Below are 112,865 nucleotides of genomic sequence, written 5' to 3'. Positions count from 1 at the left end.
GCTGTCTATACTCGGGTTGGAATGGAGTTAGCTGATGACACCCGATTGCATGTGCAGCAAGGCGCGGCGAGTCAATTAAGCAGTCTGAAAAGCCGATCCCTTGCCGCAGGCTTTACGCCTACGGGATAACAAGAACGATAAGGGGAACCCGCAATGACGCGACATCCACACGTATGGATGGGCCTCCTGTTGTGGTCGATTTTCAGTCAGGCGCAAGCGGCCTGGACTGTGAATATGGCGCCTGGAGCCACACAGATCAGCAACGCAGTCTTCGACCTGCACATGACCATCTTCTGGATCTGTGTGGTCATCGGCATCATCGTCTTCGGCGCCATGTTCTGGTCGATGATGATGCACCGCCGCTCAACCGGCCAGAACGCCGCGCATTTCCACGAAAACACCCGCGTCGAAATCCTCTGGACCATCGTGCCCTTCCTGATCCTCGTGCTGATGGCGATTCCGGCCACCGCCACGCTGATCAAGATGTACGACTCCAGCGAGTCGGACATCGACATCCAGGTCACCGGCTACCAGTGGAAGTGGCACTACAAATACCTGGGCCAGGACGTCGAGTTCTTCAGCAACCTGGCGACCCCCGCCGAACAGATTCATAACCAGAGCGCCAAGGGCGAGCACTACCTGCTGGAGGTCGACAAGCCGCTGGTGCTGCCGGTCGATGCCAAGGTGCGCTTTTTGGTGACCTCCGCCGACGTGATCCACTCCTGGTGGGTGCCGGCCTTCGCGGTCAAGCGCGACGCCATCCCCGGCTTCGTCAACGAGGCCTGGACCCGCGTCGACAAGCCCGGCATCTACCGCGGCCAATGCGCCGAACTGTGCGGCAAGGACCATGGCTTCATGCCGATCGTGGTGGAGGTCAAGAGCAAGCCCGACTACGAGAAATGGCTGGGCGAACGCAAGGCCGAAGCCGCGCAGCTCAAGGAGCTGACCAGCAAGGAATGGACGCGTGAAGAACTCGTCGAGCGTGGCGACAAGGTCTACCACACCACCTGCGTGGCCTGTCACCAGGCCGAAGGCCAAGGCTTGCCGCCGATGTTCCCGGCGCTCAAGGGCTCGAAGATCGCCACCGGGCCCAAGGCTGATCACCTGAGCATTGTCTTCCACGGCAAGCCTGGGACCGCCATGGCCGCGTTCGGCAAACAGCTGTCGGAAGTCGACATCGCCGCGGTCGTGACCTATGAACGCAACGCCTGGGGCAACAACAAGGGCGACATGGTTACGCCTAAAGAAGTGCTGGAACTCAAACAGGCGGAAAGCAAATGAGCCGGCCTGACGCTTGTTCCTGCAACCGGTCGGGGCTCAGCGCCCCGGGCCGTCCAGCCCACTCGTTCGAAGGAGACAGGACATGAGTGCTGTGATCGATGACCACGGTCATGCCGGCGCCGACCACGCCCACGGCCCCGCCAAGGGCCTGATGCGCTGGGTACTGACCACCAACCACAAGGACATCGGCACCCTGTACCTGTGGTTCGCCTTCTCGATGTTCCTGCTGGGCGGCTCGTTCGCCATGGTGATCCGCGCCGAGCTGTTCCAACCCGGCCTGCAGATCGTCCAGCCGGAATTTTTCAACCAGATGACCACCATGCACGGCCTGGTGATGGTCTTTGGCGCAGTGATGCCGGCGTTCGTCGGCCTCGCCAACTGGATGATCCCGCTGATGATCGGCGCGCCGGACATGGCCCTGCCGCGCATGAACAACTTCAGCTTCTGGCTGCTGCCAGCGGCGTTCCTGCTGCTGGTCTCGACGCTGTTCACCCCGGGCGGCGGGCCGAATTTCGGTTGGACCTTCTACGCGCCGCTGTCCACCACCTATGCGCCGGAGAGCGTGACGTTCTTCATCTTCGCCATCCACTTGATGGGCATCAGCTCGATCATGGGCGCGATCAACGTGATCGCCACCATCCTCAACCTGCGTGCCCCCGGCATGACCCTGATGAAAATGCCGCTGTTCGTCTGGACCTGGCTGATTACCGCGTTCCTGCTGATCGCGGTGATGCCGGTGCTGGCCGGCTGCGTGACGATGATGCTGATGGACATCCACTTCGGCACCAGCTTCTTCAGTGCCGCCGGCGGCGGTGACCCGGTGCTGTTCCAGCACGTGTTCTGGTTCTTCGGCCACCCCGAGGTGTACATCATGATCCTGCCGGCCTTCGGTGCCGTCAGCTCGATCATCCCGGCGTTTTCGCGCAAGCCGTTGTTCGGCTACACCTCGATGGTCTACGCCACCGCCGCCATTGCGTTCCTGTCGTTCATTGTCTGGGCGCACCACATGTTCGTGGTCGGCATCCCGCTGGTGGGCGAGCTGTTCTTCATGTACGCGACCCTGCTGATCGCCGTGCCCACCGGGGTGAAGGTGTTCAACTGGGCCAGCACCATGTGGCAGGGCTCGCTGACCTTCGAGACGCCGATGCTGTTCGCCGTGGCGTTCGTGATCCTGTTTTCCATCGGCGGTTTCTCCGGGCTGATGCTGGCCATCGCCCCGGCGGACTTCCAGTACCAGGACACCTACTTCGTGGTCGCGCACTTCCACTACGTGCTCGTGCCCGGCGCGATCTTCGGGATCTTCGCCTCGGCTTACTACTGGCTGCCGAAATGGACCGGCCACATGTACGACGAAACCCTCGGCAAGCTGCACTTCTGGCTCTCGTTCATCGGCATGAACATGGCGTTCTTCCCGATGCACTTCGTCGGCCTGGCGGGCATGCCCCGGCGGATTCCCGACTACAACCTGCAGTTCGCCGACTTCAACATGGTCTCGTCCATCGGCGCGTTCATGTTCGGCACCACGCAGATCTTCTTCCTGTTCATCGTGATCAAGACCATCCGCGGCGGCCCCGCAGCACCGGCCAAGCCGTGGGATGGCGCCGAAGGCCTGGAGTGGAGCGTGCCGTCGCCGGCGCCGTATCACACGTTTACCACGCCGCCGGAAGTGAAATGAATGTGGGAGCGGGCTTGCTCGCGAAGAACGATGACGCGGTGTTCCTGTTAGACCGTAGCGCCTGCTTCGCGAGCAAGCCCGCTCCCACAGAGTTATCTGTAGGGGTTCAGAATCATGGCTGACTCGATCTCGCTGAAAAAACTGGTCACCCGCCTGCTGCTGGTGGTGGTGGCCATGTTCATCTTCGGGTTTGCCCTGGTGCCGATCTACGACGTGATGTGCAAGGCGTTCGGCATCAACGGCAAGACCGCCGGGCAGTACGAAGGCGAGCAGACCGTGGATGAATCGCGGCAAGTCCGCGTGCAGTTCCTGTCGACCAATGCGGTGGACATGGTCTGGGACTTCTACCCCAAGGGCGACCAATTGGTGGTCAAGCCAGGGGCGGTCAACGAGATGGTGTTCGTCGCCCACAACCCCACCGACCGGCCGATGAGCGCCCAGGCGGTGCCGAGTATCTCGCCGAGCACCGCCGCGGCGTATTTCCACAAGACCGAATGTTTTTGTTTTACCCAGCAAGTGCTGCAACCCGGCGAACGCATCGAAATGCCCATGCGCTTCATCGTCGACCGGGACATGCCCAAGGAAGTGAAGCACCTGACGCTGTCCTACACGCTGTTCGATATCACTGCTCGTCATCCTCCGGTGGCTGTAAACACTGACCGATAGCGTGCCCGATAAGGAGAACAATAAATGGCAACTCATGAGCACTATTACGTCCCGGCCCAGAGCAAATGGCCGATCATCGCCACGGTCGGGATGTTCGTCACGGTGTACGGCCTGGCGACCTGGTTCAACGACCTGAAGGCGGCGCGCCCCGAATCCCACGGGCCGCTGATCTTCTTCGTCGGCGGCCTGCTGGTGGCCTACATGCTGTTCGGCTGGTTCGGCGCGGTCATCAAGGAAAGCCGCGCGGGGCTGTACAGCGCCCAGCTCGACCGCTCGTTCCGCTGGGGCATGAGCTGGTTCATCTTTTCCGAAGTGATGTTCTTCATTGCCTTCTTCGGCGCGCTGTTCTACGTGCGCACGATCTCCGCGCCGGGGTTGGCCGGCGAAGGCAGCAAGGGTTTATCGGAAATGCTCTGGCCGAACTTCGAATACGTCTGGCCGTTGTTGAACAACCCCGATCCCAAGCTATTCCCACCGCCCAAGGATGTGATCAGCCCTTGGGGCTTGCCGCTGCTCAACACCATCCTGCTGGTCAGTTCCAGCGTCACCGTGACCATCGCCCACCATGCCCTGAAAAAAGGCCATCGTGGGGCGTTGAAAATCTGGCTGGCGATCACCGTGTTGCTGGGTTGCGCCTTCCTGGGTTTCCAGGCCGAGGAATACATCCACGCCTATAAAGAGCTGGGCCTGACGTTGGGCTCGGGCATCTACGGCGCGACGTTCTTCATGCTCACCGGTTTCCACGGCGCCCACGTCACCATCGGCACGATCATCTTGTTCGTGATGCTGATGCGCATCATGCGCGGGCACTTCGACAACGAGCATCAGTTCGGCTTCGAGGCCGCGAGCTGGTATTGGCACTTCGTCGATGTGGTGTGGATCGGCTTGTTCTTCTTCGTCTACATCCTCTGAGGCAACCGCTACCAGGGCGGCTATTTACCAGGGAGCATGCGACACCAACTGGCCGCTGAAAAAGCCCCAGGCGATCAAGCCGACGGTGACAGCGGCCAAGGCGACACGAATCGCCAGGGCGATGACCAGGCGATTGGAATTGCTTTCGTCCTTGACCAGAAAAAACAAGCCGCTGAACAGGCTGGCAACCGTGGCGATCAGCATCAGGGCGATGGCTGCTTTGAGCATCAGGAACACTCCGGGGGGACGCGATGCAGGTGAGTATAGCTATCTCGTTCAATAGCCTTTGGGCGGCGCCATGAAAGGCTTCCGGCCGGGCCTCGTGCCGTCATTGGTGGTAGCCGTGCTGGTGCCGGTGATGGTGTGCCTGGGGTTCTGGCAATTGGGCCGGGGCGAACAGAAGCGTGTGCTCATGGACACTTATGCCGAGCGCCGCGTGGCCAAGCCGATGGACAGCGCCGAGCTTGCGCAAACGGCGGATCCGGCCTTTCGACCGGTCAGCCTGCGTGGCCATTTCGACGCCGAGCACAGCCTCCTGCTGGACAACCGCCAGCACGACGGCAAGGTGGGCGTCGAACTGCTGCAACCATTCCTCGACCACGCCAGCGGGCTGTGGCTGCTGGTCAATCGCGGCTGGCTGCCGTGGCCGGATCGCCGCACCCCGCCAGTCTTCAGCACGCCGCAACAGACGGTCGACCTGCAAGCCTGGGTCTACGTCGCGCCCGGCGCCACGTTCCAACTTCACGCCGACCCGGCCAGCGCACCGTGGCCACGGCTGGTCACCACCATCGAGCCGCAGAAACTCTGGGCCGAACTGGACCGTGGCGGCTTCGCCTATGAATTAAGACAACAAAGCGGCCCCGGCGCCTACCGGACCGACTGGCCGGTGGTTTCCATGGGTCCGGAAAAACACCTCGGTTATGCCGTGCAGTGGTTCGCCATGGCGGCGGCGCTGTTCGGCCTTTTCCTTTATCTCGGATGGCACAACGCAGGGAGACACCATGGGGAACACCATGAATCCAACCAACACGTCTGAAGCGCCCGACGCCCGCAGCCGTCGCAAGGGGCGCGTGCAATTGCTGTTGATCGTGCTGGGCGTGATTGGCCCGATGATCCTCGCCACCGGCATGTACAAGTTCCAGTTCTGGGTGCCCGACAGCCGCAGCTACCACGGCGAGCTGATCGGCAACGGCCAGTCCCGCGCCGACATCGGCGTGCAGGCCGACGAGCAGCGCTGGCAGATCCTGGTCACCGCGCCGCAGGAGTGTTCGGTGGACTGCCGCCAATTGGTCTATCTGGCGCGGCAGGTGCAGATCGGCCTGGGTCGCGAGGCCGGCCGCGCCAGCCATGCCCTGGCCATCTCGCAGCCGCTGGACAGCGAGTACGACGCGCAATTGCAGCGTGAATATCCTCAGCTGCAACGCTACCCGCTGGACCTGCCGGCCTACCAAAAAGGCGCCCAGGGCTCCGGCGGCGCCCAGTTGTGGATCATCGACCCCCACAGCAACCTGGTGCTGCGCTATGACGCCCGGGTCAAGGGCAAGGACTTGCTCAACGACCTGCGCCACCTGCTGAAACTGTCGAACATCGGATGAGGGCACCGACATGGCCAAGCCTGGATTTCGCCTCGCGCTGTTTGCCACGCTGCTGGCATTGATTGTCGTACTGTTGGGCGCCTACACCCGCCTGACTCACGCCGGCCTCGGTTGCCCCGACTGGCCGGGTTGCTACGGTTTCATCAGCGTGCCCAAGGGCGAAGCCCAGCTGGCCCATGCCGAACTGCATTTTCCCGACACGCCGGTGGAAGCGCATAAAGGCTGGAACGAAATGATCCACCGGTATTTTGCCGGGACCCTGGGATTGTTGATCACCACCCTCGCCGCCCGGGCCTGGATGAACCGCCGTCACCCCGGCCTGCCGTTGAAATTACCGTTGTTCCTGCTCGCCGTGGTGTTTGCCCAGGCGGCGTTCGGCATGTGGACCGTGACGCTCAAGCTGTGGCCGCAAGTGGTCACCGGGCATTTGCTGGGCGGGTTCGCGACGTTGAGCCTGCTGTTCCTGCTGACGCTGAGATTGTCTGGCGTATTACCCGCGCTGACCGTGCCCAAGCGCCTGCAACACTGGGCCACGGCTGGGCTGCTGCTGGTGATCGGCCAGATCGCCTTGGGCGGCTGGGTCAGTTCCAACTACGCCGCAGTGGCCTGCATCGATTTCCCGACCTGCCACGGCCAATGGCTGCCGCCCGCCGATTTCGCCAATGGCTTCCACCTGACCCAACACATCGGCCCGAACTACCTGGGCGGGCAACTGGACAGCGACGCTCGCACTGCCATCCACCTGACCCACCGCATCGGCGCGCTACTGGTGACGATCGTGCTGCTGGGGCTCGCCTGGCAGCTGAAAACGGTGGGCATGACCCGACTGGCGGGCCTTGTCCTCGCGGCACTGGCGGCACAAATTACCTTGGGAATAAGCAACGTCGTGTTTCATCTGCCGCTGCCGGTGGCGGTGGCCCACAACGCCGGGGGCGCCGCACTGTTGCTGACCCTGGTGCTGGTCAATTATCACGCCCGCACCAGCCTGGTCCGGGTCAAGCATCAAGTCCCGCTGCGCTGGCGCTTCAATCCGCATAAACATGGCGTCGGGCCCATCACGATAAAAGGAGAGATGCCATGGCAACCTTGACCGGTGAACGCCACAGTCAGGCGATCTGGCGCGACTACCTGGAGCTGACCAAGCCGAAAGTAGTGGTGCTGATGCTGATCACCTCGCTGGTCGGCATGTTCCTCGCCACCCGCGCCGGAGTACCGTGGACGGTCCTGGTGTTCGGCAACCTGGGCATCGCCTTGTGCGCTGGCGGCGCGGCGGCGGTCAACCACGTGGTGGACCGCCGCATCGACGCGGTCATGGCCCGCACCCACAAACGGCCATTGGCCGAGGGCCGGGTCTCGCCGGCCGCCGCGCTGACCTTCGCCCTGGCGCTGGCCGTCGCCGGCCAAGCCATGCTGCTGGTGTTCACCAACCCGCTGACCGCCTGGCTGACCCTCGCCTCGCTGCTCGGTTACGCCGTGATCTACACCGGCTTCCTCAAGCGCGCGACGCCGCAGAACATCGTCATCGGCGGCCTCGCCGGCGCCGCACCGCCGCTGCTGGGCTGGGTCGCGGCCACCGGCCATGTCAGCGCCGAACCGTTGCTGCTGGTATTGATCATCTTCGCCTGGACCCCGCCGCACTTCTGGGCCCTGGCGATTCACCGCAAAGAAGAATACGCCAAGGCCGACATCCCGATGCTGCCGGTGACCCACGGCGAGCACTACACCAAGATCCATATCCTGCTGTACACCTTGGTGCTGCTGGCGGTGAGCCTGATGCCGTTCGTGATCCAGATGAGTGGCTTGATCTACCTGGTCTGTGCGCTGGTACTGGGTGCACGGTTCCTGCAATGGGCCGTGGTGTTGTACCGTGGCAGCCGGCCGCACGCGGCGATCAACACGTTCAAGTACTCTATCTGGTACTTGTTCCTGCTGTTCATCGCCCTGCTCGTAGACCATTACTTACTGTTGAGCCTATGACTCGAACCCAGAAAACCGTCTTCATCCTCGCGGCCGTGATCGCACTGATCCTCGGCCTGACCATCAACAAGGTGCTCTCCAGCAAAGGCCAGGGTGACCCGACGGCGTTGATCGACGCCGGCATCATCCTGCTGCCCCAGAGCCGCAACCTGCCGGACGTGAAAATGACCGACCAGGACGGCCAGCCCGTGGCGATGGACGGGTTGAAAGACAAGTGGAGCCTGCTGTTCTTCGGCTACACCTTCTGCCCGGACATCTGCCCGACCACCCTCGCCCAACTGCGCCAGATCAAAAGCGAACTGCCGCCCGAGGCGGTGGCCAAGTTGCAGATCGTACTGGTGAGCGTCGACCCGAACCGCGACACGCCCAAGCAACTCAAGCAATACCTGGGCTACTTCGACCCGCAGTTCAAAGGCCTCACCGCTTCATCGGTGGAAGACCTGCAGAAACTCGCCAACGCAGTGAGCATCCCGTTCATCCCGGCGGACACCAGCAAGCCCAACTACACGGTTGACCACAGCGGCAACCTCGCCGTGATCGGCCCGGACGGTACTCAGCGTGGGTTTATTCGGGCGCCGTTGAATAACCAGAAACTGGTGGCGCAGTTGCCGGAGATGCTCAAGCGGAAATAGTAGGAAGCGCAACCGTTGTGGCGAGGGGATTTATCCCCGCTGGGCTGCGCAGCAGCCCTAAGACAGTGAACTCAATCTTTCTGACATACCGAGTTGGCTGGTTTGGGGCCGCTACGCAGCCCAACGGGGATAAATCCCCTCGCCACAAAAGCCCCTACACGTCAGTCACTCATAACATCAGTATTTGAAACAGCTCACTCGGCCGAAGGGACGGACGCCTTGCCACCCAAGCGGATGACCTCATTGGAAAAACACAGGCCAACGATGATCAGTGCCGCTCCCGCATAGAGGCTGTCGCGCGGTACTTCGTTGAGCGCCACAAACGCCAGCAGCGCGGCGAACAGGGGTTCGGTCAGCTCCAGCGCCTGCACTTGGGAGGGCTTGAGATACTCGATGGCCTTGGTGGTGCAGAAAAACCCCAGGATGGTCGGCAACGCAGCCAGCGCCAGCAGTGCGGCGATTGCCAGCGGCGACAGCTCGCCTATCGCGAAACCATCGGCCGCCGCCGGCATCAGCAGGTACAGGCTGCCAAAGAACAACAATTGCCGAGTGAAGTGCAGCCCCCCCGACACGCCCATGCGCTTCATGGCAACCGAAAAGGCCCCATAGCCGCAACCGGCCATGGCGGCGAGCGCTGCACCTTGCAGGGTAAAGCCCTGCTGCAGGTCGCCGCCGAAGATCACCGCGATCCCGGCGATAGCCAGCCCGGCGCCGACGGTAGCGTTCGCGGTGATGGCGTCCTTGAGGAAAATCCGCCCCAGAATGATCGAGGAAATCGAGGCACTGGCCATCAGCATCACCACCACACCGGCTGCAGCGTAGTGTCGGTAGGCGGACGTTTCGAAATGGAACAGCACAAAGATGCCAAGGAATGCGCAGATGGCTGCATGCGTCCATTTGATCGATGCCGCCGGGCGTCTGAGGAAAAACAGCAGGACCGAGAGCAGCACACAACCCAATACGGTCTTGATGACAGCGACACTGCTGGCGGTGAAACCATTACTCATGAGGACTTTGCTGAGCACACCGATCGTTGCGTTCAGTGCCGCAGCGGAGAGTGCAAACATGACGCCTTTGCTGAAGGTGGATTGCATTGAGGACGATCCCTGTCGGTGATTTTTCGGTCGATAGCATGCCACCCCGCCTCGACGGCGCACAGGCCGATTTCAAGCACGCTGGTTTTGCATTTCCAAGTTGATGAATCCTCAGCGGGCCTTGTCCTGCGCCAGGCAACAGGAATTGACGAACGTTGCAGTGTGCTGCAACGCCTGGCGTATATCCGGCTTGGTTATTCCATGCCTGTTGGCAAACTGCTCGAGCGCCGCTGTGTCAAAACGAGTGGTCTGGATAAAGTCCAAGGCTTCGGGCTTGCTGTTCAAAAAACGCGCGACGGGAGGAATACTCAGTAGCCACTTCAGCAATCGCAGCGAAATGTGATGCTTGGGCGACCTTATGCCAAGGGGTTTTGCGACCTCTGCCAGGAGTGCTCGCAAGTTGGGACTCTGATCATCAAGCGCCAACAGTTCCTGCCCCGCCATGGCCGGGTCAAACGCACAAACCGCCACCAGTTCGACCAGGTAATCCACGGTGACCAGGGGTAGCCAATGCTCGGCGGTGCCGGGCACTGCGGTCAGCTTTCCCTGCACAAGGTTGCGTATCAGCTCCACCAGCGGCTGACCATCAACGATATGCCCCGTGCGGCTGTGGCCACACACCGTCGCGGGGTGGACAACGGTGATCTCCCCGCCCAGGGTGGACATGACCTCCAGGGTCGCAAAATGCGCCTCCAGCTTGCTCCCCTCGTAACCCCCGACATGCCGGTAGACGGCAGGCCAATTCGTCAGCTCCGGAGAACGAGGATCGATCCCGATACGCTGCAGATGTTCATGATTCTTCAGCATGTAGCCGCCGATCATCACCAACCGGCTTTTCTGCCCGGCCGCCAACAGCGCCACCCGCTTTGCCCCTTCCACGTTCACCGAGCGAGAGTTTTCCATTGAAAGCCCCCAAGCGAAGTGAGCGCCCAGGTGGAAGATGACGCTGGCGTGCCTCAGCACTTCTCGGTCAGCACGACTCAGCCCGAGATTGTCCCGTTCCAGATCGCCCGCCACGGCCAATACCCGGGCCCCGCTCCCTCCCAAATTGTCGACTTGCTCACGCAGCGCAGCCAGTCGCTCCGGGCGACGCATCAACACCCGAACGGTGTGTCCCTTTGCACTCAGGTACGCCACCAGATGTTGACCGATGAAGCCAGTACCCCCCGTGACAAAGCACTCCACGCTCATTTCCCTGCTCCTGGTTAAGGTGAAAAATCGAGCGTAATCTATCGACCCAACTCTACAGTCAAGCGGTGTTTTTCATGAGAATCGGCGAACTCGAGGCCCGCAGCGGCGCCAGCCGTCATACGCTGCGTTATTACGAGCAGATCGGCCTGATCTCACCGCTGCGGCGAACGAATAACTACCGCGTCTACACCGCGCAGACCCTGCAGGACCTGGACTTTATCCAGCGCGCGCAAAGCATGGGGTTTTCCCTGGCGGAAATAGGTCAGATCCTGGATGCGCAGCGCAACGAACTGATCGACTGTGCTGACGGCGCCAAGCTGATTGAAAAGAAAATGGCGGAAATCAAAGAGAAGATCGCCAACCTGAAAAGCATCTATCGATACCTCGACGAAGAGCGCGCAAACCTCGAAGCCAGTGCCGCCAGGCAACTTGCGCTTCAGCAGCTGAGCAACGCTTCCAACTGAACTGTCAGTCTCCGGGGAGCGCAGCCCAGCCCCCCGTGGCGAGGGAGCTTGCTCCCGCTGGCCTGCGCAGCAGGCCCCTGCATTTCTCCAGGCAAACCGCATCGCCTGGTTTTGCGACTGCTGCGCAGTCGAGCGGGAGCAAGCTCCCTCGCCACAGGGGATTGGGTGTCCGCTCTTCAGTCTCGATACTTCAAGCCTTCCTCAAACGACCACTCAGAAATCAACAGTCCCCGAAAACTTCACCAATCGCGGATCACCCTGCGAAAGGTAGCCGCCGTTTGCCGAGGCCCAGTAGTTCTTGTCGGTGATGTTTTCCACGTTGACGCGCAACGTCAGGTCTTTCTCCACGAATTTCATTTTGTAACGTGCGCCTGCGTCGAAACGGTTCCAGGTGGGCAAGCTCAGGTTGTTAGCCTGATCCGCATACTGCCCGCCCGTGCGCAACATCCTCGCGCTGAGCGCGGCGCCTTCGAAACCCGGAATATCCCAATCCACGCTGGCATTGAGCTGAAACGTTGGCACGCCAATCGCGTGGTTGCCATCGTTGAGGCCGCCGGCAGTGTTTTTCAGTTCGGACGTCATGCGGGTACCGCCGGCCATTAACCGGAGGCCTTCGATGGGCTCGCCGAAAACGCTGATCTCCAGCCCCTTGTTGACCTGCTCGCCATCACGCACATAGAGCTTCTGCGCGTTGTCGACGTAACCATCGGACGGTTTCTCGATACGGAAAACACCCACGTTGGCACCGAAGGTCTGCATGTCCAGCTTGATGCCCGCTTCCAACTGTTTTGTGCGGCCAGGTGGAAAGGCTTCGCCCAGGTTGGTGATGCCTGTACCGGACGCCACCGGTCCTTTGGCGAGGCCTTCGATTCTGTTGGCGTAGAGCGACACGCTCTCCACGGGCTTGTACACGATGCCGTAGACAGGCGTGGTAACGGCTTCATCGTAAATAGTGCTACGACTGCCATCGTTTGCTGGATTGGCTACACCGTTTGAAGTGGTGCCATCGTACTTGTAGTTTTCGACACGCAATTGCTGACGACGGACACCGTAAGTGACCAGCAATTTGTCATCGAACAAGCCCAACGTATCGGAAATCGCCAAGCTCCGGTTGCGGGTTTTGCCGGTCACCCCGGGATCGCCCATTTCACCGCCAGTGCTGGACACCGCCGTCGGCTTGGGAAGCTTGGGGGTGTCGTAGATATTGGTGTTGCCGGTAACGGGACGATAGAAGGTGTAGGCGTTTTCCTGCTCGGTCCAGATCGTTGAGCCGCCGATCGAAACCTGGTGGGAAACAGGCCCAGTGTTGAAGCGCCCGTTCAACCCGCCACTGAATGAGGTGTTGTCTTCATTGTGAGGAATTTCCGAGCCACCTATCGTCGCGACACCGTTATTGCCGACCAGGGTCGGTGTGGCGTAGACCCCGGTTTCGCGGGTGTGCTTTACACCGCCAGCCAGGTAGGCGGTCCAGTTTTCGTTCAGGTCCCAATCGCCACGAACCATGCCGAAAGTGTCTTCGGTTTCGGAGTAAGTCCAGTCCTGTCCATAATTGTGGCTCGCGTTCGGAGCCGTGGGAATGCGAGTGGCACTCCCGATGTTCACAGAGTTACGCAGTCCGTTGATACGTTGTTTCTGATAGCCAAAATCGGTGGAAACGCGGACGTCATCACCTCGATAGTCCAAGCCCGCAACGAACAACTTTGTGCGCTGATCCTGGTTGTCGATCGCTGTTTCACCTTCGCGCTGGCTCAGATTCAACCTGGCGCCAAAACGATTGTCCTCGCCGAATCGCTGCCCGATATCCAAATGCTCGCCAATGCGGCCTTCGGTGCTGATGTCCTGGGTATAGCGACGCGTCGGGACATCCTCCGCGCGTTTGGGCTGCAGGTTGACGCCGCCCCCAAGCCCCGAGCCCGTCGGACTGACACCGTTGATAAACGCGTTGGGGCCTTTGAACACCTCGACACGCTCGATCGCATCCGTCGACAGAATTTGTCGCGGTAAAACGCCGTACAGCCCGTTGTACGAAATGTCGTCGCTGGCAAGCGGCAGGCCTCGAATCACGAACACCTGGGATTGGTTACCAAACCCATAGGATTGCCGCACCGACGGATCATTGAGCAGCACATCACCCACGTCTTCGGCTTGTTGATCTTCAATCAACTGGGAGGTGTAACTGGTCATCACGAACGGGACATCCATGTTGTCCTGATTGCCCAGCACACCCATCTGGCCCCCCCTCGCCACCTGACCACCCGCATAGGGTGCCGGTAGCGTGTTGGAATTGGTTTTGACCGCATCGGCAGTAACGTCGGTCATGCCCAATTCGATAGGTTCAGCCGCTTGGGCAAGAAAACTGACTGAGCAGCACGCGGCAAGCAAGGTAAGGCGAGATGGAAATAGCATGGGGTGAGTACCTGCGGGGAAACGGAAAATCAATTTAGTGAATGCTAATGATTCGCAGATGGATTATCCATACTAATGGCTCGTTGCCATAAAAGATTCGGGCAGCGGTTTGGTTTCCCCAACGAAAAACCCGGCCACCTGCGCCGGGTTTTTTAGTTTTTCTCGAAGAAAAGCGGATGAGGCTTTTAGTCGCCCCGCTCTACCTGATCACTCTTTCGAACTGGCCTGCGCCGCTTCAACAATCAGCTCCGCAACTTTCCCCGGATTGGACGTCATCACCACATGGGAAGCCCCTTGAACGGTGACGGTCTTTTTCGAGCCAGCGCGTTCGGCCATGAACTTCAGGGCGGCCTCGGGGATGTTCTTGTCCGCCGAGCCGTAGATGAACCAGGACGGCAGTTTTTTCCAGGCCGGCTCGCCAGACGCTTCCTTCAATGCCGCCTCGCTAATCGGGCGTTGGGTGGCGGCCATCAGGGCGGAGTCCGCCGCTGGAACGTCGGCGGCGAACTGTTGGCCGAATTTGTCCTGCTGGATGTAGAGATCCTTATTGCCATCGTCCAACTGCACCGGAGCCGCCAAGGTTGGACCCAGGGTGCCGCCAGGGTAGCGACCGGACAGCTCGATGGCGGTTTCGCCTTTGTCCGGCGCGAAGGCTGCGACGTAGACAAGCGCCTTGACCTTGGGGTTGTTATGCACGGCGTTGGTGATCACGGCGCCGCCGTAGGAATGACCCACCAGGATCACCGGGCCGGCGGTTTGCTCGACGATATCGGCGACGTAATCGGCGTCCTGCTTCACGCCGCGCAGCGGGTTGGCTGCGGCAACGACCGGATAGCCCTGGGTCAGCAACTGGGCGGCAACGCCATTCCAACTGGACGATTCGGCGAATGCGCCATGCACCAGCACGATGGTGGGCTTGGCGGCGGCGGGTTGCGCGGCGGTTGCGTTTTGAACGGATGTAAGTGCCAGCGCAGCGGTGATGGTGACGGCCAAGAGCGATTTGAGATTGAGCATGATCATTCCTTTTTTCATTGATTAGAGAGGTGACGCCGCAGCGATGGGTTACTTACTCAGGAAATCCAAAAGATCCTGATTGAGGCGGTCCTTGTGGGTGTCGGTCAGGCCGTGCGGGGCGCCCGGGTAGACGATCAACTCGGCGTCCTGCACAAGCTCGGCGGCGGCGTGGGCGGAGGCGTCGATGGGGACGATCTGGTCGTCGTCGCCATGCACGATCAGTGTCGGCACGTCGAACCGGGCCAAGTCGGCACGGAAGTCCGTCGCCGAGAACGCCGCGATGCAGTCATAGGTGTTCTTGTGGCCCGCTTGCATACCCTGCACCCAGAACGAATCGATCAGCCCCTGGGAAACTTTCGCCCCGTCGCGGTTGAAGCCGAAGAACGGGCCCGACGCGATGTCGCGATACAGCTGCGAGCGGTTGTCCAGCGAGGCCTTGCGCAGGCCGTCGAACACCTCGATCGGCAAGCCGCGTGGGTAGTCTTCGGTCTGGAGCATCATCGGCGGAACGGCGCTGATCAGTGCGGCCTTCTTCACCCGATCGGTGCCGTGGCGGCCGATGTAGCGGGTGATTTCGCCACCGCCGGTCGAGAAACCCACCAGGGTGACGTCGTTGAGATCCAGGGTATTGATCACCGTAGCCAGGTCATCGGCGTAGTGATCCATGTCGTTACCTTCCCACGGCTGGCTGGAACGGCCATGGCCGCGGCGGTCGTGGGCGATCACCCGATAGCCTTGGTCCGCCAGGAACAGCATCTGTGATTCCCAGCTATCGGAATTCAGCGGCCAGCCATGGCTGAAGGTGACGACTGGCCCATCCTTCGGACCCCAGTCCTTGTAATAGAGCTGTACGCCATCCGGGGTGGTGATGTAGCAGGCTGCTTGAGCGAGGGAGGACTGGGTATTCATGGCAAGATCTCCTTAGGTCAGGGCTCGCCATTCGGGGGATCCGGTGGCGAGTTGATGGGGAGCATTCTTGCAGCGGCATGTATACCGGAGATGTTCGACACCCGGCCGTTATGCGTTGTTTTGAGTCTGTAGATACGCTGGATACAGTGGCTTACAAATGCATGCCACTGATCCAGCAGTAGCGGCCTACTGATCGACGCCGAAGTCGAGGGTCACGCAAAGCCCGCCGCCGTCGCGGTTGCGCAGGCTCAGCGTTCCACCAATCGCGACGGTCAACTGCTGGGCGATGGCAAGGCCCAGGCCGGTGCCGCCAGAGCTGCGGTTGCGGGAGCTTTCCACCCGATAGAACGGCTTGACCACCTCGACCAGGATCTCCTCGGGAATGCCCGGGCCTCGGTCAAGCACGCTGATGGAAACGCCGCTACTCGCATTGCCGCCGATTTCCACCTCGGCGGTGCCGGCGTACTTCAGCGCGTTGTCCACCAGGTTCACCAGAATACGCCGCAGGGCATGGGGCCTAGTCTCGATGATCGCGCCGTTCTGGCCGCGCAAACTCACCTCGCGGCCGGTGTCCTGGTAATCGCACACCAGGCTGTCGAGAAAAGAATCCAGGCTGATGCGGCAACTGGTTTCCGTCGCACCGTGGACACTGCGCGCATAAGCGACGCCCTCGCGCACCAGATGCTCGATCTCGTTGAGGTCGTTGCCCAGTTTGTCTTTCTCGACCGAGTCGTCCATGAACTCCGCGCGCAGCTTCATGCGCGTGATGGGCGTCTGCAAGTCATGGGAAATCGCCGCCAATAACTGCATGCGCTCTTTCAGGTAAGCGGCAATGCGCGCCTGCATGCTGTTGAAGGCGCGGGCGGCGTAGGCCACTTCCCGTGGACCGGTTTCATCCAACGGCACCGGATGGGCGTTCGGGTCGAGGTTCTCGACCGCCTCGGCCAGGCGACTGAGCGGGCGTATCGCGATGCGCACGGCCAGCCAGGTGCAGCCGATCATCAACAACAACTGACCGAACAGCACAAAGGGCAACCAGGGCGACAACGGCCTGACCGAGGGACGCACATCGATGGTCACCGGGCTGCCGTCAGCCAGTCGCACCTGGGCTTGGAAATGCTGGCGTGGACCCGGGATCTCGACAAAGGTCAGGTCATAGTTGCTGCCCAGCGAGACTTGCAGGGATTGCGCCGCCGTCGCCGCGAGATCGTTGGAGGTGAGCGGAATGCCGGGATCGTGTTCGCGCAGCAAATAATCATAGTTGCGACGCTGCAGGCGTTTGGTCCATGCCAGGCGCTCATCGGCCGGCAGACGGTCGAGGATGGCGATGGATGTCGCGGTATCGTGTTCGAAGTTGCCCAACATCGCCGTCTTGGTGCTTTCGTAGCGTTCGTAGTACTGGGCTGCGAACGTCAGGGCCTGGGCGAGAATCAGACCGATGAGGAACACCAGCCACAGCCGCGAGGCCAGCGTGCGCGGCCATTGCAACGCGAGTTTCATGCCTGCTCCTCAAGCATTTCGACTGCAAAGGTAAAGACGTAGCCTTCATTGCGCACCGTCTTCAAGTAGAGCGGTTCGCGGGCGTCATCCAGCAAGCGCTGGCGCACGCGGCTGACCAGCAGATCAATGGAACGGTCAAAGATGTCCGCGTCACGGCCCTGCGTCAGGTTGAGCAACTGGTCGCGACTGAGCACCCGCTGAGGATGATCAAGAAACACCCGCAGCAGCCGGTACTCGGCGCCGCTCAGCGAGACCAGCGTGTCGTCTTCATCGAGCAGATGGCGGGCGGTGGTGTCGAGGCGCCAGCGGCCGAACTTGAGCATCCGACCGCTTTCGCTGACGACAAAATTCGGCGGCAGCATGCGAGTGCGCCGTAGCACGGCGTTGATGCGCGCCAGCAACTCCCGGGCCGCGAAGGGTTTCGCCAGATAATCGTCGGCGCCCATTTCCAGGCCAATGATGCGGTCGGTCTCGTCGCTGCGAGCCGTCAGCATCAGCACCGGCGTCGCCTTATGCTTGCCGGCGCGCAGTTCCCGGCACAGCAGCAGCCCATCATCCCCCGGCATCATGATGTCGAGCACGATCAGATCCACCTGATTGGCTTCGAGAAAGGCCCGCATCTGCCGACCATCCGCAACCACGGTGGTGCGCAGGCCATTCTTGATCAGGTAATTGCCGACCAGCTCCCTGATTTCCCGATCATCATCCACGATCAAAACGTGATCGACATGTTCCATGCCCTGCTCTCCGAAATGCGCGCATCGATTGCGCAGTGTGACGATGCCGTGTTGCCGGTTGGCGACGCACCGTGCGTTCAGCTTATTCAGCCCAAAATAAGCAAAAAACAGGGGCGATTGTATCGATCTGTATCGCAATTCACCTCAGATACGTACGCATCCAACCACGGCGTTTTTTCGACACAGCCGAGATACGTCATGGGCCTTTAATGAGCGCCATCCAACTCATTGAAGGGAAACGACCATGAACCTGAAAGCCATCGCCACTGCTTGCCTGATCACTGCCCTGAGCGCCGGCGCATTACCCGCCTTGGCCCAGGGCAAAGCAGCGAGCGAAAGCTATTCCTACGGCACTCACCTGGACATCGACAAAGTGATCTCGCTGACGGAAGACAGTGGCCAGACCTGCGGGTTGGTGAATGCGCAGATTACCTACCTTGATTCGATGGGTGAGCGGAAAGCGCTGACGTATCTCAAGCACGGGGCGAGCTGTAACAGTGAAGGCAGCTGAGGGGTGGCTCAGGTGAGTTCGATTTCCCTGGCCGCCGCAAATCCCTTGTGGGAGCGAGCTTGCTCGCGAATACGGTGAGTCAGCTTGCATCAATGTTGAATGTACCAACGCCTTCGCGAGCAAGCCCGCTCCCACACTTGATCAGTGGTGTTCATAAATACCGTGTGCAACACAAAACCCTGTGGGAGCGGGCTTGCTCGCGAAAAAAACGACTCGGTCCTAGCACAGAACACCCCACCCAAATCGCCAAAAATCCTCTCTCCTACAGCCCTCCCCTACACCGTCCATCAAGCTACGCAACCTTGCGCCTTTGCCTACAACTACGCCAGAATCCGCCCGCTTGTGCGCCTTGTCCCGGGGCTCTATTGTCTTCCTGCCACTGCCCATCAGTGGTCGGGTTTAGTAGCCCGGTTCACATCTCGGTTGTACAAGCTCTATCAGTCAGGTATCTGCCTGTTTTGATGGTGGCTGTGTGCATGGCGCCCTCGGGCGCGCCGGGTTTGATGTGATCACCGGTCTACTAACTTGCGCACAGCCGCCACCCTCCGTTTAGTAGCGAAATGGTGCGGCCTCTATGAGGATCACATCAATGTTCAAAATTACCCCGAATCCGCCAGAGGCAGATTCCACCTCCGCAAAATCCAAAGCCGATCAGCAAGACGAAATCACCCAACGGGTGCTCGATCACTACCTGCTACCGAAACCGGATAAACCCAAAGACGACCCCAAACCGGGGCAGCTATTCACCGTTGTGAAAGGCCTCGATAACGAATGTTTGCTTGCCAACCTTACCGAGACGTTGGCTTCGGCTGATGCCATGGTGAGTGATTTGGCGTTTGATTTGGATGGGGCGAGGCGTCATGTGGCGCTGGGGATTCAGCAGCTGATTGAGCTGAGTTCGTTGTTGGCGAATCGGGTGTTGGATAATGTGGAGCCGGGGCGGTAGGTAAAGGTTTGCCAATGGAAAAACCCGGCGTTTTGCGTCGGGTTTTGACTCTTTCATCCGCAGACAGGGGCGAGTGATCTAAAAAATCTTCCAGTCGACAACCTTTTCCCATATTTCTGATAGCCACGCTTCCTAGCGATAGGCCGCAAACACACCGTCATTCTCGACACTCCCCAAACCGTGGTCTAAGGTTGATATCGTTTCGCCACCTTGCTTGCGCCTCACTCCGCAGGGAGAAGCACCTACGGCTAACTCATAAATCGGTCCAAGGAAGAGACTTATGCGGCTTCATAGGCTTTCTATTAAAGGTTTCAAGCGTCTGCACACTGCTGAAATAGAGTTCGGTAATGCGACCTTTCTGATCGGCGCTAACAATGCGGGAAAAAGTTCTGTACTCAAGGCCATTGGATGGCTGTTATCTAATAGCAAACGCATGGATATCGATTGCTTCTGCTCCGAATTAGATGAAGAGACAGGTGAGACGAAAACCACTTGCGATACTGTCGTTCTAGAAGCTGAGTTCAGGAACGTCCCCGAAGCTGGTTCTATGTGGCGAGGCTTCAAAGGACGTATCTTCTCGTATGATCCGAAAGACACCGGAGAGACCGGGAATAGCATTTTTTATCGCAAAACGTATAAGCTACTCGAAGATGTAAAAATCGAATTAAAGACTCTTAAACGAACGATGAAACCTGGATTTGTCGATTTGCAGAAACCCGCCGAGTTCATCGCCGCCGGGGCAACTCCAGAGCTGATCGCCGAGACCTTCTCTGTCTTGGACAAAAAAATATCGGTCGGAGACCGAGATAAGCTCGAACTCATCGACGAGCTGTGGGAAACCAGCGAAGAAGAGGTATGGGCGCTTAATCCAGGCGGCATAGGCGGCGTTGTTCTCTCTAAACTTCCCTCCATCTTGATCATTCCAGCAGAATCTGCATCCCACGAAATCGACCAGAAAAGTGGTGTACTGCAGAAGATACTGCACGAGCTGTTCAAGGATGTACGTGAAAGCTCTGCAAATTATAAAGATGCTCAAGCTTGCCTGAGCCTGCTCGCCAAAGAACTTGATCCAAGTGATGCCGGCTCAGAGTTTGGCAAGATGATGGGGGAGTTGAACACTGTTCTCGGGGGAGTCTTCCCAGAGTCTCGCATTTACGCTGCTGCTGATCTCTCTAGCCCAGATGCGCTGGTTCCCACATTCGCAATTGAAATGTCCAGTAACATCCGTACGAGCGTAGCAAACCAGGGTACAGGCATGGTTCGCGCGGCAGTGTTTGGCCTGCTTCGATTTAGACAACAATGGCTGAAACGACGCGAAGGTAACGATGAGCGCGGACTTATTATCGGCTTTGAGGAACCGGAGATCTATCTGCATCCAAGTGCCGCAAACCAGATGCGGGATCTTATATATGACTTGTCCGACCAAAACTCTCAGATAGTTGCCACCACTCACTCACCCTACCTGATCGACCTTTCTCGCAAACCAAAACAGGTCCTCAATCGCTTTCAATACGAAAAGGGACATACCAGCGTACTGTCTTTTTCGGTATCCGAGAAGTTTGTCAAGCTGCAAGACAACGATAAAGATCAGGTCAAAATGTTCATCAAGCTTGATGATCATGTGTCACGAATATTTTTTACTCGTAGGGTATTGGTTGTCGAAGGCGATACTGAAGAGGTTGTTATTAAAGAGGCAATCCGCAGAATGCCGCCGGAAATGAAATCACTGGTCCTATCAGGGAGCGAAATAGTCAAGGCGAGAGGTAAAGCCTCAATTATCGGCTTGGTTAAATATTTGAGTGCACTCAATGTAGACTTTTTTGTTATTCATGATCGTGACAAAGGCACCGAAGGCGCGGAAAAATTTAACGAGCCGATAAAAATGGCGGTGGGTAACGACAAAAAGCTAGTTCTTTTGGAGGAGTGCATCGAAGACTTCTTGGGTTACCCGGCACCAGGTTCTGAGAAACCTTTCAATGCTTACAAACGAACTCTTGAATGGGGAGAAGGTTGGGACGGCGTTCCAAAACAGCTAAGAGAGTTATTAACCGAGGTCTATTCTCCGTTGATTTAAAAAAGCGACGATTTTATTTAAATGAAATAGATTCGCAATTTTTGGCCAATGAATTACTACGCAGCTGGCCTACATCCTTTGTGCTGTAAAGACGTCTGCGTAGGTTTGGAACCGAACGACCAGTTGATTTAGAAATGAGGAAAAAACCTATGTCCCTTAGCGACTATTGGAAAGGCCCCGCACACCGACTACGCGCGGATGATTTGGAAGCCCAGCTTACGGATCTCCAAAAGCAATATGCGCAGCTCCAGGCGCTCACTACGAAGATCGGCGCCATGGAGGTCTTGGAGGTTCAGAGGCTAATCGAGCAAGAGAAAGAGAAGCTTGCTGCCGTCCGCCAAGAAATTCAGCGAGCTGAGCGGGAGGTGGCTGCGCTAGCGCAACGTTCCTCTGATTTGCAAGATCAGATACTCGTGTGGGAGGAAACGTTACTGTTAGAAAGCTTTGCGCTTTATGAACCCAAATTCAAGCTAATCAGCAGCCAGGAGTACAAGTCCCGACTGGACAGTGTCCGCGAACGTCAAAAAGCGATGATTAAAGGCGGGGAGGCAGCGACCGGGAACATGGACTGGACGGTCAACAACAGCAAGGCCCAAGGTCGGAAGCTCGTGAACGACATGATCAAGTTGGTGATTCGCTCGTTCAACAACGAAGCAGATGTCTGTGTGGACAACGTGAAGTTTGACAACGTCGAACTGGGCGAGAAAAGAATCTTCAAATCGTTCGAAACCTGCAACCGCCTTGGCAAGATTATGAGCGTAGAGATATCGCCCGCTTATCTGCGCCTCAAGCTTGATGAATTGCACCTTGCCCAGGAGTTTCAGATCAAGAAGCAAGAGGAAAAAGAAGAAGCGAAACGCGCCCGAGAAGAGTTGCGGGAACAACAGAAGCTGGAGCAGGAAATTCGCGCAGCCCGGGAGAAGATCGCCAAGGAGCGCAAACACTTTACGACCGCCATGCGTGACCTCCAAGCTCGCCTGAATAAAGCAGAATCTGAAGAAGAGCGCGCCGCCCTGCTGGCGAAGCTAGCCGAGGTCGAAGCGGGCCGAGCCGAACTCGAGAGCGAAGAGAAGCTCATTGACTATCGCGAACAGAATGCCAAAGCCGGCTATGTGTACGTGATCTCCAACCTAGGAGCATTCGGGGAAGGGATTTACAAGATAGGTATGACGCGCCGCTTGGAGCCCATGGATAGGGTTGATGAGCTGGGTGATGCGTCGGTACCGTTTTGGTTTGACGTGCATGCTATGGTCTTTTCAAATAACGCTCCCGCATTGGAAGCAAAACTGCATGAACGCTTTGCCGTAGGTCGCCTCAACAAGGTTAACGGGCGCAAGGAATTCTTCCGCGCGGACATTGCTGAGATTGAGTCGGTCATTCGAGAAAATTACGATTCCGTTGTCGAGGTTACCCACGAAGCACCGGCGGAACAGTATCGCGAAAGCCTGCGCATGGCATTGCCAAAACCCGCAATCCAGCAATCAGAACGACTTGCGGCACAAAGCTGAAATTTGACTTGGGGGAAACGGGACAGACCACGATTATGAGACAGACCGATTACAGGTGAGCCCAATCGTGGTCTGTCCCCGGCTTCCTCTCTGCCCACTAAAATAAACCTGTCCCCTTTTCCCAGAGAGCTGCAAGTGAAAAAGCAAGTCAAGAAGAAGCCGCATTCCCCCGCAAAAATATGGAATGACGTCCAGAGAAAGGTGTTACGCCACGAGCTAGGACACTGGTTGGTGGCCCGAAAACTGGGCTTCGATACTGGTGACATCACCATAAAGATCAGACAGCAGAGCCAAGCTCATCCTCCTGTGCAAGAAGGCGACTCCTGGATCAACCCAGCCCCAGTCATCAAAAACATCGACGACCTTACGCTCTATCTTGAGGATCGGATTTCTGTTCTATACGCAGGATTAGCAGCACAGACGCATGGGCTTGAGCTTGACCCTGTGGAGCTTGGCAGGGTCCAAGAGCAGGATGCCGCAACAGACCTACGAATTATCAGGGAGTTAGTCCCTGTTCTGAGGGGAACACTGCATGGGCCAAGAGTTGATCAAGGAACATTTTCGGATCAGTGCTTAGAAGCTTTGGACCCGATTTGGGAAAAAACTAAAGATCTAATCGCAACGCTGTATCCAAAACTGGACTGGATGGCAGATCAGATGGGGCAGAAGGTGATCAGTTCAAACAAAACTTACGTGTTCACACTGCGCGATCTAGAGGCAATCGAACAGAACTACCCTGAATAGCGAATGAGCGGACACATTTATTTTCCGCAGATTTGCCCCTTCAACAGCACTCGCAATGGGTGCTTGCTCCTGCTTCTCCACCTGCTGCGGGCCAAGCCAGAACCTGACCACCGCACTTCCAAGCCACGTATCCTCGCGCCTTTGCCTACAACTGCATCAGAATCCGCCGGCTTTGCAGCCGTGCCCTCGGGCTCTATCGTTTCCTTCCACTGGCCGAGCCGGTATCGATGACATTCAGGCACGCTAGGTGCCCTCGAAAGTCATTGGCCCGGGAAGTGGGAGGAGGTCCACTCTCTTATCCGTGGAGGACGCTAATGTGGCCTAGCTCGGGCAAAGAAGCGCTGCTATCCACTCTCGTACACCGCCAATCTGCGGCCTTAATACCTATAGTAAAAAGGAGATTTACATCGCCATGGAAATCCAGGAAATCAAGCAACGTCTGGCCCGCCCCGCCGTGAAGCTCATTGCCGGCGGCTTTCGTCCTGCCGGCACCGATGAAGAAAGCTGGCTGGGCAATGTCTTCCTGTTTCGACCGGATGAAGAGGTGCCCACTAATCAGGCGGGGCAACAGTTGCTCCCCTATGCGCAGTTTTACCTGCCCGCCCTGCCCATCAAGAGCCCTCTGCTAGCAGGGGTTCGTGTGCTGACGGTATTCATTTCAAACCCGTTCCCCGAGCACCTTGAGCCGATGGGGAATAATTGGGTCATCCGCGAGTATGGGCCGGATGATGTGTTGGTCCGCAAGTCTCTGTCGGTGGCAGGTACATTCCTCAAACCCTTCCCACTGACGGCGCAAGCGGTGCCGGAGGACTTTCCATTGTGGGATGGCGGTGGTGTCCCGGAAGACCTTGAGCAAGCAATCCTCACGCTGGAGCGCGCGGGCAAGATCCAGAGCTATTACGACTTGGTTACCCACACCTACGAACACAAGATCGGCGGTTACCCCTCGTTCTGCCAGTCGGGTGTTGATCCGGGTGAAGGCTTCGAGTTTGTGTTCCAGATCTCATCGGACTCGAAGATCAATCTGAACGTGGTCGACAGTGGGAGCCTGATGTTCTGGAAGCACAACAAAACTGGGGAGTGGGCGCTTTATTACGACTTTTACTAGGAGTCGGGGGGCAGATTCATTTTCAGGTTCAATCAGCCCCTTTCTTCCCTACACCAACCTACTCAAACCGCCGCCGCCTCATGAACAACCCCATCCCTATCGGCACGGCAAAAACCGACAACAACCCCAGATCAAACCCCAACAAGTGTTTCTGACCGGCCAAAACGCAGCCAACCGCACCCGCGGCCACCATCACCACGCCTAGCCACTTGCGCAGCAGATACGGCTTGAGAAACCGATCGAGGAGAAAGGACAGCGCCAGGGCAATGAGCATTTGGGTAATTTCGGACATGTGTGTTTCCAGTCAGGTCTTGGTGATCAGTGTCGAGAGGGTGCGTTGGGGGCCGATGCTGGAGCGGTGAATGTTTGTCCACTAAGCAGCCAGACAGACCGCGTTGGATGTTTGGGGCTGCTGCGCAGCCCAGCGGGGATAAATCCCCTCGCCACGGGGTTGTGTGTTGGCGGGCGGGCATGTGAATGCGGTGGATTTCTTGTGAGTGCTTCGCACTCAAGCGGGAGCAAGCTCCCTCGCCACAAAAGCAGTTTTGTGTGAAGTCAGGGGTGGCGATCCAGCTTCTTGAGGAACACGGTCATTTCTTTTTCGGCTTGTTTGTCGCCATGGGCTCGGGCGGCTTCCAGGCCTTGTTCCCAGGCTTGGCGGGCTGCGGCGGTGTCGCCTTGGCCTTGGTGGGCCTTGCCTAGGAGTTTCCAGGCGGCTGAGTATTTGGGGTCGAATTCGACGCAGCGTTGGAGGTGTTCGGCGGCGCGGGGGAATTCACCTAGGTCGAGGTAGCCTTTGCCGAGGCCGAAGCGGAGAAGGGGGTTGTCCATGCCCTTGGCGAGCATTTTTTCCAGGGAGTCGAGCATGGGGGCGCTTCCTTGGTGGTGTCAGTGATTGATCTGTTGGCCGTTGGACCGCTTTCGCGAGCAAGCCCGCTCCCACAGGGGATTGGGATTGCTCACGATTTTGTGAGCAATGGAGGTCCTGTGTGGGAGCGAGCTTGCTCGCGATTGGGCCATGACTGCCACCGCACAGCCTGGGTTAGAAAAAGCTCAACCCCACATGAAACAGCTTCTCGACGTCGCGAATGTGCTTTTTGTCCACCAGGAACAGGATCACATGGTCGCCGGTCTGGATCACGGTGTCGTCGTGGGCGATGAGGACTTCTTCGTCGCGGATGATCGCGCCGATGGTGGTGCCGGGCGGTAGGCCGATGTCGCGGATGGCTTTGCCGATGACTTTGCTGGATTTGGCGTCGCCGTGGGCGATGGCTTCGATGGCTTCGGCCGCGCCGCGGCGCAGGGAGTGGACGCTGACGATGTCGCCGCGGCGTACGTGGGCGAGCAAGGTGCCGATGGTTGCCAGTTGCGGGCTGATGGCGATGTCGATGTCGCCGCCCTGGATGAGGTCGACGTAGGCCGGGTTGTTGATGATGGTCATGACCTTTTTCGCGCCCAGGCGCTTGGCCAGCAGCGAGGACATGATGTTGGCTTCGTCGTCGTTGGTCAGGGCCAGGAAGATGTCGGCGTCGGCGATGTTTTCTTCCAGCAGCAGGTCGCGGTCCGAGGCGCTGCCTTGCAGCACCACGGTGCTGTCGAGGGTGTCGGAGAGGTAGCGGCAGCGTGCCGGGTTCATCTCGATGATCTTGACCTGATAGCGGCTTTCGATGGCTTCGGCCAGGCGTTCGCCGATCTGGCCGCCGCCGGCGATGACGATGCGTTTGTAGTTCTCGTCGAGGCGGCGCATTTCGCTCATGACTGCGCGAATGTTCGCCTTGGCGGCGATGAAGAAGACTTCGTCGTCGGCTTCGATCACCGTGTCGCCTTGGGGCAGGATCGGCCGGTCGCGGCGGAAAATCGCGGCGACGCGGGTCTCGACATTGGGCATGTGTTCGCGCAATTGGCGCAGTTGCTGGCCCACCAATGGGCCGCCGTAGTAGGCCTTGACCGCCACCAGTTGCGCCTTGCTCTCGGCAAAGTCGATCACCTGCAGGGCGCCGGGGTGCTCGATCAGGCGCTTGATGTAGTTGGTCACCACCTGCTCGGGGCTGATCAGTACGTCCACCGGGATCGCTTCGTTGTCGAAGAGGTCGGCGCGGGTCAGGTAGGCGGCTTCGCGCACCCGGGCGATCTTGGTCGGGGTGTGGAACAGCGTGTGGGCGACCTGGCAGGCGACCATGTTGGTTTCGTCGCTGTTGGTCACGGCCACGAGCATGTCGGCGTCGTCGGCGCCGGCCTGGCGCAATACCGTCGGCAAGGAACCGCGACCCTGCACGGTGCGGATGTCGAGACGGTCGCCGAGGTCGCGCAGGCGTTCACCATCGGTGTCGACCACGGTGATGTCGTTGGCCTCGCTGGCCAGGTGTTCCGCCAGCGATCCGCCAACCTGCCCTGCACCCAGGATGATGATTTTCATCCATTCACTCCTATCGAATCGGTTTTAACCGCGTGCGGCGGCGATTTTGATCAGCTTGGCGTAATAGAACCCGTCGTGCCCGCCTTCCTGGGCCAGCAACTGGCGGCCATGGGGCTGCTTGAGCCCGGCCTGGGTGGCGATGTCCAGCTCCCGGGCGCCCGGCGTGCGGGCGAGGAAGGCTTCGATCACTTCGGTGTTTTCGGTCGGCAAGGTCGAGCACGTGGCGTAGAGCAGCATGCCGCCCACCTCAAGGGTCGACCACATGGCATCGAGCAGTTCACCTTGCAACACGGCCAGTGCGGCGATGTCGTCCGGCTGGCGGGTGAGCTTGATGTCTGGATGGCGACGGATCACGCCGGTGGCCGAGCACGGCGCGTCGAGGAGGATGCGCTGGAACGGTTGGCCGTCCCACCAGGTCGCGGTGTCGCGGCCATCGGCGGCGATCAGTTGGGCTTCAAGGCCCAGGCGTTCGAGGTTTTCCTTGACCCGCACCAGGCGTTTGGCTTCCAGGTCCACGGCCACGACGCCGGCCAGTTTCGGCTCGGCTTCGAGGATGTGGCAGGTCTTGCCGCCCGGTGCGCAGCAGGCGTCCAGCACTCGTTGGCCGGGCGCCAGCTCCAGCAGGTCGGCGGCCAGTTGCGCGGCTTCGTCCTGGACGCTGATCCAGCCTTCGGCAAAGCCCGGCAATGCGCGCACATCGCCTGGGGTTTCGAGCACGATGCCGTCGCGGCTGTACTGGCACGGGATGGCCGGGATGCCCGCCTCGCCCAGCAACGCCAGGTAGACATCGCGGGTATGGTGGCGACGGTTGACCCGCAGGATCATCGGCGGATGGGCGTTGTTGGCGGCGCAGATGGCTTCCCACTGCTCGGGCCAGAAAGCCTTGAGGGATTTCTGCAACCAGCGCGGATGCGCCGTGCGCACCACCGGGTCGTGTTCCAGTTCGGCCAGCAGGGTTTCGCTTTCCCGCTGGGCGCGGCGCAGCACGGCGTTGAGCAGGGCCTTGGCCCACGGTTTTTTCAGCTTGTCGGCGCAGCCCACGGTTTCGCCGATGGCGGCGTGGGCCGGGACGCGGGTGTAGAGCAGTTGATAGAGGCCCACCAGCAGCAGCGCTTCGACGTCAGCATCGGCGGCCTTGAACGGCTTCTGCAACAGCTTCGCCGCGAGGGCCGAGAGGCGCGGCTGCCAACGGGCAGTGCCGAACGCCAGGTCCTGGGTGAAGCCGCGATCGCGGTCTTCCACCTTGTCCAGTTGGGTCGGCAGGGAGCTGTTCAGCGAGGCTTTGCCGCTGAGGACGGCGGCAAGTGCCTTGGCGGCGGCCAGACGCGGGTTCATGAGGCGTCCGCCGCTTGGCCGAGGACGGTGCCGACGGCGAATTTCTCACGACGGCTGTTGAACAGGTCGCTGAAGTTCAGTGCCTTGCCGCCGGGCAGTTGCAGGCGCGTCAGGCACAGGGCCTGCTCGCCGCAGGCAACGACGAGGCCGTCCTTGCTGGCGCTGAGGATTTCTCCTGGTGCGCCCTTCCCTTCGGCCAAGTTGGCGGCCAAGACTTTCAGGGCTTCGCCGTTCAAGGTGCTGTGGCAGATCGGCCAAGGGTTGAAGGCGCGCACCAGGCGCTCCAGCTCAACGGCCGGGCGGCTCCAGTCGATGCGGGCTTCGTCCTTGTTCAGTTTGTGCGCGTAGGTGGCGAGGCTGTCGTCCTGCACTTCGCCTTCCAGCGTGCCGGCGGCCAGGCCGGCGATGGCCTGGACAACCGCTGGCGGGCCGATCAGCGCGAGGCGATCGTGCAGGCTGCCGCCAGTGTCTTCGGCGCTGATAGGGGTGCTGGCCTTGAGCAGCATCGGCCCGGTGTCCAGGCCGGCTTCCATGCGCATCACGGTCACGCCACTCTCTGCATCGCCCGCTTCCACGGCACGCTGGATCGGCGCGGCACCGCGCCAGCGCGGCAACAACGAGGCGTGGCTGTTGATGCAACCCAGGCGCGGAATATCGAGCACCACTTGCGGCAGGATCAGGCCGTAGGCGACCACCACCATCAAGTCCGGCTTCAGTGCTGCCAGTTCCGCTTGGGCCTGGGCATCGCGCAGGGTCGGCGGTTGCAGGACTGGCAGGCCGTTTTCCAGGGCCAATTGCTTGACCGGGCTGGGCATCAGTTTTTGTCCGCGACCGGCAGGACGGTCTGGCTGGGTGTAGACCGCGACGATTTCATGGGGGCTGGCCAGCAGGGCCTTGAGGTGTTCGGCGGCAAACTCGGGAGTGCCGGCAAAGACGATGCGCAGTGGCTCAGTCATGGAAAACTCTCAATTACAAAGCAGTCGCAAAAAGAAAAAGGCTTGCCGCGGCAAGCCTTTGAAGAAGGGCATCAAGCGTTCTGGCGATGGATCTTTTCCAGTTTTTTCTTGATCCGGTCACGCTTGAGATTAGACAGGTAATCGACGAACAACTTGCCGTTGAGGTGGTCGCATTCGTGCTGGATGCACACCGCCAGCAGGCCTTCGGCGATCAGCTCGTAAGGCTGGCCGTCACGGTCCAGGGCCTTGATCTTGACCTTCTGTGGACGGTCGACGTTTTCGTAGAAACCCGGCACCGACAGGCAGCCTTCCTGGTACTGGTCCATCTCGTCGGTCAGGGTTTCGAACTCGGGGTTGATGAACACCCGCGGCTCGCTGCGGTCTTCGGAGAGGTCCATGACGACGATACGCTTGTGCACGTTGACCTGGGTCGCGGCGAGGCCAATGCCTGGCGCCTCATACATTGTTTCAAACATGTCATCGACCAACTGACGCACTTCGTCGTCCACTACGGCCACCGGTTTGGCGATAGTGCGCAGGCGCGGGTCCGGGAATTCGAGAATGTTCAAAATGGCCATAAGCTTGATAAATGCACGTGTGAGGTAAAGTCGGGTGGCTCGCCTGGCGTGTCTTGGGATGCAGGCTACCGTTGTAAAACGTTGCTCTTTTGCAGAACAGCTCCGCAAGGTAGCGAGCCACGGGGGCTCTGGCGTTTTACGCGAACGCACATAATAAAGGGATTCACCGCATGAGGAAATCACTACTCGCCCTGCTGCTCCTGGCTTCGGCCGGTATCGCGCACGGGCAAGTGCAACTTCGGGAAGGTTTTCCACAGCAATACACCGTGGTCCAGGGGGACACGCTGTGGGACATTTCCGGCAAATACCTGCGCGAGCCCTGGAAATGGCCCGAACTCTGGCAGGCCAATCCGCAAGTGGAAAACCCGAACCTGATCTACCCCGGCGACACCCTGTCACTGGTCTACGTCAACGGTCAGCCACGGCTGACCCTTGATCGCGGCGCCTCCCGCGGCACCATCAAGCTGTCGCCGCGCATTCGTAGTTCACCCGTGGCCGATGCCATTCCGAGCATCCCACTGCAAGCCATCAACAGCTTTCTGCTGAGCAACCGCATCGTCGACACGGCGGAAGATTTCAACAAGGCGCCCTATATCGTGGCTGGCGACGCCGAGCGCGTGCTCAGCGGCACCGGCGATCGGATTTTCGCTCGCGGCACCTTCGATGCGAGCCAGTCGGCGTACGGCATCTTCCGCCAGGGCAAGGTCTACACCGACCCGCAGACCAAGGAATTCCTAGGCATCAACGCCGATGACATCGGCAGCGGCGAAATCGTTGCTACCGAAGGCGACGTCACCACTCTGGCCCTGCAACGCACCACGCAGGAAGTGCGCCTGGGTGACCGCCTGTTCAGCGGCGAGGAACGCTCGATCAATTCGACGTTCATGCCCAGCGCGCCAAAGTCGGACATCCAGGGGCTGATCCTCGATGTTCCCCGTGGCGTAACGCAGATCGGCGCGTTGGACGTGGTCACCCTGAACAAGGGGCGGCGCGACGGGTTGGTGGAAGGCAACGTCCTGGCCGTGATGAAGACCGGCGAAACGGTGCGCGACCGGATCACTGGCGCGCCGGTGAAGATCCCGGACGAACGCGCCGGCCTGCTGATGGTGTTCCGCACCTACGACAAACTCAGTTACGGCTTGGTGCTGTACGCCTCGCGTTCGCTCGCGGTGCTCGACAAGGTGCGCAATCCGTAACGGGTCTCACAAGTTACCAACAGAGTTATCCACAGCTTGTTCCCGTCCTAACGGGGCTATAACGATCAAGGATTGATCACATGCCATTGCCTGAATCTGCGTCGGTTCCGCCTGCGGAGCTGGAGGCCCGTCTGCGCTTGCATCGCTTGCCGGACTTGGGACCTAAACGTTTCATGACCCTGATGGAGGCCTTTGGCTCGGCCTCCAAAGCCATCAGCGCGCCGGCCAGCGCATGGCGGGCGCTGGGGTTGCCGGCCACGTGCGCCGAGGCCCGTCGCGTGCCGGAAATACGCGACGGCGCTGCCCACGCATTGGCTTGGCTAGACGGCCCGGCCCAGCATTTATTGATGTGGGACCAGCCTGAGTACCCTGCGCTGCTGGCACAGATCAGTGATCCGCCGCCGCTGCTGTTTGTCGCTGGCGACCCTTCGATTCTGGAAAAACCGCAGTTGGCGATGGTCGGCAGTCGTCGGGCATCGCGTCCCGGAATGGACACGGCGGCGGCGTTTTCCCGGAGCCTGGCCGGGGCCGGTTTTGTTATCACCAGTGGCCTGGCGTTGGGCATCGACGCCGCCGCGCATCAGGCCGCGCTGGATGTCGGTGGGCAAACCGTCGGGGTGCTGGGCACGGGCCTGGAAAATTTTTATCCACAGCGCAATCGCCGGTTGGCGGAGGCGATGATTGCCCAGGGCAGCGCGGTGGTCTCGGAGTTCCCGTTGGACGCAGCGCCCCACGCCAGCAACTTTCCGCGCCGCAACCGAATCATCAGCGGTTTGTCCCTCGGCGTGCTGGTGGTCGAGGCCAGTGTCGCCAGTGGTTCGCTGATCACCGCCCGGCTGGCGGCGGAACAGGGCCGCGAGGTCTACGCCATCCCGGGGTCGATCCATCATCCCGGCGCCCGGGGTTGTCATCAGTTGATCCGCGACGGCGCGGCGCTGGTGGAAACCGTCGAACACATCCTCGAAGCGTTGCGCGGTTGGCAGCGATTGCCCCTTGCCTCGGAACCGGTGCCGGTGACGCATCCGCTGCTGCGCCTGCTCCATGCCGCGCCGCAGACCAGTGAAGCGTTGGCCGATGCCAGCGGCTGGGGCCTGTCCAAGGTCCTGGCGGCGTTGACCGAGCTGGAAATGGACGGACGGGCCACCTGCGAGCATGGACGCTGGTTTGCTCGCTAGGTTTTATGGGGAAGATCGGTAAACTGCGCACAGCCTTATTGCGTTGCGGAGAATCTTTTCATGGTCAACAGTTGGCGTGTGCAACAAGCCGCGCGAGAAATTCGCGCCGGGGCGGTCATTGCCTACCCAACCGAAGCGGTCTGGGGCCTGGGTTGCGACCCATGGAACGAAGAAGCGGTGGAGCGCCTGCTGGCGATCAAGTCCCGACTGCCTGACAAGGGATTGATCCTGGTGGCTGACAACATCCGCCAGTTCGACTTCCTGTTCGAGGATTTCCCCGAAACCTGGATGGACCGCATGGCCAGCACCTGGCCAGGGCCGAATACCTGGCTGGTACCGCACCAGGACCTGTTGCCGGAATGGATCACCGGCGTGCACGACACCGTCGCGCTGCGGGTCAGCGATCACCCGATCGTGCGCGACCTGTGCTCGCTGGTCGGACCGCTGGTTTCCACCTCGGCCAACCCCCAAGGCCGGCCGGCAGCGCGCACGCGGATCCGCGTCGAGCAGTATTTCCGCGGGCAGATCGACCTGGTGCTGGGCGGCAACCTGGGTGGGCGCAAGAACCCGAGCGTGATTCGTGACCTGGCGACTGGCAAGGTAGTCCGGCCGGACTGACTTCTTGTAAGCACACCACCCCCTGTGGGAGCGAGCTTGCTCGCGATAGCGTCAGGTCAGCTGGCATTGATGTTGGCTGATACACCGCTATCGCGAGCAGGCTCGCTCCCACATTGGTTTTTGCAAAGATCTTCAGTTCAACTCAAGGCAGCAGAACCGTCGACCCCGTTGTCCGCCGCGCCGACAACTCGGTATGCGCCTTGGCCGCCTCAGCCAGCGGGAATCGCTGGTTGATGTCCACCGTGAGCTTGCCGCTGGCGATCATCCCGAACAGCTCATCAGCCATGCGCTGCAGGTTTTCGGCGTTGTTGGCGTAGGTCGCCAGGGTTGGGCGGGTGACGTACAGCGAGCCCTTGGCCGAAAGAATCCCCAGGTTCACGCCATCCACCGCGCCGGAGGCATTGCCGAAGCTCACCACCAGGCCACGGGGCGCCGTGCAGTCCAGGGAGGTCAGCCAGGTGTCCTTGCCAACGCCGTCATACACCACCGGGACTTTTTTGCCGCCGGTCAATTCCAGCACGCGCTGCGGGACGTTTTCCTTGCTGTAGTCGATGACTTCCCAGGCGCCGTGGGATTTGGCGATGGCGGCTTTTTCCGCCGAGCTGACGGTGCCGATCAGCTTCACGCCCAAGGCCTTGGCCCACTGGCAAGCCAACGAGCCCACTCCACCCGCGGCGGCGTGGAACAGGATGGTTTCGCCGCCCTTGAGCTCGTAGGTCTGGCGCAGCAGGTATTGCACGGTCAGGCCCTTGAGCATCACGCCGGCGGCCTGTTCGAAACTGATGGCTTCAGGCAAGTGAACCAGGTTGGCTTCGGGCAACACATGCACATCGCTGTAGGCCCCCAGCGGGCCACTGCCGTACGCCACCCGGTCGCCGACCTTGAACCGCGTAACGTCGGAGCCGACCGCCTCGACCACGCCCGCGCCCTCGGCGCCCAGGCTCGAAGGCAACGCCGGTGGCGGATAAAGACCACTGCGGTAATAGGTGTCGATGAAATTCAGGCCGATCGCCTTGTTGCTGACGCGGACCTGTTGCGGACCGGGCTCGGCCGGCTGGTATTCCACGTACTCGAGCACTTCGGGTCCGCCATGGGCGCTGAACTGGATGCGTTTGGCCATCTTCACTTTCTCCTTATCGTGGGACTTTTACCAAGCCTGCTATCGGACTCCTAAGCTTGATCTTCGTCAACTGTGGTGAGGGCGGATGCGGTGTTATCCTGTGCGCCCATTTTGCCGGCGGCCTGTGTACGCCGCGCAGCGTAGCCCTGATCAAGGTGATGTCATGACTACTCGCACCGAGGCCGTGAAAGCCTATCTGCTGGACCTGCAAGACCGCATTTGCGCAGCCCTGGAAGCCGAGGACGGCGGCACTCGCTTCGTCGAGGACGCCTGGACCCGGCCCGCCGGCGGTGGCGGTCGCACGCGAGTGATCGAAAACGGCACGGTGATCGAAAAGGGCGGTGTCAACTTTTCCCACGTCTTCGGCAGCGGTCTCCCGCCCTCGGCCAGCGCCCATCGGCCGGAACTGGCCGGACGCGGCTTTGAAGCCCTGGGCGTGTCGCTGGTGATCCACCCGCACAACCCCCACGTGCCGACATCCCACGCCAACGTGCGCTTTTTCATCGCCGAAAAAGAAGGCGAAGAGCCGGTCTGGTGGTTTGGCGGCGGCTTCGACCTGACGCCTTATTACGGCGTGGAGGAAGATTGCGTGCATTGGCATCGCATCGCCCAGCAAGCCTGCGAGCCGTTCGGCCCGGATGTCTATTCGCGCTACAAGGCCTGGTGCGACAGCTACTTCCACATCAAGCACCGCAACGAGCCCCGGGGCATCGGCGGCCTGTTTTTCGACGACCTGAACGAGTGGGACTTCGACACCAGCTTCGCCTTCATGCGCGCCATCGGCGATGCCTACATCGATGCGTACCTGCCGATCGTGCAGCGCCGCAAGAACCACGAGTTCACGCCCAAGCAACGCGAATTCCAGGAGTTCCGCCGTGGCCGCTACGTGGAATTCAACCTGGTCTATGACCGGGGCACGCTGTTCGGCCTGCAATCGGGCGGGCGTACCGAATCGATCCTGATGTCTTTGCCGCCCCAGGTCCGCTGGAGCTATGACTGGAAAGCCGAGCCGGGCAGCGACGAAGCGCGGTTGACTGACTATTTCCTACAGGATCGCGATTGGCTGGCGACGGCCTGAACCGGGGAAAAACCATGGACCGCTACGTTGTAATGGGTAACCCGATCGGCCACAGCAAGTCGCCGTTGATCCATCGCCTGTTTGCCGAACAGACCGGCCAGGCGTTGGACTACAGCACACTGCTGGCTCCCTTGGAGGATTTCGCCGGTTGCGCGCGGGAATTTTTCCGCGAGGGGCGTGGGGCTAACGTCACGGTGCCGTTCAAGGAAGACGCTTTTCGCTTGGCTGACCAGTTGACCGAGCGGGCGCAACGCGCCGGGGCGGTCAACACCTTGAGCAAGCTGGCCGATGGCCGTTTGTTGGGCGATAACACCGACGGCGCCGGACTGGTGCGGGACCTGACGGTCAACGCCGGCTTCAGCCTCAAGGGCAAGCGCATCCTGTTACTGGGGGCTGGCGGCGCAGTGCGCGGTGCCTTGGAACCGCTGCTGGCCGAAGCGCCGGCGTCGGTGATCATCGCCAATCGAACGGTGGAAAAAGCCGAATTGCTGGCGGAGTTGTTCGCCGACCTGGGCCCGGTCTCGGCCAGTGGTTTCGATTGGCTGAAGGAGCCGGTGGACATGATCATCAACGCCACGTCCGCCAGCCTGTCAGGCGATGTACCGCCGATTGCCGGAAGTCTGATCGAGCCGGGCAAGACCTTTTGCTACGACATGATGTACGGCAAGGAGCCGACGTCGTTCTGCCGCTGGGCCCGTGAACACGGCGCGGCGGTGGCGATGGATGGCCTGGGCATGCTCGCCGAACAAGCCGGCGAAGCGTTCTTCCTCTGGCGCGGCGTACGCCCGGACACTGCGCCGGTCCTGGCCGAATTGCGCCGTCAGTTGGCACAGTAGGCTTTAGGCTGTTGTGGCGAGGGGATTTATCCCCGCTGGACTGCGAAGCAGTCCCCAGAAAGCGGGGCCGCTTCGCGCCCCAGCGGGGATAAATCCCCTCGCCACAGGTGTGTAAACCTCAGACCTATGCGCCATAAGCTCCTCCACTCTTCAACCCTCGAAGTGGATCGGACACTTCTCCGGTCCTTCCAACTTCAACAACTCCTCCACCACCTGCGGCCTTGCCCCACGCAAGGTCAGGCTGCGCCCCTGGCCGCGCAACCGCCGGGCTTCCTGGTGAAGCATTTCCACGCCGGAATAATCGATGAAGTTGATCTGCTGGGCATCGATCACCACCCGCTGCGCCTGCATACGCTGCAAACGCACCTGCAAATAATGACTGGCGCCGAAAAAGATCGAGCCACCCACCCGCAGGACGTCCGCCTCGCCTTCGCGACTATGGTGCACGCGCGGCTGTGAGGTGCGCTTGAGGTAGAAAAACAGCGAAGCGAGAACGCCGGCATAGATGGCGGTTTGCAGTTCCAGCAGCAGCGTTGCCAGGCAGGTCAGGCCCATGACCAGGAATTCGGAGCGGCTTACCCGGTGTAGCGCCCGGATGCCTCGGTGGTCCACCAGGCCCCAGGCAATCAGCAAGATGCTACCGGCCATGGCGGGAATCGGAATGTGCGCGATAAGTTTCGCGCCGGCCACGGCAAACAGTGCCACCCACAGCGCCGAGAACACCCCGGCCAGGGGCGAGCAGGCGCCAGCCTCATAACTGAGACCGGAACGGGTGAAGGAACCGGCTGACAATGACCCGGCGAAAAATCCTCCAACGATATTGGAAAGGCCTTGCGCCCTGACTTCCTGATTCGCATCGAGCAATTGCCCCGAGCGGACCGACAACGAGCGAGCGATGGACAGGCTGGTTACCAGCCCGAGCATGCCCACCGCCACGGCACCGGGCAGCAGACGCAAGATCAGCTCCAGGTCCAGTGGCAACGGCGTGAACGGTGGCAGGCGCCCGGTAAAGGCGCTGACCAACGCCACATGCCCGAACATCGCCGGCCAGGCCCAGACCACCAGGCTGCTGATGACCAACGTTATCAACAGGCTCGGCCAGCGCGGTAGCAAGCGTTTGAGGACGATGCCCAGGACCAGCGTCCCTAAACCCAGCACCAGCGAAGGTTTATCCACAGCCCCGATGTGGCTGACCAACATGAGCAGGCTTTTCAACGCCGTGGCTTCGTTCGGCAGGTCCAGGCCTAGCAGATTCGGCAGTTGACCCAAGGCGATGACAACCGCCGCGCCCAGGGTGAAACCCAGCACCACCGAATGCGAGACGAAATTGACCAGCGCCCCGAACCGCAGCAACCCGAGCAGCCACTGGAAAATACCCGCCAGTACCGTCAGCAACAGGATCAGCGTGATGTAGTCCTGGGAAGCAGGCACGGCCAGGGGACTGACCGTAGCGTATAGGACGATGGAGATGGCCGCCGTAGGACCGCAGATCAAATGCCACGACGATCCCCACAGGCAGGCGATCAGCACTGGCACGATCGCCGCGTACAGCCCGTATTCGGGCGGCAATCCGGCAATCAGGGCGTAGGCGATGGACTGCGGCAGCGCCAGGATCGCGCCGCTGAGGCCGACCACCAGGTCGCGACCGACACTGGCGCGTGTCTGCCGTGGGAGCCAGCTCAAGAAGGGAAAGAGTGAATGGCGCGTGGGGATTGCCATGGGGCCTCAAGGATGGAGTTTGCGAACGAGGGTATCAGGACAAGGCTCCCTTTCTCCTGTGGCGAGGGGATTTATCCCCGCTGGGTTGCGAAGCGACCCCGGACAGTTAAACACCGTTGTCCTGACACACCGAGGCTAAACAGTGGGGTCGCTTCGCAACCCAACGGGGATAAATCCCCTCGCCACAAGAGCCGCTCGCCACACCATTATGCCTAGAGCTTGGCCTTCACCGCAGCCAACGCATCCTTGCCATCAACCGTCTTCACGCCGTCCAGCCATTTATCCAGCACCGCCGGGTTGGCCTTGATCCAGGCCTTGGCCGCTTCGGCATTGCTGACTTTCTTGTTCACCACCTCAGCCATGATGCTGTTTTCCATTTCCTGGGTGAAACTCAGGTTGGTCAGCAGCTTGCCAACGTTCGGGCAGGCCTGTGCATAACCTTTGCGCGTCAGCGTGTATACGCTGCCGGTGTCGCCGAAATACTTCTCGCCGCCCTTGAGGTAATGCATTTTCAGCTGCACGTTCATCGGGTGCGGGGTCCAGCCGAGGAAGGTCACGAACTTCTGTTTTTTCACTGCGCGGGAGACTTCCGCCAACATCGCCTGCTCGCTGGATTCCACCAGCTTCCAGTCACCCATACCGAAATCGTTGGTCTTGATGATTTCCTTCAGGGAGAGGTTGGCCGGGGCGCCGGAGCCGATGCCGTAGATCTTCTTATCGAACTTGTCGGCGAATTTGTTCAGGTCGGCAAAGTTATGCACACCCGCATCCCAGACATAATCCGGGACCGCCAGGGTGAATTCGGTGCCATCAAGGTTCTTGGCCAGTTGCGTGACATCGCCGTTGGCCACGAATTTGTCATAGAAGCCCTGCTGCGCCGGCATCCAGTTACCCAGGAACACATCGACCTGGCCGTCTTTCAGGCCGCCAAACGTGATCGGCACTGCAAGCGTATCGACCTTGGGCTTGTAACCCATGCCTTCCAGCAGGAAACCGGTGATGGCGTTGGTCGCGGCGATGTCGCTCCAGCCCGGGTCAGCCATCTTGACCGTATCGCAGCTTTGCTCGGCCCACGCCGAAACACTGCTCAACGCCAACAGCCCGGCGGCCAGTACTGTGGATAACTTTTGCATGTGCTTCCCCTTACGTTATTGGTTTATTGGCAGGGTTGTGGATAACGGGCCTTGCGCTCCAGATCGTCCAGGTCGATGTGGTTGCGCATGTATTGCTGGCTGGCGTCTACGAACGGCTGGTGATCCCAGCTCTTGAGCTTGCCCAAGGTCAGCGCATGGGCAACGAAACGGCGACGGCGCTGGCTGGCGAGCACTTGTTGATGGATCGTTGGAATGTCCCATTTCGCCCGCGCTTCGGCGAGAAAGTCGGCCATCAGGGATTGATGTCCGGGCGACTGGCTGAGGTTTTCCATTTCCTTGGGATCGTTGCGTACATCGAACAACAGACAAGGATCATCCTCGCTGTAGATAAATTTCCACGGACCGCGACGGATCATCATCAGCGGACTGATCGTGCCTTCGGCCATGTATTCGCCGAAGACCTCATCATGGCCGCCCTGCCCCTGCAGATGCGGCACCAGCGAACGACCGTCCAGCGGCAAACCTGGTTCAAGCGTACCGCCGGCCAGTTCCACCAGGGTCGGCAGCAAGTCGGCGGTGGACACCGCCGCGCCAACCCGGCCGCTGGCGAACTGCCCTGGGGCGCTGATCAACAACGGCACACGGGCGGCCATTTCGAACCAGTGCATTTTGTACCAGAGCCCCTTTTCGCCGAGCATATCTCCGTGATCGCCGGAGAACACGATGATGGTGTCATCGATCAATCCGGTGTCCTCGAGAGTTTGCAGCAGCTTGCCGACGTTGCTGTCGATGTAGCTGCACGCCCCGAAGTACGCGCGGCGGGCGTCGCGAATCTTATCCACAGGCAGCGGCTTGTCCCAGAGATCATAGACTTTGAGCAAGCGCTGGGAATGTGGATCGAGTTCGGTTTGCGCCCGGGTCTCTGGCAAAGGGATATCGTTGTCGTCGTACAAATCCCAGAACGCCTTGGGAATCGTGTACGGATCGTGTGGGTGAGTCATCGACACCGTCAGGCAAAACGGCTGGTCGCCGTCCTCGCGGATGTGGTCGAACAGGTATTGCTGGGCCTTGAAGACCACTTCTTCATCGAAGTCCAACTGGTTGGTGCGCACGCACGGTCCGGCCTGCAAGACCGACGACATGTTGTGGTACCAGCTCGGCCGCACATCCGGCTCGTCCCAATTCACGGCCCAGCCGTAGTCAGCCGGATAAATGTCGCTGGTCAGGCGTTCTTCGTAGCCGTGCAGCTGGTCCGGCCCGCAGAAATGCATCTTGCCGGACAGCGCCGTGCGATAACCGAGGCGACGCAGGTAATGGGCGTAGGTTGGAACGTCCGCCGGGAAATCCGCGGCGTTGTCATAGGCGCCGATCTTGCTCGGCAACTGCCCGCTCACCAGCGTAAAGCGCGACGGCGCGCAGAGCGGGCTGTTGCAATACGCGGCGTCGAACACCACGCCTTGGTCGGCCAGGCGTGACAGGTTCGGCAACTTGATCGGCGACGGACCGTAGATCGGCAACATTGGCGCGGCCATTTGATCGGCCATGATGAAAAGAATGTTCTTGCGCTTCATGTATTCGCGGCATTCCATAGTGGGCAGTTATGCGATAGTGCTGCGATTGAGCATGTAGCCCGTGCCTTTTGGGGTAAAGCCCATGCAAGACAATGACTAGGATAAGCACAGCTTATGTATGACGCCTTGGGTGACCTGTCGCTGGACCTGTTCCGCGCCTTCGAATCAGCGGCTCGCCAGCAGAGCTTTACAGCGGCCGCGATTGAGCTAGGCACCACGCAACCGGCCATCAGCCAGCAGATCAAGCGGTTGGAGGAACAACTGGACACGCGGCTGTTTGATCGCATCTATCGCGGCATCGAACTGACCGAGGCCGGCGCCATCCTGTTCGAACAGGTGCAGGCCGGTTTGCAGAGCATCGACGCAGGGCTTACCGCGATCACCGCCCAGCACCAGCACGAAGTGCTGCAAGTGGCGACGGATTTTGCGTTCGCCGCCTATTGGCTGATGCCGCGCCTGCATCGGTTTCACGCAGCCAATCCGCAGGTGGACGTCAGCCTGGTGACCAGCGAGCGCAACCACAACATGCTTCGTACGGATATCGACGTTGCGGTGTTGTTCGGCGACGGTCGCTTCAAGCAAGGCGAAAGTCATTGGCTTTTCAGCGAAGAAGTTTTTCCGGTGTGCAGCCCGCTGCTGCTCGGGGAACGTCCCCTGCCCTTGCCGGCCCAAGCCCTGTCGGAATTCCCGCTGCTGCACCTGCGTGGCGGCAACAGCAGCGCCTGGTTCGACTGGAGTGGGGTTTTTCGAGAACTGGGCATCACCTCGCCACCCGCGCCAGGGCAACTGCGGTTCGACAACTACACCCTGCTCATCCAGGCGGCAATCGGCGGCCAAGGCGTCGCCATCGGTTGGCGGCACCTTGTGGATAACTTATTGGCGCAAGGGCTGCTGTGTCGTCCGATCGCCGAAACGGTGCTGTCGCGGCTGGGGTATTACGTGGTCTTGCCCCAACGCAAACGGCGTGGAGTGTTGATCAAGTTGTTCGTGGATTGGTTGATGGAGGAACAGGCCAACAGTGCGGAGTCGCTGACTGGGTTGCCGCTGCCGTCGATTGCGGTTTGAGCCAGGGGCCGATCCGTTTTAAGGGAGCCGCTATGCGGCCCAGCGGGAGCAAGCTCCCTCGCCACGGGGGTTGGGTCTATGACACCTAAACGGCGGGCACGAAATTCACGTGCTGGCCCACGTGCAGGTTCAGGCGCAGCTCATCGGCGATGCCAACCGCCACGCGACTCAAGCGCTCCAACGACTCGGCCATGCCCGGTTCCAGACTGGTGCTGACGTGGCTGAAATGCTCGATGCTCAACCCTTGCACGGCATAGGGCGCGTTGACGAGGGTCCACTGCAAAGCGCTGTTTTTCAGGGCGTCGAGGATTTCTTCAGCGGCGTGGCGCTGCAGGTCGTCTTCCGAGGAGTCCTCCTCCAGCACCGAGAAATTTCCAACCAGGAATAAACGCGGAATATTGACCGCCTGCATGCCGGCAATCAGCGCATCCACCGCCAGGACCTGTTCCACCGGGCCGGGGATGAGCGTGCGCTCCACCTGTTCGCTGTTCATTGGCAGCCCCGGCGCATTCAACAAGCACACCACGGCGCTGGCACCCGCGACGCTCTGCTTCACGCGCTCAGGGTCGAAGAGGTCGCCGGTCTTGGCTCGCAGGCCCGGACGCGGCGCCAACGCCGTAAGATCATCCAGGATGGCGATGATTTCATGCTGGCGGCGCAACAGCTCAGCCATCAACGCACTGCCGAGGCTGCTCATGGCACCATAGAGCACCACCTTGATGACCGGGGTTTCGGCGTTTTTCATGGCTGGCTTTCCTTTTTCCGCGTGTAAAGGCTCTGACACACGGTAAACCGAGAGGGTTCGGCTGGTCTTGCAAGGAGTGACAGATGCAACGGATCAAGGGCTATCACGCCCACGTCTATTTCGACGCCCACACACTCGACCAGGCGCGGGCATTGTGCGAGGAAGCCGCGCAACTGTTCCCGCTGGAAATGGGTCGGGTGCACCAACGGCCGGTCGGCCCACATCCGGACTGGAGTTGTCAACTGGCATTCGAACCGCAGTACATCGGCGTGGTCTTGCCGTGGCTGGCCCTCAATCGCAAGGGCCTGGTGGTTTTTCTGCATCCCGACACCGGGGATGACCTGGCGGACCACACCGACCATGCGATCTGGATGGGCGCGGTGCGGCCGTTGAAACTTTCAGCCTTCGAAGCAAAAACCTGACTGTTTTTGTGGCGAGGGGATTTATCCCCGCTGGACTGCGCAGCAGGCCCAAAAAGGCAGAACGCATTTTTCCTGAAAATAACGCGATGAGAACTTCAGGGGCCGCTTCGCGCCCCAACGGGGATAAATCCCCTCGCCACAAAGGAACTTCGTGCGTTTGGTCATACGCTCGGCTTGCGAAAGGCTGCTGAAAGCTTGCGCGATTAGGATCGCCTCACCTACCGGCAACAGACCGGTTGGCCAACAACGAGTTTCCAAACGCTCGTGCGGCCTTTTTAACAACAACAATGGTGATCCTGATGTCCGCTGCTACCTGTCCCGCTGCACCCACTCCATCCGTCCGTCCCGTGCTCTGCATCCTGCGCTGACCTGTCCGGTTCGCATTTCATAGCCGCGCCACGCCTGGAGTATTCCCCATGCTGACTTTCCTTGGCTTCGCCATGGTCATCACGTTCATGTTCCTGATCATGACCAAGCGCCTGTCCGCGCTGATCGCCCTGATCATCATCCCGATCCTGTTCGCCCTGTTCGGTGGTTTTGCGCCGAAGATCGGCCCGATGATGCTCGAAGGCATCACCAAGCTCGCCCCGACCGGGGTGATGCTGATGTTCGCCATTCTCTATTTCGCCCTGATGATCGACTCCGGCCTGTTCGACCCGGCCGTGCGCAAGATCCTCAAGCTGGTCAAGGGCGACCCGTTGAAAGTTTCGGTCGGTACCGCCGTCCTGGCGCTCGTCGTTTCCCTTGATGGTGACGGCGCGACCACTTATATGATCTGCGTGGCCGCCATGCTGCCGCTCTACAGCCGCATCGGCATGAGCCCACGGATCATGGCCGGCTTGATCATCCTCGCCGGCGGCGTGATGAACATGACCCCTTGGGGCGGGCCAACCGCCCGGGCGGCCAGTGCGCTGCATGTCGATCCGTCCGACATCTTCGTGCCGATGATTCCCGCCATGTTGGCCGGCGTCGTGGCGATCCTGGCGATTGCCTACATGTACGGCAAACGCGAGCGTGCCCGCCTGGGTGAGCTGCACTTGGCTGGCGATGAAATCGACCATAGCGAAATCAGTGTTTCCCAGTTCCCGGACGCCCGCCGTCCGAAGCTGATCTGGTTCAACGGCGCGCTGACCCTGGTGTTGATGTGCACCCTGATTGCCGGCCTGCTGCCGTTGCCCGTGCTGTTCATGGTGGCGTTCAGTATCGCGATGATCGTCAACTACCCGTGCCTGCAACAGCAGAAAGACCGCGTCGCGGCGCACGCCGGCAGCGTCCTGGCGGTGGTCGGGCTGATTTTCGCGGCGGGGATCTTCACGGGCATCCTGTCCGGCACCGGCATGGTCGATGCCATGTCCAAGAGCCTGCTGGCGGTCATCCCGGACTTCCTCGGTCCTTACCTGGCGGTCATCACCGCGCTGGTGAGCATGCCGTTCACGTTCTTCATGTCGAACGATGCATTTTATTACGGGGTGTTACCAGTTTTGGCCGAAGCGGCCAGCCACTACGGCATCACCGCGGTCGAAATGGCCCGTGCTTCGATCGTCGGCCAGCCCGTGCACCTGCTGAGCCCGCTGGTTCCGTCGACTTATCTGCTGGTGGCCCTGGCCGGTATCGAGTTCGGCGATCACCAGCGCTTCACCTTGAAGTGGGCAGTGCTGGTTTGCCTGTGCATAATGTTCGCCGCCTTGCTGATGGGGATTTTTCCGCTGTTCAGCACTCTATAAAAGCAATGCCCGCTGCGTCGCCCCTCTCGGGTAACCGGAGGCGCGGCGCGGCCTAACACTCGCTCAAAGGAACTCACATGGAATGGCTGACCAACCCGGAAATCTGGGTTGCCTTCTTTACCCTGACCGCCCTGGAAATCGTCCTGGGCATCGATAACATCATCATGATCTCGATCCTGGTCAGCCGCATGCCCAAGCACATGCAGGCGCGCACCCGGATTTTCGGCCTGGCCCTGGCCATGGTCACGCGGATCCTGTTGCTGCTGTCCATCACCTGGGTCATGCGCCTGACCGCCGATTTGTTCGAAGTGTTCGGCCAGGGCATCTCCGGTCGCGACCTGATCCTGTTCTTCGGTGGCCTGTTCCTGCTGTGGAAAAGCTCCCAGGAGATGTACCACGCGCTGGAAGGCGAAGATGAAAGCAGCGACGAACCTTCGGGCAAGGGCGGCAACTTCCTCTACACCATCATCCAGATCGCGATCATCGACATCGTGTTCTCCCTGGACTCGGTCATTACCGCGGTCGGCATGGTCTCCCATGTACCGGTCATGGTCGCGGCAATCATCGTCGCCGTGCTGGTGATGATGCTGGCCTCGGGCACGATCAGCGAATTCATCGACAAACACCCGTCGCTGAAAATGCTGGCGCTGTCGTTCCTGCTGGTGGTCGGTACCGTACTGATCGCCGAGTCGTTCGACGTGCACGTGCCAAAAGGCTACGTCTACTTCGCCATGGCGTTCTCCCTGGCGGTGGAAGCGATCAACATCAAGATGCGCACCGCCATTGCTCGCAAGCGCAAGCAGCAGGATCCGGTGAAACTGCGCAAGGATGTTCCGGGTCAGTAAAGGTGTAGGGCAATGAACGAAGGGGCTCTTGGGAGCCCCTTTTTCATGCCCATGGAAAACCGGCCGGATGCAATACCTGTGGGAGCGAGCTTGCTCGCGAAAGCGGTCTGCCTGAACCGGTGATGTTGGATGTGATGCCGCCTTCGCGAGCAAGCTCGCTCCCACAGGGATTCGGGGTGTTGTTCGAGGAATCCGTTTTTATGACAGTTTTGTTTCAAACGCTTCTTTAGCTGTGCAATGCTGGCGTCCGAACCATTCGGCAACTACAGCTTAAGTACAAGAAGTAAAACGATGTGGCACCGTCAATTTGTCCCTTTGGGACGCTAACAGGGGGCTCCTCATGCTGACCCTGCTGAATCTACTCTCCGCCGTGGCCCTGCTGATCTGGGGCACGCATATCGTCCGTACCGGCATCTTGCGGGTCTACGGCTCGAACCTGCGCCATGTCATTGGCCAGAACATGTCCCGCCGCTGGCTGGCGTTTATCGCGGGCATCATGGTGACCGCCATGGTCCAGAGCAGCAACGCCACGGCCATGCTCGTCACCTCCTTCGTCGGCCAAGGCCTGATGGCGCTGACCCCTGCCCTGGCGACCATGCTGGGCGCCGATGTCGGCACTGCGCTGATGGCGCGGGTGCTCACCCTCGACCTATCGTGGCTGTCGCCGCTGCTGATTTTTCTCGGGGTGATTTTCTTCCTGTCGCGCAAACAGACCCGCGTCGGGCAAATGGGCCGGGTCGGCATCGGGCTGGGCCTGATTATCCTGGCTCTGCAACTCATCGTTGAAGCCGCCGCGCCCATCACCCAGGCCCAAGGCGTGAAGGTGATCTTCGCCTCGCTGACCGGCGACGTCCTGCTCGATGCCTTGGTCGGTGCGCTGTTCGCGATGATCTCCTATTCCAGCCTGGCGGCCGTGTTGCTGACTGCGACACTGGCTGGCGCCGCGGTGATCAGTTTGCCGGTGGCCATCGGCCTGGTGATCGGCGCCAACATCGGCAGCGGCGTGCTGGCGTTTCTCAGCACCAGCATGCAGAACGCCGCCGGCCGCCAGGTGGCGCTGGGCAGCCTGTTGTACAAGCTGATCGGCCTGTTGCTGATCATTCCGGTGCTCGATCCGCTGGTGGGCTGGTTGGACAGCCTGGATTTCAGCCCCCAGGAAACCGTGATTGGTTTCCACCTGCTCTACAACACCGTGCGTTGCCTGGTGCTGTTGCCCAGCGTCGGGCCGATGGCCAGGCTTTGTGCCTGGTTGCTGCCGGAACGTCCGGAAACCAATGGCAAGGCCACGTCCCGACACCTGGACCCCACCGCCCTCGCTACCCCGAGCCTGGCACTGGCGAACGCCGCCCGGGAAACCTTGCGCATCGGCGACCTGATCGAAAACATGCTCGAAGCCATGCTCGGCGTGCTGCGGGGCGAGCAAACGGCGATCACCCAGCAAGTGCGCAGCATGAGCGACGACGTCGAAGCGCTGTGCAGCGCCATCAAGCTCTACATGGCGCAAATGCCCCGCGAAGACCTCAGCGAGCAGGACAGCCGTCGCTGGGCGGAAATCATCGAACTCGCCATCAACCTCAAGCTGGCCAGTGACCTGATCGAACGCATGTTGCGCAAGGTCCAGCAACAGAAAACCTCACAACGCCGCTCGTTTTCCGAAGTGGGGCTGGAAGAGTTGGCGGGGCTGCACAGCCACCTGATCGCCAACCTGCGGTTGGGGCTGTCGGTTTTCCTCAGCGCCGATCGGGAAAGCGCTCGCCAACTGCTGCGTGAGAAACGGCGTTTTCGCGCCCAGGAACGGCGGATGGCCCATGCCCACGTCAGCCGGCTGCAGCGCAAGATCGTGCAAAGCCTGGAGACCAGCTCCCTGCACCTGGAACTGATCGCCGACATGCGGCGCCTGAACTCGCTGTTCTGCGGCAGCGCCTACGTGGTGCTGGAAACCTCCGAGATTGGCGCACTGGCCGCCGATGAAATTTCCGATATTACCCATTCGCCGTGAACGACTGGCGTCCTGGTCAGTCATTAAAAAGGGTCCGGGTCTCCAGCCAACCACGAGCCAGACATCTCCCACTGTCCTGAACACAGCGTAAATCAAGGTGGGAGCGAGCCTGCTCGCGATGAAGCCAGTCCGGCCCCATGGATCTTCATAAGCCGCCAGGAAGCCCGCTATGCGTTGTCTGTTGCTCGCCTTGCTTTTGTTCGGTTCCTTGCCTGCGTTCGCCGTGGATCGATTCCAGGTTGAAGGCTACACGTTGCCCAACGGCATGCAGCTCGTACTCAAGCCCGGCACGGAACGCGGGCATGTGGCGATTCGGCTGGTGGTGGGCGTGGGCCTGGATGATTTCAATTGCGCCGACAAGGAGCTGCCGCACCTGCTCGAACATCTGCTGTTCAGCGGCGTTGACGACAGCGGCGAAGGCGGCCTGGAAGAACGCATGCAGGCGCTCGGCGGCGAGTGGAACGCTTTTACCAGCAACGCCGATACGACGTTTGTCATCGAGGCGCCGGCGAGCAATCAACGCAAGGTCCTCGACCTTTTGCTGGCGCTGTTGACCCGAACCCGCATCGATGAAAAGGCCCTGGCGGCGGCCAAGCGGGTGGTGGAACGCGAGGACGGCGGGCATTACACCCATCTGCAACGCTGGCTGGACCATCAAGACCTGGGCCACAAGGCCAGCAATCAACTGGCGGTGGAGCTGGGCTTGCGTTGCGAGGAACGGGCCGAGGTCGAACATCTGTCCCTCGCCCGAATCGAGCAGGTGCGCAAGGCCTGGTATGCGCCGAACAATATGACCTTGATCGTGGTCGGCGACCTCGATCGATTGCTGCCGGCGTATCTGGAACGCACCTTCGGCGAACTCGAGCCGGTCGAGCCCAGTGTCCACGAACCGCTGCCCCAGATCCGCTACAGCGCGGTCACCAAGCGCAATCTCATCCAAGGCCTGGTCGGCAATGGCGCCAAGCTCCATTGGCTATTCCCGGAACCGGTGTTGGAAGAGCAACACGACGAAACCTTCGACTTGCTCAAGGAATACCTGGATTGGGCGCTCTATCGCCAATTGCGCTTGGCCGACGGCCTGTCCTACGGCCCTTGGACGGAGCGCGAAGTGCTCGGCGGCGTGGGTTTCATGAGCCTGAACGCCGACCTGGCCCGCGAGGACCTGCCGCAGGCCGAACAGTCGTTGGAACAGCTGCGCAGCACGTTACTCAAGGACGGCCTGAATCCCGAGAGTTTCGTGCGGATAAAACGCGCCGCCATTGCCCACCAGTCCTGGGCCGTCCAAGGCAACAGCGCCCTGGCGGATTACTACTGGAGCGCCCTCGGGGACTACGAAGACGGCCGCTTCGCCAATCCCGCCGCGCGCCTGCAGGACGTCAGCCTGGAACAGGCCAACCAGGCCCTGCGCGAACTGCTCAAGGACCCGGGATATTTGCGCATCGAGAGGCCATTGCTCAGTGATGACCAGCTGGTCTGGGGACTGGGTGGGTTGCTGGGGTTGGTGTTACTCGGCGTGGTGATGTGGCAGGTACGACGCATGGCTCGACCGCACGAGGAATAATTTTGTGGCGAGGGGATTTATCCCCGTTCGACTGCGAAGCAGTCGCAATCAAGGACGGCTCGGTTTTACTCAAGGGTTTGTAGGGTTGCTTCGCAACCCACCGGGGATAAATCCCCTCGCCACAGATAAATCTCACTCACCACAAGAGTGCTCGTCACATCGATGCCCTGGCGATACTCTGTCAGGGATATTTCCTACGACTTACTGTGAAACCGCCGAATGCCGAACCTGACTCATTTAATCCAGCGCATCCTCGAACTGATGAAGCGCTATCCAGGGGTCATCGCGCTCGGCGGTTTTGTTTCCGGGGTCGGCAGTTTCATGCTGGTGGACCGCCAGCAGAGCCTGGCGACCTGGATCACCATCATCATGTTGGTGAGCTGGCTCTGGCTGATGCTGGAAAACACCCTGACGCGGTTGTTCACCAAGGTCTTCAAACGAGAAATACCCCAGCCGCTGTTGCGCTACGCCACGCAGATGATCCACCAGGAAAGCCTGTTTTTCGTTCTGCCGTTTTTCTTCATCACGACCACTTGGAACAGCAGCCAGCTGATCTTTACCGGCCTGCTGACGATCGCGGCGCTGATCTCGATCATCGACCCGCTGTATTACAAATGGCTGGCCCCTAGGCGCTGGGCGTTCCTGGCGTTGCACACGCTGACGCTGTTTGCCGCCCTGCTCACCGCGCTGCCGGTGATCGTGCACCTGACCACCGACCAGAGCTTCAAGCTGGCGCTGGGCATCGCCATGCTGTTGTCGTTCCCGAGCCTGGCCTCGATCTTTCCGATCCGTACCGTGCGCAACGCGTTGGCCATCCTGTGCATTACCTTGGGGATTGGCGCCGCCGGCTGGGTGCTGCGCTCCTGGGTGCCACCGGCGACGCTATGGATGACCGAAGTGGCGATCAGCACCCAAGTGGAAGATCGCACACCGGGCGCGAGCCTCAAGCAAGTCAGCGCGGCGCAGATCCGCAGCAATGGCCTGTATGCCTACACCGCCATCAATGCCCCGCGAGGGCTCGACGAGCGCATTTACCACGTCTGGAAATTCAACGGCAAAGAAGTGGACCGCATCGCCTTGGACATCCATGGCGGACGCAAGGAAGGCTATCGGGCGTGGACCCACAAGCAGAATTTCCCGGAAAACCCGACGGGCAAGTGGCAGGTGCGTGTGCTGACGGAAAATGGCCAGATGATTGGCGTGCTGCGTTTCGAAGTGACGAACTGAAGGTCCTTCGGACCTTATCGCGAGCAAGCTCGCTCCCACAGGGGATCTGCGGCGTTCATGGCCTCAGGGGAAGACACTTGACCTGTGGGAGCCGAGCTTGCTCGCGATGACGGCGGCACATCCAACAGATGTGTCAACCGATCATCGTTATCGTGAGCAACTCACTCCGCCGGTCAGCCAAAGAACCAGTAGCAAACCCCGATAGCCGCCACCACCCCGGCCAATTCAGCCAGCAGCGCGCAACCCACCGCATGGCGCGCGCGCTGGATCCCCACGGCGCCGAAATAGACCGCCAGCACGTAGAAGGTGGTTTCGGTGCTGCCCTGGATGGTCGCGGCCACCAGGGACGGGAAGCTGTCCACCCCGGACGTCTTCATGGTTTCGATCAGCATCGCCCGGGCGGCGCTGCCGGAGAACGGCTTGACCATGGCCGTCGGCAGCGCGTCGACAAAACGCGTGTCCAGGCCAGCCCATTGCACCAGGTGGCGAATCCCGTCGAGGCCGAAATCCAGCGCTCCCGAGGCCCGCAACACCCCCACCGCACAAAGCATCGCCACCAGGTAGGGCAACAGGCTCTTGGCAACGTCGAAGCCTTCCTTCGCGCCTTCGACGAACGTTTCGTACACCTTGACCTTGCGCAGCGTGCCCACCACCAGGAAGAGGATGATCAAGCCGAACAGCGTCAGGTTGCCCAGGATCGACGACAGCCCCGCCAGCGCAGTGGCCGAGAGCGTCGCCAACAGCGCCATGAAGCCGCCCAGCGCCAGCGCACCCGGAATCAGATAGGCCAGCACCACCGGATCCCACAGGCGCAGACGTTGCACGAACGCCACGGACAGCAGCCCCATCAAGGTCGAAGCGCTGGTGGCGAGCAGGATCGGCAGGAACACCAGGGTCGGGTCCGGCGCGCCTTGCTGGGCGCGATACATGAAGATCGTGACCGGCAGCAGGGTCAACGACGACGCGTTCAGCACCAGGAACAGGATCTGCGCGTTGCTGGCGATGGTCGGACTGGGATTGAGGTCTTGCAGGGCGCGCATGGCCTTGAGGCCGATGGGCGTGGCGGCGTTGTCCAGCCCAAGGCCGTTGGCCGCGAAGTTCAGGGTGATCAGGCCGATCGCCGGGTGGCCGGCAGGCACTTCCGGCATCAAGCGCAGGAACAGCGGGCCGAGGGCCTTGGCCAGCCAGTCGACGATGCCGGCTTTTTCAGCGATGCGCAGGAATCCCAGCCACAGGGTCAAGGTACCGAACAGCAGGACCATGACTTCGACCGACAGCTTGGCCATGGCAAAGATGCTTTCCACCATGGCGACGAAGATCCCGGCGTTGCCGCCGATCAACCACTGCGCCAGCGCCGACACGGCTGCCACGATAAAGAAGCCAAGCCACAGGCCATTGAGCATCGGTTAATCCCCCGGAAGATGCCGCGAATGATAGCGGGGCTGGCAGAAACGACAAACCCCGGATTTCTCCGGGGTTTGGTTGGCACTGCATAGATGATCAATGGAGCCCTGTGGGAGCGAGCTTGCTCGCGATGGCTGCGTATCAGTCAACAACAATGGTGACGGATGCGACGCAATCGCGAGCAAGCTCGCTCCCACAATGACCGGGTGTTCAGGTACTTTTTTGCTGACCCGAACGCCCTTAAGGAATCAGCGGCTGGAAGTTTCTCCCGCCGGCAGCGGCTCCTTGCTGCGCCAGTGCGGCAGGGAATTCCAGTAGCGCTGGCCCTTGGCATCGTCGTACATGCCTTCCCAGCGGGAAATGACCAGCACGGCCAGGGCGTTACCGATCACGTTCAGCGCCGTACGGGCCATGTCCATGATGCGGTCGACACCGGCAATGAACGCCAGGCCTTCCAGCGGAATGCCAACGCTGCCCAAGGTGGCCAGCAGCACTACGAACGATACGCCCGGCACACCCGCAATGCCCTTGGACGTGACCATCAAGGTCAATACCAGCATCAATTGCTGACCGATGGACAGGTCGATGCCATACAGCTGGGCAATGAAGATCGCCGCGATGCTCTGGTACAGGGTCGAACCGTCGAGGTTGAACGAATAACCGGTGGGCACCACGAAGCTGCAAATGGCTTTCGGCGCACCGTAGGCTTCCATCTTCTCGATCACCCGTGGCAACACGGTTTCGGAACTGGCGGTGGAGTAGGCCAGCACCAGCTCATCCTTGAAGATGCGCATCAGCTTGATCACCGAGAAGCCGAACAGGCGAGCGATCAGGCCCAGCACCACGAAGGCGAAGAAGGCAATGGCGAAATAAACCAGGATGACCAGTTTCGCCAGCGGCAGCAGGGAAGCGAAACCGAAGTTGGCGACGGTCACCGCGATCAGGGCGAACACGCCGATCGGCGCGTAGCTCATGATCATGTGGGTAACCTTGAACATGCTCTCCGACACGCCCTGGAACATCTTGACCAGCGGATCACGCAGGTCCGATTGCAGGCTGGACAAGCCGAGACCGAACAGGACGGAGAAGAAAATGATCGGCAACATCTCGCCGCGAGCGACGGCGGCGAAGATGTTCGACGGGATCAGGTTGAGGATCGTCTGCACGAACGCATGCTCATGCTGGACCTCGGCGGCCGTGGCCTGGTACTTGGAAATATCCACCGTACCCAGCGTACTCATGTCGATGCCATTGCCCGGCTGGAAGAAGTTCGCGAGCAACAGGCCGACGACGATGGCGATGGTCGTGACGATTTCAAAGTAGATGATGGTCTTGAAGCCGATCCGCCCGAGTTTCTTGGCGTCGCCGACCCCGGCGATGCCGACGATCAGCGAAGAGATCACGATAGGGATCACGATCATCTTGATCAGACGGATAAAGATATCGCCAGCCGGTTGCAGCACGTTGCTGATCCACCAGGCCTTCTCGGCACTGAAGTGGTTGAGCAGCGCACCGATTGCAATCCCGAGCACCAGACCGATGAGGATCTGCCAGGCGAGGCTTAGTCTTGCCTTCTTCATATCATTACCCTTACTTCAGTTGGACTCGGGCAGCAGCGTCAACGGACGGCCAGGATGGCGATGCGAAGTCGTGCTGCTGCCCCCGTATAACGTCACCCGAGCACCCACGACGGCTCACTGGCAGGCGAAAAAAGGCGCAACTATTGCCACGCGAGGGGGGATCGTCTAATGCCGTAACCGCCTACCCCATGCCGAATCGGCATGAGATTTCCCAGGTGAAACGTGCGCCCCAATCGGTTCGAAAGCGCCACTTCAGCAGGCATAAACGCCGTCAGCCGGCCATTTCAGCGTGGCCGTGCGTTGCTCTGATTGCTGGAGCGTCGATGAAAGGATCGAGCGTTGGAGTCCACTCGGGAAGAGAAATGGCGGGCGCATTCTCCGATATACGGTCAGCGTTGGAACAGTGACATTCGTCCATCAGGACAATATGCCGCAGCGCCTGGCGGGTTCTGTCAGGAAAGACAGCCAGCCGCTCTAACGTGAGCATCAAGCTCTCCGCAAGTTCGCCAAGCCATCGAGACTTCGCGAACTTGCGTCGCAGCTTTTACCTGACCCGGCCCTTTCGCAGGCACCCCTTGTGCCCGTAGGTCACTCCGACCCTTTTTGGTCAGAGCGTCCCAGCCCCCTGGTCATGCTTCGGCCCTCCTCGGGCCTCGCAGAGAGAAAAGCAGGGCTGCCTTTCCCGTTCTCAAGTCTCAGTACCAATTCGGATCTTTTTTCAGCTGTTCCATTAACAGTTCTTGCATACCTTCGTCGGGATTACCGAGGAAGCGATAGTCCGCATGACGGGTTGGCGACTTGTCTGCCGGCAGCCCCGCGGGCACTTCGACCAACAAGGCATAGGCCTCGTCTTTGTCGAAACTGAACGCCACGAACAGGCGTTTGCTCCGGCAAGTTGCCTGGGTTTCGCACAGCGGTCCTACCAGATACTTGTCGCCATCCTCTTCGACGGCATTCATCTGTTCGGCATCGCCCGTCAGGTTCATCACCCATTCGGGCAGACGCTCTTCCTTTTTGACCACTTGCTGCCAGGTCTGGCGGTACTGCGGGTCGGCCTCAAGCAGTTGATTGACCCGCATCTGTCCGTCATTGGCAGCCAATGCCATGGCACTGCCGCCCAACAGCAGGGCGGCGGCCAGTCCTTTTAATGACGCGTTCATGGTCAGCCTCGGCCGCGACGACCAAAAAAGAACGAGGCGATGAACATCACCAGGAACACGACAAAGAGAATCTTGGCGATGCCCGTGGCGGTGCCTGCGATACCACCGAAGCCCAATACCGCGGCGATGATGGCAATGATCAGGAAGGTAATTGCCCAGCTCAACATGATGATTCTCCTTACGCTTTTCTACTTAGTTGGGGTGTAGCGGTGTTGGTTCCGGCTCGACGGACGACCGGTCCATCGGGTTTAGAACACCCAGCGCTCCTCACGAGGCATGTCGGTAAGGGGCTGCGTTTGGTCGACCTCCATCATTCGCATCGAGGCGGACGCCTCGGCGACGCTGCTGACCGCACTGAAATGCGTTTGGGGAGCTCGTTGAATCGACACCAGCGGCGCTTCCGGCTGTTGGCTTCCATGCCACAACATCAGTTGTTGGCCCGCCACAAGCGTGATCAGCAGTGCGACGACAGCCCACAGCCCTTGTTGGATGGACAGGGCAGTGATGCGAAATTGGGCGGCACGTTGACGATTCATCCTGGAATTCCTCCCCACCCTTGCGGTGATCTGGTTGAGGCGCTTTAACGCCATGTTGATCTGGATATTGCAGTCCGCATGCCAGAATTATAACCAGCTAAAAACCGTTCAAAATCAAATAGTTACCATGTGAAGCCAAAGCATGCGGGGCGCATCCTGCACGATGGGCCCGAGCGGAGTCGTGCGTAATGCACGAATCGGAGAAAGCGAAGCGCAAGATTCTTTTTTTGAATTGAAGGTGGGAAACGGCTGTCGGAATGAGCGAACCGAACCGAAGGCTACAGGCGGGGCGAAAAAAAAGATGAAAATCAGGCTTTTAGACGCCAGAGGTCCACAGAAGCCTGTTCGGTGAGTAATATTCGACCAGAATGAACCATGCAACTTGCCCGATTTTTCTGACACTAATCATCATCATTCATTAAGGAGCGTAGGAAAAATGGAATCCGCCACTGAGCATCAAGGCCGCATTCTGCTGGTGGACGATGAGTCCGCCATCCTGCGTACCTTCCGTTATTGCCTTGAAGACGAAGGCTATTCCGTCGCCACCGCCAACAGCGCCGCCCAGGCCGAAGCGCTGCTGCAACGCCAGGTGTTCGACCTGTGCTTTCTCGACCTGCGACTGGGCGAGGACAATGGTCTCGATGTGCTGGCGCAGATGCGGATCCAGGCGCCGTGGATGCGGGTCGTGATCGTCACCGCCCATTCCGCCGTGGACACCGCTGTCGATGCGATCCAGGCCGGGGCCGCCGACTATCTGGTCAAGCCTTGCAGCCCGGATCAACTGCGCCTGGCGACGGCCAAGCAATTGGAGGTACGTCAGTTATCCGCCAGGCTCGAAGCCTTGGAAGGCGAGATCCGCAAGCCGAAGGACGGCCTCGACTCCCACAGTCCGGCCATGAAAGTCGTGCTTGAAACTGCCCGCCAGGTCGCCAGCACCGATGCCAACATTCTTATCCTGGGGGAATCCGGCACCGGTAAGGGTGAGCTGGCGCGGGCCATCCATGGCTGGAGCAAGCGCGCGAAGAAATCCTGCGTCACCATCAACTGCCCGTCGTTGACCACCGAGTTGATGGAGAGCGAGTTGTTCGGCCACAGCCGTGGCGCATTCACCGGGGCCAGCGAGAGCACACTGGGGCGGGTCAACCAAGCCGATGGCGGGACGCTGTTCCTTGACGAGATCGGCGACTTTCCCCTCGCGTTGCAACCTAAGTTGCTGCGTTTTATTCAAGACAAGGAATACGAGCGGGTAGGCGACCCCGTCACCCGTCGCGCCGACGTACGGATCCTCGCAGCGACCAATCTCAATCTCGAAGACATGGTGCGCGATGGACGTTTCCGCGAAGACCTGCTGTATCGCCTGAACGTCATTACCTTGCACCTGCCGCCATTGCGCGAGCGGGCCGAGGACATCCTGACCCTCGCTGATCGCTTCCTGGCGCGCTTCGTCAAGGAATACGCCCGCCCAGCCCGGGGCTTCAGCGACGAAGCGCGCGAGGCACTGCTGGGTTATCGCTGGCCGGGCAACATTCGCGAACTGCGCAACGTGGTCGAGCGGGCCAGCATCATTTGTCCGCAGGAAAAAGTCGAAATCAGCCACTTGGGCATGGCCGAGCAACCGGTCAACAACGCCCCGCGAATCGGCGCCGCGCTGAGTCTCGACGAACTGGAGAAGGCCCACATAGGCGCGGTGTTGGCCACCGCCGATACCCTCGACCAAGCGGCAAAGACCCTGGGCATCGATGCGTCTACGCTGTACCGCAAACGCAAGCAATACAACCTGTGAGCGCCACCTTATGAAACTGGCGATGAAGCTGCGCACACGGCTGTTCCTCAGTATCTCGGCACTGATTACCGTGGCGCTGCTGGGGCTTTTGCTGGGCCTTGTCAGCGTCATGCAGATGGCCAATACCCAGGAAAAGTCCGTGCGCGACAACTTTATCCTGCTCGACCTGGGTCTCAAGTTGCGCCAGACGCTGGGCGATCAGTTGATGATCATGCTCGATGAAAAACCCGATCTGGCGGCGCTGGAAGAATCCAAGCGCCAATATTTCGAGTTGTTGGATGAGGGCATTGCCCATGAGCGAGAACAGGACGATTCAGCCGCCCGCTTCAGCCACGCCAAAGCCGATTACATCAGTTTTATCCAGGCTTTCGACGCGTCTCTCCAACAATCGACGCCACTGAGCAGCAATCAGGACCTCACAGAGAAGTTCAACGTGCTGCGCGGCGGCTTGATCGATGGCTATCGACACGCACTGAACAAAATCAGCGATACACAGGACCGCGCCCGTGAACGGGCTCTCCTGATTTCCAGCTTGCTGGGCCTGGTGGGCCTGGCGGTACTGATCATCGGGTTCGTGACCGCGCACGGCATAGCCAGGCGTTTCGGCGCGCCGATCGAGGCCCTGGCGGCCGCGGCGGACGATATCGGGCAGGGCAAGTTCGAGGTGACGCTGCCCATCTCCTCAGCGGCGGAACTGAACCTGCTGACGCGGCGTTTCGGCATCATGGCCCAGGCGTTGCGCGAACATCAGGCCACCAATGTCGATGAACTGCTCGCCGGCCAGCAACGCCTGCAAGCGGTGCTCGACAGCATTGATGACGGCCTGCTGATGATCGACCGCCAGGGCCGGCTGGAGCACCTCAATCCGGTGGCCCAACGGCAACTCGGCTGGGACCAGGAACGCCTGGGCCAAGGATTGGGCGAGGCGCTTGGACGTATCGAGCTGGATGACGAGCTGCAAGTGGTCCTGCGCGGTGGTTCACAAGAGCGTGCGCCAGACGACCTGAGCATCGAGGTGGATGGCGAATCCCGCGTGCTGACTTACAGCCTGACGCCGGTCATCCATACCCAGGGCCAGATTCTCGGGGCTGTGATGGTATTGCACGACGTCACCGAACAGCGCGCCTTCGAGCGGGTACGCAGCGAATTCGTATTGCGGGCGTCTCATGAGCTGCGCACCCCCGTGACCGGCATGCACATGGCATTCGGGCTGCTGCAGGAGCGCGTGCATTTCCCCGAGGACTCTCGCGAGGCGGACCTGCTCAATACGGTCAATGAAGAAATGCAGCGGCTGATGCAGCTCATCAACGACCTGCTCAACTTTTCCCGCTATCAGAACGGCTTGCAGAAACTCACCCTGGCGCCTTGCTCCATCGAGCAAATGCTGGACGCGGCCCGGCTGCGGTTTGCCGAGCAGGCCGAAGCGAAGGGCGTCGAGCTGTTGGTGGAGATCCAGGGACCGTTGCCGCGCCTGCATGCCGACGCCGCGCAGTTGGACCGGGTCTTGGACAACTTGATCGACAATGCGATGCGTCATACCAACGATGACGGCCAGATCCGTTTGCAGGCCCGACGCCACGGCGAACGGGTGATTATCAGCGTTGAAGACAACGGCGAGGGTATCGCCTACGGCCAGCAGGGCCGGATCTTCGAACCCTTCGTCCAGGTCGGACGCAAAAAGGGCGGCGCGGGGCTCGGCCTGGCGCTGTGCAAGGAGATCGTCCAGCTGCATGGTGGACGCATGGGCGTGTATTCCAGGCCAGGGCAGGGCACCCAGTTTTATATGGCCCTGACGGTCTGAAACCGCCTCAAGCTTCGTCGTCCAGGCGTCGTCCGAGCAAGCGCCGACCGCGGGTGATCAACTCTATGAGCTGCACCGCACTGAGCGCGTGGGCGAACAGCCAACCCTGACCGAACTTAACGCCTTCGCTGCTCAGGTATGACGCCTGGGCCTCATGTTCGATGCCTTCGGCAATCACCTTTAGCTGTAACGCATGAGCCATGCGGATAATGTGCGGCGCCACGCCACTGCTGGCTGCATCATGGCCCAAGGCGTCGATGAAGGCCTTGTCGATCTTCAGGCAATCCACCGGCAGCGTCTGCAGGTAAGCCAGGCTGCAATAACCGGTGCCAAAATCGTCGATCAGGACCTGATGCCCCAGGTCGCGCAGCGATTGCAGGTTATCCCGGGCCACCAGCACATCAACCAACCCACGCTCGGTAACTTCGAACGCAATCTGGCGCGCCGACACTCGATGCCGCGCCAGCAGGCGGGTAATCACTTCCCCAATGCGCGGGACCATCACATCGCAGGCCGCGAGGTTCACCGAGATGTACAGGTGTGGGTTGGCGCGCAACAACTGGCCCAACTGGTCGAACAGCCGCTGCAGGACGAAGTCGGTAATCTGGCGAATCTGCCCGGTGTTCTCCGCCATGGGAATGAACAGGTCCGGGCTGGTCAGCGTACCGTCTGGTCGTCGCCAACGCAGCAACGCTTCGGCGCCGACACAGTTGCGGCTGCGCAGATCGAAAATCGGCTGATAGAGCACCTGTAGCTCGCCGCGCCGGATGGCCCCGTGCAGCTCGGCGTCCATGGATTGGCGCTGACGCGCCAGCAAAAACACTTGGAAGCCGATGCCAAGGCCCAGCATCAAGCTGATCGGCAGCATCCACCAGGCGTTGGCGGGAATGCGAAGGCCGTTGCGCGGCGCAATCAGCACCAGTTGATATTCCGGGTTGTCGGTCGGCATCCGATAGATCAGCCGGGTCTGGGTCACTTGCAAGGCGTCCCGGCTTTTTGGCGGCCACGGCTCCGCCGGCGGCCAGCGTTGCTCGGTGCCGAGGACTGGAATGGCCCGCTCGCCCTCGTCCAGGACCACAAGGAGGCTGCTGCCTGGGGGCAGATCGACGACATCGGTCAGGTGACCGCGAGACGTAGCGACCCGGAAATTGCCGCGCCCCAACATCAGGGCGGCACGATTTTCGTCGGGCTCCGTGGTGGTGTTGAGCCAGTAACTGTAGGCCGGGCCTCGCAAGTCGGGTGGGCGGGCCAACGATAAGCCGCTCTGGCGCGGGCGATTGGAACATACGCCGTGACTATCGATGTAAGCGGCTTCATAGACAAAACGGTAATTGAAGCTCACCTGTTGCAGCGTCGCGATCATGTCGTCATCACAGCCGCGCAGAGGTTGGGCCTGAAGATCATCGAGGCTTTCGCGCAGTTGGCCGAAAAGCTGTTCCAGGCGCTGCAGGAAACGCTCGCCCTGGGCATTCATCTGGTCGCTTTCGCGCTGCTGGATCTGTTGCATCACCACGAACAGGCTTCCCGCGAGCAACAGCACGGTACTCAGGGCAGCCGCGACCATCGCCAGGAAAACAGGGCGATGGAGCCAGCTTTGCAGGGTTTCTCGGGCAGCCGTCATCGTTGGTAATCCGAAAGTTACCAATGAGTTATAGCTTCTGTTTTGGAATTGGCCCGCGCAGTCGGACGGGCGTCATTATTTTGTCTGGTTGAGGACCGTCAGGATCGCCGCACTTTGGGCGTCTGGCGCGCCATCGAACCGGGCCGGTCGATAGTGCATCTGGAACGCGGCCAGGACCTGATGAGTGGTGACGTCCCATTCGCCGGTGCGCGGCGTGGGGTAGCCAAGGCGCGCCAGCTCGGCCTGGAACCAACTGGCGCTGGGAAGCTGATCCACATAGGCGGCCTGCTGGCGAGCGACTGCCCGTTCGTCTGGCCAAACCCCCAAGCCGGCCTCGGCCAGGCGTTTCCAGGGAAACAACGGCCCGGGGTCCAGTTTGCGCATGGGCGCGATATCGCTGTGACCGATGATGTTCACCGGATTGATCGCGTTACGCCGGGTGATGTCCTTGAGCAGGACGATCAGGGATTGGACTTGAGCTTCGCTGTAGGGATACCAGAGACGTCCGGTGGGCGTATCGATATAGCCCGGGTTGACGATTTCGATACCGATCGAGCTGGAGTTGAGCCAGGTCCGGCCTTGCCATTCACTTTCGCCGGCATGCCAGGCACGTCGGCTTTCGTCCACCAGCTTGTAGATGGTTGCGTTCTTGTCATCGCCGATCAAGTAATGGGCACTGACTTCGCCATGGGTCAGCAGGGACAGGGAGCGTTCCAGGGACGCCGAGGTGTAATGCACGACAACGAACTGGATTCGACTGTCGTGGTTGACCGAGGGATGGCTGGTGTCGAGTCGGGGACCGCTCGCGCAACCGGCCAGGAGAAGCAACGAAGCAAGAAGCGGGGCAAATTTCATGGCGATAGGGTGTATGCAGAAAAATAATGCAACAGTGTAACGTATCGCCCAGCAATGATCCGATTGGACCGCGACATTAAATAATTTGGAACAATTGAAGCCTCAGCCTAGCTCCACGCGATTACGTCCTGCATTTTTAGCCCGATATAGCGCCTGATCGGCTCTTTTAAGCACCAGATCGCTATGTTCTCCCGGTTTGAATGCCGTCATGCCCATGGACACCGTGACCGTGACCGGTTCGCCTTTGAAGTGAAACGGACAGGCTTCGATGGCCACGCGCAACGCCTCGGCCAGTTTTGCACCAGCGGCCAGGGGCGTATCGGGGACCAGCAGGACGAACTCCTCGCCGCCGAAGCGGGCAATGAAATCGCCACCGCGTATACGCTTGCGCAGCACCGAGGCGATGAGCTTCAGCACACGGTCGCCGGCCAAGTGGCCATAGTTGTCATTGATCCGCTTGAAATGATCCAGATCGAGCATAGCAATCAGCAAGCTGTTGCCATGCCGCTGCCATTGCTCGACTTCCCGTTCGAGACGTTCGCTCCAGGCGGCGCGGTTGGGCAAGCCGGTCAGCGGATCGACCAACGCCTTTTGCCGCTGCTCTTCCAGGTTCTCCCGAACGATCAGGGCGTCCTGCTCCATCAATGCAACGCGCTCGGCCAGGCTTTTCAGGCGAGCCGACACTTCCTGCTCGCGCAAATCCCGTTGTTTCTGGTGCTGATCCATCGTGCCGAGCAAACCTTCAAGGTGGTTTTCCAGCACGTGCTTGAGGCTCTCCAGGTCATCGGCCTGTTGCACGCTGTTTTGCAAGCCATCGACCTGCTCGCGGATCTGGGTGTCCATCTCCCTGGAGGCCGATGAATGGTCGGCATGGTCTTCGCTGGCCGCCCGCAGGGTGTTTTGAAACGACTCCAGCCGATCGTTCAGCCGCTGAAGATAAGCTTCGAATTCGTGCTGGCCGCTGTCGGTGATCGCCAGCATGAGCACAGCCAGGTCGTCGAGAACCGGCAGCAACTCGTACCAGTTCAAGCCGTTTTTCAGCCGTTCCCGCATGGCCTCGGCTTGAGGACGATGCCGCTCCGGCAATGTCAGGTCGCCCAGCAACCCCAGCAAGGTGTCTTCGATGTGGCGAGCGACCGAGCTGTAGGACGGCTCCGGGGAATCAGGCAGATTATAGGGAGACTCATCCGGATCGATCGCCGCGGGAAGCTCGGCAGGTTCTTCCGGAACCGCTGTAGCCTCGAGGATGGGCTGGGGCGGTTCCTCTGGCGTCAGCTCGTCGGGATTCTCGGCAGCGGGGGCCGGCTCGGTGGGTTCATCGGGGGTCGGCGCCGACTCGATGCTCGGCTGGGCAGGCGACACGACGGGTGCTGGTGCTGGTGCTGGTGCTGGTGCTGGTGCTGGTGCTGGTGCTGGTGCTGGTGCTGGACCAGGCTCGTCCACTGTTTCAATGGATGCCACCGGCTCGGGCGTCATGTCCGGTGCGTGGACTTGTTCCGCTTTGGATAGCGGCGGCGCCGGTGCCGCGGCTGCAGTATCAATGGCTTGGGGTTGGGAGGGCAGCGGGGCCGCTTCGGCTTCAGCCGTCAGGGCGGGCGCGGGTGTCGCTTCCGAGTGATCGTGGCCGCCAAACAGTCGTTGAAGCAGGCCGGGACGGCTCGGCTCCTCCGGCGTGTCCAGTGCCCTGATCGCCTGCCCTTGCAATTGGCTCAGTTCACTGAGCAACAGCGGGATTTCCCGCGCCTGGTCGGCCCGGGCCTCCAGTTGCTTGGAGAATTTCTTCAGGGGCCGGCTGACTTCCTTCGGCAGCGGCAGGCTCTGCAACTGGGCGACCAGGGCCGTCAGCGCCGCGCTCACCTGTTCCGCGCGGGTCTCGCGACGCTGTTCGGAATCAAGTACGGCTTTCTCCAGGCGTGGAAGCAAGGCGGCGAGGGCGGCGTCCATGTTGTCGGTACGCACCACTTCGCGCATTTCCTTCATGCACTGGTCCACGGCCCGATCGGTACCCTCGGCGGCGAGGGTGCTGCGCACCAGGCCACGACGCAACAAGTCGAGCCGAGCGTCCCAGCGGCGCTCGAGCTTTTCCTGTTGTTCGATGCTCTTGAGGTATTTTTCTCTCCAGCGTTCGGCGTCGTCGCTCATTCATCGGATCCGCGAGGGGCAGGACTCAGCGCGGGGAATGCATCAGCCGTGAGCGAACCCGGCAAACGTATTTCGACCGCGACGGGCAGGTGATCGGAAATGGGCTGGGCCAGCACCTCGACCCGTTCGAGGGTCAGGGTCGGGCTCAGCAGGATATGGTCCAGGCAGCGTTGAGGACGCCAGCTGGGGAATGTCGCTTCAAGTTGCGGAGCCAGCAGACCAAGGTCGCGCAGGGGGGAGGTCTGCAACAGGTCGGTGGCATGGGTGTTCATGTCGCCCATCAGCACCTGATGCTTGTAGCCGCCAATCAGCTCGCGAATGTACGCCAATTGCATCGTGCGGGTACGCGCCCCGAGTGCCAGGTGCATCATGACCACGATCAGCGCCTCCGGACCTTCGCCGAAACGCGCGAGGATCGCGCCGCGGCCCTTGGGGCCCGGCAGCGGATGGTCTTCGATCGCCCACGGTCGCAAGCGGCTCAACACGCCATTGCTGTGCTGGCCGAGACGTCCGAGGTTGCGATTGAGTTGTTGGTACCAATAGGGAAACGCGCCCAGTTGGGCAAGGTGCTCGACCTGGTTGACGTAGCCGGACCTCAGGCTTCCGCCGTCGGCCTCCTGCAAGGCCACCAGATCGAAATCCTTCAACAGGTCGCCGATCTTCTGCAGATTGCCGGCGCGTCCCGTATGGGGCAGCAAATGTTGCCAACCCCGGGTCAGGTAATGCCGGTAGCGTTCGGTGCTGATACCGACCTGGATATTGAAGCTGAGCAGCCGCAAACGACTGTCGGCAGGCAGGCCCGTGGACGCGACATGATGCTCATTGACCCGTGCTTCATGCAGGCCAACAACGCGTTCGGTGCTCCAGCGGGCCATGGCAGGCGCTACGCTTAGTTGGCAGCGGCCTTGGTCGCCGCCCGCTCTTTGGCGATCAGCTTGTCGGCCAGTTGCAGTGCTTCGTTCGCGCCGCCAGCGGAGCCGATGTCAAAGCGGTATTTGCCGTTGACGATCATGGTCGGTACGCCAGTGATTTCGTATTTCTTCGCCAGCTCACGAGCCTTTTTGATCTGCCCCTGGATAGCAAAGGAGTCAAACGTGGCCAGGAACTTGTCCTTGTCGACGCCCTGGGTCGCGAGGAACTCGGCCATGTCTTCTTTCTTGGTCAGCTTCTTGCCTTCTTTCTGGATCGCATTGAACACCGCTGCGTGAACCTGGTGCTCGACGCCCATGGCTTCGAGGGTCAGGAACATCTGGCCGTGGGCGTCCCATGGGCCGCCGAACATGGCCGGAATGCGCACGAAGTTCACGTCCGAAGGCAGTTTTTCAACCCATGGGTTGATGACCGGCTCGAACGCATAGCAATGCGGGCAACCGTACCAGAACAGTTCCACCACTTCGATCTTGCCAGGCACAGCCACCGGAACGGGGTTGGTCAACTCGACGTAAGGGGCCTTCGATTCCTCGGCGTTGGCTTGGGCAGCCATGCCGAACAGGCTGGCGGCGACGAGCGCGGCGCTGATGATCAGATTACGCATGCTTTACTCCTGGACAATGAGGTGGCCTCGCGAGACCTGTTTCTAAGACAGACCGTGGCGGGTTCAAGTTCGCTAGTGTAACGGCAGCGGCCACAAAAAAGGGCGGCCAAAGCCACCCTTTTGATGTTTGCATCGACAGATTAATCGAGTGTTAACGTTGCGGGGAATGCAAACCTCACAACGCCTGGCCAACGGTCTTAATGCAGACCCTGGATATAACTCGACACAGCGGCGATGTCTTCGTCGCTCAGCTTGCGCGCGATGGTGCGCATGGTCATCGCGTCGCCGTCGTTGGCACGACCACCTTCTTCCTTGCGGAAATCGGTCAATTGCTTGGTGACGTATTGCGCGTGCTGGCCGCCCAGGTGTGGGAAGCCTGCGGCGGCGTTGCCGCTGCCATTCGGCGAGTGGCAGCCGGTGCAGGCGGGCAGGCCCTTGTCCAGGTCGCCGCCGCGGAACAGCGCTTCACCGCGAGCCACGAGTTTTGGATCAGCGGCGCCGACGCTGCCCTTCTGGCTGGCGAAATAAGCGGCGATGTCCGACAGGTCCTGATCGCTCAGGTTGGTCAGCAGGCCGGTCATTTCCAGGACGACACGCTTGCCGCCCTTGATGTCATGCAATTGCTTGGTCAGATAACGCTCGCCCTGGCCCGCCAGTTTCGGAAAGTTGGGCGCCATGCTGTTGCCATCCGGGCCGTGGCAGGCCCCGCATACGGCCGCTTTTGCCTGGCCGGCGGCGGCATCGCCTGCGGCGTGGGCTACGCCGGACATCCCCAAGGTCAACAGCAGACTCACGATCAGTTTGTTCATCAGCTAATCCAACTACGGCTAAGGGTTAAAGAGTTATGGACCGGGTTTACTCGCTCATCCACTGGATGATGGCTTGGTAATCCTCGGCACTGCAGTCCATGCACAAACCACGCGGCGGCATCGCCTTGAAACCCTGGGTCACGTGTTGCACCAGCGTCCCCATACCTTTCGCCAACCTTGGCGTCCAAGCTTCCCGGTCACCCTTGCGGGGTGCCGTGGGCAGTTGGCCGGAATGACAAGCACCACAAACACGGTTGTACACAGCTTCCGGATCCTGTGTAGCCTGAGCGCTGTAAAGCGGCATCAAGACACCGGCAGCTAGCAGCCATTTCGTCATAAAACGACCTTTTCAGGGTTGAGAGCGAGCTGCGTTCTAGTGCGCAATTTCGGTCGGTCGCTCCCGTGAGCCTCATCCTACGCTGGGACAAAGCGCACACAAAATCTGCGGCATTATATACTGGCGTCACTGAAACGGAAACGACACAGCTTGCCGCGTCCATTCCCGACGCCGCCCACATCGGAAATCCCATGCAACTGAAGAACCCTATCCTCGGCCTGTGCCAACAGTCCACCTTCATGCTCAGCGCTGCCAAAGTCGATCAATGCCCTGACGACGAAGGCTTCGAAGTGGCTTTCGCCGGGCGCTCCAACGCCGGTAAGTCCAGCGCGCTGAACACCCTGACCCATGCGAGCCTGGCCCGTACGTCGAAAACCCCGGGCCGCACACAGCTCTTGAACTTCTTCAAGCTAGACGATGAACGCCGTTTGGTCGACCTGCCCGGCTACGGTTATGCCAAGGTGCCAATTCCGCTCAAGCAGCACTGGCAACGCCACCTGGAAGCCTACCTGGGCAGCCGAGAAAGCTTGAAGGGTTTGATTCTGATGATGGACATCCGCCATCCGATGACTGACTTCGACTTGCTGATGCTCGATTGGGCAGTCGCCAGCGGCATGCCGATGCACATTCTGCTGACCAAAGCCGACAAACTCACCTACGGCGCCGCGAAGAACACGCTGCTCAAGGTGCAGTCGGAGATTCGCAAGGGCTGGGGCGATACGATCACCATCCAGTTGTTCTCGGCCCCCAAGCGCATGGGGTTGGAAGAAGCCTACACGGTGCTGGCCGACTGGATGGAGCTGGCGGACAAGGGCAGCGACGCGGCTGAATAAGCCAAATCGCAGGCAAAAAAAACCCCGGACTTCGTATGGGGAGGGGGAAGTTCGGGGTCCAAGTTCCGGACCGCTAGGGCGGGGTCCAGATATCTGCCAACACTTAACACAACATAGGAGCATTGAAGGGCTTCACCAGCCATTCAGAATCTCTGAGTGGGATTTCACGGGTTTAGTTCAGATTTTTTTTGGAAATAACTGTAGGAATTTTCAGAGCTAATGCTCCCGTCGCTGCATTGCGGTGACTCCCTGTGGCGAGGGAGCTTGCTCCCGCTGGGCTGCGCAGCAGGCCCCCCTGCATTTTTTCAGGACAGACCGCATCGCCCGGTTTACGACTGCTGCGCAGCCGAGCGGGAGCAAGCTCCCTCGCCACAAGAGCACTCGACCTAGGTTTGCGATCAGTGCGCCTCATCCCAGTTATTGCCCACACCTACTTCTACCAACAGCGGCACGTCCAGCGTGGCGGCGGCGCTCATGTGCTGGCGGATTTCCCCGCTCACCTGATCGACCAGGTCTTCGCGCACTTCCAGGACCAGTTCGTCGTGGACCTGCAGGATCACCTTCGCATCCAGCCCTGAGGTCGCCAGCCAGCGATCCACGGCCACCATGGCTTTCTTGATGATGTCAGCCGCGGTGCCTTGCATCGGCGCGTTGATGGCGGTGCGCTCGGCGCCTTTGCGCAGGGCCGGGTTCTTCGCGTTGATGTCCGGCAGGTACAAGCGACGACCGAAAATGGTTTCGACGAAACCTTGCTCGGCCGCCTGGGCGCGGGTGCGCTCCATGTATTCCAGCACACCCGGGTAACGGGCGAAGTAGCGGTCGATGTAGGCCTGGGACTGCTTGCGATCGACGCCAATCTGCTTGGCGAGGCCGAACGCGCTCATGCCGTAGATCAAGCCGAAGTTGATCGCCTTGGCGCTGCGACGCTGATCATGGGTGACGGCTTGCAGTTCGACGCCGAACACTTCGGCGGCGGTGGCACGGTGCACATCCAGGTCGTTGCGGAACGCATGGAGCAGACCTTCATCCTTGGCCAGGTGCGCCATGATCCGCAGCTCGATCTGCGAATAATCCGCCGCCAGCAGCTTGTAGCCTTTCGGCGCGACGAAGGCCTGGCGGATGCGCCGACCTTCGGCCGTGCGAATCGGAATGTTCTGCAGGTTCGGGTCGATGGACGACAGGCGTCCGGTCGCAGCGACGGCTTGCTGGTAATTGGTATGGACGCGCCCGGTGCGGCTGTTGATCTGCTCCGGCAGGCGATCGGTGTAGGTGCTCTTGAGCTTGCTCAGCGAGCGGTACTGCATCAGCACCTTGGGCAGCGGGTAATCCTGCTCCGCCAGCTCGGCGAGCACCGCTTCGGCGGTGGACGCCTGGCCCTTGGCGGTTTTACTGAGCACCGGCAGGCCAAGTTTTTCGTACAGGATGACGCCCAATTGCTTCGGCGAGCCCAGGTTGAATTCCTCGCCGGCGATGGCAAATGCCTCACGCTCCAGGGCCACCAGTTTCTCGCCCAGCTCGACACTCTGCGCGCCCAGCAGGTTGGCATCGACCAGCGCCCCTTGGCGCTCGATCCGCGCCAGGACCGGCATCAATGGCATTTCAATCTCGCTGAGTACCTTGCCCAGGCTCGGCGTGGCGGCCAGTTTTTCCTGCAAGGCCTGGTGCAGGCGGAAAGTTACGTCGGCGTCTTCGGCGGCATAAGGCCCCGCCAGCTCCAGGGATATCTGGTCGAAGGTCAGTTGCTTGACGCCTTTGCCCGCGATGTCCTGGAAGTCGGTCTTGCTTTGGCCCAGGTACTTGAGCGCCAGGCTGTCCATGTCGTGGCGAGTCGCGGTGGAATCCAGCACGTAGGATTCAAGCATGGTATCGAAGGCAATGCCTTGGACCAGGATGCCGTTGTCTTGGTCGCCACCGATGGCGCAGTTGGCCAGGATATTGGTTTCGAACTTGGCGTGCTGGCCGACCTTGAGCTTGTTCGGATCTTCCAGCAGCGGCTTGAGCGCCTTGAGCACCGTGTCGCGGTCCAACTGCTCGGGCACGCCCATGTAGGAATGCGTCAGCGGGATATACGCCGCTTCGAAAGGCGCCACGGCAAACGACAACCCAACGAGTTGCGAGTGCTGGGCATCGCCTCCGTTGGTTTCGGTGACGAAGGCAAACAGCGGCGCCTTGTCGAGTTTCGCCAGCCACGCGTCGAAGCGCGCCTGGTCAAGGATGACTTCGTACTTGGCCTCGGCAGCGCCGGGCTGTTCTTCGGCAACTTCGACGATCTCCTGGCCGGCACGCTTGGCGTCCCGCTGGTTTTCTTCAAACCAGCTCTTGAACTCCAGCAAGGTGTAAAGCTCGGCCAGTTTCTCGTGATCCGGCGCGCCCATCTGCAGGTCGTCGAGGCCGACATCCAGCGGCACGTCGGTCTTGATGGTCGCCAGCTCATAGGAGAGGAAGGCCATTTCCTTGTGCTCTTCGAGCTTGGCGGCCAGGGTCTTGGCACCGCGAATTGGCAGCGTGGCGACAATATCCAGCTGTGAATACAGTTCGGTCAGGCCGCCATTGACGCCCACCAGCAGGCCGGAAGCGGTCTTCGGCCCGATGCCCGGAACGCCCGGGATGTTGTCGGACGAATCGCCCATCAACGCCAGGTAATCGATGATCTGCTCCGGAGCGACGCCAAACTTCTCCTTCACGCCAGCCACGTCCAAGGCGCTACCGGTCATCGTGTTGACCAAGGTAATGTGCCCATCGACCAACTGCGCCATGTCCTTGTCGCCGGTGGAGATCACCACCGGACGGTCAGCCGCCGCGCTGCTGCGCGCCAGGGTGCCGATCACGTCATCGGCCTCGACGTTGTCCACGCACAGCAGCGGGAAGCCCAGGGCCTTGACGCTGGCGTGCAGCGGCTCGATCTGCACCCGCATGTCGTCGGGCATGCTCGGGCGATTAGCCTTGTATTCGGCGTACAGCGCATCGCGAAACGTCCCACCCTTGGCGTCGAACACCACGGCGAACGGACTGTCCGGGTACTGCTTGCGCAGACTCTTGAGCATGTTCAGCACGCCCTTGACCGCGCCTGTCGGCAGGCCTTTGGACGTGGTCAGCGGTGGCAGCGCGTGAAAGGCGCGGTACAGATAAGAAGAACCGTCCACCAGGACGAGGGGGGCTTGGCTCATGAGCAGGATCAACCTTTTCGGCGGGTCCAAGGCTAGAATAGCGGGACCGTTGACGACAAAGGGACAAGGTTATCATGCGTACACTAAATCGCCTGTTACTCGCTGGCTTGTTTGCATTCACCCCGATAGCCGTCATGGCGGCGGACGACGCACCCTCGGCGGACCCGGATGTCACCATCCGCACCGAAGGCGACAAAACCATCCAGGAATATCGGCAAAACGGCTTTCTGTACGCGATCAAGGTCACGCCCAAGAACGGCAAGCCTTATTTCCTGGTACGCGCCGACGGCACTGATGCAAACTTCATCCGCTCGGACCAGCCGGATATGCTGATCCCTTCGTGGAAAATCTTTGAGTGGTGATGCCGCTCCCGACTTCAACCGGCGCCCGCTGAAGGGCGCCCGTACTGGCAGTTTTAACCATGTCTGTGTTCACGCCCCTGGCTCGGCCCGAGCTGGAAACCTTTCTCGCCCCTTATGGGCTTGGCCGTCTACTTGATTTCCAGGGGATTGCTGCCGGCAGCGAAAACACCAATTTTTTCATCAGCCTGGAGCAGGGTGAATTCGTCCTGACCCTGGTCGAACGTGGCCCGGTGCAGGAAATGCCGTTCTTCATCGAACTGCTGGACGTTCTGCACGACGCCAATCTGCCGGTGCCTTACGCCTTGCGTACGACAGACGGCGTTGCGCTGCGGGAACTGGCGGGCAAACCGGCGCTGCTGCAACCGCGCCTGGCCGGCAAGCACATCAAGCAGGCCAACGCCCAGCACTGCGCCCAGGTCGGCGAATTGCTCGCGCATCTGCACTTGGCGACCAAGGACAACATGATCAAACGCAAGACCGATCGTGGCCTGGACTGGATGCAGGAGGAGGGCGGCAAACTGCTGTCGCACCTCAATGCCGAGGCCCGCCAGTTGCTGCAAGCTGCGCTGGAGGAAATTTCGTTGAAGAAGGTCGGCATCCTTGCACTGCCGCGGGCCAACATCCATGCCGACCTGTTCCGCGACAACGCGATGTTCGAAGGTACGCACCTGACCGGGCTGATCGATTTCTATAACGCCTGCTCCGGGCCGATGCTGTATGACGTCGCCATCGCCTTGAATGACTGGTGTTCGGATGACGACGGCGTGCTCGATGGCCCACGGGCGAGGGCATTGCTGGGCGCCTATGCGGCGCTACGGCCGTTCACCGCCGCCGAGGCGCAACTGTGGCCGACCATGCTGCGTGTGGCATGCGTGCGGTTCTGGTTGTCGCGGCTGATCGCCGCCGAGTCGTTCGCTGGTCAGGATGTGTTGATCCACGATCCGATGGAATTCCAGCAGCGGTTGGCGCAGCGGCAGAAGGTCCACGCGTTGTTGCCTTTCGCCCTATAACAGCAGGCGACGCGAAGCTGACTGCTCTTGTGGCGAGGGGATTTATCCCCGCTGGGCTGCGCAGCAGCCCCTTGCTTTCTATTGGCGGACCGTGGCGGCTGATATTTTTTGGGGGCCGCTTCGCGCCCCAGCGGGGATAAATCCCCTCGCCACAGGTTCTGCGTTGACAGGCTATAGCGACTCCAAACACCCCGCCAAATCATTCCCCAACTTCTCCAACAACTGCTCATACCCCTGCGCCGTCGCCGGGGTGTAGCCACCCAGCGCGTCCAGCTCCGCCAGTTTCACCGGCAACCCGGCCACCAGGGTTTCGGCCAGGCGCGGGCGCAACGGTGGTTCGCTGAAGACGCAGGTCTTGCCCACCGCCTGCAAGCGCGTGCGCATGGCCGCCACGTGCTGGGCGCCGGGCTGGACTTCGGCGGCCACGGCGAACACCCCGGCGTGCTTGAGTCCATAGTTGTCTTCGAAATAATCGAATGCTTCATGGAAGACGAAATACGGCTTGCCCGCGATCCCGGCCAAGCGTGTCTTGAGGCGCGCGTCCAAGGCATCGAGGCGCTGGTTGAAACCCTTGAGGTTGCTTTGATAACGGGCAGCATTCGCCGGATCCGCTGCGCTCAGGTCAGCCGCCATCCTGGCGGCGATCACGCGCGCATTGTGCGGCGACAGCCACAGGTGGGCATCCACGGTGCCGGGGCGATGATCATGATCGTGCTCATCGCCGCCATCGTCATGATCTTCGTGGGACGCGCTGTCCTCGGCGAAATGACGCAACGTGAGCCCCGGTAGGTCCTGCACCGCAACCGATGGCAACGTACGACCGTTCAGCACACGCGGTAGGAAACCTTCCATGTCCGGCCCGATCCAGTACAGCAGGTCCACCGATTGCACCTTGCGCACATCGGAGGGCCGCAACGCGTAGTGATGGGGCGAAGCGCCCGGTGGCAGCAGCACTTCCGGAACGGCCACGCCGTCCTGCACGGCGGCGGCAATCAATTGCAACGGCTTGATGCTGGTGAGCACCTTGACGTCGGCCTGGGCCGAGCCAATCAGCAGGAAACTTGCGACAAAAGCGACAAAGAGCGAAAAAAATCGGGACACGATGACCACTCGAAGAGGCGAGAACGGGTAACATAATAACGTCTCTCACTGAACTCGTCGCTGCCCATGCCTATTACACCCCTCGCCAGCCGTCCCCACGATCACTCCCACTGCGTGCACAGCGCGCTGTCCGAGGCCGATGCCATTTGCGCGCGCCAAGGGTTGCGCCTGACAGCCCTGCGTCGGCGGGTGCTGGAATTGGTCTGGCAAAGCCACAAGCCACTGGGCGCGTATGACATTCTCGCGGTGCTCAGCGAGCAGGACGGCCGTCGTGCCGCGCCGCCAACCGTCTACCGTGCCCTGGATTTCCTCCTGGAAAATGGCCTGGTGCATCGCATTTCGTCGCTGAACGCCTTCGTCGGCTGCAACCATCCGGAACACGCCCACCAAGGCCAGTTCCTGATCTGCCGCGAATGCCACGCCGCCATCGAGCTGGAACAGAAATCCATCAGCGATGCCATCATCGCCAGCGCCAAGGACGTCGGCTTCGTGGTCGACACCCAGACCGTCGAAGTGGTCGGCCTCTGCTCCGGCTGCCAGGGGGCCTGATGAGCAACGCGCTGATCCGCCTCGAGCAGGTGGCCGTGACGTTCGCCGGGCAGAACGTGCTGGATAACATCCATTTAAGCGTCGAACCGGGGCAGATCGTGACGTTGATCGGCCCCAACGGTGCCGGCAAGACCACCCTGGTGCGCGCCGTGCTGGGGCTGCTCAAGCCGGACAGCGGTAGCGTCTGGCGCAAGCCTCGGTTGCGCGTCGGTTACATGCCGCAAAAACTCCATGTCGATCCAACGTTGCCGCTGTCGGTCCTGCGATTCCTGCGTTTGGTACCGGGCGTGGATCGTGAACGCGCCTTGGCAGCGCTGAAAGAAGTCGGTGCCGAGCAGGTGATCGACAGCCCGGTCCAGAGTGTTTCCGGCGGCGAGATGCAGCGGGTATTACTGGCCCGTGCCCTGTTGCGCGAGCCGGAACTGCTGGTGCTCGACGAGCCGGTGCAAGGGGTCGACGTAGCCGGCCAGGCCGAACTGTACAGCTTGATTACCCGTTTGCGCGACCGCCATGGCTGCGGCGTGTTGATGGTGTCCCACGACCTTCACCTGGTCATGAGCACCACCGACCAGGTGGTCTGCCTGAACCGTCACGTCTGCTGTTCCGGGCATCCTGAACAGGTCAGCGGCGATCCGGCTTTCGTCGAGCTGTTCGGAAAGAACGCACAGAGTCTGGCGATTTATCATCACCACCATGACCATGCCCATGACCTGCACGGTTCGGTGGTCAACCCCCCTTCTGCTTCAAAACATGTTCATGGAGACGGCTGCAAGCATGGCTGATTTTCTGTTGTACGCCCTGCTTGCAGGCTTGGCGCTCGCGCTGGTGGCCGGTCCACTGGGGTCGTTCGTGGTCTGGCGGCGCATGGCCTATTTTGGCGACACCTTGTCCCACGCGGCGCTGCTTGGCGTGGCCATGGGTTTTCTGCTGGACGTCAGCCCGGCCATCGCGGTGACGGTTGGCTGCCTGCTGCTCGCGGTGGTGCTGGTGACCTTGCAACAACGCCAGCCGCTGGCGTCCGACACGCTGCTGGGCATCCTGGCGCCGAGCACGCTGTCGCTCGGGCTGGTAGTGCTGAGCTTCATGCGGGACGTGCGGATCGACCTGATGGCCTATCTGTTCGGCGACTTGCTGGCGATCAGTCCGACGGACCTTGCCTGGATCCTCGGCGGCAGCGCGGCGGTGCTGCTGCTGCTGGTGGCGCTGTGGCGTCCGTTGCTGGCGGTCACCGTCCATGAAGAGCTGGCGCGAGTCGAAGGTTTGCCCGTGGTGGGCCTGCGCTTGGCACTGATGCTGTTGATCGCGGTGGTCATCGCCGTGGCGATGAAAATCGTCGGCGTCTTGCTGATTACCTCATTGCTGATCATTCCTGCGGCTGCGGCACAGCGTCACGCCCGCTCACCCGAGCAGATGGCCTTGGGTGCAAGCCTGCTGGGCATGCTCGCGGTGTATGGCGGGCTGGCACTGTCCTGGTTCAAGGACACCCCGGCCGGCCCATCGATCGTGGTCAGCGCCGCTGCGTTGTTTCTGCTGAGTTTTGTCCTGCCCCGTCGAGGGGTGTAGACTTGCTCGCTTTTTGCGCAAATAGAGAGTCGCAGGAATGAAGCCGTTCGCCTCCCGTTATCTGCTCCTTGTCGCGTTTTCCCTGCTGCTGGGTGCCTGCCAGAGCACGCCGCCAGTCGTCGAGGCCCCTGATACAAGGGCTCCGGCCATTGCCCAGCTCGAACAAAGCCTGGCCAGCAATGAGCTGGCCACCGCTGAAGACCAATTGGCCGCTTTGCAAAGCCAGGCGCCCGAAGATCGCTCGCTGGAGCCCTACCAACGGCAACTGGCCGAGGCGTACCTGCGCCGCAGCCAGATCGATCTGCAAAAAGGCGATGTAAACGCCGCCGCCACTGCCCTGAGCCGTGCCCGGGCCTTGATGCCAAAGGCTCCAGCGCTGACCGGCGAAGTCAACAGTGCCATTGCCGAGGCCCGCAAGGCCGAGCTGGATAAAGCCGAAGCAGACCTCAAGGCTGCCGAAGCAAAACCCGTCGCCAAGGTGATCGACCCGAGCGCGCCGAGCACCACCGTTGCGCTTAACCTCGCTGATATACAGCAAATGCGTCGGCAATTAGATGCCATCGCCGCCGATGTGGTGAGTTATCAGTGTGACGTCAGCATCCAGGCGCCACGCACCAATGACTATCCATGGCTGGCGACGTTGCTGACAAAGCGGGTCAAGAAGCTTGATCCGGGGTTTGACTTGAAACTGCAGAAGCAGATTTTGCGCAGTGTGCCGGCACAGATGGTGCTGACGCCGCGTAAGCCCTAAAAGCATCGCGAGCAAGCTCGCTCCCACAGTGGTTTGTGTCGATCACGAAACCCCATGTGGGAGCGAGCTTGCTCGCGATAGCGCCCTACCAGACAACAAATCTCTTTAGGCCGGAACCGCCTTGGCCTTCGGCTCCCGCGCCCAAACCCGATGCTGGGCAATCGCCGCAAAAAACCGCGAAAAACCGCTCGCATCCGCATCTTCGATCAACCCCGCATCCACCTCCAGCTTCAACTCCACCAACAGCTGCCGGGCCTCACCATGAAGCCCAATGGCTTTCAGATGCTTGTAGGCCTCCAGCACGTAATGCAACGCCACGCCGTCGCGACTCAAGGCCTTGATCGACTCCGCACCGCCTGGCACGAACACCGCGTCAAAGGCAATCGACGGCAGGCCTTCCATGGACGCATCCACCGCCAGCGTCTGCCCATCCGCCGTGGTGACCGGCGCCGAGGTCGGCCCCAGCACTTTGGCGTGGGCACCTTCGGCCTCCAGGGCTTGCTTGAGTGCATTGATGACCGCCCCATCGACACCGTTGGCCACCAATACCGCCACTTTGCGCGTCTTGATGTCGCCAGAGAGCAGGTTCGCCTGGCTCAAGGCCGGGGATTGCTCCAGCGATGGCGTCGGAACATCAACCGTACCGGCGCTCGGTGCCGGCAAGCCAAGGTTCTTGGCAACTCGCCCGGCCAGTTCCAGGTCGATATTGGCGAGGATCTCGTTCACCTGCCGCGCCCGGATGAATTCACGCTCCACTTTTCCCAGTTCAAAGCTGTAGGCCGCAATGATGTGTTCTTTTTCGTGGGGGCTCATGCTTTTGTAAAACAGCCGTGCCTGGGAGAAATGATCGCCAAACGAATCGCTGCGCTGGCGGATCTTGTGAGCGTCGATACGCTCCGGATAGCTTTCAAAACCGCCATCCTGTGGGCCGGGCGGCGTCTCTTTCGGCCAACCGCCATCGATGGAGTTCGGTTCGTAGGACGCGCGTCCCTTGTCGATGGTAGTGCGGTGCATGGCATCCCGCTGGCCGTTGTGCACGGGCGTGATCGCGCGATTGATCGGCAACTCATGAAAATTCGGCCCACCGAGTCGGCTGATCTGCGTATCGGTGTAGGAAAACAGCCGGCCTTGCAGCAACGGGTCATTGGTGAAATCAATGCCCGGCACGATATGCCCGGGGCAGAACGCAACCTGCTCGACTTCGGCGAAGAAATTATCCGGGTTACGGTTCAGCACCATCTTGCCCAGCGGCGTGATGGGCACCAGCTCTTCGGGAATAATCTTGGTCGGGTCGAGCAGGTCGAAGTCGAACTTGTGCTCGTCTTCCTCGGCAACGATTTGCACACCGAATTCCCATTCCGGGTAATCGCCCATCTCGATGGACTCCCAGAGGTCGCGACGGTGGTAGTCGGTATCCTTGCCTGCAAGCTTCTGGGCTTCGTCCCACACCAAGGAACAGGCCCCAGCCTTGGGTCGCCAGTGGAATTTGACGAAGCTGCTCAGGCCTTCGGCGTTGATCATGCGGAAGGTGTGCACGCCAAAACCTTGCATGGTGCGCAGGCTTTTTGGAATGGCCCGGTCAGACATCGCCCAAATCACCATGTGAGCCGATTCCGGCACCAGTGAGACAAAATCCCAGAACGTGTCGTGGGCCGAGCCGCCGGTGGGAATCTCGTTGTGGGGCTCGGGTTTAACCGCGTGGACGAAGTCTGGAAACTTCACCGCGTCCTGGATGAAAAACACCGGCATGTTATTGCCCACCAGGTCGAAGTTGCCTTCGTCGGTGAAGAACTTCACGGCAAAGCCACGCACGTCCCGCACGGTGTCACCGGAACCCCGCGGACCTTGCACAGTGGAAAAACGCACGAACACTGGCGTCTTTTTACTCGGGTCCTGTAGGAAACCGGCCTTGGTCAGGGCCGAATGCGCTTCATAGCTTTGGAAATAACCATGGGCGCCAGTCCCGCGGGCATGAACGATGCGCTCCGGGATGCGTTCGTGGTCAAAGTGCGTGATTTTCTCACGCATGATGAAATCTTCCAGCAGCGACGGCCCACGCGCACCCGCCCGGAGCGTGTTCTGGTTATCAGCGATTTTTACGCCCTGGTTGGTACGCAACGCCTGTTCGGTGGCGTCGGAGCGAAACTGCTCCAGGCTCTCGAGTTTGGCGTTGGTATTGCTACGGTCCAGGGTATCGGTCCCGGCCAATTGGCTGGGGGCGGCAGGTTTGTTAGTGCTCATCAGGCATGACTCCTCGTTGCGATCCCCGCCGTGGCCAGGACCCGTGAGTTCGATGCGCCAGGCACGGTACCTGGGCATGTTTTGAGTTGCTTAATGAGTGACCGATGGCGTTTCGCTGTGTTCCTTTTATCTGTCCTTTGATCGCCTTATTGCCAAATCACTGGTTCATTCTCAAATAAATGCTAAGAACCTCTATACGGACAGGCTAAAATGCGCGCCCGGCTAACCGCTGATCCTTTTTCAACGCGCCCCACAAGGTTCGCTACGTGATCGAGTTTCAAAATGTTCATAAAACCTACCGAGTCGCCGGTAGGGATATCCCCGCCCTGCATCCGACCAGTCTGACGATTGAGAACGGTCAGGTCTTCGGCCTGATTGGCCATTCTGGCGCAGGAAAAAGTACCCTGCTGCGCCTGATCAATCGCCTTGAAGATTCCACGGGCGGAAAGATCATCGTCGACGGTGAAGAAGTCACCGCCCTGGACGCCAGCGGCCTGCGCCGCTTCCGCCAGCAAGTCGGAATGATTTTCCAGCACTTCAACCTGCTGGCGTCCAAGACCGTGGCCGACAACGTCGCGCTGCCGCTGACGCTGGCTGGTGAATTGTCCCGCAGCGAAATAGACCAGCGCGTCGCCGAGCTGCTGGCGCGGGTAGGGCTGTCCGACCACGCCCGCAAATACCCGGCGCAACTGTCCGGCGGCCAGAAGCAGCGCGTCGGCATCGCCCGCGCCTTGGCGACCAAACCCAAGATCCTGCTGTGCGACGAGGCCACCAGCGCCCTCGACCCGCAGACCACCGCTTCGGTGCTGCAACTGCTGGCAGAGATCAACCGCGAGCTGAAGCTGACCATCGTGCTGATCACCCATGAAATGGACGTGATCCGCCGCGTTTGCGACCAAGTGGCCGTGATGGACGCCGGCGTGATCGTCGAGCAAGGCCCGGTGGCCGAGGTGTTCCTGCATCCGAAGCACCCGACCACCAAGCGTTTTGTCCAGGAAGACGAGCAGATCGACGAAAGCGAACAGCGCGACGATTTCGCCCACGTCCCAGGGCGTATCGTGCGTCTGACGTTCCAGGGCGAAGCGACCTACGCGCCATTGCTCGGCACCGTCGCCCGGGAAACCGGTGTGGACTACAGCATCCTGGCCGGTCGCATCGACCGCATCAAAGACACCCCCTACGGGCAACTGACCCTCGCCATCACCGGCGGTGACATGGAGGCGGCATTCGCCCGCTTCACCGCGGCCGATGTCCACATGGAGGTGCTGCGCTGATGGAATTTTTTGCAAACGTCGACTGGCTGGAAATCTGGCTGGCAACCGGCGACACCTTCCTGATGCTGTTCGGCTCGCTGCTGTTCACCGTCCTGCTCGGCTTGCCCCTGGGCGTGTTGCTGTTCCTGTGCAGCCCGCGCCAACTGCTCGAAGCCCGCGGCGTTTATGCGCTGCTGTCGCTGATCGTGAACATCCTGCGCTCGCTGCCGTTCATCATCCTGTTGATCGTGATGATTCCGTTCACAGTGTTGATCACCGGCACCTCCCTGGGCGTGGCCGGCGCGATCCCACCGCTGGTGGTCGGCGCCACGCCGTTCTTCGCCCGCCTGGTGGAAACCGCCTTGCGCGAAGTCGACCGCGGCATCATCGAAGCGACCCAAGCCATGGGCGCGACCACGCGGCAGATCATCGTCAACGCCTTGCTGCCGGAAGCCCGCCCGGGCATTTTTGCAGCAATTACGGTGACAGCGATTACGCTGGTGTCCTACACGGCCATGGCCGGTGTGGTCGGCGCCGGTGGTCTGGGCGACCTGGCAATCCGCTTCGGCTACCAGCGTTTCCAGACCGACGTCATGGTCGTCACCGTGGTGTTGCTGCTGGTGCTGGTTCAGGTCCTGCAAACCGTGGGCGACAAACTGGTTGTGCATTTCTCTAGAAAATAAGGCCTCGCGCCCATAAACATGAGCCGGCCATTCGCTGGCAGGCGCCGAGAGCAGGCGCCTCAAAAGGAGTTAGCTGAATGAAAAAACTACTGGTTGCCTTCGCTGCCGCCGCCGCGTTCTCCGCCCACGCCGACACCCTGACCGTCGCGGCCACGCCCGTGCCCCACGCGGAAATCCTCGAATTCGTCAAACCGGCGTTGGCGAAGGAAGGCGTGGATTTGAAGGTCAAAGTCTTCACCGACTATATCCAGCCGAACGTGCAGGTCGCGGAAAAGCGCCTGGACGCCAACTTCTTCCAGCACCAGCCGTACCTGGATGAGTTCAACAAGGCCAAGGGCACGCATCTGGTGAGCGTGGCCGGCGTGCACCTGGAACCCCTGGGCGCTTACTCCAGCAAGTACAAGGCACTGACCGAATTGCCGGGCGGCGCTAACGTAGTGATCCCGAACGACGCTACCAATGGCGGTCGTGCGCTGTTGTTGCTGGCTAAGGCTGGGATTATCAAGCTGAAGGACTCGGGCAACATCCTGTCCACTACCAAGGACATCGTTGAGAACCCAAAGGATCTGAAATTCCGTGAGCTGGAAGCGGCGACTATCCCGCGGGTGCTGACCCAGGTGGATCTGGCGTTGATCAATACCAACTATGCGTTGGAGGCCAAGCTTGATCCTTCCAAGGATGCGTTGGTGATTGAAGGTAACGACTCGCCTTATGTGAACATCCTGGTGGCTCGTGAGGATGACAAGGACAGTGAGGCGATGAAGAAGCTGGTCGCCGCGCTGCATACGCCGGAAGTGAAGGCTTTTATTCTTGAGAAGTACAAAGGCGCGGTTTTGCCGGCGTTTTGAGCTGATTGGGTGTGAAAAGAACGGGGCTGCGTGGGAACGCAGGCCCGTTTTTTTTGCAGCGTTTGTCCATCGTTCGGGCCGAATAAACCCTGGGATCTGCTTCATTGTTCCATAACCCTCATGATAAATTCGCGCCGCGACCTCTAATCAATAGAGGGCATTCAGGGAGAGAAGTGAGTGATCAAGTCTTTGTTGGTTGGGGCATTGCTGGCAATGGCATCCGCATCGGCGTCTGCGATGAGTTGCGACAACCCTAGAAACGCCTATGACAGAACCTATTGCGCGTCGCTGAAAATGGTTCAGTCGGATCAGGACATCAATGATCAATACAAGAAGACGATGAGTGCCCTGAACCCGGATCAAAAGAAAAAGGTGAAAGCCGCTCAAATCCAGTGGATCAAAAATCGTGACAGCGCCTGCTCCAACGATGGCCTGCTCTACCTGGACTGCGCCAATGAGAAGACCGAGGCGCGTATCGTCATACTCAAGGCTGTGGAGCGCGAGTGCCGTGCTGCCGGTTGCGACGACGCCAAGCTGTCGCAAGTCGAGTAATCCGATAAGCACGTCGAACTTGCAGTCGTACCCACGAAAACCCGACGTAAAGCGTCGGGTTTTTCTTTTTTATCAGCGCTACGCGGCGCCACGCTCGACCATCGCGCGCCATGCCCGGACGCTGGGGCGCTCCTGCATCCTGGCGTGCCAGGCTCGAAGTGCTAGGCACTCTCCAGGCACGGGGAGCTGCACCAGCGAGGCGAAGATCATCCCGCCCAGTACCGCAATGTCTGCCATCGAGAATTTCTCGCCCGCCACAAAGGGCTGGTCTTTGAGCAGGCTGTCGAAATAGCGCATGCCTCTGATCGCCTTGTCGCGCATCCGGCCGCCCCACTCGGCGTTCTGGTACAGCTCGACATCTGGGCCGAGGCCCGGCGTGGCATGGTGGAAGTACACACTGACGGCGTCGAGAAATTCGAGCTCGGCACGCTTGGTCATCATGTGGATAAGGCCCTTTTCCAGAGGCGTTTCGCCCGTCAGCGTCGGTTCGCCGACGAGGCTATCCAGGTATTGGGTAATCGCCGTGCATTCGGCGATCAGCGTCCCATCGTTCAGCTCCAGCACGGGCAGTGTCCCGGAGTAATTGATGGCGAGGAATTCCGGTTTCTTGTGCTCACCGGTCCAGAGATTCACCGGAATGAATTCGATTTTCGGCAACAAGCCTTTTTCCGCCAGTGCAATGCGCACGCGGGCGGGGTAGGGGCCGTTGAACCAATCGTAGATTTTCATTTCAGGAACCGTTGAAACGTCAGCGCGCTGTTGTGAAGGAGACATGATTCGAGCACCTGCCTGTCAATTGGTAGGTGAAAGATTGAGCTGATATTTTAACCCCGTCAATCCCCTACCTGACAATTGGCAGGTAGGGGATCCGGGGGTAGAATCGCGTCCAACTGAATCAAATCTCGTAACGAGGCGGTAACGTGAACGAAAATGCTCGAGAAGCCATCTTGGCGGCAGCGAAATCCGCTGCCCAACTGCACGGTTACAGTGGGATCAATTTCCGTAGCATTGCCGAAGCGGTGGGCATCAAGAACGCCAGCATTTACTACCACTTTCCGAGCAAGGCAGGGCTGGCTGCCGCGGTTGCCGAGCGCTACTGGCAAGACGTGCAGCAGGTGCTTGAAGGGATACGCGCCGCCAATCCCGAGCCGAAGGTGTGCGTTCAGTTGTATCCATCCATTTTTCGAAAGTCGCTTGAGGACGGGAACAGGCTATGTCTGTCCAGCTTCATGGCCGCCGAATACGAAGATCTTCCCGATGAAGTCTTGCGGGAGATCCGCGCGTTTGCGGACGTTAACGTGACATGGCTTGCCCAGGTGTTGGCCGATGTCGAAGTGGGCAGCGCGGCAGAATGTGAGCGCCGAGCCCGTGCCATCTACACCGCTGTTGCGGGTGCCCAGTTGATCGCGCGGACTCGGGCGGATGTCGGTCTGTACGATGATTTGATATTGAGTTACCGGGAGACAGGGTTGATTCCAGCCTGATCCTGGTTGTCGTCAGGAAGGAATGGTTGGGGCGTCTGACGTTTTGCTAAATCCCCTCGCCACAGTAATTCAGTTGTTTGCATTGGTGGCAGGGTGCCACAATCGCCGTTTTCGTTGCGTCACGATCAGGTGGATCAAATGGATGGCCCAAGATCTCGGAACGGCCAGGATTGCTTCATAGCCGAGCAAGTGCGAACTGACCGACTGCAACAACTGTTTCGCCAATCCGTTTCTGCGGTTTTTGGCAGTTACCTGGCTGCCATCATGCTGAGCTGGCTGTGTTGGGACCGGTTTGAGCACAGCGTTATTTTTTGGTGGCTGGCCATCCTGACCGCATCGACACTGTTGCGTATCGCAATGTTCGTTGCCTATTTCCGCAGCGACGAAAGTAAGCGCACGCCTCAACGTTGGGAGCGCAAATACTGGATCACACTGGTGTTATCCGCCGGTATCTGGGGCGGCGGCGCGTTTGTGATCATGCCGGCGGACGATCTGTTGTCCCAGGCATTGGTCATGCTCTTTACGGTCGGGATGTCCGTCAGCGCGGTGTCCTGCTACTCGGCCTACCGCGATATGACCCTGGTCTCCATTGGCCTGGTGCTGTTTCCCTGCACCGCCTGGCTGCTGTTTCAACCGTCCTCGATTCAAGTCGGCATGGCCCTTTCGATCCTGGTGTTTGCGGCCTTTGCGGCCCGCGCCACGCACAGGATGTCCCAGGCACTGGAAATCGCCTTTCGTCTTACTCGCGAAATGGAACAGGCGAACAGCATTTCGACCCGTGCCGCACAAACCGATGAACTGACCGGCCTGAAGAGTCGGCGGGCTTTTTTCGAGCATGCCCAGCAACTCTACAACGAGTGCAAGAGCAAACGATTGGGGTTGTGTGCGGTCATGTTGGACATGGATCACTTCAAGCACATCAACGACACCTACGGCCATCAGGTGGGGGATCAGGTTTTGCGCGAGATGGGGGTGGTGATCAGTTCGTCGTTTCGGGCAACCGATATCCACGGGCGGCTCGGCGGGGAAGAGTTCGCCATTCTGCTTCCGGACACTTCCATCGAAGTCGCTACCCAGATTGCAGAACAGCTCATCGATACGATCGCGGGTTTGATGATCGAGCCTGTCCACGGCATATCGGCCAGCCTCGGCGTCGCATCGACGGGGGCCTGTAATAAGGATCTTCACAGCTTGATGAACGATGCGGATAAGGCCCTGTATCGAGCGAAGGCGTTGGGGCGTAATCGAGTGGCTGTCGCTTAGTCGGGTTGATTTGTATTAACAGTCGGAATTTGACTGGGCCTGCCTTTGTCGATGTCGGCTACGCGGATCGAGCTCCGGCTCCAGACAGGTCTACGGAAGCTCTGATGGCATCAATTGCGTCTTGAGCGAGCGCCATAACGATCGTTGTACTGGTTTCAATCCGACTGATGATGTCTTCTCTCGGACCCTGCTTCCAGGCAACGCTTGCGTAAAAAACTGCTTGAGATACCTGGCGATGGCTTTCGCTTTCATAGGAGCGAATCAGGTGATAGTTGTCACTATCATGTAATGAGCAGCCATAAGAAACGACATCCATGCCCGCCTCCAGGTGAAGCGGAACACTGACATTTTGCATTACTTTGTGAAAATCCAATCCCGATCCTGGCCTCAAGGTGTACGTCAGGATTTCAATAATTCGAGTCATTCCAAATCTTCCATGTGGCATTTCCACGGGAGCATCCGCGCAGCTCAGCTTACGCCATCAGGGCGAGTTGCGTTACGGCACGCGTTGGACGATCGAGAAGCCCATCATCGGTGCGAATTTCCCTCCCTTTGAGAGCCTGCAATTGCGCGGGTCCTGCTGATTCCCCAGGCGCGTCCTTCCCCTGGCCTCACCTCGCGGCTCACGCGGGCTGGCGATATTGCAAAGCCTAAAAATAAATTTCCTTTCATATCAACTGGTTAATTCAAAGACGAAAAATTTTTCAAAATTTAGCTTGCGCGCTAATTATTCGTCCATTAACTTTGTCGCAACTGGTTAGCGCGCAAACATTTAGCGCAAACCAAAACAACTCAAACCCATCAGCAAAAGAGGAAACACCATGAACGTTCTCTACACCGCAGTCGCAACCTCCACCGGTGGCCGTGATGGCCGTGCTGTTTCCAGCGACAAGATTCTCGACGTGAAACTGGCCACTCCAAAAGCCCTGGGCGGCGCCGGTGGTGAAGCCACCAACCCTGAGCAGTTGTTCGCCGCCGGCTACTCGGCCTGCTTCATCGGCGCGTTGAAATTTGTCGCCAGCCAGAGCAAACGCAGCATTCCGGCTGACGCCTCGATCACGGCCCACGTCGGCATCGGCCAGATCCCTGGTGGTTTCGGTCTGGACATCGACCTGCACATCAGCCTGCCAGGCCTGGATCAAGCCGATGCCCAAGCGCTGGTCGATGCGGCTCACCAGGTTTGCCCGTACTCCAACGCGACACGCGGCAACGTCGAAGTCCGTTTGCACGTCACCGTCTAACTCACTCTATCTACGAATAAAAAGGATCAGGACATGAACACTCTCGGCAAAACACTCATTGGCTCGCTTCTGGCACTGTCCCTCGGCAATGCGTTCGCGACTTCCTATGTTCAACCTACGTTCGCCGAGGGTGGCTCGGATCGACTGATCGAGAACCGTGTCGCTGAAGGCGGCTCGGATCGTCTGATCGAAAACCGTGTAGCCGAAGGTGGCTCGGATCGACTGATCGAAAACCGTGTAGCCGAAGGTGGCTCGGATCGACTGATCGAAAATCGCGTAGCCGAGGGCGGTTCGGACCGACTGATGGAAAATAGAGTGGGCTAAACAATCCCTCCACCGCCCCAAGAGCTGGTCGAATCAACCCATGTTGTTTCCAGCCACAAACGCCGCTTATCTCTCACGAGGAAGCGGCGTTTTTTTTTGCAACATGTTCCGGGGTCCTAAACGATGCTATCCACCACACCGCCATCGACACGCAGTGCCGCGCCAGTGGTGGCCGAGGCCTGTTCCGAGCTGGCGTAGATGATCATGTTGGCGACTTCCTCGACGCGCGCCGCGCGCTGGATGATCGAGGTGCTGCGATGTTCGTTGACGAAATCTGCCGCGACTTTTTCCAGGCTTTCCCCACTGCGCTCGACGTCCGCCTGGAGCATCTGGGCAACGCCTTCGGAAAGCGTCGGCCCCGGCAACACCGAGTTCACCGTCACGCCCGTGCCAGCGAGGCGCTTGGCCAGGCCACGAGCGATTGAAAGTTGGGCGGTTTTGGTGAAGCCGTAGTGGATCATGTCGGCAGGAATGTTCACGCCCGATTCCGACGAGATAAACACAATCCGCCCCCAACCGCGCTCGACCATGCCCTGAGCGTAGGCCCTGGAAACACGCACGCCCGACATCACGTTGGTTTCGAAGAAGCGCTGCCATTCGCTGTCCGGCGTTTCGAAGAAGTCTTCCTGTTTGAAAATGCCCAGGTTGTTGATGACGATATCGAAGCTGGGGTGCTTGGCGATGAGTGCCTCGCAGCCAGGCGCGTGACTGAGATCGCCGACAAAACCAGTCGCCCTTGAAGCAAGGGCGCCCAAGCGCTGCAGCGCGTCCTCCACACTGCTCTCGCTGCGACCGTTGATAACCACTTGAGCGCCAGCTTCAAGGAAGCCTTTGGCAGTCGCGAAACCGATACCGCTGGTGGACCCGGTGACCAGGACATGACGTCCGGTGAAATCGATATTCATGAGGGGACTCCTTGATTAACGAACCAGAGGAAGTGCGATATTTCTGGCTGAACGGTCGTCCGACGGATCTAGAAAGGCTTTGCCGTCCAACGTCGCCGATATCGCAGGCCCTTAATCATGGACACGATTGAGGCTTTGCGCCTCTTTGTGATGGTCTTTTCCGCGGATGCCCGTTGCTACTTCCTTGGCAGGTTGGGGAACAAGCAAGGTTAGGGCATCAGCCGACATCGATGTGAAGTTGCCGGCCTCTTCGCGAGCAAGCTCGCTCCCACAGGGTTGGTGGGGGTTCTTGGTCATGGGGAGGGGCTGCTGCGCAGCCCAGCGGGAGCAAGCTCCCTCGCCACGGGGTTCGGTCGACCCAGCTTTCAGGCTTGCGCGCTGAATCGCTGCGCAGCACGCCGCTCAAGCATTGCGGCTTCCGTCTCTCGCGTCGCCCGTTCGCCTTTGTACGCCAGTTGGTTGAAAAACAACCCGTCCGAAAACTCCTGGGGAGGGACCGAGCCGGCGCGTTTGAGCATCGGCGCCAGATCGATGGTGCTGGCGAAGTTTTCCTGGGTCAGGTTGTAGCGGCCCAGGTAACTGCCGGACCAGGGCGAGTCGGCGTCGACCATGTCGATAGAGGCGTCACGGAACGCAACGGCGGCGGCTTTCAGGTCAGTGGACTCATTGAGCAGATCGGTCAGCCGCTGGGTGTCCGCGCTGCTGAGTTGGCCGGCCGTGTCGAGCACCTTCAGGCGGCCATCGGCCTCGACGGTGAAGCCATATTTCTTGCCGGCCAGGTCCGGATGGGTTGCCGACAGCATTGACTGGAACGTCTCGAAAGAGCTTCTCAGGGTGTTTTTCGCGCTCTCGGTAATCGCGGCGAATCGAGGGAAGTCTGGTGATTGGGAGCGACCGATCCAGGTTTCGATGATGACCGGCGATTGCACCATGGCCTGGGTTTCTTCACTGGGGTGAAAGATCGCTGCAGGGCCGGCACTTGTCAGCTGCTTTACGGCGTCCGTAGGAGGATTGGTTACCAACTTCTGGTCGGAGCGGGTGAGGTTAGTGTTGGCGGGAGAGATAGCGGCAGAGCTAACAGAGAATTCCATTTCATCGGTCCATGATTGGCGGATACATCGGGTTATCGACAGCGGGGGGCCGAGCTTTAGGGGGGCGGGCTGCTGCGCAGCCCAGCGGGAGCAAGCTCCCTCGCCACGGGTACCGTGCAGGCCAAGGCATTGTGGTTGTGGCGAGGGGATACTTGCCACAAGTAAGGCCTTTGCCGGAATTGATGCCCTGCCTTCAGTACCACCGCGCCTCGCCCGGCGGGCGTTTCTTGAAGCGTTTCATGCTCCACATGTACTGGCTCGGGTAGGCGCGTACGTAACGCTCGACCACCTTGCTCATGGCGGCGCAGGCGGTTTCGGTGTCGGTGCTGTACATCTCTTCCGGGGCGGCTTCGAGGATGACTTTGTAGCCGGAACCGTCCGGCAGGCGCAGGGCATGAAGGAACACGCCAACTGCTTTACCGCCAGCGAGCATGTTCGGCACAAACTTGCTGGTCAGGGCCTGGGTGGCAAAGAAGGGCACGAAGATACCGGCGGATTCGGACGGTTCCGGGTCGGCGGGGATGCCCACCTGGCCGCCTTTGCGCACTTCCTTGATGACGCTGAGGATGCCTTCCTTGGTCGACGCCGCGACTTTGTTGCCCAACTGTACGCGTTGCTTTTGCAGCAGTTCATCTACCGCCTTGAGCTTGGGCGGACGGTAGAAAATGATCGGTTTGCACTGGCTGCAATAGAAGTGGTTGAGCACTTCCCAGTTGCCCAGGTGGCTGGTGATGCCGACCACGCCTTTGCCGGAGGCCAAGGCTTCTTTCAGCACCTCCAGGCCTTCGACTTCGCGCACCAGTTCGATGGAGCGCTGGGCCGGCCAGATCCAGGCGCAGGCGCTTTCGGTCAGGGATTTGCCGATGTCCTTGAGGCTCTGGCCCACCAGCCGCTCGCGCTCGGCCGGGTCCATCTCGGGAAAGCATTTGGCAAGGTTGATCCGCACCACGTCGCGGGAACGGTTGGGCAATTTCCACATGAGCCAGCCGATGGCCGAGCCCACCGCTTGCACCGCTCGCCAGGGCAGCAGCGCAAACAACCGCAGAGCGCCGACCAGCAAGGCGCCTTTCAACTTATCCACAGGTCACTCCTGAATGTATGGGCCGTGTTGCGAGCCGGCTATTCTAACCACCGTTTACCAACTCGGCGTAGCGGTCACAGTCCTGGGTGTGGTCCATGACCATGCCGGAGGCCTGCATCAAGGCGTAGCAGATGGTTGGCCCGACGAAGGTGAACCCGGCTTTCTTCAAGCCTTTGCTCATCGCCAGCGCCTCGGGCGTAATGGCCGGCACTTCGGTGCGATCCTTGAAATGATTGATGATGGGTTTATCGCCGACGAACGACCAGAGGAACGCCACCGGGTCTTCCAGCGCCAGCCAGGCCTGGGCATTGCGGCGGGCGGCCTTGAGCTTGAGACGGTTGCGGATGATGCCGGGGTCGAGCATCAGCTCATCGATTTCCGCGTCACTCATTTGCGCCACGCGCTGCACGTCGAAGCCGTACAACACTTCCCGGTAGCGCTCGCGTTTGCGCAAAACGGTGATCCAGGACAGCCCGGCCTGGAACCCTTCGAGCAAAAGCAACTCGAACAAACCCTGCGCATCGCGCAGCGGCGTGCCCCACTCCTGATCGTGATAAGCCATGTACAAAGGATCGTCAGAACACCAAAAGCAGCGTGGCATAAGGCTCCAGGGGGCGTGCGCACGAACGAATCGGGTATACTCCCGCTCTTTAAATCGCAGCCCAAGAAACAGGTGAATTTCGTGAGCCAGCCTACGCCAGCCGTGCGTACCTTCCAAGACTTGATCCTCGCCCTCCAGCAATACTGGGCCGAGCAAGGTTGCGTGGTACTTCAGCCCTACGATATGGAAGTAGGCGCCGGCACTTTCCACACTGCCACGTTTCTGCGTGCCATCGGCCCGGAAACCTGGAACGCCGCCTATGTGCAGCCCAGCCGCCGCCCGACTGACGGCCGCTACGGCGAAAACCCGAACCGCCTGCAGCACTACTACCAGTTCCAGGTGGTGCTGAAGCCGAACCCGGAGAATTTCCAGGAGCTGTACCTGGGCTCCCTCAAGCACGTCGGCCTCGACCCGCTCGTGCACGATATCCGTTTCGTCGAAGACAACTGGGAATCGCCGACCCTTGGCGCCTGGGGCCTGGGCTGGGAAGTCTGGCTCAACGGTATGGAAGTGACCCAGTTCACCTACTTCCAGCAGGCGGGCGGCATCGAGTGCTACCCGGTGACCGGCGAAATCACCTACGGCCTCGAGCGCCTGGCGATGTACCTGCAGGGCGTGGACTCGGTCTACGACCTGGTGTGGGCCGACGGCCCGTTCGGCAAAGTGACCTACGGCGATGTGTTCCACCAGAACGAAGTGGAGCAGTCGACCTATAACTTCGAACACGCCAACGTCGACAAGCTGTTCGAACTGTTCGACTTTTATGAAAGCGAAGCCAAGCGCCTGATCGAGCTGGACCAGCCGCTGCCGTTGCCGAGCTATGAAATGGTGTTGAAGGCGTCCCACACCTTCAACCTGCTGGACGCACGCCGGGCGATTTCCGTGACCGCGCGCCAGCAATACATCCTGCGTGTGCGCACCCTGGCGCGTTCCGTTGCGCAAGCGTACCTGCTGGCCCGTGCCAAGCTGGGCTTCCCGATGGCGACCCCGGACCTGCGTGATGAAGTGTTGGCTAAGCTGGAGGCTGCACAATGAGTGCTCAAGATTTTCTGGTTGAACTGGGCACTGAAGAACTGCCACCCAAAGCCCTGAACACCCTGGCCGAAGCGTTCCTGGCCGGCATCGAGAAAGGCCTGCACGCCGCTGGCCTGAATTTCGAAACCAAACACGTCTATGCCGCGCCGCGCCGCCTGGCCGTGCTGATCACTGCCCTCGAAACCCAGCAACCCGACCGCAGCATCAACCTTGATGGTCCGCCACGCCAGGCCGCGTTCGATGCCGACGGCAACCCGACCCAGGCCGCCCTGGGCTTCGCCAAGAAGTGCGGCGTGGACCTGAGCGAAATCGACCAGAGCGGTCCGAAGCTGCGCTACAGCCAGAGCATCAAGGGCAAGCCGACCGCCAGCCTGTTGCCGACCATCGTCGAAGACTCTCTGAACGACCTGCCGATTCCCAAGCGCATGCGCTGGGCCGCGCGCAAGGAAGAGTTCGTGCGTCCAACCCAATGGCTAGTGATGTTGCTCGGTGACCAGGTCATCGATTGCACGATCCTTGCCCAGAAGGCCGGTCGCGACTCCCGCGGCCACCGCTTCCATCATCCACAAAGCGTACGCATTACCGCGCCGGCCAATTACCTGGCCGACTTGCGCGCCGCCTACGTGCTGGCGGACGCCAACGAGCGCCGCGAGCTGATCAGCAAGCGCACCGAAGAACTGGCGACCCTGCAGGAAGGCACCGCCATCGTGCCGGCCAACCTGCTGGACGAAGTGACCGCGCTGGTGGAATGGCCGGTGCCGCTGGTGTGCTCGTTCGAGGAACGTTTCCTTGAAGTGCCCCAGGAAGCGCTGATCACCACCATGCAGGACAACCAGAAATATTTCTGCCTGCTGGACGCCGAAGGCAAGTTGCTGCCGCGTTTTATCACGGTCGCCAACATTGAAAGCAAGGATCCGCAGCAGATCGTCGCCGGTAACGAAAAAGTCGTTCGCCCGCGCCTGACCGATGCCGAGTTCTTCTTCAAGCAAGACAAGAAACAACCCCTGGAAAGCTTCAACGAGCGTCTGCGCAACGTCGTGTTCCAGGAAAAACTCGGCAGCGTCTACGACAAGGCCGAGCGCGTTTCGAAACTGGCGGCGTACATCGCCCCACGCATCGGCGGCGATGCCCAGCGCGCGGCGCGTGCCGGCATCCTGTCCAAGTGCGACCTGTCCACCGAGATGGTCGGTGAGTTCCCGGAGATGCAAGGCGTCGCCGGTTACTACTACGCCCTCAACGACGGCGAGCCGCAAGACGTCGCCCTGGCCCTGAACGAGCAGTACATGCCGCGCGGTGCCGGTGCCGAACTGCCGACTACCCTGACCGGTGCGGCCGTGGCGATCGCCGACAAGCTCGACACCTTGGTCGGCATCTTCGGCATCGGCATGCTGCCCACCGGCAGCAAGGACCCGTATGCCTTGCGTCGCGCGGCGCTGGGTGTGTTGCGGATCCTGATCGACAAGCAATTGGACCTGGACCTGAACGACGCCGTGGCCTTCGCCGTCAATGCGTTCGGCAGCAAGGTCAAGGCTGCCGGCCTGGCCGATGCAGTGTTGGAGTTCATCTTCGACCGCCTGCGTGCGCGTTATGAAGACGAAGGCGTCGACGTTGCGACCTACTTGTCGGTGCGTGCCCTGAAACCGGGTTCGGCCCTGGACTTCGACCAGCGCGTACAAGCGGTGCAAGCATTCCGCAAATTGCCGGAAGCGGCAGCACTGGCGGCGGTGAACAAGCGGGTTTCGAACCTGCTGGGCAAGGCCGAAGGCAACATCGCGGCCACCGTCGAAGCCAAGTACTTCGACAATGCCAACGAGTTCTCCCTGTACTCGGCGATCCAGCAGGCGGACCAGGCGGTCCAGCCAATGGCGGCGGCGCGTCAGTACAGCGAAACCCTGGCGCGCCTGGCGGCGTTGCGTGAGCCGGTGGATGCGTTTTTCGAAGCGGTGATGGTCAACGCTGAAGATGCCAACGTTCGGGCCAACCGCTATGCACTGCTGGCGCGCCTGCGTGGGTTGTTCCTCGGTGTTGCCGATATTTCGCTGCTGGGGTAAATCTTGAAACTGCTGATTCTCGATCGGGATGGGGTGATCAATCACGACTCCGACGCTTACATCAAATCGGTGGAGGAGTGGTTGCCGATACCCGGTTCCATCGAGGCCATCGCGCAGTTGAGCAAGGCCGGCTGGACGGTGGCGGTGGCCACCAACCAGTCGGGCATTGCACGCGGTTACTATGAACTCGCCGTCCTCGATGCCATGCATCAGCGCTTGCGCGACCTGGTGGCAGAGCAGGGCGGGGAGGTCGGCTTGATCGTCTATTGCCCGCACGGGCCGGACGAGGGTTGCGATTGCCGCAAACCCAAGCCAGGCATGTTGAAAACCATCGCCGCTCATTACGGCATCGCGCTGTCGGGTGTGTGGTTTGTCGGCGACAGTCTCGGTGACCTGGAGGCGGCCAAGGCCGTCGATTGTCAGCCAGTTTTGGTAAAGACCGGGAAAGGCGAGAAGACTCTGGGCAAGACCCTACCGGTGGGCACCATGATTTTTGACGACCTGGCGGCGATTGCCGCTGAACTTATCCACAATTAGAGCTCCCAGACATCCTGATCAAGGATCGTTCGGGAAGCGCTTAAGCAGGCGGGCCTTGCCCGCAATGGTAAACGCCGCTATGTCGATACTGCAGGCCATCAGAACCTTTCTCTTTTACCTGCTGTTGGGCACCAGCTCCTTGCTGTGGTGCACCTTGAGTTTTTTTGTCGCGCCATTCATGTCGTTCAAGACGCGCTACCGCTTCATCAACGTTTACTGGTGCCGCTGCGCCTTGTGGTTAAGCAAGGTATTCCTGGGTATCAGTTACGAAGTGAAGGGTGCCGAGAACGTGCCTGACCGGCCCTGTGTCATCCAGTCCAACCACCAAAGCACTTGGGAAACATTCTTTCTCTCCGCCTACTTCGAGCCGTTGAGCCAGGTGCTCAAGCGTGAACTGTTGTTCGTGCCGTTCTTCGGCTGGGCCATGGCGATGCTGCGTCCGATTGCCATTGATCGCGACAATCCCAAGGTTGCACTCAAGCAGGTCGCGCAAAAAGGCGACGTGCTGCTCAAGGACAACGTTTGGGTGCTGATCTTTCCTGAGGGTACTCGTGTGCCTTATGGGACGATCGGCAAGTTTTCCCGCAGCGGTTCCGCATTGGCGGTAAACGCGTCCCTGCCGGTGCTGCCGATTGCACACAATGCGGGCAAATTCTGGCCAAAGGCTGGCTGGATCAGAAAACCGGGTGTCATCACAGTGGTTATCGGCCAACCCATGTACGCAGAGGGTACTGGGCCCCGCGCCATCGCTGAGCTCAACGATCGCGTACAGGCTTGGAATGAGCAGACGCAAAGGGAACTGGGTTCGCTTCCGCCAGCGCCTGCCGCACCCGCAGCACCGGACCAGCTCGCTGTTTGAGAACTGTGGATAACCTGTGTACCGTTTTATCCGATTTCGTTGCTTTTATTTTTTAACTCTTTGTTTTTAAAGCATATTTCTTAAGCACATAAAACAGCTAAAAAGGTGCATAAGTTTTTATACCCGCCAAATCGCAGCTTCGCCATTCCGTCGAAGACTGCGATTTTTCGCTCAGCTCAACAGTTGAAACCGCAAGCTGAACGTCGTTCCTTTCCCAACCTCACTATGACATCCGATCTGGCCATCATGACGATCCACGACCGCCTTGACCATGGACAGTCCAAGGCCGATGCCGTCTACGCCGTGGGCGGAGGAGAAGCGTCGATACTGGCTGAACAACTCCGGCAGTTCCTCAGCGCCAATGCCTTTGCCCTGGTCGACGACGTCGCACATCAACCATCCCTCCACGCAGCGAACGTTTAGCGAAACGCGCGTTTCGCGCGGGCTGTATTTGATTGCGTTCTCCAGCAAGTTGAATATCGCGCGGGTCAGCAGCGGCTGATCGGCGCTGACCATGGCTTCGTCATCTTCCAGTTCGTGTTCCAGCTGGATTTTTTTTGCCCGGGCAAGGGGCAATGCCTGATCGATCACGTCCAGGACCAGCATGGCAAACAAGGTCGGTCGGAATTGGTAGGCCTCTGACTCCGCCTTCGCCAGTTGCACGAAACCGTCGGTTAGATCCAACGCACGGCGCACCTGGTGCTCTATCTGATCGAACAATGGATTGTCCGCGCCAGCCTCATGTCGCTGCACGTCGAGCAGCGCGAGTATCGCCGAATGTGGCGCGCGCAGGTCATGCGACAAAAACCGGAGCATCACGCCGCGCTGTTCTTCTGCCTCGCGCTCGGCACTCAGGTCAGTCAGGCTCAGCAACCAGCCAATGGGCACGTCACCCTCGACCGGCAGCAGTGCCGCACGTTCGAGGCGCAGGCTGCGCTCTCGGATATCGCGAAACTCAGTCAACGGCAAGGTAGACAGGCGATGCACAGGGCTGTGGTCCAGTGGCGGATACCCCAGGCGGGCCAGTTCCTCGATCACGTCACCGCCTACCAAGGTGTGGCCGAACAACTCACGGGCCTTGCGGTTGCCAAGCAGTATCTTGCCTTGCGGATCACTGATCATGGTGGCCACCGGCAGGTACTCCAAGCCATCGGCGATAAAACGACGGGTATCACGCGTCCGGCCCATGGCTTGTTCCAGTGCCATGATTTGCCCCTGCAAACGGTCACTTCCGGTATAGGAGGCTCGGCGCCGCTCGGGGAATACTTTCGGCTCGGCATCCAGCCGGGCCAACTCCCAACCGAAATAAGCCAACACCACGCTCAATCGTCGCCAGTTCCAGATCAGGTAGCCACAGAGCATTCCCATCAAGCTGGCCACCGGCGACCACCACCATCCCTGAGCGCCCAACAGTGCGCTGGTCAACAGGGCCACGCTCATGCCCCCTAGCGTGACCCCCAGTGCAAGGCGGGGGCGCAACAAGAGCAAACCGAGCACGGCTCCAACCAGACACATAGACAGCAATGCGGCTTCTGGTCCATTGGGGGCCGTTTGCGTGCTGAACGAAATCAGCGCCGTCAGCGGTAACAGAAGCAGGCTTATCCAAAACCACTCCCGCATCAATTGCCGAAACAATTGTTGTACCTGAGTCGGTTCACGGCTTTCACGGCGACGCGGATTGCTCATAAGGGCCCTGGCGGAACATGAGGAAGAAAATTGCCAACACTCGGTCTTGGAAGGCAAGCCCGAGGACCGAGACTATAACGGACTCGATGGACGGCGTGCGGCTGCCTTTCCCTGCGCGTTGCGAGCCGGTATTGTCTCAGCCAGCGATGGGAGGATGGACGATTCAGCTATCGGGTTGGGCGTTCATGTCCGCCTGGAAGATGTCCGTTATTTTTCGAGTTCAAGGAATCGCGTCATGCGTATCGCCATACTGGATGACGAACCGGCCGAGCTGCGCCGGGTGGAACAGACACTGCAGCAAATCCCCGGCAGGGGCGAACAAGCCTGGACCCTGCACAGTTTCGAACGCACCGAAGACCTGCTGCGCCAACTGCGGCGTGAAACCTTCGACCTGTTGATCCTCGATTGGCAGTTGCCTGATATCAGCGGACTTGCCTTGCTGCGCTGGACGCGCGAGCACATGGACTCGCCGCCAGCCGCCATCATGCTCACCAGCCGCGACGGCGAGCACGACATCGTCCAGGCCCTCAACGCCGGTGCGGACGATTACGTCAGCAAACCGTTCCGCCCCAACGAACTCAAGGCCCGGGTCACCGCCGTGCTGCGCCGCCACAACTTGCAACGCACTCCGGCCAGCGAGGTGCTGGTGTTCAATGACCTGGAATTCGACGATGCCGAACTGACCGTCACCCGTGCCGGCATTCCCATCAGCCTCACCGAGCGGGAGTACCGCCTGGCCCGCTGCTTGTTCGCCAACCTGGGCCGGCCGCTGTCGCGTGAATATTTTTATGAGCGCTTCTGGACCCACGAGGAAATGACCTCGTCCCGTCCGCTCGACACCCATATCTATCGCCTGCGCAACAAGCTCGGGCTGACGGCGGATCGGGGTTGGCAGTTGCTGACGATCTATGGCTATGGGTATCGATTGGAGAGTGTGGCGGCGGGGAGTGAGGCGTCTGTCGCGAGTTAGGGAATAGCTCGGTATATCCGTGGCGAGGAGTTTCGTCCGGCTTTAGCTGGCTGGCGCTACAGTGCGAAGCGTTCGCGAGAAAAGCGGGGCCGCTACGCAGCCCATTGGGAGCAAGCTCCTTCGCCGCGGATTCCCACAATAAGCTTCGTGGGGCAGCAGGACGAGATAAGTAAATAGAGGAAGGCCAACGCACGAGCGTTGGCCTTTTTCGTTGGGGCAGCGTGAACCGGATGCATATCCTTAACCAGCAATTTGAAAGGATTGGCGAAAGCGAAAATTCTCGCTTCCAAAATGATGGGTTCCACGTGGAACAAGCAAATGCAGCCATGATTGCCGGGGCGACGTGGATGACATTATCAATATGGAATGGAATGATGCATCTACCTGCTCCAGAATCAATGCGCCATCCTGAATATATATACACGCTGTTGTTGCATACAGGTATTGATTAATGACAAGATATATTTGAGTGAATCGTCGGGTATGTACTAGGCGACAATCGATCTGACATATATGGGGTATGTGTGGAAAGTCTACCGAACATGCTTGGTATCGTACTGGGCGTGGCACCAGCATTTATAATCCTGGGTGCAGTGAAAGGCATGCAGCCGTGGCGCATTTGGACATTGATAGCTGGACTTGCCTTGGTCATACACGCAACACTGATGGTAGGGATCATGACTGATTTCGTATCTCTCTTTGAAGCTTTGCAGGTGCAAGGCAAATTGACCGGAGAAATAGCATCGAACGCCCAAAAGCATCTTGCCCTCTGGACCATTATGTTCCCGGCCATTGTCGGTGCTATCGGTGCAAACTATCTAACGGCTTGGTTTCAATCAAACAAACCATAAGCGTTCCTGCCAAACCCGTGGATTAGCGCTCACGAGTGCTTGGATAGCTATATCTAGGCACTACCTAATCAAGGGCCGAAGGCGTTTACAACATTATCGACGAATCCACGGAAGGAAATGGATATGCAAAAAATATCAGAGCCGGAATTCAACCCACGCCTTTACATTGAGAGCTATTATTCTGCGCTAGAGATTGATAAGGATAATAATCCCTTTCCACGCCTGATGGCTTGGGAGTTTCTCTATGAATATATATGGGGTAAGGAGCGTCCTTGGAGTTCGCTGACCGATTCGACCAACCTCGACACTACCGCATTGCACGTGGGATTCTATCTGGCCAATTGGGGAATGTTTCGAGGCCGCTCGGAGCTGCTGCGCAACAGCAATCTCGACCTGATGAAGGAACTGGTAATGCGTCTTTTCCAAGGCCGGGGTCCTGAGCTATTTGACCTTAGCGCTAAGGACTTCATACCGGGAGCACCCAACCTTGAGCACAATCAGGCTCTACTGGACGAGGTGGTTCAGATCTTTCACGACATGCCTGGAAACGTGTCTTGGACCGACACCTTGATCAGTAAAATTTTACTAGGCGTCTGGGGTGAGTTCCCTGCACTCGACCGCTACTACAAACTTGGTATACGGTCATTCTACCCGCACCGCGGCCTCACCGAAGTCAGTGGTCGCTCACTCACGTCGTTGATGGAACTGGTCAAGACGGAGAAATTCGACCTTCCAACCATCGAAACCAAGAACTTACGACTTGCCTACCCAAAAGGACGCTTGTTAGATATGGCTTTTTTTCAAGCTGGCCTCAGAGGTAAAGGACACGCTTTTACGCTATGAGAATGGCGTCAACGTTGGATCTCGTCTTATACGTCGCCCTTTTATCACTTCGATCTAAAAATAATAAAAGCGTTATTCTTCATAGTGAATGAGGGCCGGCAAAAATTTGCTCGGGTAGCGAGATGGCAAATATGACTTATCCATATTCAATTCCGTCAGATTTTAAGCTGAATCTAACCTTCCATTTGCAAGGGTGTATGAGCCGATGAACGATGCCATAAAGCGTTACATAAGCAAAAAGACTCAAGATATGATTATGATGCCTCCTCTGAAGCGCGAGGCTTTTCGTCTGATAATTTGTTGCGCGTTTGCATTTATACTCAACGTGATTCTTTATACCGGTATTGAAACCGACGGCACTGTCAAGGGGTGGGCAGAAGGGCCATTGCAATTATTAGCCTCGACGACGATGCTCCTGTTTATGATTAAATTTTTCTTACCCGTGCTTGGTTGGACGATACTCAAAGCGGTACTTCTGAGTGCTAATAATACTTTCAGCGGAATTCTTAGCTTTCTGGCAAATCAATTTACCGGAGCGATGTATTGCGCAGGCCTTGTTCTAGGTTCAATCACACTAAAGCAGTACCTATTATCCAAATCGTTGGATGCAGAAATGGCCACCTTGTCAGCCTTCATGTTCCTGGCAGGTTTCATTTACTTCTATCTGTTTCAATGCGCGATCCAAAAAACCCCATTGCCTGCTCTTCTTAACCAGCCGATGCGCCGCCGATAGATCGACACTCTAATCGACGTATGTACCAATTGAACTGGCTCGTTACTCTTAGCCCTGCGGCCTGTACCTCTGGATTTCTATCGAGCGATCGCAACGTCACATTCCTTTTGATCGGCGATGGCTCTGCTAGCTCTGGCTCGCATGCGTGAAGGCGAGCCTTGGCCCGCCAGCAGGTAATCAAGCAGCCTTTTCGGCACCTTTTCATCTCGCAGCTAAAGTCTCGGTGACAGATAGAGACATTTTGGTCGCAGGTTGAATGACATCGTCGACGGACGGAAGGGTGATCCAGTGAAGCACGAGGCCGGCCAATATGCTTGAGATAGTGTTGATTGAAAATGCGGCGATCGTATTACGCATTTTGAAGCGTCCATTTATTTTAGGTGGACCTCTATTAAATGCGCACAGGCGGTGTGGCACCACCACCTACAGAAAATTTCGTCGCACCCCAGAATGAGAACTCACAATCGGGAACCCACAACCGGATGAGGAGTGCATCCGCGACGAGGATTGCTCCAGCGCGCCAACAAAAAGGCCAACCCGCGCGGGTTGGCCTGTTCCTGGCGCAAAGCAGCATATTGGGAAATACACCAGCTTTTCTGGGATCCTACAACCGTGTAGGTGGGCAAAGATACTGGTATTTGGCAGAGCAGCAAACCTGGCGTATACGAGACTTCAGTCGAAGTAAAATGTCCGACTCAGCCAAAGTTAGGTGCCATAAAACCATTCTCGGACAGAGTTAATTGCCTAGACTGCGTGGTCATAAGAAAGCAGAAAAAATGAAGAGGAAAAAGAAATTGCCAATTTGGCAATAGTAACGCATCTGCGATCAGGATCAAAGCAGTATCTGGGGCAAATTGGCCCGTCCCACTGATACCTTTGGAAGTTCAGAGCTCACGCAATGTCCTCGATCTTTTTTCTCAATCGGCCCCACAACGGCTTAAGCTGCTTCCGAATAGATTTGGAGTTCATAATCCTGGCGGCTCTGTAACCATATGAAATAAAGTTTCGTCGACCCAGGTATGAATATCGGCTATGCAGCTTTCTAAGAAAAATTGATCTAGGCAGTTGCCCTCTAGCAATCCTTGCCGTGTTTACTTTCTGCATACTCAGGGTTGCAATCGATAAGCCACGATTTACACGTTCTTGATACCGGGCAAGCGAAGATGATCTTAGATAAATATTTTCACCATCGAATATAAAATCCAGGTATTGCAGTGCTCGGTCTGATCTGAATCCCTTCGCTGTTTTTTTGAATCGGCAGACCTCCGTTTTTGTTTTTTGTACTTCAAGCTTGATCGCTGCGACCTCGTCATCAACGAACTGGATGGCCTCAGCTTCCTTAGCCAGTGGAACTATTAACAAAATATCATCGCAATATCGAAAATAAGAGCCGCCATGATTTTCTACGTAGGAATAGAGTTTTTCATCAAAATCCATCATGTAGATATTTGATAACAGAGCGCTAATCGGTGATCCTTGCGGGATTCCTTTCCCAATCGAATTGGTCTCGACGAGGCCAGCGCCACGGATCGCTGACCTAAACTGATGGGGCTCGCAGATTCGCTGACGCCCATTTTTGGGGTTGTTTTTGGAGATACCCAGCGCGCTGTAGACTTCTTCCCTATCAACGAAAGAGAATCTAGTTAATGACTTATAGACAGCGAAATGATCATCAGGAAGACTGGGCCTATCAATGAGCTTCTGCCAGCTTGACTTGAGGTGTGTGTGACTCAAGTTATCGAAGAAGCCTTTAATATCAATACCTACTACACAGCACTCTGTCCTTGAAGCGATATCCATAAACGCTTCATAGGCAAACTCAATATTACTCTTACCCAAAGTTCTGAAAGCCAAAACCGACGCAGACCATTCTGTTGTACTTAGATAACGCTCATATAGGTCGCTAAGCACCTCACAATAATATGAGTATATATGACTATCAAGGTGCGCCGCATACGAAATCTGGCGTTTCTTAGGGTCTTTCTTTACCACCCGCCCTGCCGCTTTATCAAAATGTACTTTTTGAGATTCCGCAACATAACGAATCAGGGGGTAGAAGGAGTGACGTGCGACTGCTCTCTGATCGGAGACGACTTTTAATGCCGCATCTTCATTTACAGGGCGATCAAAGTGTAAATATCTTCGGGATTTATACCAGGCATTTGACATATTACCTCCCTGTATCGAGCCAACCGACCGAGCATAGGATGGCGGCAATCCTTCAGCCGCTCGGTCGGATAAACCCAAATGTTCTTCACACCATCTAACCGGTTACCCGGCCTCACCGCGATTGCTAGGATCGACATATAATGTCAGCGTCACACTTGGAGTATCTATGAAGATAAGTCTCCGTGGGCTGCTGGCCGCATTGCTGGTAATCGTAGGATGTTATTCCTCCGGAACCGCCTTGGGGCTTGACAGCTTGTGATGCACCTCAGGGCCTATGCCATGAGCGACTTGAGGCTAACACATAGTAATTCCTAATTGCCATCACTCTCACGGCCAAGCAGAGGCTGGGGGCTAGATATTTTCACGTACCACCCGGTCTGAACCTGACTCTGGGCTCAAGGGGCCAACGATCAGCTCGAAATTATGCATCCCTATAATTATGGCCGTCCCATAATTCTTCCTAAAAAGCTGGGCATGATTTCCACTCCGTCAGGTCACAGCGTGCCACATCTCCCGGCTTGATTATCCTCCAAGCGCTATCTTCCAACAGCTTGAGGTATGACCTGATCATTTCGTGCAGCATCTGTCATGAGGGCATCAATCCCTTTTCCGGGTACTCCTCAGCTTTTCAACAGCAGCTCCATTGAGCTCGATGAATCAGCCAATCGGTACCCCATCGCCCTGTAACCCGCTTGGCGCTTGCTCCACATGCGGAGCAAAGCGGGATGTCCGGCATCGATGAAGTCGATGATGCGTACATCTGCCTTACTCGCATGCTCCCGATGCAGGCGGCCCGCATACTGCTGGAGAGTGCCCTTCCAGGAAACCGGCATGGCCAGTACCAAAGTATCCAGTGCCGGGTGGTCGAACCCCTCTCCGACTAGTTTCCCGGTTGCCAGGATCACCCGTGGAGCATCGGGTGGTAGTGCTTCCAGCTCGCCGATTAGCGCGGTACGTTGCTTCTTGGACAACCGCCCATGCAGCGTGAACAGATTCTCGACCCGACCTGCCAACTGCTCCTGAATGGTGTTGAGGTGATCCGTTCGCTCAGTCAACACCAGGATCTTCCGTCCTTTGTCAAAAGAGTCTCCAACCTCGGCAGCGATCTTGGCTGTTCGCTCCGTGTCGCTGCACACCTGCAAGAAGACATCTTGGATGCTTGTCCCTTCAGGCATGAGTATCGGACGAGAAAGCCACTGCGGCGTCACGGCCAGATCAGCTGGAGAACTCTCAGGCCTGCTCGCTGTGTGCCTGATTGGCCCGCACTGCATGAAAATGATTGGCTGCTGCCCATCACGACGTATGGGCGTAGCGGTCAGCCCCAACACATACTTGGCCCCAGCGGCCTTGAGGAGGGCCTCGAACGAAAAAGCTGAAACGTGGTGGCATTCATCCACGATGATTTGCCCGTAGTCTTTCACCTGCTCGCTGACTTCGCCCTGCCGCGACAAAGACTGCATCACGGCGACATCGATGATGCCAGTGGGCTTAGCCTTACTACCGCCTATGCTGCCGACAGTCATCTTGTCGACACCTAGAAAAGCCTGCAAACGCTCCGTCCACTGCTGAAGCAACTCTGTCCGATGCACCAACACCAGCGTATTCACTCCACGCTGGGCAATCAGTGCCGCAGCTGTGACTGTTTTACCAAAAGCGGTTGGTGCACAGAGGATGCCAGTGTCGTGCTCCAGCACGCCTTCGAGAGCAATCTCCTGATCCGGGCGTAACGTGCCCCCAAAGCAAACATCAATGGACTTTCCTGTGAAACGTTCGTCGCACAGCACCAGCTCAATCCCATTGTCATGCAACAACATCCGCACGTCGTCCAGGCAGCCACGGGGCAAGGCGATATGCTGAGGAAAGTTTTCAGCACAGCCGATGATCCGCGCCGTATTCCATACCGACATGCGCATAGCCTGTGCCTTGTAGAACTCTGGGTTCTGAAACGCAGCCAATCGGATAAGTTTGTTGACCAATGGCTGCGGCAGCTCGGACTTGTTGAAATAGATTTGGTTGGCCAGAGTCACGCTCACGGAGGCAGGCAGCGCACACGCCAATTTATGAGTCTTTGCCGGTGTTCGATGCCAGGGTTTCAGCTCATCGTCATCCATCATTGCGGTGACATCCAATGGATGACGGCCTCCTGATGCCCGCTGTGTTGCCGACGCAATGTCGTGCGCGGGCATTAGTTGAATACTATCTAGAAACCCCCACTGGTCAGGATAGGGCACCAGCCTCTCATCGACGAAAACGCTGCCGCCATCCGTGCGTGCCCGCTTTTGTAAGGGAAGGGCAATCAAGTTGCCGAAGCCCCCTTTGGGCATGCTGTCCTGATTAGGAAACAGCCGGTCATACGATCCCAGGGTCAGTTGCCGTGTACGCTCGCAGGTGTGGCTGATGATCGCGGAGCCGAGCAGGCGAGCCTCATAAGCAGGGACATTGCGCTCGAAGAAAATCCAGGCATGCGCACCGTTGCCCGAGCGTGATATTTCTACCGCCACAGGCACGTCCAACTCACGACATGACTGGGCGAAAGCAGTGACATCCTCGCGCCAATCAGCCTCATCAAAATCCACCGCAAGGAAGTAGCAGGTGTCATCTGGAAGCAACGGGTAGACGCCGATGACAATCTCGCCGGCCAGATGCTTATAGAGCACCTGATCTGTCAGCGGCAGGAGCTGGCGGTAAGAACACTCCCCGCACTTGATCCGTGGCTTCTCGCACACGCCAGGTCGCCATTCATTGGCGCAAGCGGGCGAATAGCCCGATTTACCGGCCTTACTTACCCAACGCACGGGGTAAACATCGACCCTCCCCCGAAACAATCGCTTGAACAGCGCCAGTTTGGCGTCCGTGTCGAGACTTGAGCTTAGCAATGGACGTGGGCTCGCCGACTCAACCTGCGAGGGCTCGTCATTCAATCGCCAGTCAATGCCATGGGACTCTAACAAAGCGACCAAGCGGGCATTTTCAGCTCGTAATTGCTTAAGCAAATCACGATCATCCATATTACCAAGGCCACCTTTTAGTCTTAGGGGAACGGCTGCCCCAGCCAATAATTTTAGGCGTTCGGCTGCCTCGCGGCACGAAGCTCACGTCACCTTCGCCCTGTGCACGTGCTGAGATTATGAGCACAGAATACGCATCAATTTCAGGCGATTTCACCTGATTTTTCGGAAGCTACTGAACGTACTGGGCCGTAGGATGGATACCCGCGTGAAGCAATTGTAAAAACTCCTGAAGGGATTGCTTACCACGCTCAGGATCGAACGAAGCCAAGACATAGAAGCTGCCACTTTCAGTATGTAGTACCCAGAAGGGGCCTCGCTGCTCCGCATTTTTGACATCAGAGGTTCGAATCCGATGGCCATCAGCAAAACGGCCAAAACAATCGGCCTTTCTGTGTCGATGAGTGACTCCCACACAACAGCCGGCCACCAGCACAGCGTCCGTAAGATAGGCCGTGACTGGTTCGTTGAAGCGATAAGCAATGGCGTCCTTTAACCGGTCGCTAGCCTCCAGGTTAGTCGCACTCATGAGATGATCTCTCTTCCACCGTGAGCACCAAACCTTCGTCGAATCCCGTATCTTCGCCGGGATAGCCTCTGGGATTGCAAACGACACGAGTACCGTCTACTTCGTAATCAACAGCCACGTGCGAGTGCCCATGAACCCACAACGCTACCCGATCACTGCCCATGAGGTCTTCCCATCGGTTTGCGTAGGCGGCGTCTAGGTGAGTGCCAGCGTGAGGATTTTCCAGCAATGAGCGCAGCGTTGGCGCATGGTGGGTGATGACGACGGTTGGGCCAGCGAAGGATTTTGCAAGCTCACTCCTCAACCAATCCCTCGTGCGAATTGACTCATCAATCAAGTCAGCGGGCCGAATGCGGCGAAAGTTATCCGTACGGATCTGGCGGAAGTCGTTCATAGAATTCTGAGCACTTAGTGCCGCCAATGGAGCATTACCCGTGGCAGCAAAATCCGTCCACATCGTAGCGCCCAGAAACCTAACGCCTCCTATTTCCACGGTATCTCGGTCAAGGACACGAACATTGTCATCGCTAGCCGCGCGCATCTTTTCCAGCGTTCGTTGCAGGTGCCCGCTGTAATACTCATGGTTTCCTAAGACATACAGCACTGGGCAATCGAACGTAGCTCTCGCCCAGGCGATCCCACGGGCTTTCACATCGATATCGCCGGCCAAGATCACGACATCCGCGTCGACTGGCGCGGAGGTAAACGGCTCAAACTCAAGATGCAGATCGGACAGCAAATGAATACGCATCGCTATCTCCAGATATGAGCTTCGTCCACAGTCAGCGCGCAGCCAGGCATCGGCTCACCTGGGCCCTGCAGCAAATCGAGAACAGACTGCAGATCATTCATGCACACACCCCAAACTTGTCACCAGCAGTTTCATCAGAAGAGTTTTCGCCGCTCTCTGCTTCGCCACAAAAACCATCGGCGACGTCCCTCAGATCCAAGATGCGAGAGGGTTGTCGCGCAGCAATCCGCGTAGGTCTTGTCCAGGTGGACGCCCGCATTGAGGCGACATTGACCAGCGCATCCACAGAGAACAGCACGCCTCGCTGGTTACCCGAAGAGGTTTCGTGCGCTCCTCGGGCAAACACGCCCGCCGTCTGCAGAGGCTTCATCAACCATAAGGTTTTGCTACCCAGCCGTTCCGCCGTATCACCTGCAACTACGTAGGTGGAGAGGAAGGTAATCAGGTCAGCCAAGGCTACGAACACCCGGTGTTTACCGCCCGGCTCACGCCGCGCCGGCAGGAAGCCCTGCTCGATCCAGGACTTAATAGTTTCATGTTTCCAGCGGGTGAGTTTGGTCAGCTCAGTGATCGTCAGTTCGACCGAGCCCGACCCCGTTTTTACTGCTGCCATAACGGCATCTTCATCGAAACAGTAAGCTTTAAGCCCATGTACCCCTGGCAGGCGCACAATCGGTTTGAGCGCTCCGGCGAAGATCTTGCGTAGTAACTCACCGGCTTGTGCATTAGAAAACCGCTTGCCACTGATGTCATCGAGCATGATCAGCGTATCGCCATGGCGACGCTGTGCGCCGAGGTTCAACTGGGCCAATAGGGCTTCCGCCTCGGCACTACGAAAATCACCCTTGGCAAACAGGGGCCGTTGACCGGCAGGGATTGCGGTGAGCAACCCTACCTCTAGCAACCGGTCACGTACGCGCCTACCGATCCCGAGAATCTTCAACAGGTCTTTGGCGGATACGAAGCCGGCAGCGGCTTGCTTATGCGCGGCCACGTCGGCGCGGGCCACAAGGCAGTACTCATTCGCGCCGCCCTGCAGGATCACTCCCTGCAGTTGCCCACTTTTCACAAGGGCTACAATACGATCCGCGGAGCTCCCCAATTCCCGCGCGGCTTCCGCCGCTGTGTAAGTCGATTTCAGGCCCAGCAGGTCGGCCCCCATCTGCTTCATCTTACGGTTGATGGGCGCCTGCGCGTGTTCCAAGAGCACCCGATAAGCGACCTCACGGACGGGGCGGTAGGCTTCAGCAGCAAAGGTGCGATTGAGCTCGAAGTACCAACGCCCCAGGTTAGCGATAAAGCGGCTGCTTTCCAGGGCGTTCGCTGCGTGAACCCGGTCTAACACGAAGGCGCGAAAGCGCCCAGGCAAATCTTCGGCAAAAGCATAGGCAGTGCGATTGATATCCAACGCCCTAGCCCAATCAATCGGCGCGTTTTTCCGATGAGGTACCACAAGATCAAGGTTGGCCAAGAATAATAGGAAGGATTCGATATCGTCAGGTAGATCAGCAAAGCCGGTTAGCCTGGCGTCGGCGTGCCCGTGCAGCAAGTCCGCCACGAATAAGCTGGCGGCATCAGCAGGCGGCACCTCGACGTCCGCAAACTCACAACCACAGTAGCAACTCTGATAACCCCCGCGCCCTGGGGTGATCGGTGCATCGCAATCCGGACACTGTGAGAGGAGTAAGACCCGGTGTACCGGGCAGGCCGTCACCAACACGTGATGCCAAGCCTGACGGATGTAACCTTGCTCACGTAGGCAATGCGGGCATACTGGAACCTGAGCACTGCGCAGAAACCGCGCATTGCTTAATCTGCCCCGAACACTTTTGAAAGCCGCCAAAGCCGCCACTGCAGACTGCTCAAAGCCATAAGTCTCACCCAGCAACTTAACCTCTGTCTCGCTGTAGCGAGCTTTGAAGCGAATGCCCACCTGCTGAAGTAGTCGTGTCGACGAACCTAGGAAGTTTTCCTCGGCCAGCCGCATCAGGTAGCCATTGAAGCTCTCGTCGGCATGAGGGCTGGGCCTAAAAGACAGTAGGTCGTCGCTCATAGTGTGACCCCCGCTTCCTGCATGACCTGGGTGTAGACCAACGCCATATGCTCAGTCTGAATCATTTGGGTCTGATCGAAGGGGTTAAACGTGATGAGTCGACGCTGGATAGCCGATCGGTAAGCGGCAGCAAATTCGGGGTAATGCGCGACGCACTTGTGGGCCCCTAGGGTCTGTACCTCGATCAGGATCTTGTTTATCAACCCGTAACGACCAGCAGTGGCAACATACATACGACGGGCGAAGTCTCCATCACTGGCAGATGGGATGTGCCAGCCAATGTCGGCAAAGAAGCCTAAAGCCCCCGCCAACGCGCTACGGAAATGCCGGTAGTCCTCGCCTTCCCAGAAGTATGGATAAAACTCCACAGCACCACGTGACCGATCTGCGAGTTGTTCATTGTGTTGGAAAAGGCCCATCAATGTTGGCAAGCCTGCCAACACCATGCTCGCGGTGGTCTGATCGAAAATTCCTTTGAGAAGATCGGCGGCATCGCGCTGCCGTGTCGATGTACCGCGTTCCAGCATGTGTTGAGTCTCATCGAAAATGATCAGCTCAGTCTGATGCTTGTTTGCCGCCCGGATGAAGGCCTGCATCGCCATGACATGATTGCTGTAGAGCTCAGCACGCATCCCGATCCCCGCCAAGCAGGCATCGACCACTGCGCGGCCTGTGAGATGCTTCGGCGTCATGATGAAAATCACCTTTCTCGACTTCGTATCAGTACCCGAAAGCTGCAGTCCGTCAGCAAAGCGCGAGATCAATTTGGACTTACCAACTCGGGTCGGGCCAATGATTGGCAGGATTTGCGGATCTCCCTGACGGGCACGCTCCAGCGCATGCTGAAGAGCCGTGCGAACGGACACGAATCGCTCATGGTTGATCAACTGGCCCGCGATGCTACTCATGGCTTAAATCCTCGCGCGGGGCGGGCTCAAAATAATCGTCGTCGGTCGACGTGAGCACCGTGGGCACGGGCACCACTGGAAGCGCCTTCTGCAGCTGCTCTTCGACCTGAGCATAGTGTTTTTCGCGCTCCTGATCGCGAGCTGCCTTGTTGTTGTCCTTGACTCTAGCCTTGCCCTTCTTGCGACTGTCCGCAGACCATTTCTGAAGGAGTTGCGCATACACACGCTGATAGTCATGTGCTTGCATGCCATCAATAGGACGCCCATATGTCTTGCGGAGGAGCTTGATTACCTCAAAGGAAACTGCCGGGACGCCGAGCATTTTGCAGTCGAGCTTGATCAACTCATCAGTACGCGGATTTACCGCATAGATGGCCGTGCAATCGCCAGGATTGAAGAGGATGGTGACTTCAGTCAGCGCGTATTGCTTGGCCAAGGCAGCGAAGGCATAGCTGTGGTATTGGAAGTTTTCGAAGTCGATACCGTAGTGCTGGACTCTACGTACATCCCGGTTCTTCTGCAGGATCAAACGTTCGACCCGCTCCAGCGAAGGCGGCGGAGGTGGCATGAATCGCCTTAGCTCTTCATCCATTGCCTGCTTAATGCTCATAGGCCGCTGGTATCGAAAGCCCAGCTTTTCTCTAGGTTGATGGATGTACACATCCCCAATGAATTTCATCAGTGCGCGATAGATGTCCTCAACGGAGTAACAGGCTTCACGACTGGCGCGCTCGTGGCGGTCACTCACACCGGCCTGGGAGCTGTATTTGGCACCCGGTAGACGTTTGAAGACATATTCATCCAAAGCTTTGAAGAGCGATTCAACATGGGGCTTGTCGTCACCGCGATAGGCACGCGCATAGTGAATGTCGATCCCTAGATCACGGACGATTTCGAGCGAAACTCCGGCTGCGTTTTCCGAAGCGTTATCGAGCAATACTTTGCCGAGTCCACAGGGTGCAGGCCAATCTGTGGTCAGATCGAATCGCTCTTTGAAGGCTGCATCTTTGGGCGAGAAGAAAAACTCGAAGAGCTTGAGCAACGTGTACTCGCTGGGGGCGCCGCCAGTCACGTAGATGGCTACCGGAAATCCAGTGCGAGTACATACCATCGCGTAAAGCGTGATCTGGGTGTAGTGCCGCCCGAACTGATCCGAAGCGTATAGATCGATCGTTTTGGCGTCGACTTGCATCAGCTCGAAAGCGTATTCGACATGGAAGGCATTCACCGCCTGGCGTGACAAAAGGCGATAGGTACGCGGATCCATCCGACCGCTGAGTACCATGTCACGTGGCATGTCCTGGATCATGCGGGAGATGGTCTTGGCGCTGAGCGTAAGGGGGCGCCCCTGGGCGTCGTGTTCGTCTTTCAGCGCGTCGTTAATGATCACCGTCATGGCGGCGACGTTGAGCTTGTCGTCCTTGGCAAAGGTTTCAAGGAGGATCTTTTCAGCCAGAGCCTTGGGCCGGCTTTTGTCCGACCAACCACGACCGCCCCGACCGCTGAAGTGGGGGATCAACCCTTCAAGGCCGGACTTGGCATATTGACGTTGATAGGCCTTGATCGATTTCGCGGACGGCACGGACTTGCCGTGCTGCTCACCAAGGCGGGTCACCGACTGCTGTTTCTGATCCTCATCAGACCTTAGGTACTGGTCGGATTCCACCAAACTGACTAAGGCCTTGCGATACAGCGCTTCGGCATACTCCGAAGGAGTCCAATTCTTCTTAGCCCGCTCCACGGAATGCCCCGAGATTCTGATAGAGCCTGAGGACATCTGATTATAAAAATCCTGGAAATCCAGCGTTCGTTCAACGCCGCCCTTTCCCTGCAATACGATGTCACGCAGATCAACCCGCATTGACTTGATGAGGAAAGGATCGCCGGAGACCTGAACGACTGTGCCCTCATGGATAGGATTACGCATATCTCAACACCTGAAGCATCGACAGCTCGCCATGAGCCGGCACGACGTAAAAGTCCATCGAGAGGATCGAGCTGGAAGACAGGTCGACTTTGAGAACGCCATTGAGGAGGGCGGCAATCAGGTAGTGATTCATAGGCTCTAACGACTTGAGCACTTGACGGACATGTCCCTGCTTGATCGACAACGCGTCCACGGCTTCGGCTAGCTTGGCTAGGTAGCTGCTTGCCTGACGATGAAACTGGTGAAGCACCTCAATGTTCTTTAGCAACAGATCACCGAACTCCTCTCGGGTGAGCACCACGAAGCGCATACCCTGGAATCGGCAGAAGGTGTCAATCGCATTGAATAGCGCCTCATGGCGCTGACAAAAACGCTGGGGCTTTACCTCGTAGATGTACCGAATATCACCCACCCGGTTGCTGAGGTCGTAGGTGTAGTAACGACTATCGACAGCTTTCGAGTCCGGTAGGGCCGCGTAAATCTCGCCACTGTGCAAATCGAATGTTTGCCCCTGGGCAGTGAGATCGTGACTTCGTGGATCAAGATCCAGCAGCTTTGCAATCGCCAGCTCGCCGGCAGATTCGAGTCGGATTTCCATACCTGTTTTGACGGACTGCATGACGTAGGCCTTCCGCCCTCGATTCGTTCGCCGGGAGACGTCACGTGCTGCGATAGGGCTGCTTGAATCTCGTTTCATTTGGTACGGTTCATCAAATAGATTCTGTACGTATAATCCTGAGCCACCTGGACGTCAACCATTTGTTGAAGCACACCAAAAGCGTTAGCCTTAAACATTCTTAACTTACAGGCTGTCGAATGGCTCGAAAAGCGCTCCATCATTGGTACGGGCTGTACCAAGCCTTGCACCCCAAAATCGATAGCTTTGAAGGTGAGGGCGGCGTCTATCGTTTCCTGCGGCATGAGGCCGAAGACTCGGGTTATGACGAAAAAGTACTGAAGCGCATGCTGAAGGCGGGGGCGTTTTTGGATCGCTTGGCTGGCGCCGGGCTAGCCGCCGACGGTGTCAAGTGTGGCTATGCGCACGTGGAGTTGCTGGAACGTCTACACCAGTTTTCTCCTGCGGAAGCTCAGCACCTGCTCACTGACGTTCTGTCTAACAGCATCACGCTCAAAAACCTTCGCCTGGTGGTCGAGGAAAATGCAGCTAAGGGTGGTCAGGCGCAGCTCGCCGCAAAATCAAAAGCACGTTCCTATGTAGCTCAGCACCAACGAGCCACTGTCGAACTCGTGCAACGCACGGGTACAGCCTTCTTCGGTAGCCCAAGCGGCGAATTCGTATTGGTCAAAAGCTTCCTGTCACTTCGTCAATTCATCCTGATCAACGACAAAACTTCACCGATCGCCATCATTCCCCGCGTGGGGGATTCTTCCATCAAGGAATGGCACGCTGCTGAAGAGATTCTGAAAACTGCGATGGCGGTTAAGAACCGGCTTTACCGGGTCTGGATCGTCTTGCCCTATGAATCGCCAATTGCAGCGTATCTATTTGCGTACGCACACCGAGAGCGAGCCATAAATTCCTGGCTCTTCATTGCCACAGTCAGTAAAGACGGCACTGGCCTGCAGCATTACAACGACTCAGCCACGCTTCTGGATCTGGACTTGAGGGGAGCCGGGGGAGGCGATTGGGCCGGACACTCATTAGCGGATGGCCGGATGATGTACGGCGACCTGCCGCTACTTAGAGGAGCAGGTGTTGATTAGCAGGTGTACATTTCCATCTGAATACATGGCTATGATCTACTCGCTACTTAGCACGGCATCCTTGAAGGCCATCAAATCGTGAAAGTCAGATGGCGATCCTTCCCTCGTTCGATTTAGATAATGCCCTTTGATTCCGAGGGCTATTGGCCCCTCTCGATCACAGCGCTGGGAATCCCCGATCATCCAGACCTTGCAGGCGTCTACAGCTAACTCAGTCAGCACTGCATCGTAGATACGCCGATCTGGCTTAAGCGTCCCTATCTCATAGCTGAAGCCGTAGCTCTCCAAGCCAGGAAAGATGCGCTTAACAGCCGCGCCATAGGGTCGGGCCAAATTTGAACAGACCGCCACTTTCAGGCCTCGCGCCTGCAATGCCTCAATGCATGACAACGCGTCTCTGAAGGGTTGGATACCGGCCAGCTCCGCATCAAGCTCGGATTCGATACGCGCAAGCTCAGTCGGTGGCACATCAATGCCGAAGTGATCAGCAGCTTGCGCAAGGCTCCAAGGATGGCTCATGAGCGCCGATGCATCATCCGGCCTCGGACGCCGACCTTGCGCGATACCGAGCTTGAGAAGCTGGCGAAATGGATGGCGCGAGTTCTCGATCCTTATAATGGTACCGAACGCATCAAGGATGACAGCTTGGACATGGCTCATACGCACACTCTCTCTGCTCGCATTCTTGATGCTCAAACAACGGCCCGTCCATCAAGCAAAAAATCCCTGGTGGATGCGCTCTAAATTGTCGAGCACATCGGAATAGCCGGGCGTCGTTGCCACAGCCTCCCACGCGGTCATGCCACTCAAGAAGCGGTGAGCCGTGCTGAGCCAGCAGCGCGCCTTGTCGGGGTGACCAAACACTTGCTCCGTCCGGAGGAGGATAACGCTCACTCGGTATAGACGATCCCCTTCCGCGCGCGAAAGCTGTTCCCGTTTGACGCGTCGGCGGCGCAACGTCCGAGATGTGAGCACGCCGACCGCAATGGCGCTGACACCGCGTTGCGCCAGATTCTCAAGGGCTACGAGCGGTACCCCTTCTCGAATAAACGTATCCAACGGTTTACCCTGCGGTGCTCCCATTATCTTCAAGACTTGTGCCTGCAATTGCGGATTCATGACGCTCTCCGGAAGCAACCACGAGCAAGTGTAGGCCAATACCGTGGCTTGGCTCGTTGGGCCGGATTCGCCGCGTCGTCGGGTTCGCGTAATAGGAGCATCTGTTAAATCAGGCCCTACATCTGACCCGGTCGTGGTGGCAGCCTTAGCAGGACTGGCCGCCAACTTCCCCTGCTGCGCTATACCAAAACCCTAGGTACTGGTTGGCTGCGGATGCAGGGGTAATACATGAAAAGAGCCATTGAGCAGGACACCTTACAGGCGCTGGTCGAGACCGGGGCGGCACGGGAGTTTCGGGTGCTGCGCGAAGGCGAGGCCTGGCGGCTGGAGCTGCGCCTCGGCATCAAGTGGCTGCCCGTACGCTCACGACACGAACCGGTCAGGCACTGGCGCTCGCTGACGGCGGTGGGGCGGTGGGGCGG

At 59.2% G+C, this 112,865-nt stretch carries 108 protein-coding genes; 56 read left to right on the top strand and 52 right to left on the bottom strand.

Going from position 1 to position 112,865, the window contains the following annotated elements:
* The first annotated feature begins 153 nt into the window (after positions 1-153).
* The 4 genes from coxB (at position 154) to Q7C33_RS21210 (ending at position 4,534) form a co-directional block, all read left to right on the top strand.
* Positions 154-1,281 carry a cytochrome c oxidase subunit II gene (coxB, locus tag Q7C33_RS21225; protein ID WP_030139149.1) on the top strand — a complete coding sequence of 376 codons (1,128 nt, stop codon included), beginning with the start codon at positions 154-156 and terminating at the stop codon, positions 1,279-1,281.
* Positions 1,282-1,363: 82 nt separating this feature from the next.
* The gene (gene ctaD, locus Q7C33_RS21220; RefSeq protein ID WP_030139148.1) at positions 1,364-2,956 is read left to right on the top strand and encodes a cytochrome c oxidase subunit I; all 1,593 of its coding nucleotides are present in this window, start codon (positions 1,364-1,366) and stop codon (positions 2,954-2,956) included.
* Positions 2,957-3,070: 114 nt separating this feature from the next.
* The gene (locus Q7C33_RS21215; protein ID WP_198796081.1) at positions 3,071-3,622 is read left to right on the top strand and encodes a cytochrome c oxidase assembly protein; all 552 of its coding nucleotides are present in this window, start codon (positions 3,071-3,073) and stop codon (positions 3,620-3,622) included.
* Positions 3,623-3,646: 24 nt separating this feature from the next.
* The gene (locus tag Q7C33_RS21210; RefSeq protein ID WP_030139146.1) at positions 3,647-4,534 is read left to right on the top strand and encodes a cytochrome c oxidase subunit 3; all 888 of its coding nucleotides are present in this window, start codon (positions 3,647-3,649) and stop codon (positions 4,532-4,534) included.
* Between the two features lie 24 nt (positions 4,535-4,558).
* On the opposite strand, the gene Q7C33_RS21205 is transcribed toward Q7C33_RS21210, so the two are convergent.
* On the bottom strand, positions 4,559-4,762 hold the full coding sequence (locus Q7C33_RS21205) for a twin transmembrane helix small protein (RefSeq protein WP_030139145.1): 204 nt from the start codon (positions 4,760-4,762) through the stop codon (positions 4,559-4,561).
* Positions 4,763-4,832: 70 nt separating this feature from the next.
* Between Q7C33_RS21205 and Q7C33_RS21200 the strand changes: the two genes are divergently transcribed.
* Genes Q7C33_RS21200 through Q7C33_RS21180 form a run of 5 tightly spaced genes read left to right on the top strand, consistent with a single transcriptional unit; the run spans position 4,833 to position 8,738 of the window.
* Complete coding sequence (locus Q7C33_RS21200) at positions 4,833-5,570, top strand: SURF1 family protein (protein ID WP_030139144.1); 738 nt, start codon at positions 4,833-4,835, stop codon at positions 5,568-5,570.
* Complete coding sequence (locus Q7C33_RS21195; protein WP_030139143.1) at positions 5,536-6,129, top strand: hypothetical protein; 594 nt, start codon at positions 5,536-5,538, stop codon at positions 6,127-6,129. Before Q7C33_RS21200 ends, Q7C33_RS21195 begins: the two co-directional genes overlap by 35 nt.
* A gap of 10 nt (positions 6,130-6,139) precedes the next feature.
* On the top strand, positions 6,140-7,219 hold the full coding sequence (locus Q7C33_RS21190) for a COX15/CtaA family protein (protein WP_407684109.1): 1,080 nt from the start codon (positions 6,140-6,142) through the stop codon (positions 7,217-7,219).
* Positions 7,207-8,106, top strand: a complete 900-nt coding sequence (gene cyoE / locus Q7C33_RS21185) for a heme o synthase (protein ID WP_030139141.1) — start codon at positions 7,207-7,209, stop codon at positions 8,104-8,106. The genes Q7C33_RS21190 and cyoE overlap by 13 nt, the downstream gene beginning before the upstream one ends.
* Positions 8,103-8,738: an SCO family protein gene (locus tag Q7C33_RS21180; protein WP_030139140.1), complete on the top strand. Its 636-nt coding sequence runs from the start codon at positions 8,103-8,105 to the stop codon at positions 8,736-8,738. The genes cyoE and Q7C33_RS21180 overlap by 4 nt, the downstream gene beginning before the upstream one ends.
* 194 nt (positions 8,739-8,932) lie before the next feature.
* Here the strand turns inward: Q7C33_RS21180 and Q7C33_RS21175 are convergent, their stop codons facing one another.
* Complete coding sequence (locus tag Q7C33_RS21175) at positions 8,933-9,832, bottom strand: DMT family transporter (RefSeq protein ID WP_407684108.1); 900 nt, start codon at positions 9,830-9,832, stop codon at positions 8,933-8,935.
* 111 nt (positions 9,833-9,943) lie between these two features.
* Positions 9,944-11,023, bottom strand: a complete 1,080-nt coding sequence (locus tag Q7C33_RS21170; RefSeq protein WP_030139138.1) for an SDR family oxidoreductase — start codon at positions 11,021-11,023, stop codon at positions 9,944-9,946.
* 74 nt (positions 11,024-11,097) lie between these two features.
* Between Q7C33_RS21170 and Q7C33_RS21165 the strand changes: the two genes are divergently transcribed.
* Positions 11,098-11,487 (top strand): MerR family transcriptional regulator, encoded by a 390-nt coding sequence (locus tag Q7C33_RS21165; RefSeq protein WP_407684107.1) that lies wholly within the window; start codon positions 11,098-11,100, stop codon positions 11,485-11,487.
* Between the two features lie 213 nt (positions 11,488-11,700).
* Here Q7C33_RS21165 and Q7C33_RS21160 read toward each other — a convergent pair whose 3' ends face one another.
* The 5 genes from Q7C33_RS21160 to Q7C33_RS21140 form a co-directional block, all read right to left on the bottom strand.
* Complete coding sequence (locus tag Q7C33_RS21160; protein WP_407684106.1) at positions 11,701-13,893, bottom strand: TonB-dependent receptor; 2,193 nt, start codon at positions 13,891-13,893, stop codon at positions 11,701-11,703.
* A 207-nt stretch (positions 13,894-14,100) separates the two neighbouring features.
* Positions 14,101-14,913, bottom strand: a complete 813-nt coding sequence (locus Q7C33_RS21155; protein WP_407684105.1) for an alpha/beta fold hydrolase — start codon at positions 14,911-14,913, stop codon at positions 14,101-14,103.
* Positions 14,914-14,955: 42 nt separating this feature from the next.
* Complete coding sequence (locus tag Q7C33_RS21150; RefSeq protein WP_407684104.1) at positions 14,956-15,816, bottom strand: alpha/beta fold hydrolase; 861 nt, start codon at positions 15,814-15,816, stop codon at positions 14,956-14,958.
* Between the two features lie 186 nt (positions 15,817-16,002).
* Positions 16,003-17,316 (bottom strand): ATP-binding protein, encoded by a 1,314-nt coding sequence (locus Q7C33_RS21145; protein WP_407684103.1) that lies wholly within the window; start codon positions 17,314-17,316, stop codon positions 16,003-16,005.
* The gene (locus Q7C33_RS21140; RefSeq protein WP_030138951.1) at positions 17,313-18,053 is read right to left on the bottom strand and encodes a response regulator; all 741 of its coding nucleotides are present in this window, start codon (positions 18,051-18,053) and stop codon (positions 17,313-17,315) included. Before Q7C33_RS21140 ends, Q7C33_RS21145 begins: the two co-directional genes overlap by 4 nt.
* Positions 18,054-18,297: 244 nt before the next feature.
* Between Q7C33_RS21140 and Q7C33_RS21135 the strand changes: the two genes are divergently transcribed.
* The 6 genes from Q7C33_RS21135 to Q7C33_RS21110 all read left to right on the top strand — a co-directional run bounded on the left by Q7C33_RS21135 (position 18,298) and on the right by Q7C33_RS21110 (position 24,944).
* Positions 18,298-18,564, top strand: coding sequence for a DUF2790 domain-containing protein (locus tag Q7C33_RS21135; protein ID WP_407684102.1), 267 nt, complete (start codon positions 18,298-18,300; stop codon positions 18,562-18,564).
* 589 nt (positions 18,565-19,153) lie between these two features.
* On the top strand, positions 19,154-19,510 hold the full coding sequence (locus tag Q7C33_RS21130; protein WP_407684101.1) for a DUF6124 family protein: 357 nt from the start codon (positions 19,154-19,156) through the stop codon (positions 19,508-19,510).
* 280 nt (positions 19,511-19,790) lie between these two features.
* Positions 19,791-21,584, top strand: a complete 1,794-nt coding sequence (locus Q7C33_RS21125; RefSeq protein WP_407684100.1) for an ATP-dependent nuclease — start codon at positions 19,791-19,793, stop codon at positions 21,582-21,584.
* A 149-nt stretch (positions 21,585-21,733) separates the two neighbouring features.
* Entirely contained in the window at positions 21,734-23,092 is a 1,359-nt protein-coding gene (locus Q7C33_RS21120; RefSeq protein WP_198796100.1) for a DUF4041 domain-containing protein, read from the top strand.
* A 135-nt stretch (positions 23,093-23,227) separates the two neighbouring features.
* Positions 23,228-23,836, top strand: a complete 609-nt coding sequence (locus Q7C33_RS21115) for a hypothetical protein (RefSeq protein ID WP_198796101.1) — start codon at positions 23,228-23,230, stop codon at positions 23,834-23,836.
* Between the two features lie 412 nt (positions 23,837-24,248).
* A complete protein-coding gene (locus Q7C33_RS21110; RefSeq protein ID WP_407684099.1) occupies positions 24,249-24,944 on the top strand; it encodes a DUF1963 domain-containing protein in 696 nt (231 codons plus the stop codon).
* Between the two features lie 58 nt (positions 24,945-25,002).
* Here Q7C33_RS21110 and Q7C33_RS21105 read toward each other — a convergent pair whose 3' ends face one another.
* The 6 genes from Q7C33_RS21105 to def all read right to left on the bottom strand — a co-directional run bounded on the left by Q7C33_RS21105 (position 25,003) and on the right by def (position 30,229).
* Positions 25,003-25,236, bottom strand: coding sequence for a hypothetical protein (locus Q7C33_RS21105; protein WP_407684098.1), 234 nt, complete (start codon positions 25,234-25,236; stop codon positions 25,003-25,005).
* A gap of 263 nt (positions 25,237-25,499) precedes the next feature.
* Positions 25,500-25,811, bottom strand: a complete 312-nt coding sequence (locus Q7C33_RS21100; protein ID WP_407684097.1) for a tetratricopeptide repeat protein — start codon at positions 25,809-25,811, stop codon at positions 25,500-25,502.
* 175 nt (positions 25,812-25,986) lie between these two features.
* A complete protein-coding gene (gene trkA / locus Q7C33_RS21095) occupies positions 25,987-27,360 on the bottom strand; it encodes a Trk system potassium transporter TrkA (protein WP_030138958.1) in 1,374 nt (457 codons plus the stop codon).
* 24 nt (positions 27,361-27,384) lie between these two features.
* A complete protein-coding gene (gene rsmB / locus Q7C33_RS21090; RefSeq protein ID WP_407684096.1) occupies positions 27,385-28,695 on the bottom strand; it encodes a 16S rRNA (cytosine(967)-C(5))-methyltransferase RsmB in 1,311 nt (436 codons plus the stop codon).
* The gene (gene fmt / locus Q7C33_RS21085; protein ID WP_407684095.1) at positions 28,692-29,651 is read right to left on the bottom strand and encodes a methionyl-tRNA formyltransferase; all 960 of its coding nucleotides are present in this window, start codon (positions 29,649-29,651) and stop codon (positions 28,692-28,694) included. Before fmt ends, rsmB begins: the two co-directional genes overlap by 4 nt.
* A 71-nt stretch (positions 29,652-29,722) precedes the next feature.
* Positions 29,723-30,229 carry a peptide deformylase gene (def, locus tag Q7C33_RS21080; protein WP_030138961.1) on the bottom strand — a complete coding sequence of 169 codons (507 nt, stop codon included), beginning with the start codon at positions 30,227-30,229 and terminating at the stop codon, positions 29,723-29,725.
* 170 nt (positions 30,230-30,399) lie between these two features.
* On the opposite strand from def, the gene Q7C33_RS21075 reads away from it, so the two are divergent.
* The 3 genes from Q7C33_RS21075 to Q7C33_RS21065 all read left to right on the top strand — a co-directional run bounded on the left by Q7C33_RS21075 (position 30,400) and on the right by Q7C33_RS21065 (position 33,218).
* Positions 30,400-31,425, top strand: coding sequence for a LysM peptidoglycan-binding domain-containing protein (locus Q7C33_RS21075; RefSeq protein WP_323155428.1), 1,026 nt, complete (start codon positions 30,400-30,402; stop codon positions 31,423-31,425).
* Between the two features lie 80 nt (positions 31,426-31,505).
* A complete protein-coding gene (dprA, locus tag Q7C33_RS21070) occupies positions 31,506-32,600 on the top strand; it encodes a DNA-processing protein DprA (RefSeq protein WP_407684094.1) in 1,095 nt (364 codons plus the stop codon).
* 60 nt (positions 32,601-32,660) lie between these two features.
* Positions 32,661-33,218 (top strand): L-threonylcarbamoyladenylate synthase, encoded by a 558-nt coding sequence (locus Q7C33_RS21065; protein WP_198796108.1) that lies wholly within the window; start codon positions 32,661-32,663, stop codon positions 33,216-33,218.
* Positions 33,219-33,360: 142 nt separating this feature from the next.
* Here the strand turns inward: Q7C33_RS21065 and Q7C33_RS21060 are convergent, their stop codons facing one another.
* Positions 33,361-34,338: an NADPH:quinone reductase gene (locus Q7C33_RS21060; RefSeq protein ID WP_407684093.1), complete on the bottom strand. Its 978-nt coding sequence runs from the start codon at positions 34,336-34,338 to the stop codon at positions 33,361-33,363.
* 163 nt (positions 34,339-34,501) lie between these two features.
* On the opposite strand from Q7C33_RS21060, the gene hemF reads away from it, so the two are divergent.
* Both hemF and aroE read left to right on the top strand, forming a co-directional pair.
* Positions 34,502-35,416, top strand: coding sequence for an oxygen-dependent coproporphyrinogen oxidase (gene hemF, locus Q7C33_RS21055; RefSeq protein ID WP_407684092.1), 915 nt, complete (start codon positions 34,502-34,504; stop codon positions 35,414-35,416).
* A gap of 14 nt (positions 35,417-35,430) precedes the next feature.
* Positions 35,431-36,252: a shikimate dehydrogenase gene (gene aroE / locus Q7C33_RS21050; RefSeq protein ID WP_407684091.1), complete on the top strand. Its 822-nt coding sequence runs from the start codon at positions 35,431-35,433 to the stop codon at positions 36,250-36,252.
* 150 nt (positions 36,253-36,402) lie between these two features.
* Here aroE and Q7C33_RS21045 read toward each other — a convergent pair whose 3' ends face one another.
* The 3 genes from Q7C33_RS21045 to betC all read right to left on the bottom strand — a co-directional run bounded on the left by Q7C33_RS21045 (position 36,403) and on the right by betC (position 40,636).
* Complete coding sequence (locus tag Q7C33_RS21045) at positions 36,403-37,971, bottom strand: SulP family inorganic anion transporter (RefSeq protein ID WP_407684090.1); 1,569 nt, start codon at positions 37,969-37,971, stop codon at positions 36,403-36,405.
* Positions 37,972-38,183: 212 nt separating this feature from the next.
* On the bottom strand, positions 38,184-39,104 hold the full coding sequence (locus tag Q7C33_RS21040) for a choline ABC transporter substrate-binding protein (RefSeq protein WP_198796113.1): 921 nt from the start codon (positions 39,102-39,104) through the stop codon (positions 38,184-38,186).
* Positions 39,105-39,127: 23 nt separating this feature from the next.
* A complete protein-coding gene (gene betC / locus Q7C33_RS21035; RefSeq protein ID WP_323155430.1) occupies positions 39,128-40,636 on the bottom strand; it encodes a choline-sulfatase in 1,509 nt (502 codons plus the stop codon).
* A 114-nt stretch (positions 40,637-40,750) separates the two neighbouring features.
* Here betC and Q7C33_RS21030 point away from each other — a divergent pair, with 114 nt between their 5' ends.
* A complete protein-coding gene (locus tag Q7C33_RS21030; RefSeq protein WP_407684089.1) occupies positions 40,751-41,701 on the top strand; it encodes a choline sulfate utilization transcriptional regulator in 951 nt (316 codons plus the stop codon).
* Positions 41,702-41,786: 85 nt separating this feature from the next.
* Here the strand turns inward: Q7C33_RS21030 and Q7C33_RS21025 are convergent, their stop codons facing one another.
* Positions 41,787-42,446 (bottom strand): NAD(P)-dependent oxidoreductase, encoded by a 660-nt coding sequence (locus Q7C33_RS21025; RefSeq protein ID WP_258648590.1) that lies wholly within the window; start codon positions 42,444-42,446, stop codon positions 41,787-41,789.
* Positions 42,447-42,529: 83 nt separating this feature from the next.
* On the opposite strand from Q7C33_RS21025, the gene Q7C33_RS21020 reads away from it, so the two are divergent.
* The 6 genes from Q7C33_RS21020 (at position 42,530) to Q7C33_RS20995 (ending at position 50,224) form a co-directional block, all read left to right on the top strand.
* Positions 42,530-42,868, top strand: coding sequence for a DOPA 4,5-dioxygenase family protein (locus Q7C33_RS21020; protein ID WP_217860759.1), 339 nt, complete (start codon positions 42,530-42,532; stop codon positions 42,866-42,868).
* Positions 42,869-43,284: 416 nt separating this feature from the next.
* Positions 43,285-44,592 (top strand): CitMHS family transporter, encoded by a 1,308-nt coding sequence (locus Q7C33_RS21015; RefSeq protein ID WP_030138973.1) that lies wholly within the window; start codon positions 43,285-43,287, stop codon positions 44,590-44,592.
* A 77-nt stretch (positions 44,593-44,669) separates the two neighbouring features.
* Entirely contained in the window at positions 44,670-45,437 is a 768-nt protein-coding gene (locus Q7C33_RS21010; RefSeq protein ID WP_003177162.1) for a TerC family protein, read from the top strand.
* A 340-nt stretch (positions 45,438-45,777) separates the two neighbouring features.
* The gene (locus tag Q7C33_RS21005) at positions 45,778-47,436 is read left to right on the top strand and encodes a Na/Pi cotransporter family protein (protein WP_030138975.1); all 1,659 of its coding nucleotides are present in this window, start codon (positions 45,778-45,780) and stop codon (positions 47,434-47,436) included.
* Positions 47,437-47,605: 169 nt separating this feature from the next.
* Positions 47,606-48,997: a M16 family metallopeptidase gene (locus tag Q7C33_RS21000; RefSeq protein ID WP_407684088.1), complete on the top strand. Its 1,392-nt coding sequence runs from the start codon at positions 47,606-47,608 to the stop codon at positions 48,995-48,997.
* Between the two features lie 219 nt (positions 48,998-49,216).
* On the top strand, positions 49,217-50,224 hold the full coding sequence (locus tag Q7C33_RS20995; protein ID WP_334598565.1) for a DUF5924 family protein: 1,008 nt from the start codon (positions 49,217-49,219) through the stop codon (positions 50,222-50,224).
* Between the two features lie 173 nt (positions 50,225-50,397).
* Here Q7C33_RS20995 and Q7C33_RS20990 read toward each other — a convergent pair whose 3' ends face one another.
* The 6 genes from Q7C33_RS20990 to Q7C33_RS20965 all read right to left on the bottom strand — a co-directional run bounded on the left by Q7C33_RS20990 (position 50,398) and on the right by Q7C33_RS20965 (position 54,904).
* A complete protein-coding gene (locus Q7C33_RS20990) occupies positions 50,398-51,627 on the bottom strand; it encodes a nucleoside recognition domain-containing protein (protein ID WP_407684087.1) in 1,230 nt (409 codons plus the stop codon).
* A gap of 249 nt (positions 51,628-51,876) precedes the next feature.
* The gene (gene gltP / locus Q7C33_RS20985) at positions 51,877-53,208 is read right to left on the bottom strand and encodes a glutamate/aspartate:proton symporter GltP (protein ID WP_030138979.1); all 1,332 of its coding nucleotides are present in this window, start codon (positions 53,206-53,208) and stop codon (positions 51,877-51,879) included.
* A gap of 271 nt (positions 53,209-53,479) precedes the next feature.
* The gene (locus tag Q7C33_RS20980; protein WP_030138980.1) at positions 53,480-53,695 is read right to left on the bottom strand and encodes a hypothetical protein; all 216 of its coding nucleotides are present in this window, start codon (positions 53,693-53,695) and stop codon (positions 53,480-53,482) included.
* A 208-nt stretch (positions 53,696-53,903) separates the two neighbouring features.
* Positions 53,904-54,368, bottom strand: a complete 465-nt coding sequence (locus Q7C33_RS20975; protein ID WP_198796119.1) for an inhibitor of vertebrate lysozyme family protein — start codon at positions 54,366-54,368, stop codon at positions 53,904-53,906.
* Positions 54,369-54,370: 2 nt separating this feature from the next.
* Entirely contained in the window at positions 54,371-54,535 is a 165-nt protein-coding gene (locus Q7C33_RS20970) for a DUF1328 domain-containing protein (protein ID WP_003177151.1), read from the bottom strand.
* A gap of 81 nt (positions 54,536-54,616) precedes the next feature.
* The gene (locus tag Q7C33_RS20965) at positions 54,617-54,904 is read right to left on the bottom strand and encodes a hypothetical protein (protein WP_198796120.1); all 288 of its coding nucleotides are present in this window, start codon (positions 54,902-54,904) and stop codon (positions 54,617-54,619) included.
* Between the two features lie 436 nt (positions 54,905-55,340).
* On the opposite strand from Q7C33_RS20965, the gene algB reads away from it, so the two are divergent.
* Complete coding sequence (algB, locus tag Q7C33_RS20960) at positions 55,341-56,687, top strand: sigma-54-dependent response regulator transcription factor AlgB (protein ID WP_030138983.1); 1,347 nt, start codon at positions 55,341-55,343, stop codon at positions 56,685-56,687.
* A gap of 10 nt (positions 56,688-56,697) precedes the next feature.
* Positions 56,698-58,488, top strand: coding sequence for a KinB sensor domain-containing domain (locus Q7C33_RS20955; RefSeq protein WP_030138984.1), 1,791 nt, complete (start codon positions 56,698-56,700; stop codon positions 58,486-58,488).
* A 7-nt stretch (positions 58,489-58,495) separates the two neighbouring features.
* Here the strand turns inward: Q7C33_RS20955 and Q7C33_RS20950 are convergent, their stop codons facing one another.
* The 7 genes from Q7C33_RS20950 to Q7C33_RS20920 all read right to left on the bottom strand — a co-directional run bounded on the left by Q7C33_RS20950 (position 58,496) and on the right by Q7C33_RS20920 (position 65,786).
* Positions 58,496-60,109, bottom strand: a complete 1,614-nt coding sequence (locus Q7C33_RS20950; RefSeq protein ID WP_030138985.1) for an EAL domain-containing protein — start codon at positions 60,107-60,109, stop codon at positions 58,496-58,498.
* A 75-nt stretch (positions 60,110-60,184) separates the two neighbouring features.
* Positions 60,185-60,964, bottom strand: coding sequence for an N-acetylmuramoyl-L-alanine amidase (locus tag Q7C33_RS20945; protein WP_198796121.1), 780 nt, complete (start codon positions 60,962-60,964; stop codon positions 60,185-60,187).
* A gap of 102 nt (positions 60,965-61,066) precedes the next feature.
* Positions 61,067-63,106, bottom strand: a complete 2,040-nt coding sequence (locus Q7C33_RS20940) for a GGDEF domain-containing protein (protein WP_407684086.1) — start codon at positions 63,104-63,106, stop codon at positions 61,067-61,069.
* A complete protein-coding gene (locus Q7C33_RS20935) occupies positions 63,103-63,981 on the bottom strand; it encodes an endonuclease/exonuclease/phosphatase family protein (RefSeq protein ID WP_181289039.1) in 879 nt (292 codons plus the stop codon). Before Q7C33_RS20935 ends, Q7C33_RS20940 begins: the two co-directional genes overlap by 4 nt.
* Positions 63,982-63,995: 14 nt before the next feature.
* Positions 63,996-64,640, bottom strand: coding sequence for a thiol:disulfide interchange protein DsbA/DsbL (locus Q7C33_RS20930; RefSeq protein WP_217860749.1), 645 nt, complete (start codon positions 64,638-64,640; stop codon positions 63,996-63,998).
* A 197-nt stretch (positions 64,641-64,837) separates the two neighbouring features.
* Positions 64,838-65,449, bottom strand: coding sequence for a c-type cytochrome (locus tag Q7C33_RS20925; RefSeq protein WP_407684085.1), 612 nt, complete (start codon positions 65,447-65,449; stop codon positions 64,838-64,840).
* A gap of 46 nt (positions 65,450-65,495) precedes the next feature.
* Positions 65,496-65,786, bottom strand: a complete 291-nt coding sequence (locus tag Q7C33_RS20920) for a c-type cytochrome (RefSeq protein ID WP_030138991.1) — start codon at positions 65,784-65,786, stop codon at positions 65,496-65,498.
* 191 nt (positions 65,787-65,977) lie between these two features.
* Between Q7C33_RS20920 and yihA the strand changes: the two genes are divergently transcribed.
* Positions 65,978-66,619: a ribosome biogenesis GTP-binding protein YihA/YsxC gene (gene yihA, locus Q7C33_RS20915; protein ID WP_030138992.1), complete on the top strand. Its 642-nt coding sequence runs from the start codon at positions 65,978-65,980 to the stop codon at positions 66,617-66,619.
* A gap of 398 nt (positions 66,620-67,017) precedes the next feature.
* Here the strand turns inward: yihA and polA are convergent, their stop codons facing one another.
* Entirely contained in the window at positions 67,018-69,786 is a 2,769-nt protein-coding gene (polA, locus tag Q7C33_RS20910) for a DNA polymerase I (protein WP_198796123.1), read from the bottom strand.
* A 74-nt stretch (positions 69,787-69,860) separates the two neighbouring features.
* Here polA and Q7C33_RS20905 point away from each other — a divergent pair, with 74 nt between their 5' ends.
* A complete protein-coding gene (locus Q7C33_RS20905; protein ID WP_030138994.1) occupies positions 69,861-70,148 on the top strand; it encodes a DUF2782 domain-containing protein in 288 nt (95 codons plus the stop codon).
* A gap of 59 nt (positions 70,149-70,207) precedes the next feature.
* Positions 70,208-71,158: a homoserine kinase gene (locus Q7C33_RS20900; RefSeq protein ID WP_030138995.1), complete on the top strand. Its 951-nt coding sequence runs from the start codon at positions 70,208-70,210 to the stop codon at positions 71,156-71,158.
* Between the two features lie 171 nt (positions 71,159-71,329).
* Here the strand turns inward: Q7C33_RS20900 and Q7C33_RS20895 are convergent, their stop codons facing one another.
* Complete coding sequence (locus Q7C33_RS20895; protein ID WP_030138996.1) at positions 71,330-72,259, bottom strand: zinc ABC transporter substrate-binding protein ZnuA; 930 nt, start codon at positions 72,257-72,259, stop codon at positions 71,330-71,332.
* A 66-nt stretch (positions 72,260-72,325) separates the two neighbouring features.
* Here Q7C33_RS20895 and zur point away from each other — a divergent pair, with 66 nt between their 5' ends.
* Genes zur through Q7C33_RS20875 form a run of 4 tightly spaced genes read left to right on the top strand, consistent with a single transcriptional unit; the run spans position 72,326 to position 75,122 of the window.
* On the top strand, positions 72,326-72,808 hold the full coding sequence (gene zur / locus Q7C33_RS20890) for a zinc uptake transcriptional repressor Zur (RefSeq protein ID WP_018602776.1): 483 nt from the start codon (positions 72,326-72,328) through the stop codon (positions 72,806-72,808).
* Positions 72,808-73,590: a zinc ABC transporter ATP-binding protein ZnuC gene (gene znuC, locus Q7C33_RS20885; RefSeq protein WP_030138997.1), complete on the top strand. Its 783-nt coding sequence runs from the start codon at positions 72,808-72,810 to the stop codon at positions 73,588-73,590. Before zur ends, znuC begins: the two co-directional genes overlap by 1 nt.
* Entirely contained in the window at positions 73,583-74,371 is a 789-nt protein-coding gene (znuB, locus tag Q7C33_RS20880; protein WP_407684084.1) for a zinc ABC transporter permease subunit ZnuB, read from the top strand. Before znuC ends, znuB begins: the two co-directional genes overlap by 8 nt.
* 37 nt (positions 74,372-74,408) lie before the next feature.
* On the top strand, positions 74,409-75,122 hold the full coding sequence (locus Q7C33_RS20875; protein ID WP_323154777.1) for a PA5502 family lipoprotein: 714 nt from the start codon (positions 74,409-74,411) through the stop codon (positions 75,120-75,122).
* A 105-nt stretch (positions 75,123-75,227) separates the two neighbouring features.
* Here Q7C33_RS20875 and katE read toward each other — a convergent pair whose 3' ends face one another.
* The gene (katE, locus tag Q7C33_RS20870; RefSeq protein WP_407684083.1) at positions 75,228-77,363 is read right to left on the bottom strand and encodes a catalase HPII; all 2,136 of its coding nucleotides are present in this window, start codon (positions 77,361-77,363) and stop codon (positions 75,228-75,230) included.
* A gap of 266 nt (positions 77,364-77,629) precedes the next feature.
* Between katE and Q7C33_RS20865 the strand changes: the two genes are divergently transcribed.
* The 4 genes from Q7C33_RS20865 to Q7C33_RS20850 all read left to right on the top strand — a co-directional run bounded on the left by Q7C33_RS20865 (position 77,630) and on the right by Q7C33_RS20850 (position 80,699).
* The gene (locus tag Q7C33_RS20865) at positions 77,630-78,637 is read left to right on the top strand and encodes a methionine ABC transporter ATP-binding protein (protein ID WP_198796129.1); all 1,008 of its coding nucleotides are present in this window, start codon (positions 77,630-77,632) and stop codon (positions 78,635-78,637) included.
* Positions 78,637-79,299, top strand: a complete 663-nt coding sequence (locus Q7C33_RS20860; RefSeq protein WP_030139002.1) for a methionine ABC transporter permease — start codon at positions 78,637-78,639, stop codon at positions 79,297-79,299. Before Q7C33_RS20865 ends, Q7C33_RS20860 begins: the two co-directional genes overlap by 1 nt.
* Positions 79,300-79,376: 77 nt before the next feature.
* Positions 79,377-80,147 carry a MetQ/NlpA family ABC transporter substrate-binding protein gene (locus tag Q7C33_RS20855; protein ID WP_030139003.1) on the top strand — a complete coding sequence of 257 codons (771 nt, stop codon included), beginning with the start codon at positions 79,377-79,379 and terminating at the stop codon, positions 80,145-80,147.
* 177 nt (positions 80,148-80,324) lie between these two features.
* Entirely contained in the window at positions 80,325-80,699 is a 375-nt protein-coding gene (locus Q7C33_RS20850) for a lysozyme inhibitor LprI family protein (protein WP_033062452.1), read from the top strand.
* A gap of 78 nt (positions 80,700-80,777) precedes the next feature.
* Here the strand turns inward: Q7C33_RS20850 and Q7C33_RS20845 are convergent, their stop codons facing one another.
* Entirely contained in the window at positions 80,778-81,428 is a 651-nt protein-coding gene (locus Q7C33_RS20845) for a glutathione S-transferase (RefSeq protein WP_030139005.1), read from the bottom strand.
* 191 nt (positions 81,429-81,619) lie between these two features.
* On the opposite strand from Q7C33_RS20845, the gene Q7C33_RS20840 reads away from it, so the two are divergent.
* On the top strand, positions 81,620-82,183 hold the full coding sequence (locus Q7C33_RS20840; RefSeq protein ID WP_217860739.1) for a TetR/AcrR family transcriptional regulator: 564 nt from the start codon (positions 81,620-81,622) through the stop codon (positions 82,181-82,183).
* Positions 82,184-82,321: 138 nt separating this feature from the next.
* Positions 82,322-83,446 (top strand): GGDEF domain-containing protein, encoded by a 1,125-nt coding sequence (locus Q7C33_RS20835; RefSeq protein WP_407684118.1) that lies wholly within the window; start codon positions 82,322-82,324, stop codon positions 83,444-83,446.
* Between the two features lie 58 nt (positions 83,447-83,504).
* Here the strand turns inward: Q7C33_RS20835 and Q7C33_RS20830 are convergent, their stop codons facing one another.
* Positions 83,505-83,870 (bottom strand): NIPSNAP family protein, encoded by a 366-nt coding sequence (locus tag Q7C33_RS20830; RefSeq protein ID WP_198796130.1) that lies wholly within the window; start codon positions 83,868-83,870, stop codon positions 83,505-83,507.
* A gap of 397 nt (positions 83,871-84,267) precedes the next feature.
* On the opposite strand from Q7C33_RS20830, the gene Q7C33_RS20825 reads away from it, so the two are divergent.
* Positions 84,268-84,687 carry an organic hydroperoxide resistance protein gene (locus Q7C33_RS20825; RefSeq protein WP_198796131.1) on the top strand — a complete coding sequence of 140 codons (420 nt, stop codon included), beginning with the start codon at positions 84,268-84,270 and terminating at the stop codon, positions 84,685-84,687.
* Positions 84,688-84,720: 33 nt separating this feature from the next.
* Positions 84,721-85,011, top strand: coding sequence for a hypothetical protein (locus tag Q7C33_RS20820; protein ID WP_217860735.1), 291 nt, complete (start codon positions 84,721-84,723; stop codon positions 85,009-85,011).
* Positions 85,012-85,127: 116 nt separating this feature from the next.
* On the opposite strand, the gene Q7C33_RS20815 is transcribed toward Q7C33_RS20820, so the two are convergent.
* The 4 genes from Q7C33_RS20815 to Q7C33_RS20800 form a co-directional block, all read right to left on the bottom strand.
* Positions 85,128-85,916, bottom strand: coding sequence for an SDR family NAD(P)-dependent oxidoreductase (locus tag Q7C33_RS20815; RefSeq protein ID WP_407684082.1), 789 nt, complete (start codon positions 85,914-85,916; stop codon positions 85,128-85,130).
* 365 nt (positions 85,917-86,281) lie between these two features.
* Positions 86,282-87,007, bottom strand: coding sequence for a hypothetical protein (locus Q7C33_RS20810; RefSeq protein WP_030139012.1), 726 nt, complete (start codon positions 87,005-87,007; stop codon positions 86,282-86,284).
* 193 nt (positions 87,008-87,200) lie between these two features.
* Positions 87,201-88,088, bottom strand: coding sequence for a lysophospholipid acyltransferase (locus Q7C33_RS20805; protein WP_030139013.1), 888 nt, complete (start codon positions 88,086-88,088; stop codon positions 87,201-87,203).
* Between the two features lie 43 nt (positions 88,089-88,131).
* A complete protein-coding gene (locus tag Q7C33_RS20800; RefSeq protein WP_030139014.1) occupies positions 88,132-88,689 on the bottom strand; it encodes a DNA-3-methyladenine glycosylase I in 558 nt (185 codons plus the stop codon).
* A gap of 81 nt (positions 88,690-88,770) precedes the next feature.
* Between Q7C33_RS20800 and glyQ the strand changes: the two genes are divergently transcribed.
* The 4 genes from glyQ to Q7C33_RS20780 all read left to right on the top strand — a co-directional run bounded on the left by glyQ (position 88,771) and on the right by Q7C33_RS20780 (position 93,171).
* Positions 88,771-89,724: a glycine--tRNA ligase subunit alpha gene (gene glyQ, locus Q7C33_RS20795; RefSeq protein WP_022641565.1), complete on the top strand. Its 954-nt coding sequence runs from the start codon at positions 88,771-88,773 to the stop codon at positions 89,722-89,724.
* Complete coding sequence (glyS, locus tag Q7C33_RS20790; protein WP_030139015.1) at positions 89,721-91,775, top strand: glycine--tRNA ligase subunit beta; 2,055 nt, start codon at positions 89,721-89,723, stop codon at positions 91,773-91,775. Before glyQ ends, glyS begins: the two co-directional genes overlap by 4 nt.
* A 3-nt stretch (positions 91,776-91,778) precedes the next feature.
* Complete coding sequence (gene gmhB / locus Q7C33_RS20785; protein WP_198796135.1) at positions 91,779-92,312, top strand: D-glycero-beta-D-manno-heptose 1,7-bisphosphate 7-phosphatase; 534 nt, start codon at positions 91,779-91,781, stop codon at positions 92,310-92,312.
* Between the two features lie 79 nt (positions 92,313-92,391).
* Positions 92,392-93,171, top strand: a complete 780-nt coding sequence (locus Q7C33_RS20780; RefSeq protein WP_198796226.1) for a lysophospholipid acyltransferase family protein — start codon at positions 92,392-92,394, stop codon at positions 93,169-93,171.
* A 171-nt stretch (positions 93,172-93,342) separates the two neighbouring features.
* Here the strand turns inward: Q7C33_RS20780 and Q7C33_RS20775 are convergent, their stop codons facing one another.
* Positions 93,343-94,857: a PAS domain-containing sensor histidine kinase gene (locus Q7C33_RS20775; protein WP_198796136.1), complete on the bottom strand. Its 1,515-nt coding sequence runs from the start codon at positions 94,855-94,857 to the stop codon at positions 93,343-93,345.
* A gap of 235 nt (positions 94,858-95,092) precedes the next feature.
* Between Q7C33_RS20775 and Q7C33_RS20770 the strand changes: the two genes are divergently transcribed.
* From Q7C33_RS20770 to Q7C33_RS20750, 5 genes are all read left to right on the top strand, one after another.
* Positions 95,093-95,827, top strand: a complete 735-nt coding sequence (locus Q7C33_RS20770; protein ID WP_030139019.1) for a response regulator transcription factor — start codon at positions 95,093-95,095, stop codon at positions 95,825-95,827.
* A 230-nt stretch (positions 95,828-96,057) separates the two neighbouring features.
* Positions 96,058-96,279 carry a hypothetical protein gene (locus tag Q7C33_RS20765; protein ID WP_198796137.1) on the top strand — a complete coding sequence of 74 codons (222 nt, stop codon included), beginning with the start codon at positions 96,058-96,060 and terminating at the stop codon, positions 96,277-96,279.
* A gap of 90 nt (positions 96,280-96,369) precedes the next feature.
* Positions 96,370-96,678, top strand: coding sequence for a hypothetical protein (locus tag Q7C33_RS20760; protein WP_198796138.1), 309 nt, complete (start codon positions 96,370-96,372; stop codon positions 96,676-96,678).
* 123 nt (positions 96,679-96,801) lie between these two features.
* On the top strand, positions 96,802-97,521 hold the full coding sequence (locus Q7C33_RS20755) for a hypothetical protein (RefSeq protein WP_198796227.1): 720 nt from the start codon (positions 96,802-96,804) through the stop codon (positions 97,519-97,521).
* 205 nt (positions 97,522-97,726) lie between these two features.
* Positions 97,727-98,254: a hypothetical protein gene (locus Q7C33_RS20750; RefSeq protein WP_217860719.1), complete on the top strand. Its 528-nt coding sequence runs from the start codon at positions 97,727-97,729 to the stop codon at positions 98,252-98,254.
* Between the two features lie 891 nt (positions 98,255-99,145).
* Here Q7C33_RS20750 and drt2 read toward each other — a convergent pair.
* From drt2 to Q7C33_RS20710, 8 genes are all read right to left on the bottom strand, one after another.
* Positions 99,146-100,423, bottom strand: a complete 1,278-nt coding sequence (gene drt2, locus Q7C33_RS20745) for an antiviral reverse transcriptase Drt2 (RefSeq protein WP_407684081.1) — start codon at positions 100,421-100,423, stop codon at positions 99,146-99,148.
* A 620-nt stretch (positions 100,424-101,043) separates the two neighbouring features.
* A complete protein-coding gene (locus tag Q7C33_RS20740) occupies positions 101,044-103,431 on the bottom strand; it encodes a TOTE conflict system archaeo-eukaryotic primase domain-containing protein (RefSeq protein WP_407684080.1) in 2,388 nt (795 codons plus the stop codon).
* Positions 103,432-103,603: 172 nt separating this feature from the next.
* Complete coding sequence (locus tag Q7C33_RS20735) at positions 103,604-103,960, bottom strand: hypothetical protein (protein ID WP_407684079.1); 357 nt, start codon at positions 103,958-103,960, stop codon at positions 103,604-103,606.
* On the bottom strand, positions 103,947-104,711 hold the full coding sequence (locus Q7C33_RS20730; protein WP_407684078.1) for a metallophosphoesterase family protein: 765 nt from the start codon (positions 104,709-104,711) through the stop codon (positions 103,947-103,949). The genes Q7C33_RS20735 and Q7C33_RS20730 overlap by 14 nt, the downstream gene beginning before the upstream one ends.
* Before the next feature lie 97 nt (positions 104,712-104,808).
* Positions 104,809-106,764: a TniQ family protein gene (locus Q7C33_RS20725; protein WP_407684077.1), complete on the bottom strand. Its 1,956-nt coding sequence runs from the start codon at positions 106,762-106,764 to the stop codon at positions 104,809-104,811.
* Entirely contained in the window at positions 106,761-107,672 is a 912-nt protein-coding gene (locus Q7C33_RS20720; RefSeq protein WP_407684076.1) for a TniB family NTP-binding protein, read from the bottom strand. The genes Q7C33_RS20725 and Q7C33_RS20720 overlap by 4 nt, the downstream gene beginning before the upstream one ends.
* Positions 107,665-109,599 carry a Mu transposase C-terminal domain-containing protein gene (locus Q7C33_RS20715; RefSeq protein WP_407684075.1) on the bottom strand — a complete coding sequence of 645 codons (1,935 nt, stop codon included), beginning with the start codon at positions 109,597-109,599 and terminating at the stop codon, positions 107,665-107,667. Before Q7C33_RS20715 ends, Q7C33_RS20720 begins: the two co-directional genes overlap by 8 nt.
* On the bottom strand, positions 109,592-110,218 hold the full coding sequence (locus tag Q7C33_RS20710; RefSeq protein ID WP_407684074.1) for a hypothetical protein: 627 nt from the start codon (positions 110,216-110,218) through the stop codon (positions 109,592-109,594). The genes Q7C33_RS20715 and Q7C33_RS20710 overlap by 8 nt, the downstream gene beginning before the upstream one ends.
* Before the next feature lie 197 nt (positions 110,219-110,415).
* Here Q7C33_RS20710 and Q7C33_RS20705 point away from each other — a divergent pair, with 197 nt between their 5' ends.
* Positions 110,416-111,324 carry a hypothetical protein gene (locus Q7C33_RS20705; RefSeq protein WP_407684073.1) on the top strand — a complete coding sequence of 303 codons (909 nt, stop codon included), beginning with the start codon at positions 110,416-110,418 and terminating at the stop codon, positions 111,322-111,324.
* A 36-nt stretch (positions 111,325-111,360) separates the two neighbouring features.
* Here the strand turns inward: Q7C33_RS20705 and Q7C33_RS20700 are convergent, their stop codons facing one another.
* Positions 111,361-111,984: an HAD family hydrolase gene (locus Q7C33_RS20700; protein ID WP_407684072.1), complete on the bottom strand. Its 624-nt coding sequence runs from the start codon at positions 111,982-111,984 to the stop codon at positions 111,361-111,363.
* A 51-nt stretch (positions 111,985-112,035) separates the two neighbouring features.
* Positions 112,036-112,443 carry an antitoxin Xre/MbcA/ParS toxin-binding domain-containing protein gene (locus Q7C33_RS20695; protein WP_407684071.1) on the bottom strand — a complete coding sequence of 136 codons (408 nt, stop codon included), beginning with the start codon at positions 112,441-112,443 and terminating at the stop codon, positions 112,036-112,038.
* Between the two features lie 228 nt (positions 112,444-112,671).
* Between Q7C33_RS20695 and Q7C33_RS20690 the strand changes: the two genes are divergently transcribed.
* Positions 112,672-112,865 (top strand): hypothetical protein (locus tag Q7C33_RS20690; protein ID WP_407684070.1); only part of this gene is annotated, 194 nt, incomplete at its 3' end.

This window comes from Pseudomonas sp. BP11-1-1 (assembly GCF_052112105.1).
GTDB classification, from domain to species: domain Bacteria; phylum Pseudomonadota; class Gammaproteobacteria; order Pseudomonadales; family Pseudomonadaceae; genus Aquipseudomonas; species Aquipseudomonas alvandae.
Note: the sequence above shows the minus strand (reverse complement) of the source record. Positions and strands in the feature narration are given on the sequence as shown.

What these genes read in the sequence shown, in the direction of transcription:
- Q7C33_RS20965 (WP_198796120.1), bottom strand. Translation starts at nt 54,904, where the DNA reads ATGAATCGTCAACGTGCCGCCCAATTTCGCATCACTGCCCTGTCCATC.
- Q7C33_RS20775 (WP_198796136.1), bottom strand. Translation starts at nt 94,857, where the DNA reads ATGAGCAATCCGCGTCGCCGTGAAAGCCGTGAACCGACTCAGGTACAA.
- Q7C33_RS20970 (WP_003177151.1), bottom strand. Translation starts at nt 54,535, where the DNA reads ATGTTGAGCTGGGCAATTACCTTCCTGATCATTGCCATCATCGCCGCG.
- Q7C33_RS21155 (WP_407684105.1), bottom strand. Translation starts at nt 14,913, where the DNA reads ATGATCATGCTCAATCTCAAATCGCTCTTGGCCGTCACCATCACCGCT.
- Q7C33_RS20705 (WP_407684073.1), top strand. Translation starts at nt 110,416, where the DNA reads ATGGCTCGAAAAGCGCTCCATCATTGGTACGGGCTGTACCAAGCCTTG.
- Q7C33_RS20940 (WP_407684086.1), bottom strand. Translation starts at nt 63,106, where the DNA reads ATGAGCGACGACGCCGAACGCTGGAGAGAAAAATACCTCAAGAGCATC.
- Q7C33_RS21175 (WP_407684108.1), bottom strand. Translation starts at nt 9,832, where the DNA reads ATGCAATCCACCTTCAGCAAAGGCGTCATGTTTGCACTCTCCGCTGCG.
- Q7C33_RS20825 (WP_198796131.1), top strand. Translation starts at nt 84,268, where the DNA reads ATGAACGTTCTCTACACCGCAGTCGCAACCTCCACCGGTGGCCGTGAT.
- def (WP_030138961.1), bottom strand. Translation starts at nt 30,229, where the DNA reads ATGGCCATTTTGAACATTCTCGAATTCCCGGACCCGCGCCTGCGCACT.
- Q7C33_RS21160 (WP_407684106.1), bottom strand. Translation starts at nt 13,893, where the DNA reads ATGCTATTTCCATCTCGCCTTACCTTGCTTGCCGCGTGCTGCTCAGTC.
- Q7C33_RS20845 (WP_030139005.1), bottom strand. Translation starts at nt 81,428, where the DNA reads ATGAAAATCTACGATTGGTTCAACGGCCCCTACCCCGCCCGCGTGCGC.
- Q7C33_RS20815 (WP_407684082.1), bottom strand. Translation starts at nt 85,916, where the DNA reads ATGAATATCGATTTCACCGGACGTCATGTCCTGGTCACCGGGTCCACC.
- Q7C33_RS20905 (WP_030138994.1), top strand. Translation starts at nt 69,861, where the DNA reads ATGCGTACACTAAATCGCCTGTTACTCGCTGGCTTGTTTGCATTCACC.
- Q7C33_RS21150 (WP_407684104.1), bottom strand. Translation starts at nt 15,816, where the DNA reads ATGAATACCCAGTCCTCCCTCGCTCAAGCAGCCTGCTACATCACCACC.
- Q7C33_RS21065 (WP_198796108.1), top strand. Translation starts at nt 32,661, where the DNA reads ATGGTCAACAGTTGGCGTGTGCAACAAGCCGCGCGAGAAATTCGCGCC.
- Q7C33_RS20990 (WP_407684087.1), bottom strand. Translation starts at nt 51,627, where the DNA reads ATGCTCAATGGCCTGTGGCTTGGCTTCTTTATCGTGGCAGCCGTGTCG.
- dprA (WP_407684094.1), top strand. Translation starts at nt 31,506, where the DNA reads ATGCCATTGCCTGAATCTGCGTCGGTTCCGCCTGCGGAGCTGGAGGCC.
- Q7C33_RS21105 (WP_407684098.1), bottom strand. Translation starts at nt 25,236, where the DNA reads ATGTCCGAAATTACCCAAATGCTCATTGCCCTGGCGCTGTCCTTTCTC.
- betC (WP_323155430.1), bottom strand. Translation starts at nt 40,636, where the DNA reads ATGAAGCGCAAGAACATTCTTTTCATCATGGCCGATCAAATGGCCGCG.
- Q7C33_RS21040 (WP_198796113.1), bottom strand. Translation starts at nt 39,104, where the DNA reads ATGCAAAAGTTATCCACAGTACTGGCCGCCGGGCTGTTGGCGTTGAGC.
- Q7C33_RS21010 (WP_003177162.1), top strand. Translation starts at nt 44,670, where the DNA reads ATGGAATGGCTGACCAACCCGGAAATCTGGGTTGCCTTCTTTACCCTG.
- Q7C33_RS20995 (WP_334598565.1), top strand. Translation starts at nt 49,217, where the DNA reads ATGCCGAACCTGACTCATTTAATCCAGCGCATCCTCGAACTGATGAAG.
- ctaD (WP_030139148.1), top strand. Translation starts at nt 1,364, where the DNA reads ATGAGTGCTGTGATCGATGACCACGGTCATGCCGGCGCCGACCACGCC.
- Q7C33_RS21135 (WP_407684102.1), top strand. Translation starts at nt 18,298, where the DNA reads ATGAACCTGAAAGCCATCGCCACTGCTTGCCTGATCACTGCCCTGAGC.
- fmt (WP_407684095.1), bottom strand. Translation starts at nt 29,651, where the DNA reads ATGACTGAGCCACTGCGCATCGTCTTTGCCGGCACTCCCGAGTTTGCC.
- Q7C33_RS20955 (WP_030138984.1), top strand. Translation starts at nt 56,698, where the DNA reads ATGAAACTGGCGATGAAGCTGCGCACACGGCTGTTCCTCAGTATCTCG.
- Q7C33_RS21075 (WP_323155428.1), top strand. Translation starts at nt 30,400, where the DNA reads ATGAGGAAATCACTACTCGCCCTGCTGCTCCTGGCTTCGGCCGGTATC.
- znuC (WP_030138997.1), top strand. Translation starts at nt 72,808, where the DNA reads ATGAGCAACGCGCTGATCCGCCTCGAGCAGGTGGCCGTGACGTTCGCC.
- znuB (WP_407684084.1), top strand. Translation starts at nt 73,583, where the DNA reads ATGGCTGATTTTCTGTTGTACGCCCTGCTTGCAGGCTTGGCGCTCGCG.
- Q7C33_RS20945 (WP_198796121.1), bottom strand. Translation starts at nt 60,964, where the DNA reads ATGAAATTTGCCCCGCTTCTTGCTTCGTTGCTTCTCCTGGCCGGTTGC.
- Q7C33_RS21210 (WP_030139146.1), top strand. Translation starts at nt 3,647, where the DNA reads ATGGCAACTCATGAGCACTATTACGTCCCGGCCCAGAGCAAATGGCCG.
- Q7C33_RS21165 (WP_407684107.1), top strand. Translation starts at nt 11,098, where the DNA reads ATGAGAATCGGCGAACTCGAGGCCCGCAGCGGCGCCAGCCGTCATACG.
- Q7C33_RS20740 (WP_407684080.1), bottom strand. Translation starts at nt 103,431, where the DNA reads ATGGATGATCGTGATTTGCTTAAGCAATTACGAGCTGAAAATGCCCGC.
- Q7C33_RS20860 (WP_030139002.1), top strand. Translation starts at nt 78,637, where the DNA reads ATGGAATTTTTTGCAAACGTCGACTGGCTGGAAATCTGGCTGGCAACC.
- Q7C33_RS20975 (WP_198796119.1), bottom strand. Translation starts at nt 54,368, where the DNA reads ATGAACGCGTCATTAAAAGGACTGGCCGCCGCCCTGCTGTTGGGCGGC.
- Q7C33_RS21180 (WP_030139140.1), top strand. Translation starts at nt 8,103, where the DNA reads ATGACTCGAACCCAGAAAACCGTCTTCATCCTCGCGGCCGTGATCGCA.
- Q7C33_RS20920 (WP_030138991.1), bottom strand. Translation starts at nt 65,786, where the DNA reads ATGACGAAATGGCTGCTAGCTGCCGGTGTCTTGATGCCGCTTTACAGC.
- Q7C33_RS20700 (WP_407684072.1), bottom strand. Translation starts at nt 111,984, where the DNA reads ATGAGCCATGTCCAAGCTGTCATCCTTGATGCGTTCGGTACCATTATA.
- coxB (WP_030139149.1), top strand. Translation starts at nt 154, where the DNA reads ATGACGCGACATCCACACGTATGGATGGGCCTCCTGTTGTGGTCGATT.
- hemF (WP_407684092.1), top strand. Translation starts at nt 34,502, where the DNA reads ATGACTACTCGCACCGAGGCCGTGAAAGCCTATCTGCTGGACCTGCAA.
- Q7C33_RS20925 (WP_407684085.1), bottom strand. Translation starts at nt 65,449, where the DNA reads ATGAACAAACTGATCGTGAGTCTGCTGTTGACCTTGGGGATGTCCGGC.
- Q7C33_RS21195 (WP_030139143.1), top strand. Translation starts at nt 5,536, where the DNA reads ATGGGGAACACCATGAATCCAACCAACACGTCTGAAGCGCCCGACGCC.
- Q7C33_RS21140 (WP_030138951.1), bottom strand. Translation starts at nt 18,053, where the DNA reads ATGGAACATGTCGATCACGTTTTGATCGTGGATGATGATCGGGAAATC.
- Q7C33_RS20730 (WP_407684078.1), bottom strand. Translation starts at nt 104,711, where the DNA reads ATGCGTATTCATTTGCTGTCCGATCTGCATCTTGAGTTTGAGCCGTTT.
- yihA (WP_030138992.1), top strand. Translation starts at nt 65,978, where the DNA reads ATGCAACTGAAGAACCCTATCCTCGGCCTGTGCCAACAGTCCACCTTC.
- Q7C33_RS21190 (WP_407684109.1), top strand. Translation starts at nt 6,140, where the DNA reads ATGGCCAAGCCTGGATTTCGCCTCGCGCTGTTTGCCACGCTGCTGGCA.
- drt2 (WP_407684081.1), bottom strand. Translation starts at nt 100,423, where the DNA reads ATGTCAAATGCCTGGTATAAATCCCGAAGATATTTACACTTTGATCGC.
- Q7C33_RS20830 (WP_198796130.1), bottom strand. Translation starts at nt 83,870, where the DNA reads ATGACTCGAATTATTGAAATCCTGACGTACACCTTGAGGCCAGGATCG.
- Q7C33_RS20755 (WP_198796227.1), top strand. Translation starts at nt 96,802, where the DNA reads ATGCAAAAAATATCAGAGCCGGAATTCAACCCACGCCTTTACATTGAG.
- Q7C33_RS21205 (WP_030139145.1), bottom strand. Translation starts at nt 4,762, where the DNA reads ATGCTCAAAGCAGCCATCGCCCTGATGCTGATCGCCACGGTTGCCAGC.
- Q7C33_RS21145 (WP_407684103.1), bottom strand. Translation starts at nt 17,316, where the DNA reads ATGAAACTCGCGTTGCAATGGCCGCGCACGCTGGCCTCGCGGCTGTGG.
- Q7C33_RS20835 (WP_407684118.1), top strand. Translation starts at nt 82,322, where the DNA reads ATGGATGGCCCAAGATCTCGGAACGGCCAGGATTGCTTCATAGCCGAG.
- Q7C33_RS20930 (WP_217860749.1), bottom strand. Translation starts at nt 64,640, where the DNA reads ATGCGTAATCTGATCATCAGCGCCGCGCTCGTCGCCGCCAGCCTGTTC.
- Q7C33_RS20695 (WP_407684071.1), bottom strand. Translation starts at nt 112,443, where the DNA reads ATGAATCCGCAATTGCAGGCACAAGTCTTGAAGATAATGGGAGCACCG.
- Q7C33_RS20950 (WP_030138985.1), bottom strand. Translation starts at nt 60,109, where the DNA reads ATGACGGCTGCCCGAGAAACCCTGCAAAGCTGGCTCCATCGCCCTGTT.
- Q7C33_RS21170 (WP_030139138.1), bottom strand. Translation starts at nt 11,023, where the DNA reads ATGAGCGTGGAGTGCTTTGTCACGGGGGGTACTGGCTTCATCGGTCAA.
- Q7C33_RS20710 (WP_407684074.1), bottom strand. Translation starts at nt 110,218, where the DNA reads ATGCAGTCCGTCAAAACAGGTATGGAAATCCGACTCGAATCTGCCGGC.
- Q7C33_RS20715 (WP_407684075.1), bottom strand. Translation starts at nt 109,599, where the DNA reads ATGCGTAATCCTATCCATGAGGGCACAGTCGTTCAGGTCTCCGGCGAT.
- Q7C33_RS20750 (WP_217860719.1), top strand. Translation starts at nt 97,727, where the DNA reads ATGAACGATGCCATAAAGCGTTACATAAGCAAAAAGACTCAAGATATG.
- Q7C33_RS21025 (WP_258648590.1), bottom strand. Translation starts at nt 42,446, where the DNA reads ATGAAAAACGCCGAAACCCCGGTCATCAAGGTGGTGCTCTATGGTGCC.
- Q7C33_RS20770 (WP_030139019.1), top strand. Translation starts at nt 95,093, where the DNA reads ATGCGTATCGCCATACTGGATGACGAACCGGCCGAGCTGCGCCGGGTG.
- Q7C33_RS20900 (WP_030138995.1), top strand. Translation starts at nt 70,208, where the DNA reads ATGTCTGTGTTCACGCCCCTGGCTCGGCCCGAGCTGGAAACCTTTCTC.
- gltP (WP_030138979.1), bottom strand. Translation starts at nt 53,208, where the DNA reads ATGAAGAAGGCAAGACTAAGCCTCGCCTGGCAGATCCTCATCGGTCTG.
- Q7C33_RS20765 (WP_198796137.1), top strand. Translation starts at nt 96,058, where the DNA reads ATGCATATCCTTAACCAGCAATTTGAAAGGATTGGCGAAAGCGAAAAT.
- Q7C33_RS20980 (WP_030138980.1), bottom strand. Translation starts at nt 53,695, where the DNA reads ATGCTCACGTTAGAGCGGCTGGCTGTCTTTCCTGACAGAACCCGCCAG.
- Q7C33_RS20800 (WP_030139014.1), bottom strand. Translation starts at nt 88,689, where the DNA reads ATGCCACGCTGCTTTTGGTGTTCTGACGATCCTTTGTACATGGCTTAT.
- Q7C33_RS20780 (WP_198796226.1), top strand. Translation starts at nt 92,392, where the DNA reads ATGTCGATACTGCAGGCCATCAGAACCTTTCTCTTTTACCTGCTGTTG.
- cyoE (WP_030139141.1), top strand. Translation starts at nt 7,207, where the DNA reads ATGGCAACCTTGACCGGTGAACGCCACAGTCAGGCGATCTGGCGCGAC.
- Q7C33_RS21015 (WP_030138973.1), top strand. Translation starts at nt 43,285, where the DNA reads ATGCTGACTTTCCTTGGCTTCGCCATGGTCATCACGTTCATGTTCCTG.
- Q7C33_RS21130 (WP_407684101.1), top strand. Translation starts at nt 19,154, where the DNA reads ATGTTCAAAATTACCCCGAATCCGCCAGAGGCAGATTCCACCTCCGCA.
- Q7C33_RS21060 (WP_407684093.1), bottom strand. Translation starts at nt 34,338, where the DNA reads ATGGCCAAACGCATCCAGTTCAGCGCCCATGGCGGACCCGAAGTGCTC.
- Q7C33_RS21020 (WP_217860759.1), top strand. Translation starts at nt 42,530, where the DNA reads ATGCAACGGATCAAGGGCTATCACGCCCACGTCTATTTCGACGCCCAC.
- Q7C33_RS20935 (WP_181289039.1), bottom strand. Translation starts at nt 63,981, where the DNA reads ATGGCCCGCTGGAGCACCGAACGCGTTGTTGGCCTGCATGAAGCACGG.
- Q7C33_RS20760 (WP_198796138.1), top strand. Translation starts at nt 96,370, where the DNA reads ATGCTTGGTATCGTACTGGGCGTGGCACCAGCATTTATAATCCTGGGT.
- Q7C33_RS21005 (WP_030138975.1), top strand. Translation starts at nt 45,778, where the DNA reads ATGCTGACCCTGCTGAATCTACTCTCCGCCGTGGCCCTGCTGATCTGG.
- aroE (WP_407684091.1), top strand. Translation starts at nt 35,431, where the DNA reads ATGGACCGCTACGTTGTAATGGGTAACCCGATCGGCCACAGCAAGTCG.
- Q7C33_RS21045 (WP_407684090.1), bottom strand. Translation starts at nt 37,971, where the DNA reads ATGGCAATCCCCACGCGCCATTCACTCTTTCCCTTCTTGAGCTGGCTC.
- Q7C33_RS21000 (WP_407684088.1), top strand. Translation starts at nt 47,606, where the DNA reads ATGCGTTGTCTGTTGCTCGCCTTGCTTTTGTTCGGTTCCTTGCCTGCG.
- rsmB (WP_407684096.1), bottom strand. Translation starts at nt 28,695, where the DNA reads ATGAACCCGCGTCTGGCCGCCGCCAAGGCACTTGCCGCCGTCCTCAGC.
- algB (WP_030138983.1), top strand. Translation starts at nt 55,341, where the DNA reads ATGGAATCCGCCACTGAGCATCAAGGCCGCATTCTGCTGGTGGACGAT.
- Q7C33_RS20735 (WP_407684079.1), bottom strand. Translation starts at nt 103,960, where the DNA reads ATGAGTGCGACTAACCTGGAGGCTAGCGACCGGTTAAAGGACGCCATT.
- zur (WP_018602776.1), top strand. Translation starts at nt 72,326, where the DNA reads ATGCCTATTACACCCCTCGCCAGCCGTCCCCACGATCACTCCCACTGC.
- polA (WP_198796123.1), bottom strand. Translation starts at nt 69,786, where the DNA reads ATGAGCCAAGCCCCCCTCGTCCTGGTGGACGGTTCTTCTTATCTGTAC.
- Q7C33_RS20855 (WP_030139003.1), top strand. Translation starts at nt 79,377, where the DNA reads ATGAAAAAACTACTGGTTGCCTTCGCTGCCGCCGCCGCGTTCTCCGCC.
- Q7C33_RS20725 (WP_407684077.1), bottom strand. Translation starts at nt 106,764, where the DNA reads ATGAGCGACGACCTACTGTCTTTTAGGCCCAGCCCTCATGCCGACGAG.
- trkA (WP_030138958.1), bottom strand. Translation starts at nt 27,360, where the DNA reads ATGAAAATCATCATCCTGGGTGCAGGGCAGGTTGGCGGATCGCTGGCG.
- Q7C33_RS20720 (WP_407684076.1), bottom strand. Translation starts at nt 107,672, where the DNA reads ATGAGTAGCATCGCGGGCCAGTTGATCAACCATGAGCGATTCGTGTCC.
- Q7C33_RS21120 (WP_198796100.1), top strand. Translation starts at nt 21,734, where the DNA reads ATGTCCCTTAGCGACTATTGGAAAGGCCCCGCACACCGACTACGCGCG.
- Q7C33_RS21125 (WP_407684100.1), top strand. Translation starts at nt 19,791, where the DNA reads ATGCGGCTTCATAGGCTTTCTATTAAAGGTTTCAAGCGTCTGCACACT.
- Q7C33_RS21215 (WP_198796081.1), top strand. Translation starts at nt 3,071, where the DNA reads ATGGCTGACTCGATCTCGCTGAAAAAACTGGTCACCCGCCTGCTGCTG.
- Q7C33_RS21030 (WP_407684089.1), top strand. Translation starts at nt 40,751, where the DNA reads ATGTATGACGCCTTGGGTGACCTGTCGCTGGACCTGTTCCGCGCCTTC.
- Q7C33_RS21200 (WP_030139144.1), top strand. Translation starts at nt 4,833, where the DNA reads ATGAAAGGCTTCCGGCCGGGCCTCGTGCCGTCATTGGTGGTAGCCGTG.
- Q7C33_RS21100 (WP_407684097.1), bottom strand. Translation starts at nt 25,811, where the DNA reads ATGCTCGACTCCCTGGAAAAAATGCTCGCCAAGGGCATGGACAACCCC.
- Q7C33_RS20810 (WP_030139012.1), bottom strand. Translation starts at nt 87,007, where the DNA reads ATGGAATTCTCTGTTAGCTCTGCCGCTATCTCTCCCGCCAACACTAAC.
- Q7C33_RS20875 (WP_323154777.1), top strand. Translation starts at nt 74,409, where the DNA reads ATGAAGCCGTTCGCCTCCCGTTATCTGCTCCTTGTCGCGTTTTCCCTG.
- glyS (WP_030139015.1), top strand. Translation starts at nt 89,721, where the DNA reads ATGAGTGCTCAAGATTTTCTGGTTGAACTGGGCACTGAAGAACTGCCA.
- Q7C33_RS20820 (WP_217860735.1), top strand. Translation starts at nt 84,721, where the DNA reads ATGAACACTCTCGGCAAAACACTCATTGGCTCGCTTCTGGCACTGTCC.
- Q7C33_RS21110 (WP_407684099.1), top strand. Translation starts at nt 24,249, where the DNA reads ATGGAAATCCAGGAAATCAAGCAACGTCTGGCCCGCCCCGCCGTGAAG.
- katE (WP_407684083.1), bottom strand. Translation starts at nt 77,363, where the DNA reads ATGAGCACTAACAAACCTGCCGCCCCCAGCCAATTGGCCGGGACCGAT.